Here is a 109,254-nt window from a genome sequence, read left to right as displayed (position 1 = left end):
TCGCGCCAGAACTCCTCCAGCAGCGTGGCCGCCCGCTCCCGGTCGCCGTCCCGCAGCCCGACCCAGGCGAGCAGGGCACAGATCGCCCCGCCCGAGGTACCCGACAGCCCGACGATCTCGTGGTCGCGCAGCGCGTCGGCGCGCAGCAGGCGGGCGAGCACGCCCGCGGTGAAGGCCGTGTGGCTCCCTCCGCCCTGGCAGGCGAGCGCGACACGGCGGGGTCGGCCTCCGGTCATGACACCCGTTCCTACCGCCCTCCCCGGGACGGCGGAAGGCGGTGCGGACGAGGCGCGCCGGAGCTCACACGCCCACTGTGGAACGACGCGCCGTGCTCCTGCTCCGAACGGCGGCGGGCCCCGGAGCCGCCCGGCCGATCCCGCTCCGCGGTCCGGTCACGGACCGCGCCCGGCCGGGACGCGGGAGTCAACTGGAAGGCCGGCTGGAAGGTCCGACCGTGGTCCGCCGGCCGCACCCCTGCCACCGTGTCCGCGGTGACAGGGGGAGGTCATGCACCTGACGGTCGAGCTTCTCCGCACCGCCGACGGGCGACTGGGGGGCACCGTGACGACAGACTCCGGCCGGGAACTCGCGTTCTCCGGCACGCTCGACCTGCTGCGGATCCTCGAGGACCTGGAACCGCCCGGCGACCGGGACGACGGCGCGGCACCGCGGCGGCCCCGGTGAACGACGCGGCCCCGGCGAGCGAAGCGGCCCCGTCGGCGTCGTCGGGATCTGGGCCCGCGGCGCGCATCGCAGCCGTCAGCGGGATCGTGTTCGCGGTCCTGTTCGTCGTGGCCCTGGTCCTGGTGCACCGCGCCCCGACGCTCGCCGACCCCGACTCGGCGTACACGGGCTTCTACGCCAACGGCGGCGACCAGCTGTTCGTGGCCGTCGGGCTCTACCTCGTCCCGTTCGCGGGCATCGCGTTCCTCTGGCACATGACCGCGATGCGCGCCGTGCTGGACACCCTGACCCCGCAGCCGTCGACCATGGCGCACGGGCTGAACCTGCTGGCCGGGGCCATCTTCGTGACGCTGCTGTTCGCCGGGACCGCCGCGGTCGGCGCGGTCGCGTTCGGGGTCTACTTCGGCCACTCGCCCGCCGAGGACCCCCAGACGGCGCGGGCGCTCACCGGCGTCGGCTACGGCCTCGTGTTCATCTTCGGGGTGCGCGGGGCCGGCATGTTCGCGCTGACCACCACGACCCTGCTGCGCAACGCGAAGGTGCTCCCGATCGTCCCGGCCGTGATCGCGTACCTGCTCGCCGCGTTCCTGCTGCTCGCCGTGACCAGCAACCCCGCGGCCGTCCTCGTCTTCCCGGCGTGGGTCGTGCTGATCTCGATCTTCCTGCTGCGCCACGCCCACCGCGCGGCCGCGCCGGCGCCCGAGCCCGACACCGGGCCTCCGGCGCCCGCCGCGCCCCTCGACACCACCAGCCCGAGCCTCAGGAGTGACCAGCCATGACCGCCTCCGTCACGCCCGTCACCTCGAAGACCGTCGACGACATCCCCGGGCCCAAGGGCGTGCCGATCATCGGCAACATGTTCGAGATCCGCCAGGCCACGATGATCCAGGACCTGATGAAGCTCGTGCGCGAGTGGGGGCCGATGCTCAGGCTCAACACCCCCAACGGGCCGCTCTACGTCGCCTCCGGCCTGGAGATGGTGAACGACCTGTGCGACGACACCCGGTTCGACAAGCTCGTCGGGCTGAGCCAGCGGGAGTTGCGCAAGACGCACGAGAGCGCGGGGCTGTTCACCGCGGACACCGACGACCCGCTGTGGAAGTCCGCACACGACATCCTGCTGCCCAGCTTCAGCACCTGGGCGATGAAGGGCTACCTCGACCCGATGATCGACATCGCCGAGCAGCTGTGCCTCAAGTGGGAGCGGCTGAACACCGACGAGCCGATCGACGTCACCGCCGACATGACGCGGCTGACGCTGGACACCATCGCGCTGTGCGGCTTCAGCTACCGGTTCAACTCCTTCTACCGCGAGGGCCAGCACCCGTTCGTCGAGGCGATGATGGGGGCGCTGCACGAGACCCAGGCCCGGCAGCGCCTGCTCCCGGTGGCGATCAAGGTGCGCCGCGGGGCCCAGCGACAGCTCGAGGCCGACAGCAGGTTCATGGACGACACGGTGGGGAAGATCCTCGCGGAGCGGAAGGCGTCCGGGGACCCCGGGAACGACCTGCTGGGGCACATGCTCGTCGGCACGGACAAGCAGGGGAACAGGCTGCCCGACCACAACATCATCGCCCAGTGCCAGACCTTCCTGGTCGCCGGCCACGAGACGACCAGCGGGCTGCTGTCGTTCGCCATCTCCTACCTGCTCAAGCACCCCGAGGTCGTCGCGCGGGCGCACGAGGAGGTCGACCGGGTGCTGGGCACCGACCCGTCGGTGCCGCCCACCGTGGCGCAGGTCCAGCAGCTCGGCTACGTCCGGCAGATCCTCGACGAGACGCTGCGGCTCTGGCCGACCGCGCCCGCGTTCACCCGCCAGACCCGCCGGGCGACCACCGTGGGCGGGTGGGGGCCCTTCGAGCCCGGACAGGCGGTCATCGCCCTGACGCCGATGCTGCACCGGCTGACCGAGGTGTGGGGGCCGGACGCGGATGAGTTCAACCCGGACCACGTCGCGCCCGAGCGTCTCGACGCCCTGCCCCCCAACGCCTTCCGGCCCTTCGGTTCCGGCCAGCGGGCCTGCATCGGGCGCCAGTTCGCGCTGCAGGAGGCGACCCTGGTGCTCGGCATGGTCCTGCAGCGCTTCGAGCTGATCGACCACGCGAACTACCAGCTGAAGATCAAGGAGTCGCTGACCCTCAAGCCCGAGGGCCTCACGATCACCATCCGCCCGCGCAGTGGCCGGACCTGGGGCGCGTCGCCGCGGCAGGCGGAGGTCGTCTCGATCCCGCGGTCCCCGGCCCTCGCCGTCGCGCCGGCCGACCGGCACGGCACCCCGCTGCTGGTGCTGTTCGGGTCGAACCTCGGGGCGTCGGAGGACCTCGCCTCGCGGATCGCCCGGGACGCGACGGACCGGGGCTACACGGCGCGCACCGCCGGGCTCGACGACGCGGTCGGGGAGCTGCCCACGGACGGCGCGGTCGTGGTCGTCACCTCGTCGTACAACGGGCAGCCGCCGGACAACGCCGGGAAGTTCTGCACGTGGGCCGACGACGCCGCCACCTCGGCGGAGGGGGTGCGCTACACGGTCTTCGGCTGCGGCAACCGCGACTGGGCCGCGACGTACCAGGCGGTGCCGACCCGCGTCGACGCCGCGCTCGAGGCCCGCGGCGCGACCCGCGTGTACCCGCGGGGGGAGGGCGATGCCCGCGGCGACTTCGACGGGCAGTTCGAGGCCTGGTACGCCGGGCTGTGGGACGCGCTCGGGTCGGCCCTGGGCCTGGAGGCCGGGGCGGCGGAGGCGGCCGGCGGCGGCCCGCGGCTGGCCGTGGAGCTGGAGCAGCGCCGCACCGCCAGCCCGATCCTGCAGTCCTACCGCGGGCAGGCCGCGACGGTCCGGGTCAACCGTGAGCTCACCGCCCGGGCGGGCATCCCGGGCGGGCGCTCGGTGCGGCACCTGGAGATCGCGCTGCCCGCGGGCACGACCTACGCCGCCGGCGACCACCTGGGGGTGCTGCCGCGCAACGACATGGCGGTCGTCAACCGGGTGATCGCCCGCTTCGGCCTCGACGGCGGTCAGTACGCCACGCTCACCGCGTCCGGGGCGAGCCCGACCCACCTGCCGATCGGCGAGCCCTACCCGCTGCTGGGCATCCTGGCGGGCTGCGTCGAGCTGCAGGACGTCGCGAGCCGGGCGGGCCTGGCGGCGATGGCGGCCCACATGCCGGAGGGGCCCTTCCGCGACGAGCTGGCCGACCTCGCCGGGACCGACGACGAGTCGAAGGCCCGCTACCGCGAGAAGATCGCGCTCCCGCGGCGCACGCTGCTCGACGTGCTCGAGGAGCACCCGGAGTGCGACCTCCCGTTCGCGGAGTACCTCGACCTCCTGCCGCCGCTGCGCCCGCGCTACTACTCCATCTCGTCGTCGCCGACGATGAGCTCCGCCGCCGCGGTGACCGTCGGCGTGCTCGAGGGTCCGGCGCGCAGCGGGGACGGCTCGACGTTCCGCGGGGTCTGCTCCGGGCACCTGAGCGCGGTGCCCGAGGGCGGCACCGTGTTCACCTTCGTCCGGCAGCCGAGCATCGCCTTCCGGCCGCCGGAGAACCCGCACGTTCCGATGATCATGATCGGTGCCGGTACCGGGATGGCCCCGTTCCGCGGGTTCCTCCAGGAGCGGGAGTCGTTGCGGGCCCGCGGCGTCCCGATCGCCCGGTCGCTGCTGTTCCTCGGCTGCCGGGACCCCGAGGACGACCTGCTCTACGCCGACGAGCTCAAGGGCTACGAGGCCGACGGCGTCGCGACCCTCATCCCGGCGTGCTCGCGGGTGAAGGGCTACCCGCACCGCTACGTCCAGCACGCCCTCGAGGCGTCTGCCGACCAGGTGTGGGAGGCGCTGCAGGACGAGGCCGTCGTCCTCGTGTGCGGCAACGCCTCGACCATGGCTCCCGGTGTCCGCGCCGCCCTCGTCGCGGTGTTCCGCGCCAAGACCGGGGCCGGCGAGTCCGACGGCGAGGCCTGGCTCGCGGGCCTGCGGGCCGGTGACCGCTACCTCGAGGACATCTGGGGCGAGACGGCGGTGGTGTAGGGGCTCAGCCGTCGAGCACCGTCCGCAGGGTCGCCGCGAACTCGTCCGGCTTGCCGGCGTAGCCGAACTCGCCGTCGAGGAAGCCGCCGTGGTGGCTCGGGAAGACGACCGCCCGCCCGCCGAGCAGGGCGGCGGTCGCCTCCGCGGTGCGCGCGGTGAAGGTCCCCGCCGACTCCTCGCCGACGGCGATCACCACGCGGGTGGGCGCGGCGGCCAGTGCGCGGGCGTCAGGGCGATAGTCGCTGAACGCCCATGACCGGTCCGAGAGCAGCGGATCGTCGCGCAAGCCGTCGTCGCCGGCCGGCATCCCGAACTGCGCCGGATCGGGGGCCGGGCGGGCGAGGAACTCCTCGGTGAACTCGCCCTGCCAGGAGGTCATCGCGACGAACGCGGCCATGCCGGCGCCCCAGCCCTTCGCCTCGTAGACGTCCCGGACGGCGGCCCGGGCGCGCTCCGCGGCCGCGGCGTCGGGCAGCACGGTCAGGATCGGCGGCTCGTGCGCGACGAGGGTGGTCACGTCCCCGGGGTGCGCCGCGACCAGGGCCAGCGCGGTGACGGCGCCGCCGCTGCTGGCGAACAGCTCGACGGGGCCGGCGCCGAGCTGCTCGACGAGCGCGTGGACGTCCGCGGCCTGCGCCTCCGGGGTCTGGTCCACCCGCCCGTCCTTGCGGACGCTGCGGCCCAGCCCCCGCGGGTCGTAGGTGACGACCGTCCGGTCGGGGAAGCGGGCGGCGAGCGCCCGGAACCCGCCGGCGTCCATCGGCTGGCCGATCAGCAGCAGCGGCGGCCGGCCGTCGGCGGTCGGCAGCGGTCCCTCGACGTCGTAGGCGAGATCGACCTCGGGTGTCTCCAGCACGTGGCTCGGCATGCCCGGTGGACCGCCCCCCGGCCCGGAACTCATCGGCTCGCGGGGCGGCGTCGCGTCAGCCGAAGGTGAAGACGTAGGCCTGGGCGCCGGCGTCGAGGAACGTGATCTCGACAGTGCGGTCGGCGACCGGGCCGTCCTGGCGGACCAGCTGGTACAGCCGGTCCTCGGTGACGGTCCCGGCGCCGCGCCCGTCGATGTCGAGCCCGGCGGAGCCGTCGGGCGGCCGCCCGTCGACCCGCACGCGGAAGTGCACCGGCGCCTTCGTGCGGGAGCCCAGCACGAGGTTGAGGTCCCGCCCGCGGAAGCGGTGCACGATCCGCCCGTCGGGCTCGCCGAGCGTCGCGCTCTGGCTCCCCACCGTCCAGTCGCCCGAGAGGGCCCACTGGTTGAGCGCGAGCCGCGGCGGCTCGGTGTAGACCCGGCCGCGGTCGGGGTCGACGCCGCCCGGGGAGGCGAAGCCGGTGGCCCGGGCGTAGCCGACGTAGGTCTCGGGCGAGCCGAGCCGGTCCCAGTCGGCGGCGCGGAACACGCCGTCGGGCTCGACGGCCACGAGGTCGTCGTCGACGCCGTCGCGCCCGGCCTCGACGAGCAGCTGCTGGATCACCCGCTCCGACCGCTCGTAGTCCTCCTCGCCGAAGTGGTGGTGGCGGATGCGCCCCCCGGCGTCGACGAAGTAGAGGGCGGGCCAGTACGCGTTGTCGAAGGCACGCCAGACCACGAAGTCGTTGTCGACCGCGACCGGGTACTCGACGCCGAGCCGGGCGAGGGCGGCCCGGATCTTCGCCAGGTCGTGCTCGAACGGGAACTCCGGCGAGTGCGCGCCGATCAGGACCAGCCCGGCGTCGCGGTACTTCACGGCCCACGCCCGGACGTAGGGCACCGTGCGCAGCCAGTTGATGCAGGAGAAGGTGCAGAACTGGACCACGACGACCCGGCCGCGCAGCCCGGCCGGCGTCAGCGGGGCGGAGTTCAGCCACGCCGCGGCGCCGGCGAGCTCCGGGAGCTCGCCCTCGACGGGCAGCTCCGCCGTCGCGGTCACCGCAGCGACCTGAAGGTCGCCCGGACCTCCGCCGAGAACGTCTGCGGCTGCTCCCAGGCGGCGAAGTGGCCCCCTTCCTCGACCTCGTTGAAGTGGACGAGCTTCGGGTACGCCCGCTCCGCCCAGCTCCGCGGGGCCGGGTAGAGCTCGTCGGGGAAGACGGTCACGCCGACCGGGATCTCGACGCCCCGGGCGTCGAAGAAGGCACCCGTGTTCTCCCAGTAGAGGCGCGCGGAGGAGATCGCGGTGTTCGTCAGCCAGTAGTGGGTGACGTTGTCGAGGACGTCGTCGCGGGACAGGCCGCCGGGCCGGCCGGCGAAGGCGCGCGCGATGAGCTGGTAGCTGCGGACGTCGTGATCGATCATCCAGGCCGCGAGGCCGACGGGGGAGTCGACGATGCCGTAGAGGGTCTGCGGCCGGTTGGCCATCTCGATCGCGTAGCCCACGCCGGTCCTGAAGAAGTCGGCCAGTGTCTCGTAGGCCGTCTTCTCGGCGGCGGAGAGACCGGCCGGCGGCGGGTCGCCGAGCTGGAGGGCCCTCGAGATGTCGGCGGGAACCGTCGCCGGCATGTTGGTGTGGATGCCGAGCAGGCCGGGGGGCGTGAGCAGGGCCATCCGCTCCGTGACGGCGTTGCCCCAGTCGCCGCCCTGCGCGACGTACCGCGGGTAGCCGAGCCGGCTCATCAGCTCGACCCACGCGCGGGCGACGCGGCCGGGGTCCCAGCCGGTCTCGGTCGGCTTCCCCGAGAACCCGTAGCCCGGCAGCGACGGGATGACGAGATGGAACGCGTCCGCGGCGCTCGCCCCGTGCTCCGTGGGCCGGGTGAGCGGGTCGATGATCTTCAGCTGCTCGACGGTCGAGCCCGGCCAGCCGTGCGTGACGAGGAGTGGCAGGGCGTCCTCGTGCTCGGAGCGGACGTGGATGAAGTGGATGTCGACGCCGTCGATCTCGGTGACGAAGTGGGGGAGGGCCGCGAACCGCTCCTCGAACCGGCGCCAGTCGTACTCCGTCGCCCAGTAGTCGGCGAGCGCCTGGATCGTCTCGAGCTGCACCCCCTGGGAGTCGTCCGGTTCCCGGTCGGGCCACTTCGTCGCTGCGACACGTCTGCGCAGGTCGGTGAGCTGCTCCTCGGGGACGTCGATCGTGAACGGGCGGATCGCGTCCCCGCCGGTCGTCGGGACTGTGGCTCCCATGGGCTCGCTCCAGGCGTGGTCGTCGGCAGTGGGGTCTGCAGTGGGGTCGGCACTGTTCGGCGCCGAGGGGTTCGGCGCCGGGCCCCGGGAGCCGCGTCGGGCTTCCCGAGGCGGCGACCAATGCTCCGGACCTGGGGGCGGGCGCCATCACCTCACGGAGGTGAACCGGCGACGGGGTGATGGGCCTGCTGGTGACGCGCCTGGTGAGGGAGCGGGCGCCTGCCGCGAGGCCGGAGGGGTGGGCATCGTGGCAGGCGCCTGGTTCGACCGTCGCGGCTGCGCGAGGGGCGCCACCCGGCACGCGCGGCGTCGGGAGGGCACGCCCGGCGGGCGACGCGTGGACGGGACCGCGAGGGTCCGGGGGACCGTAACCCCGGCAGGCAGGGCGATCCAACCCCGACCTCGACGAGACAGTCGAAAAGGCGACAGATGGGTCAGGGTGAGCTGAGCCAGCGGTTCCAGTTGGTTCCACCGCGCAACTCAGGTCGTGCCGAGGTCACTTGACTGATCTGAACAGTTGCACAGATGATGCATCCGGCCGCTTCGTCCGGGGCGGCTCGGACGGGAACGAGGTGACGACCGGATGCCACGACGGCGAGTGGCGCAGCTGGCGACCGCAGCGGTCGCGGTGGTCGCGGCGGTCGTGCTGGCGGCGTGCAGCGGGCAGGGCGGCGGGACCGGAGCGGCCGGGGCGGACGACGAGCTGACCGTCGCGCTGCAGTTCCCGCCCCGCGCCGCGTACGCCTTCGACGCCGACGACGGTGCCCGGCTGCAGAGCCTTGGCGTGGCCGAGACGTTGACGACGGTCGACGACGCCGTGCAGCCCGCCCCGGGCCTGGCGACCTCGTGGGAGCAGACCGCAGACCCGCGGACCTGGCGGTTCGTGCTCCGGCAGGGCGTGACCTTCCACGACGGCAGCCCGCTGACCCCGGGCGCCGTCGTCACGGCGCTCGGCCATGTCGCCGGCGTCACGGCGCCGCCGCGATCGATCCGCGGGATCGGGTTCGAGATCGCCGCGGACGGCGCCGACGCCGTACGGATCACGACGGCGGAGCCGGACCCGGTGGTGCCGTTGCGGATGAGCAGCGGGAACCTGGGGATCCTCGCGCCCGCCGCGTACGCCGGGGAGGGGCAGCCGAGCGTGATCCGGACGGGCACGGGCCCGTACGTGCTGGACACGGTGAACGGCACCGACTCCGCGGTCCTGGTGCGCAACGAGGGCTACTGGGGCACGAAGGCCGGCGCCGGGCGGGTGACCGTGCGGTACGTGACCGACCCGCAGAGCCGGGCGCTGGCCCTGCAGTCCGGCGACGTCCAGTTCGCCGAGGGCCTGCCCACGGCGTCGCTCGACCAGCTGCGCTCGGCCGGCGTCGACGTCGCGGAGTACCCGGGCGCCCGCACGATCGAGCTGCTGCTCAACCAGTCCGCGGCGCCCTTCTCGGACCTGCGGGTGCGGCAGGCCGTGACGAAGGCGATCGACCGGCCGGTGCTGGCCGCGCAGGTGCTGGGCGGCGCGGCGGCTCCGGCGGCGGACCTGTTCGGCGCCGCGGTGCCGTGGGGCGGGACCGCCCCGCCGCCGGGTGCCGACGTCGACGGGACGAAGGCCCTGCTCGCCGAGGCCGGGTACGGCCCCGACCGGCCGCTGCAGGTGCGCCTGTGGACCTTCCCGAACCGACCGGAGATGCCCGTCCTGGCGGGGGCGATCCAGTCGATGCTGGCCCGGGCCGGGATCGGGGTGGAGGTGACCGTCGGGGACTACGCCGCGCAGGAACCGGAGGTGCTCGCCGGGCGGTTCGACATGTACCTCAACTCCCGCAGCTACCTGGCCGACCACGCGGACGCAACGCCACCCTGACCTCGGACTACACCTGCGGCGGCAGCTACAACATCGACCACTACTGCTCGGCGGCCTACGACGCGCTGATCGACCGGCTGCCGACGGTCACCGACACCGCCGAGCGGCAGCAGCTGTTCGCCGAGGCGGCCCGGATGCTGACCGCCGACGCCGTCGGCGTGATGGTCGTGCACCCGCTCAACACCGCGGGCTCGCGCGGGGTGAGCGGTTTCGCGCCGGACCCGCTCGGGGTGCGGCCCGTCCTGCCGCCGCTGTCGCGCACCGACGCCTGAGTGCTCGGCCCGCTGCTGCGGCGGCTGCTGCCGCTCCCGCTGGTCCTGCTGGCCGCGTCGGTCGTGGCGTTCGCGCTGCCCCGGCTGATCGGCGGCGACGTCACCCGGGCAGTGCTCCGCGCCCGGGTCGCCTCCGACGCGCCGGACCCCGAGACGACGGCCCGGGTCGCGGCCGAGCTCGGGCTCGACGGCCCGGTCGTCGGGCAGTACCTGCGGTGGCTGGGCGCCGTGCTGCGGGGCGACCTCGGGATCGGCTATGTCGCCCGCACCCCCGTGGTCGACCAGCTCGGTTCGGCGCTCGGCGTATCGGGGCTGCTCACCGGCGCCGCGCTCGGGCTCGCGGCGGTGCTGGGGATCCCGGCCGGGGTGCTCGCCGCGCGGCGTTCCGGTGGCCTGCTCGACCGCGGGCTGTCCGCCGCCGGCATCGCGGGGATCGCCGTGCCGGAGTTCGTCCTGGCGCCGTGGCTGGTCCTGGTGTTCGCGGTGGGCGCGGGTATGCTCCCGGCGATCGGCTGGGGCGGCCCGGAGCACCTGGTGCTCCCGGTGCTCACGCTCGCGGCCCATCCAGCCGCGCTGGCGGCGCAGCTCGTGCGCGCCGAGACGATCGACGTGCTCGGCCGCGACCACGTCCGCCTGGCCCGGTCGAAGGGGCTGCCGGAGCGTCGGGTGCTCTGGCGGCACGCCGCCCGGCTCGCGCTGACCTCGGTGACCTCGCTGTCCGGGATGTTCGTGGCCGGGCTCCTCGGCGGAGCCGTCGTGGTGGAGACCGTGTTCGGCATCCCCGGGGTGGGGCGGCTGCTGCTCGACGCCGTCCTGGCCCGGGACCTGCCCGTGGTCCAGGCCGGCACGCTCGTCCTCGTCGCCGTGGCGGTGGTCGCCGGGATGGTCGCCGAGGTCGTGCAGCTCGCCCTCGACCCGGTCGCCCACGACCGCGAGGCCGACCGGTGAGGTGGGTCCTCGGTGCCGCGGCCGGGCTCGTGCTCCTGGTCGGCCTCGGGCCCCTGCTGCTGCCCGACCCGGTGGCCACGGACTTCGCGGCCATCCTGCGCCCGCCGTCGACCGCCCACCTGCTGGGCACCGACCAGCTGGGCCGCGACGTCGCCGCACGGCTGCTCGTCGGGGGCCGGCTCACGCTCGGTCTCACGACCGGTGTCGTCCTGGTCACCGGGGCCGTCGGGGTCGCGGTCGGGCTGACGTGCGGCTACGCGGGCGGACGTGGGGGACGTGCCGTGCTGCGCCTGACCGACCTGCTCGCGGCGCTCCCGACCGTGCTCTTCGGGCTGCTCGCCGCGGTCGTCCTCGGACCCGGCCCGGGGTCGTTGCTGGTCGCGGTGGTCGTCGTCGGGTGGACCCCGTTCGCGCGGCAGGCCTACCAGCTGACCGTGCGGGAGGTCGGGCAGGGCTACGTCGAGGGCGCGGCCGCGCTCGGGGCCGGGCGCGCCAGGGTGCTCGGCGGGCACGTGCTGCGCAACGTCGCGGGCCCGCTCGTCGCCCACGCCTGCGTGCGCTTCGCCGGGACGTTGCTCACCGTCTCGGGCCTGTCGTTCCTCGGCCTGGGCATCCGGCCGCCGACGCCGGAATGGGGCGCGATGGTCGCCGAGGGGCGGGAGTTCCTCTTCGCCGCCCCGCACGTCGCACTGGCCCCGTCGGTCGCCGTCGTCCTCGTCGCGGCGCTCGCGCTCGTCGTCGGGCGCGGGCTGGAGAACCCGGCCGGTTCGTGGACCGTACGTCGCGGTTCTTCCCTGCCGTCATCAGAATGAGGTACGGAAATGAGGCGCCGGGCGGCCGTCCGGACCCCGGTGCTAATCTCGCGGCGTGAATGCGGCCGTCGTCAGGTCCGTCGGCGGTCTGCTGAATTCCGTCTTTCCGCTCCGTCGCCGGCGGCGCGTCGCGACGGTCGAGGTCGCCGGTCTCGATATGCGTTGGGAAGAGAAATCCGGTAGACCCTTACCGCCGGAACCCGATCCCCGTGGCCCCGCCGAGCATCGTGAATTCCGGCTGCACCTCACCCTGACCCTGCGGAACGCCGCGGACCGCCCTCGAAAGGTCACCGGGCTGCGGGTCACCTGCCCGGCGAGTGCGCTCCTGCTGCTGTACGGGCTGCCGCAGGCCCCCGGGACGGCAGAGCCCGCCGCTCCGCCGCAGATCGGACCGATAGATGCTGGTCAGAGGGCCGATGACGTCGGGGCGGCGACCCTCCCGCACCCCCGCGAGGAACCGGTCTTCGACCTTCGCGTCGACGTCACCGACGAGGTTCTCGGCCACGCCGTCGCGCGCGTGCGGGTGGTCCTCGAGCTTCCGGCCTTCGCGATCCGTCGGGACCACGGTCCGTACCCGTTGTACGTCCTCCAGCTGGAACTGGAAGTCGGCCGCGGCATACTGCCCCTGGGGTCGGTTCTCGCCGCGCCCGCCGGGCCGATGCTCGACGGCGCGCTGGAGAAGGACGCGGAAAATGTCCTCCGCACGGAAATCCGTCGCGCACTCGCGCAGGAATCCCCGGGGGACGGTGTCGTCGAATTCGCGTCCTCGCTGAACCGGCGACTCTTCGACTGGATCGCCCAGCGTCGCCGGACCGTCGAGACGACCCTCGCCGAGCTGTCCGAATTCGGGCCGTTCCAGGTTGTCCAGGACCAACCGCTCACCGGTCGCGCCGAGCAGCTCGACCACTACGTCGAGGGGATCGACAAGCGCCAGGCCGAGCTGCGGACCCGGCTCTTCGACCGCCGCCCCTGGCCTCGCGCGTGCCGACGGTGACGGCCGGCCTGCGATCGTCGTCGGAGCCGGGTCGACGGCGCCGGCGCGACGGTGATCGCACCGCGGCCGGCGTGCCGTGCGGCGGGATCACCGCCGGAGGAGGGACGACCGACATGAGCAGGCTCGGCGAGATCGTGGGGATCGACGACCGCACCGTCCTGGTGCCGGGTCAGGAGCTGGACATCGCCCACGACCGGCTGGACGTCGCCACCGCCCTGCTGCACCGCGTCGGCGACACCCTGTTCCTGGTCGACAGACGGTCCCGTTCCGGCGGGCCCTGACCGCGGCGGTCGACCGGGTCGGGCCGTGGGAGCGGCTGGTCGTGCTCACCACCCACGGCCACCCCGACCACGTCGGCAACGAGGACCTGGCCGACGAGCTCGCCCGCGACCGCGGCGTCGCGGTGGAGCACCACGTCCCGGCCCGGGACGTGCCGCAGATGGTTGACCCGGCCGCCTACCGGGTGGGACACAGGCGCCGCGGCGGTTACGGTCGGCGGGTGTCGCAGCTCCCCGATCCCGTCCGGGCGCGGTCCTTCGGAGCCGGCGCGGAGGCCTACGCCGCACACCGGCCCGGCTACCCGGACCAGGCGGTGGACTGGGCCCTCGACACCGTCCGGGGACGGGTGCTCGACCTTGCCGCGGGGACGGGGAAGCTCACCGCGAGCCTCGTCGGCCGGGTCCGCGAGGTGGTCGCGGTGGAGCCAGATCCCGCGATGCTCGCCCTGCTTCGCGCGGCCCTGCCCGCTGTCGAGGCCCGCGAGGGGACCGCCGAGCGGATCCCGCTCCCGGATTCGTCGGTCGACGCCGTCCTGGTCGGGCAGGCCATCCACTGGTTCGACCCCGATCACGCGTTCCGCGAGATCGCCCGCGTGCTGCGGCCGGGCGGGGTGCTCGCCGGGCTGTGGAACGCCGACGACGGCCGCGTCGAGTGGGTCCGCGGCTACCACGAGGCCCTCGCCGACGAGCGGCCCGAGCACGGGGTGCCCCGAGGTGGCGACCGGCCGGACCTCGACGCCGGCCCGGACTTCGGCCCGGTGCGCACGGCAGCGTTCGAGTACCGGCTCGCGACGACCGTCGACGGCCTGGTCGCCACCCTGGGGACGCACTCGTGGGCGCTCGTCAGCACACCGACGGACCGGAACGCCGCCTTCGACCGGATGCGCCGCTACCTCGCGTCGCGGCCCGAGGTGTCCGGGGACGGGTTCGAGCTCCCCATGGTCACCCGGGTCCTGCGGACGGTGAGGCTGTGATGATCAGTTGTCGTCCGGGAAGGCGAGCACGCGGGCTCGGCGTCCTGGGGCGGCAGCCCGGGATCGGTGAACAGGTGCTGCGCACCGGGTAGAGGAAGGGTGCCTCCTCTACAGCCCGTGGCATCCGTCGGGAAGCCTCCGCCGAAATCCGTGTGGCGACCGCGCCGAGCACTGCTAGCCTCCCGGAGGCCGTGCGAGAGAACGAGGAGGTGGTACCCGTGAACGCAGTATCGACGTGGGTGCTCCCCTCCGGGGTCACGGTCGGGCGGTAGGTCGTCCGGGAGCGCCGTTCACGCGCACTCCCGAAAGGCACGACCATGCGATTCACTTCCGAACAGCGCCTCGACGACGGCGTTCTCGAACGCGAGTTCACACTCGGTGGGATCCCCAGCATCCTGTGGACGCCCGGATCCGCATCCGCACCGGCCCCGCTGATCCTGCTCGGCCACCCTGGTGGACTGCACAGGATGTACCCCCGACTGGTCGCCCGGGCCCGACAGTCCGCGGCGGAGGGCTTCGCCGCGGCCACCATCGAGCTCCCCGGCAGCGGTGACCGGCCCCGCTCCACCGCCGCCGAGGAGGCCCGCGCCGATCTGCGCCGGGCGCTGGCGGCCGGCGAGCCGGTCGGCGACGATGTCGTCGACCGGCTCGTCCTCCCGCTGGTCGAGAAGGCGGTCCCGGAATGGCGGGCGGCCCTGGACGCCCTCCTTCCGCTGCCCGAGATCGGTGGCCCGGTCGGGTACTCGGGAGGGGTGATCGCCATCGGCATCCGGCTGGCGGTGGTCGAGCCGCGCATCTCGGCCGCGCTTCTGTTCGCCGGGAGTTACGTGCCCCGCAGGATGTTCGAGGAGGCCCGGCAGGTCACCGTTCCGTTGCAGGTCCTGCTGCAGTGGGACGACGAAGGAAACGACCGGCAGATGGCCCTGGACCTGTTCGACGCCTTCGGCGCCGAGGAGAAGACGCTGCACGCCAATATGGGCGGGCACACCGGCGTCCCCCGGTTCGAGGGGGACGAGGGGACCCGCTTCTTCGCCCGGCACCTGAGGGGGTCGGGAGCGTGCTGTTCGACCAGTGCGAACGCTCAGAGTCGAGCTGAATGAGCGGGTGCGTAGCTGCGCGACCGAGTGCGGGCAGAAGGGACTCGGCGGCATCTCGGCCACCGGAGTTCGCGCCCTGCCCCGACGACAGCCGTTCATCCCACGGGCGTGAGTACCGGTGGTGGTCGGCGGCGGGGTGTGGTCGATCCAGCTCGGTGGGAGGAACCCGGGGAGGGCGTCGGTCATCCGGACTTCCCAGTGGGAGTGGTGGACGAGCCGGTGGTGGACGGTGCAGAGCATCACCAGGTTGCCCAGGCTGGTCGGGCCGACGTGCTGCCATTCGTGCACGTGGTGGATCTCGCACCAGGACGGTGGGCGGTCGCAGCCGGGGAAGGCGCAGCCGCCGTCGCGGACGGTGACGGCGCGGCGGAGCCCGTCGGGGACGGTGCGGGAGATCCGGCCGACGTCGGGTGGGACCCCGGTGCCGGCGAGCACCACCGGGACGATCGCGGCGTCGCAGGCCAGCTGGCGCAGGGTCTGCGGGGTGACCTCTCGAGCAGGGCCTCGGAGGGGCGCCGCTCGTCGTCGTTCTCTGCGGGACGATCCAGGTCGTCCCGACTCCTGCCCCCGCCGTCGAGGCGCCACGCCGGCACCGGGGCCTGTACGTACCTCTCCGTATTGGGTGGGGCGCGGGACGAGCCCACCCTGTCCGGTGCGCCCCGGCCGGCCGACCGGGGCCACGGACGCACCACGAGGAGGCGCACCATGCTGGGTGATCGACTGGGCGAGTCCGCCGGCAAGATCACGAGCGTCCGCATCCTCCCCTCGGAGGGGGAGCAGGTCTGGCTCGAGGTGTCCTTCCAGGGCCGTGGGAACCTGCTGGGCCAGGAGATCACGGACACCGGGACCTACCGCCAGACGATCCGGCGCGGCGGGGTCCTCTACGGCGAGGGCCACGTCCTGATGATGTCGCCGGCCGGTGATCTCGTCGACTGGGTCGGCGGTGGCGTGGGCCGGCCGACGGGCCCGGGCTACAAGGCGAGCTTCGGCGTCTTCGGTACCGCGCAGACGAGGTCGGAGAAGCTCGGACGGCTCGGCGAGGTCGCGGACGTGATCGAGTACGAGGTCGAGGAGGACGGGAGCTACCACTGGACCATGTGGGAGTGGACCGGCGGCGGACTGACCGAGTCGCAGGCCGCGGCGGCCCAGTAGCCGGATAGAGGGCCGGGACGCCTTGCGCGTCCCGGCCTTCCCGACTCGGGTCCGGATCCCCTGTCTCACTGGACGCGCCCCCGAGACTGGCGGGGAGCGAGGGGAGAGGCGGATGGCCGAGCGGACCGGACCGTTCTGGGACGGCGTGGAGGGGCGGGCGCCGAAGCCCCGGGCCGCGCAGACGCTCGGGCTCGAGGTGGTGGCGGTCGATCCCGAGGCGGGGACGATCGAGCTGTCGTTCGAGGCGGTCGAGGACTGGACCAACCCGGCCGGCAACGTCCTCGGCGCGTTCGTGGCGGCGATGCTCTACGACGTCGTCGGGCCTGCCCTGCTCGCCACCCTGGAGCCCGACGAGTTCCAGTCGACCCTCGAGCTCGGCGTGCACTTCCTGCGCCCGGTCCGGCCGGGCCGGCTGACCGGCCGCGGCCGGGTCGCACACCGGCGCGGGGACCTCGCCCACCTGGAGGGCTCCCTGCACGACCCGGACGGCGCGACCGTGGCCACGGCCACCGCGACGGCGCGGGTCATCCCCCTCGCCGAGGCCCGCGACGCGGTCTGAGCCGGCCAGCCGCCGACGGACGGTACTCAGGCCCGCCGGGCGACGGCGGCGATCCCGGCGACCAGCGCGAAGAGCGGGAAGACCAGGGAGCTGCTGTAGGGCAGGCCGATCGCCAGGGTGGCGACGAGCGAGGCCCCGGCCAGGACCAGGCCGACGATCCCGACCGCCTTGGGCAGCAGCGCGCCGCGCAGCGACAGCACGCCGGCCGCGGCCATCACACCCAGCGCGGGCAGGTAGGTGCCGGTGGAGATCTGGTCGGCGAGGACCGCGGCGGTGGCGCTCGCCTCGGTCGTGTACATCGACTGGTCCATGGCGCCCGGGGCGCCGCCCGCGGCCACGTAGCGCATGAGCACCCCGACCGTCGTGGTCGCCAGCAGGGCGATCGACGACCAGCGCAGCGCCTCCACCCAGCCCGGGCGCGCCGACGCCGTCGCGGCGGCGCGCCGGCAGAGGCCGAGGGTGAACAGCGTCGTCGCGATCACGGCGACGAGGCCGAGCCCGGCGCCGAGCCGGATCAGCAGCTCCGGGTTCATGTTCTCGACGATGAAGGCCCCGGGTTTGACCTCCTGGTCGGTGAAGGTGCCGGGACCCTGCGCGAGGAACGCCGTGGCGCCGCCCGCCGTCAGCGCGGCCACGATGCCGGCCCATCCCCAGCCGGTGGTGCGGGCGGTGGTCGCGGGGGCGGCGAGGGTGCTGGTCATGGTGGGTTCTCCCTGGTCCGGAGGGTGTCTCGGGTTCGTGATCAGACTGTCCGAAGCAGGACCGGGGACCCAGGGCGCCAGCTCGTCGATCTTGTGCGGCCAGCCTTCGGCGCCGGGTGGTGGTGGCCCCACCCCGAGGGGCCGGGTCCTCCGGCCTCGCGAGCCGGGTCCGCGGTCCCTGCCGGGGCGCCCGCACCGCGCCGACGCTGGCCGGCATGACGGACACCGCGTACCCGGTCCGGGTCACAGGGCAGCTCGAGGGCGAGCCGTCGCGCTGGCTCTGGCTGGTCAAGTGGCTGCTGCTCGTGCCGCACGTGATCGTGCTGGCCGTGCTGGTGTTCGCGTGCTGGGTGGTCACCGTGATCGCGTTCGTCGCGATCCTCGTGTCCGGCCGGTATCCGCGGGCGCTCTTCGACTTCTCCGTCGGGGTGCTGCGCTGGGGGTGGCGGGTCGCGTACTACGGCTACGGCGCCAACGGCACCGACCGCTACCCGCCGTTCACGCTCGCCGACCGCCCCGACTACCCGGCCCGGCTGGAGATCGACCCGCCCGAGCGGCTGTCCCGCGGGCTCGTGCTGGTGAAGTGGTGGCTGCTGGCGCTCCCGCACTACCTCGTGCTGTTCTTCCTGGTCGGGGGCGGCGGTACGGTCGTGTGGCGGGTCGGCACCACCGCCCCGACGCAGTTCGACGGCGGCCTGCTGACCGTCCTCGTCCTCGTCGCCGTCCTGGCGCTGCTGGTCACGGGGCGCTACCCGCGCGGGCTGTTCGACCTCGTGGTCGGCTTCGATCGCTGGGTGCTGCGCGTCGCGGCCTACGCGGCCCTGCTGACGGACGCCTACCCGCCCTTCCGCCTCGACCAGGGCGGGACGGAACCCGTCGTCCCGGGCGACGAGGCGGCCGAGTCGTCGCTCCCGCCGGCCGGAGCGGTCCGATGATGTGGGGGAGGGGGGATCCCGACCGGACCCGCCGCATCCTCGACGAGCGGCTGGCGGCGGGGGAGATCGACGTCGCCGAGCACGAGCGCATCCGCGCGGCCCTCGAGCACCGCGAGCCCAGCGGCTCCTGATCACAGCCCCGCAGCTCACGGGTGCAGCAGGACTGACCGCAGCGGGCGGCGCGGTGTGGGCTCCAGCGGCGGCGCCCCCGGCGCGGGGAAGCCCAGCCGGATCACGAGCTGCGGGTGCTCCGCGAGCCTCAGCGCGGAGCGCAGGCCTTCCCGCGCCGTCGGCATCTCGACGGCCTGGCTGAGCGGGTCCGTGGCGAGGCCGCCGCGGGTGGCGGTGAGCAGCACGGCGCTGGTCGCCTCGCCGGCCGCCAGCCGCGCCGCGATCTCGTCCTCCGGCGTCGCCAGCACCATCAGCAGGCCGCCGTCGGGGCCGAGACCCCGGCCGGGGGACAGGGTGCCGGACGGGAAGCGCTGCAGCTCCGGCTCGTCCCACTGCCCGGTCCGGACGGGCACCGCGGTGGGCGGCACGCCGTCGGCGGCGTCGGCGTAGCGGCGGGTCCACATCAGCAGCTCGGCGAGGTAGCCCGGCTCGTGGATCTGCTCACGGACGGCCCGGCCCAGGACGTCGGTCATCCGGGTGAGGACGGCGGAATCGGTCACCGGCACCGCCATGACGCCCAGCTCACCGGCGCGTTCGACGAGCGCCGCCACGTGCGCTGCGGGCACGGGCTCCGGGGAGTACCGGCGCCGGTCGGTGTGCCGCCGCGCGAGCTGGCCGAACAGGGCCGCCGAGGCCCGGTCCGGTTGCCCGTCGACGAGTCGGACCGTGGCCAGGTGCCAGAGGTGGTCGGGATCGGGGAACCGGTCGATCTCGACGGCGCCGCCGAACCCCGCGGCGGCCACCCGCAGATGGTGGAGGGCCGCGCCGCAGCTGATCACGAGGTCCCGGCGGTCCGGGTCCGTGCCCGGCAGGTGCCGCGCCGGATCGGCGTGCAGTTCGACCTCACGTGCGCGCAGCCGCCAGCGCCAGGGCTGGGTGTTGTGCACCGAGGGGGCCCGGAGCGCGAGCTGGACGGCCCGCTCCAGCAGGCCGGCGGTGACGTCCGTGGACATGGCGGGCCCGGTCAGGAGACGACGCGGCCGAGCCGGCGCCCGGCGAAGTCGACGGCGACGCCGTCGGCCCGGGTGGATCCGATGCGGACGCGGGCGAAGTCGCGCACCTGCCCGTTCCCGTCCACGGTCCCGATGCGGACGCCGCTGTCGTCGACGACGATCGCGGTGGAGGCGGTGGACATGGTCGCTCCTGGGGGGCGTCGAGGTGCCGGACGCCTCCACGATCGTCGGGGTCGGCCCTGGTCACCAGGGTCGAACGGAGAGCCCCCGGCGGCCCTCCGTCCCTAGGAGTCCCGATCTCCCGACGGGTCCTCCGGCTCGGGCACGGCGACGAGCACCGGGCAGCCCGCGAGCCTGATCGCGGTGCGGGTGGTGGACCCGAGCAGGTGCCGTCGCCCCCGCCCGGCCCCGACGACGAGCAGGCTCGCCCGGTCCGACCTCTCGACCACGGCCTCGTACTTCGGCTCGCGCACCACCTGCAGGGTCGTCGTCACACCGGGTCGGGAGGCCTCGAGGGTGCGCAGGAGGCGGTCGAGGGCGTCGCGCGCCTCCGCGGCGTCGCCGGGGTTGCGGGCCGCGTGCAGCACCTCGAGCCCGACGCCGTGCCGGGCCGCGGCCCGCTGCGCCTGCCGGAGCACGACGACGTCGGCAGCGGGATCGCCCACGGCCGCGACGACCGGGCCGCGCGGCGTTCCCGTCCGGGGCACGACCACCACGGGGCCGCCCGCCCGCGAGGCGAGGTCCAGGGCGAGCGACCCGACGAGCGCGTCCGTCGGGTGCCCGGTCCCGGTGAGCCCCACGACGAGGAGCCCGCCGAGTCGGCCGGTGTCCCGCGACGTCGCGACGAGGGCGGCGAGCGGTTCGTCCCCCACCAGGACCGTCCGGGCCTGCACGTGCGGAGCGTGCCGGTGGGCGACGGTGTAGGCGCGGGCGAGGATCCGCCACGCGTGGGCGTGCAGGGACCCCGTCGACCCCGCGGCGTAGGGCGCGGCGTGCAGGAGCGTGAGCCCCGCACGGCGGACGGCGGCCTCGACGGCCGCCCAGCGGACCGCCCGCAGGCCCGCGTCGGTGCCGTCGACGGCGACCGTGACGCCGTTGCGTTCGGCCGTGGGACCGGGAAGGGGCTGGGGTGCGGTCATGGGGGCGGTCATCGGTGCTCCTCCCGGTTCGCCGAGGTGTCGGTCCTCCGCGGGAGCCTCCGGCGGGAGCGGTCCGCCGACCAGCGACCAAGGTCCCGGTGCCCGGGGGTGTTCGTCCCCCGGCGTGGCTCAGGCGGCGCTGTCGGCGCTGTCGGCGCTGTCGGCGACCCTGCCGGTGCCCGCTCCGGAACGACGCCAACGCCGGGTCCCGCGAAGTGGAGGAGCGGTCCGCCCTACGGGCGCACCTGGATCAGGAGATCGGGGTCGATCGCGAAGTAGCCGGGCGGTCCAGGGCCACGCGCTGGCCCTCCGTCTGCACGGGCAGGCCCAGCACGATGCCCTGCACCTCGACGAGCAGCGCGGGGGCGAGGTTCAGTGTGGCCCGCCCACCGCTCATCTCCGGCCACTCGGTGGCGGCGTAGCCGTCGATCTGCTCGCGCAACAGCTGCCGGATCCGCGGCTGCTCGGCGGGGAACGCGCCGGTCAGCAGGTCGACGTCGCGCAGGGCGCTGGCCTCCTGGCTCACGGCGGCCGCGGCCTTGTCGCGGTCGGACCACACGTCGGCCACGAGGAACCCGACCAGGAGCCCGAAGATGAGCCCGAGCGGGGAGAGCAACCCCGGGCTCAGCGGGCCCACCGCGTCGGCGCGTCCGGCCCGGCGCAGCAGGTACAGCACCAGGAGGATGAGGCCCGCCGCCAGGTACAGCGCGAGGAAGATCGCCGCGGTCAGCAGCGCGATCGAGGTGTCGGCCAGCCACGGGATCACACCGCCCTGCTCGCACGTGATCATGCGGGGATTACCTCGGCGGTGCCTCCGCCCGCGGGTGGCGCCCGACACCCGGCGACGGCGGCGGATCAGCCCCGACGCCTCAGGGCCGGCGGGTCACCACCGCGGGACCACGCGGCTGAGCATGGTGAGCGTCCCGTCCGGCCCGGCCACGACCTCGTCCACCAGCTCGTGCAGCGGCGACGGGTCAAGTCCGGCCGGCACCGCGCCGCCGCCGGCGACGACGATCCGCAGCCGCCGCGTCCGGCGCGTGGAGATCTCGGTCGTCCCGATCCGCAGCCCGTCGGGGGCGGACCCGGGGACGAGGGCGTCCCGGCCCTGGTCCAGCGCGTCGACGGCCCTCGCCACGGCCTTGAGGACGAGCGCGGTCTGCGTCCGCGGCCAGTCGAGGGCCCGCAGCCACTCCCGGAGGAGTGCGCGGACCTGGTCCGACGACGGTGTATCCGCACCGGGCTCCGCTGCGAGCCGCCACTGCCCTGTGTTGGCCGTCACCGTGAAGCGGGGTCCGGAGGGGAGGTCCGGGATCGCCGGTCGGGTCGTCGCACTGCTCTGTTCCAGCATGGGGCCTGCTCCGGTTGCTGCCGTCTCGACAACTAGGCCGAAACCCTCCGGCCGTACTGCCCTCCGGGTCTTCCCCGCCCGGCGTCGGTCGAACCTGCCCGGAGGTCCGGTTCCGGTCACAGGACCGGGGAGAGCGCCTCCCGGGACAGGGGCGCGCCGTCGGCGCCGGTCAGCGTGGGCAGCGTCTTCTCGTAGAACTCGGCGAACACCGGCGGCAGGTCCGCGCGGATGTCGTCGACCTGCAGCTCGACCTCGTGCACGAGGGTCGCCGAGCCGGCGGTGTGGGCGTACCACTGGAACTTCTCGAGCGTCCCGGCCTTGCGGACCTGCTCGACGACGAGTCCGATCGAGCCCTCCTGCGGCCGCTGCGGCGAATGCGGGACCCCGGCCGGGAGCAGCCACGACTCGCCCTCCCGGATGTGCACCGTGCGCGGGCCCTCGTCCGTGACCAGGTGGACGTGGATGTCGCCCTTGATCTGGAAGAACCACTCCTCGTAGGGGTCGACGTGGTAGTCCTGGCGCTGGTTGGGCCCGCCGACGACCATCACGATCAGGTCCTCGGCCCCCTCGTGCAGCTGCTTGTTGCCCACCGGCGGCCGCAGCAGGTGGCGGTGCTCGTCGATCCAGCGGTCGAACCGGACGGGCTCGCTGATCTCGGTCATGTGTCCTCTCTCTGGACGGGCCCCCGTTCGGGGCGGTACGCCACGGCGGAGATCTCGATCAGCAGGTGGGGATGGGGGAGCTGGTGCACGGCGACCGTCGTGCGCGCCGGGCCGGACTCGTCGAAGTACTCGGCGTAGACCTCGTTGTAGCCGCCGAAGTCGTTCATGTTCACCAGGTAGCTCGTGACCGAGACGAGGTCCTCCAGCCCGGCGCCGGCGGCCGCGAGGATCTCGCGGACGTTCTCGATCACGGCGCGGGTCTGGACGCGGATGTCCAGCGTCGTGGTGCCGAGCTCGTCGGCCGCGGCGCCCGCGAACGTGCCGTCCGGGAGACGGCTGCTCGTCCCGGAGACGTAGATGAGGTCGCCGGCGCGCCGGGCGTGCGGGAACCGGCCGCGGGGGCGGGCCCGGCCCGGGACCAGGTAGGCGTCGTCGCTCATGACCGCACCCTCCTCAGCGTGGCCGCGGTGGCCGCCGCGCCGGCGGCTGCGCCCAGAGCGACCGCGCCGGCGATCCGGTCCTGCCGGCGGATGCGGCCGTCGATCTCGGAGTAGGGCAGCGTCGTGAAGGAGACGAGCTCGTAGCGGGACACGTACCCGGGCACGACCCGCTCCAGCGCGTGCCGGGCCCGCGTGGCCCAGCGGAACACCGGCGAGTTCACCCGGTCGCTCATCTCGACGAAGTTCTCCAGGGCCATGTCCGCGATCGCCTCGGCGTTGGCCTTGCGCCGCTCCTGGTACCGCGGCAGCGCGCGGGCCAGGTCCCCGTCGGCCGTGTCGAGGCAGCGGTCGAGCTCCACGCAGTCCTCGAACGCGCAGTTCGCGCCCTGCCCGAAGAACGGGACGATGGCGTGTGCCGCGTCGCCGAGCAGCGCGACCCGGCCCCGGACCCACGGGGCGCAGCGGATCGTGACCAGCGAGCCGACCGGGTTGCGCAGGAAGTCCTCGACCAGCCGCGGCATCAGCGGCACGGCGTCCGGGTAATGCGCGGCGAAGTACGAGGTGACCGCCTCTGGGGTGTCGAGCGCGGCGAACCCGCCCGGCCCCGCATTCGGCCAGAACAGCGTGCAGGTGAAGGAGCGGTCGGTGTTCGGCAGCGCGATCATCATCGACGACCCGCGCGGCCAGATGTGCAAGGAGCCGGGGTCGAGCGCGAAGTCCCCGCCCGGGGTGGGCGGGATCTCCAGCTCCTTGTACCCGTGCGGGAGGAAGTCCTGCCGGAAGTCGAACCCCTCGCTGAACTGCAGCGACCGGCGGACGGCCGACCAGGCGCCGTCGGCCCCGATCACGACGTCGGCCCGCCGCGTGCCCCCCTCGGCGAAGGTCAGCGTGCCGGTGTCCGGGTCGACGGCGGTGAGCCGGTGCCCGAAGTGGAGGGTCACGTCGGCGGTCTTCTCGGCGCAGTCCAGCAGCGCGTGGTTGAGCCGGGCCCGCCCGATCGAGTTGATCGCCCGGGTGCCGTCCGCGGAGTAGGACTGGAAGCCCAGCGCCCCGCGGACCGGGTGCAGGGTCCGGCCCCGCATCGGGAGGGCCTCGGCCAGCGCCTGGTCCGCGAGCCCGACCCGGTCGAGCGCGTCGAGCCCGCGGGCGGAGATCGCGAGGTTGATCGAGCGGCCGCGCTCGGCCCCGGCGGTGCGCGGGTCCCCGCGCCGCTCGTAGAGGTCGACGGCGATGCCGCGCCGGCCGAGCAGGGCCGCGAGCAGGCAGCCGGCCAGCCCGGCCCCCACCACGGCGACCCGTTCGACGGGCGCGCCCGCCCAGGTCGGATCAGGCATCGGGCCGCTCCCCGGGGCCGGTCGACAGGGTTCCGGACGGCAGGGCTCCGGACGACAGGGGGCCGGACGACAGGACGGTGGCCAGCGCGGTCGCGGCCCGCCAGGCGTCGTGGTGGGTGCAGTAGAGCGGGACCGGCGCGAACCGGACGACGTCGGGCGGGCGGGCGTCGGCGATCACCCCGTGCTCGTGGCGCAGCCACGCGCAGACCTCTGCGGCCGTGGTCCCCGCGATGCGCACCGACAGCTGACACCCGCGGCGCTCCGGGTCGGCGGGCGTGATCACCCGCGCGGGCAGGTCCGCGCAGACGGTGGCCAGCAGGTCGGCGAGGTAGCCGGTGAGCCGGACGCTGCGCTCCCGCAGGGCCGCGATCCCGACCTCGTCGAACATGCGCAGCGAGACCAGGACCGGTGCCATCGCGAGGATCGGCGGGTTGGACAGCTGCCACGAGTCCGCCGTGTCGACGGGATCGACGTCGGGGCCCATGGCGAAGCGGGTCGCGGGATCGGTGCTCCACCACCCCTGCAACTTCGGCAGGCTGCGGTCGGCGAGGTGCCGCTCGTGCACGAAGCAGCCGGCGACCGCGCCCGGCCCGGCGTTGACGTACTTGTAGTGGCACCACGCGGCCCAGTCGACGCCCCACTCGTGCAGCCGCAGCGGGACGTTGCCGACCGCGTGCGCCAGGTCCCAGCCCACGGCGGCGCCCGCCGCCCGGCCGGCCGCGGTGATCGCGGGGATGTCCATCAGCTCGCCGGTCAGGTAGTTGACGCCGCCGAGCAGCACCAGCGCGACCCGGTGGCCCTCGCGGCGCAGGAACGCCAGCACGTCCTCGGTGCGCAGGCAGTCCTCGCCCGGCCGCGGGCGGAGTCGGACCACCGCCTCGGCGGGGTCGAGCCCGTGCAGCCGGGCCTGGCTCTGCACGGCGTAGGAGTCCGAGGGGAACGTGCTGTCCTCGACGACGATCGCGTACCGCTCCGGGGTCGGGCGGTAGAAGCTGATCATCATCAGGTGCAGGTCGACGGTCAGCGAGTTCATCACGACGGTCTCGGCGGGCAGGGCGCCGACGAGCCGGGCGGCGGGGTCGCGCAGGAACTCGTGGTACGGCTTCCACGGCCGCCCGGCCTCGAGGTGGCCCTCGACCCCGAGCCGCGCCCAGTCGGCCAGCTCCTGCTCGACCGCGGCCCGCGTGGCGCGCGGCTGGAGCCCGAGCGAGTTGCCGGCCAGGTAGGCGGTCTCGGTGAAGGCGCCGCCGGTGGCCGGCGGCACGTGGAAGTCGGCCCGCCGCGGGGGCAGCGGGTCGACGGCGTCGAGGTGGAGCGCGTGCGCCTCGTCCACCGGGCGCACGACGGTGCTCATCTTGTCCCCTCGCGCGCCGGCAGGCCGAGGAACTCCTCGGCGTTGCCGCCCAGCAGGAGGTCCTGCTGGTCCGCGGTGAGGAAGGAGGCGCCCCGGATCAGCGATCCGGGCTCCTGCTCGCCGAGCGGGTACGGGTAGTCGGTGCCGAGCAGGACCCGTTCGGCGCCGACGGTGTCGACCAGCAACCGCAGCGCCCGCTCGTCGAACACCACCGAGTCGACGAGGAACCGGTCGAGGTAGCCCGAGGGCGGCAGCGCCGAGGTGCCGACGACGTCGTGCCGCTCCCGCCAGGCGTTGTCCATCCGGCCGATCCAGAAGGGGAACGAGCCGCCGCCGTGGGCGAAGCAGATCCGCAGCTCCGGGCCGATCCGGTCGAACACCCCGCCCAGCACCAGCGCCAGCAGCGACAGGTGGGTCTCGGCGGGCATCCCGACCAGCCACTGCGCCATCCACCGGGCGGTCCGCGGCGACTCCGGCATGTCCCAGGGGTGCACGAACACCGGGACGTCGAGGGCGGCGGCGTGCTGCAGGAACGTCACGACGCCGGCGTCGTCGAGGTCGCGGTCGCCGACGTGGTTGCCGATCTCGACGCCCACGTGCCCGGCCGCCACGGCCCGGTCCAGCTCGCGGCACGCCGCGTCCGTGTCCTGCAGCGGGACCTGGCAGAAAGGCAGCAGCCGGCCCGGTGCGTCGGCGGCGATCTCCAGCGCGAGGTCGTTGAACACCGCGGCGGTGCCGGCGGCCGCGCCGGCCTCCTGGTCGTAGGAGAAGAACACCGGCGTGGGGGAGAGGACCTGCCGGTCCACGCCGTGGGCGTCCATGTCGGCCAGCCGCACGTCGGCGTTCCAGGCCGAGTCCGTGATCGCGCGGAACGGGCGCTCGCCGAGCAGGATCGTGGCGGTGGCGGGGCCGTCGACCCGCAGCGACGGCCGCGGGCCGGTGCCGGGCAGGGCGGGCCAGCCCCGCGGGACGTAGTGGGTGTGGACGTCCGTCACCGGGGCCACGCGCGTCACCGGCCGATCTCGGTGCGGACGGCGTAGAGCTCCGGGAAGAAGGTCAGCGACAGGGCCTCCCGCAGGAACGCGACCCCGCTCGACCCGCCCGTGCCCCGCTTGAACCCGATCGTCCGCTCGACGGTCTTGAGGTGGCGGAACCGCCAGAGCTGGAAGTTCTCCTCGATGTCGATCAGCTCCTCGCACGTCTCGTACTCGGCCCAGTGGTCGTGGGGCGCCTCGTAGACCAGGCGGAACACCTCGACCAGGCCTTCGTCGAAGGTGTGCGCGCGGCGGACGTCGCGCTCGAGCAGGTGCACGGGGACCGCGTGCCCCCGCCGGGCGAGGTAGCGGAGGAACTCGTCGTAGAGGCTGGGCGCCTCGAGCAGCTCCTGCAGCAGCGCGCGGGCGTCCGGGTCGTGCGCGAACACCTCGATGATCTCGGCGTGCTTGTTGCCGAGCGCGAACTCCACCGCGCGGTACTGGTGGGACTGGAAGCCCGACGACGGGCCGAGCACCGGCCGGAACTCGGCGTACTCGGCGGGGGTCAGGGTGGCCAGCACGGACCACTGGTCGGTGAGCGTGCGCTGCACGTGCTTGATCCGGGCGAGCTGCTTGAGGGCGAGGGCCAGGTCGTCCGCCGCGATGTTGCGCATCGCGGCGCGCAGCTCGTGCAGGACGAGCTTGAGCCACAGCTCCGAGGTCTGGTGCTGGATGATGAACAACATCTCGTCGTGGTGCGGCGGGTCGCTCAACGGGTGCTGCGCGTCGAGCAGCCGGTCGAGGCACAGGTAGGAGCGGTAGGAGGTCGTCGTCCGGAGGTCCCGGACGATGTCCGCCTCCAGCGACCTCGTGTTGCCCGCCGGTGGCGACGTCATCGGTGCTCCCCGGGGTGGTGGTCCGGCGCCCTGCGCCGGGCCGTGGCGGTCAGGTCCGTGCGCCGGGCGCGGTCTCGCCGACGGGAGGCGGCGGGAGCACGTCGAGCTTCTCCACCAGGCCGAGGGCCTGGAACACGCGCAGCGCGGAACCGGTGCCCAGCCGCACCGCGACCCGCCGCCCCTCGGCGCGGGCGCGCTCCTGGGCGAGCAGCACCAGCCGCACCCCCGACGAGTCGACGAACTCGAGCTGCGAGAGGTCCACGACCAGCAGCCGGGGTCGGTCCCGCTCGGCCTCCTCGACCCGGTGCATCGCGTGGTCGAGGGTGGCGATGTCGAGCTCGCCGTGGAGGACCACCTCGGCGACGGCGGGGACCTCCGGCTCCCGCTCGGCCGGGACGGGGTTCACGGGGCCACCTCGACGACGAGCAGTGCCACGTCGTCCCGCAGCACGCCCTGCTGGAAGGTCACGACGTCCGTGAGCAGCGCGTCGGCGAGCGCGGCGGCGTCCCACGGGCCGGGCGCGCCGGCGACCGCGGTCAGGCGTTCCACGCCGTAGAAGCCGTCCACTCCTCGGGCCTCCGTCACACCGTCGGTGTACAGCACCAGTATGTCCCCCGGATCCAGCCGGAGCGTGGTCTCGCGCAGCACCGGATCGGGGAAGACGCCGAGCAGCGTCCCGGACAGCGGGACGAGCTCGACGGCGTCCGCGCGGCGCACCAGCGCCGGCGGGTGACCGGCCCCGACCAGCGTCACCGTGGCCCCGCCCGCGGGCTCGACGGCGATCCGGGCGTGCGCGACGGTGGCGAACCGGCCGTCGGCGCGGGCCTCGCGCAGCATCGCGGCGTTGAGCCGCCGGAGCGCGTCGACCGGGCCGAGGCCGTGCGCGACCTCGGCCCGCAGGGTGTGCCGGATCAGGGCGGTGAGCGCGGCGGCGTCGGGGCCCTTGCCGCAGACGTCGGCCACCACCGCGGCCCACCGGCCCGGCTCCGGGGTGGCCACCATGTCGTAGACGTCGCCGCCGACCTGGACGTCCGTGCGCTCGTCGGTCTGCGGCCGGTAGCGGGCGGCCAGCCGCAGCCCCGGCGCCTCGGGCAGGACCGTCGGCAGCAGCGCCGCCTGCAGGGTGTGCGCGATCCGCCGTTGCTGCTGGTAGAGCCGCGCGTTGTCGAGCGCGACGGCCGCGGTGGCCGCGACGCGCTGGACGAAGGCGAGATCGAGCTCGTCGAACCGCCGCCCGGACTCGGCGTGCACGAGGGTCAGCGCCCCGAGGCTGTGCCCGCGCACCAGCAGCGGCACCACCACCGCCGAGCGCATGCCGATCGACCGGATCAGCTCCAGGTGCTCCCCGTCGACGGCCCCGGCGACGAGGAGCTCGTCGGGGATCTCGGGGAGGAAGGCGGGCGTGCCGCTGCGGCTCACCTCGAACGCGCCGCTCCGCGCGGACGGGTCCGGCGGGTAGCGCTCCTGCAGCCGCAGCACGAAGTCGAGCCGGGCGGGGTCGTCGTGCGCGACGGCGATCTGCTCCACCTCGTTCCCGCGCACGAGGTGCACGGCGCACCAGTCGGCCAGGTCGGGCACCATCAGGTCGGCCAGCCGCTGGAGGCGCTCCTCGACCGACAGCGGCTCCTCCATCAGGCCCGCGGTGTGCGCGAGGACCTCCATGCGGTCGCGCTCCCGCTCGGCGTCGGCCCGGGCGCGCTGCTCGACCACGAGCAGCCGGGCGCGGTCGAGGGCCTGCGCGCACAGGGCGGCCACGGCCTCGAGGTAGGCCCGTTCGTCGGGCAGGAAGGCGTGCGGGGTGTCGAAGCTGAACACGATCGCGCCGAGGTCGCGGTCCTCGACCCGCAGCGGCAGGCACGCGGAGGCCTCCCGGTTGCCCGCGGTGCCGATCGGTGCCATCTCCGGGTAGCGCGCCCGCCACTGCTCGGCGCCCTCGAGCCACACCGGGGTGCGGTCGAGCACGGCGTCGGACAGCGGGCGTCCCCGGTGCAGCTCCAGGTGCCGGTACGGCGCCTCGAGCTCGGCGGGCCAGCCCATGCTGAACAGCGAGGTCAGCGTGCGGACGTCGGTGCGGTCGTAGAGGACGCCGGCGTCGGCGCCCAGCAGCTGGACCGAGACGGTGACCGCGACCTGCCCGATCGCCTCGGGCGTGACGGCGCCGAGCAGGGCGACGGCGAGCCGCTGCAGGGCGGTGCCGTGGGCGCGCGTGGTGTTCACCGGGCGGCCTCCGCGGCTCTCGTCGAACATCCAGTGTGGCAGGTCATCCGCCCTCGGTGGACCTTTTCGTGCGTCCGTCGTGCGACGGCGCCGACCCGACTTACGCCGGACACCGGACGAGACGCCGCCAGGCCCTGGCGTGTCGGCCGCTCCTCGGTTTGACTGCAAGGGGAGGACCGGATCCAGGGGGGTGGACGGTGTGGCGGTGGTACCGGGTACGTGGCTCTCGCGGTCACCGCGGCCGGAGGACGTCACGACCGCGGTCCTGGACCTGATCCGGGACCTCGTCCCGTTCGTCCAGACCGGGATCAAGGCGGCCGACGAGCTGCGCGACCGCGCGGCCCTCGCGCTGCGGCGCAGGATGCGGGGGCTGCGGGACTGAGGCGCCCGGGATGATGCCCGGGCCGGGCCGGTGGGCGCATCAGCCCGCGGGCCGGGCCCGCTCGGCCCCGCGCAGTGCTGCCTCGGCCCCCGGTGCCTCCCCGACTCCCAGCGTGTCCTCGACCCGCTGCGCCGCGGCGAGGAGCGCCGAGTCCTCGCCGGCCAGGGCCTCGAGGGAGATCCCGATCGGCAGGCCCGCCGTGGACCGCCCGGCCGCGAGCGAGATCGCCGGCATGCCCGCCGCGGAGCCGGGCGCGGTGTTGCGGACGTTGGTGAGGAAGGTCGGGACGTCCCGGCCGTTGTGCGGCGTGGTCGCGTCGTGCCCGAGCGGCGCGGGCGGCAGCGGCACCGTGGGGTAGACGAGGGCGTCGAGCCGCTGCCCGTTCGCTCCGCGCAAGGCCTGCGCGTAGGCCTCGCGCAGATCCTCGCGCACGGCGAGGGCGTCGCGGTAGGCGTCGTCCGGGACCGGGTCGGCCATCGCTCCCTCCAGGATCGCCCGCACGTCGGGCGAGGCGACCTGCCCGACGACGTCGTCCAGGCTCAGGTCACGCTCCGGACCGGGCAGCGTCGCCAGGTAGTGGGGCAGGTCCCGGACCACCTCGTACAGCACGATCGGGAACCCGCAGCGCGCGTCGAGCTCGTGGGCGGCCGCGAAGTCGACCTCGACGAGCTCGACGCCGGCGTCGGCCAGCCGGTCGAGGACCTCCGCACCGCACCGGGCGACGTCGGGATCGAGGTCGTCCCAGAAACCCGTCCGCGGGATCCCCAGCCGGAGCCGCCGGCTCGGCTCGGCATCCCCCGGAGCGGCGCCGGTGACCACCCGGTCGACGAGCGCGACGTCGGCGACGGTGCCGGCGAACACCCCGACGGTGTCGCGGGTCGAGGACAGCGGCACCACCCGCCCGGAGCGCCAGCGGCCGACCGTGGGCCGGAAACCGACGACGCCGCAGTGCGCGGCGGGCACGCGCATCGATCCGCCGGTGTCGCTGCCCAGCGCGACCGGCACGATCCCCGTCGCGACGGCCACCGCCGACCCGCCCGAGGAGCCGCCGGCGATCCGACCGGGGTCGTACGGGTTGCGCACCGGGCCGGAGTGCGCGTTGTTGCAGGTGATGCCGAAGGCGAGCTCGTGCAGGTTCGTCTTGCCCACGACGACCGCGCCGGCCGCACGCAGCCGGGCGACGACGACGTGGTCCCGGCCGGGCCGGGAGCCCGCCAGGGCCGCGGTGGCGGCCGTGGTGGGCAGGTCCGCGGTGTCGATGTTGTCCTTCACGGCGACCGGGACGCCGGCCAGCGGCCCGGCGCCGCCGTCGCCCTCCCGGTCGGCCAGGGCGAGGAAGGCGCCGAGGCGGGCGAGCTCGTCGGCCCGGCGCCGCGACCCCTCGAGGACCGCGGACGGGGAGTCGGACGCGATCCGGGACAGCGTGCGGGGGATGTCGTGCTCGCTCGTCATTCCTGCCTCCGCTCCGGGCCGGGGTGCTCGCCCGTCCGCTCGCGTCCGGGGCCTGCGGCGTTAGGCCCGTGTCCACCGATCGACCGACGGGCAGCTCGTGCGCCTGATCGGGCGGCAGGCGGATGGGGCGGGCCCGGCGTCGGCGGGACCGTCGTGGGGTCGCCGACCGCCCGGTCGCCCGGCCCCAGCGCAGCGAAGGACACCCGCCATGACCGCCCCCACCCTGACCCCGCCCGCAAACCCCCTCGACGACACCTGCTACCCGCGCCGCTTCCGGATCCTCAACCTCGTCGCCGACCGCGACCTCGCGATCGTGGCGTACGAATCGGGCGAGTGGGAGAGCCGACCGGCCGTCGGCGCGGTCCTGCACCCGGACCAGGCGTGGGAGTTCGAGGTCGGCCACCACTTCGGCCGGGAGAACAAGGCGGACCTGTGCCTGGAGGTCCCGGCGGACGGCGGCGCCCGGCACGTCGACGTCGAGTTCGACGTCGACGCCTTCGGCACCCCCTGGGCCTCGGCGAGCGCGTCGACCGGCGTCGCGGTGACGGTGAGCGGCTCGACCGTGATCGTCACGTCCGGCTCCGCCCGCTAGCGGCTCAGGAGTGGTGCCGGGCCCGGTGCGCGGCGAGGACGTCGATGCCGAAGTCCGTGGTCGGGTCGCGCCACACCGAGTGGGCGTGGTTGGCCCCGCGCTGGGTGTTGTCCCACTCGACGAGCAACCGCGGCCCCTGCAGCCGGTAGTAGTGCGGCTCGCCGGGCGCGGTGGGCCCCGCCCAGGCGACGTGCACCTCGTCGAGGGCCCGGTCGTCGTCGTACCGCGCGAGCGGCGTGACCTCGGCGGGGACCCGGTCGAGGTAGGTCCCGAGCAGGGCGCGGAGCAGCTCCCGCTGCCCGGTGTCGAGCTCGGCCCCGGGGAGGCCCTTCGGCGCGGTGGTGATCGCGACTGCCTCGTGGTCGGCGCCGTCGAGCCCGCTCGCCTCGTCGATGGCGTCGCTCATCGCCTGCAGGCGCTGCTGCTCCCCGGCGTCGGCGAAGCGGCCGCGCCAGATGCCGGCGAGCGGGATCACCCGGTCGCCCTCGACGACCCGCGTGCGGTTGCCCGCCACGATGTCCGACGGCGCCCGCGGCAGCAGGGTCGCCCGCGCCGCGAGCTCGGGGCGCAAGGACCGGACCAGCTCCCGCGCCAGGTCCTCCACGCGGGCGAGCGGGCGCTGCTCGGCGCCGCCGAGCAGGGCGGAACGGGCCGGGTCGGCGCCGAGGAAGCACGGCGTGCAGGCGACGAGTGCGCCGCCGACGACCAGGTTGTTCAGCGAGACGTGGTGGCCGCCGAAGCGCCACCCCCACGGTTCCGGGCCGGCCGGGTCGCCGAACACGCGCAGGTAGTACATCCCCGGGTCGCGGCCGCGCTCGCGGTCGAACCGCGCGACGAACCCCTCGATGTGGTCGAGCACGTTCTCCAGGCCCATCACCGTCGCGACGGTGACGTAGGCCGGGGTGGACAGGCCGGACGCGACGAGCTTCATCGCGGCCCGCTGCTGGGCGGGCCGCTGCTCGTGCATCGTCAGGCCGCCGTGGTCGGTGGGGGTGTAGAACCAGCGCCGTCGCTCGGCGTCGGTCTCCTCCTGCGCGGTGGGGGCGGCACTGCTCGCGGTGGCCCGCTGCGCGGGATCGAGGAGGTCCAGCCACGCGGCGGCGGCCTCGGCCATCCGCGCGGCGACCTCCCGCGCGCCCGCCCCGGCCTTCGCCGTCGAGCCCAGGTCAGCCATCGCCCGACCGTACCGAGCGGATGCGCTCCGGGTAACACCTCCGCTGCACTCCGCGAGCGTGTCAGGAGTCCTGCCGTCCCATGCTCAGGGGGAGCGATGACGGGAGCAGCGCCGCAGGTCGACCGGCCCACTCCGCCGTTGGACGCAGCGCCGGGAGCGGCTGACCCTCCGCCGGCCGTGGTTCCGGGCGCGGCTCCGGACGACGGCGCGGGCGAGCAGGGCGGCGGGGACGACAAGCGCCCCGGCGCCGACGGCACGTTCCCGAGCGGCCGGACGGCCCTCGCCGTGTTCGTCGCCCTCACGTACTGGGTGACGGTCTACAGCCTGCCCGAGCCCCCGGTCGGGGCGATGTCGCCGCACTTCGGGTGGCTGTTCGCCGGGATCGCGGTCTTCGGTCTCTCGCTGTCCCTGCTCGCGGTCGGCCGTCGGCGGGTGGGCCGCGTGGCCGCCGTGTGCACCGTCGCCTACGTCCTGCTGCTCGACTGGCTGCTGGCCTCGGCGTTCTTCGCCGTGGTGCCCTACTCGCCCGAGCTCAAGTTCACCCTGGCCATCGGCGGGATCGCCCTCGCGTCGTTCATCGTCGGCATCGTCGTCTTCGACACGCTGCGGGTGGCCGCGTCGCTGCCGATCGTCATCCTCATCATCGGGCTGGCGACGGCGCCGTCGGGCTTCCTCGGCGGCAGCGACCTGCGGGGCCAGCTGATCATGTGGATGGGCATCATCCTGGGGGCGAGCGCCGTGGCCGAGGGCGTCAACCAGGGTGCGAAGATCGTCGGCGCCTCCCGGGTGACGCAGGCGATCGCCGCCGCCCAGACCGACGCGGGCAAGGCCGGCGCACTCCAGCGGTCGCTCGCGCCGCGGGTCGCGCACATCGGCGGCGACCTCGGGCCCGCGCTCGGCGACGCCACGGCCCCGCCGCGCTGACGAGGTGTCAGGACGAGGCGGCCACGGACCGGCTGTCGACGATCACCCGGCCCAGCGGGACCAGCGACACCGGGATGAGCTTGAGGTTCGCCAGGGCCAGCGGGATCCCGATGATCGTGATGGCCAGCGCGACCGCGGTGACGAGGTGCGCGAGAGCCAGCCACCAGCCCGCGAAGACGATCCAGATGACGTTGCCGATGACCGAGGGCGCGCCCGCGTCGGCCCGGCGGACCAGCTCGCGGCCGAAGGGCCACAGCGAGAAGTCGGCGATCCGGAACGACGCCAGGCCGAAGGGGATCGTCACGATCAGGATGCAGCAGACGATCCCGGCGATCACGTAGCCGATCGCGAGCCAGATCCCGCACAGCAGGAGCCAGATGATGTTGAGCAGGGTCCGCATGGTTCCTCCCGTCGCCGCACCCCGATCCTGCACGCGGCGCCCGCCCCCGGGCTCACCCTCGACGGACGAGGGCGCGTGCACCCGTCGGGAGACAGGTCTCACCCGGCCCGGCGGCGTTCCAGGAGCGAGGGGCCCGGCCTCCGGGAGCCGGACGGCCCTACCTCGCCGGGCCCCTGGCCCCGACGGTGACGGAACAGGTGCACCCGCGACGGCGGACCGCCCCGTGGCCCGCCGCCCGGCCCGAGGAGGCAGCGATGAGCACGACGGACGTCCGGAGCGACGCGGCGCGCGGCCCGGCGGGTGCCGCGACCGTCGACCTCAAGCTCGAGGTGATCGTCATCCCCGTCGCGGACGTCGACCGCGCCAAGGAGTTCTACGCGCGGCTCGGGTGGCGGCTCGACGCCGACCTCACCTTCGACAACGGCTTCCGGGGCGTCCAGTTCACCCCGCCCGGCTCGGCCTGCTCGATCCAGTTCGGCATCGACATGACGCCGGCCCCGCCGGGCTCGGCCCAGGGCCTCTACCTCGTCGTCCCGGACATCGAGGCGGTGCGCGCGGACCTGGTCGCCCGCGGCGTCGAGGTCTCCGAGGTGTTCCACCCCGGGACGCCCGGCGCGCAGTTCCGGCCCGACGGCACCGGCCTGCGGGTCGGCGAGCCCGGCCCCGGGCACACCAGCTACCGCTCCTTCGCCACCTTCCGCGACCCCGACGGCAACGGCTGGCTGCTCCAGGAGGTCACGACACGGCTCCCGGGCCGGGTCGACATCGCCGAGACGACCTTCACCTCGACCGCGGACCTGGCGGGCGCGCTGCGCCGGGCCGAGGCCGCGCACGGCGAGCACGAGAAGCGGACCGGGCGGCCCGACGAGAACTGGCCGGACTGGTACGCCGCCTACATGGTGGCCGAGCAGGTGGGGGCGGCCCTGCCCCGCTGAGACCCTGCTACCACGCGGCGGCTGCGGCGAGGTGTTGTTGTAGGCCGCGGTCTGGTCGGGATCGCGGCGATGGGTGTTGTCGTCGGCTGCGGTGTCGGTCGGGGTCGTGGCGCTGTGGTCGGTCCAGCAGCGTGACCGGCAACGGCTGCGACGGCACGCTGTCACCAGCACCAGCGCCACACCAGGGCCACCAGTGAGCAGTCATCCCACCGGTTGGAGGAGGGGTGGTGGTCGGCGGCGGGGTGTTCTGGTGTGGTCGATCCAGCTGGGTGGCAGGAACTCCGGGAGCCCGTCGATCATGCGGACTTCCCAGTGGGAGTGGTGGATGAGCCGGTGGTGGACCGAGCAGAGCATGACAAGGTTGTGCAGGGCGGTGGGGCCGCCGTGTTGCCATTCGCGCACGTGGTGGACTTCGCACCAGGAGGGTGGGCGGTCGCAGCCGGGGAAGGCGCAGCCGCCGTCGCGCACGGTCACCGCGCGGCGCAGCCCGTCGGGGACGATGCGGGAGATCCGGCCGATGTCGAGCGGAACTCCGGTGCCGTCGAGGACGACCGGGATGACCGCGGCGTCGCAGGCCAACTGCCGCAGGGTCTGGGCGATCAGCTGCCCGCCGAACTCCAGTGAGGCGCTGGTGGCGCGGCGTTCGAGGTCCTCGAGCCGGACGGTGACGGTGAGCTGCGGGCGGCGGCCGCCGGTCTCGGGCAGCCGACCGCGGGAGAGCACCTGGGCACACACTTCGGCCAGCGCCTCGGCCTGGCGTTCAGCCGAAGAGCGCTGATCGTCGGCGTCCCGGGGTGCGGCGCCGGCGTCGACGGTGGTGGCGATGGCGTCGAACAGGGCGGCGTCGTCGAAGCGGCCGGTGAGTTTGCCGCCGGGGCGGGTGCGGAAGCGGGAGAGCCGCAGTTCGTTGAGCTGCGCGGGCGGCGAATCGTCGGGTTCGGCGCCGTCGTGGTCGAGGATCTCGAGCAGTTGGGTGCCCCAGGTGTGCAGCTCGGAGGGCGTGTAGATCCCGGCTTTGGCGGCGAGCTGGACTTCGGCGCCGGCCCAGGTCTCCGGGGCGAGCCGGCGGGCGGGGCCGCTGTCGAGCAGCCGGGCGATGACCTCGACGTGCCGCAGCCCGGCCGCGCCGGAGGCGGACAGGGTCGCGGTCGCGGGCAGCCGGGCCGGCAGGGGCGTCCCGTCGAGCCCGATCTGCTCACAGACGTGCTCCGCGGCGAGCACACGGCGGCGGGCTTCGAAGCGCTCCCAGCCGAGCAGATCGGCCAGCGCGCCGGTGGGCGAGCGGTACCCGCGCTCGGCGAAGGTGCCGCGGCGCTGCAGGTCCGCGGTCGCGTCGACCACGGCTCGATCGAGGGCGCGCCGGGCTTCCTCGCAGACGCGCAGCACGTCGATGACCTCGTCCGCGGAGGCGGCCGGGCCGCAGGCGTCGGTCAGCTGCGCGATGGCCTGCTGGAGGCCGTCGCGCGCGGTGCCGACGGGCCCTGCGTCCATACCTCGATCATACTCGAACAGGCGTTCGAAAATGGACCTTCCGTCGCAAGTCAGACGCTCTTCACCGGGCCGGTCCGTCCTGATTGGCGACCTTGCGTCGAAGGCCTTGCCATCGGGGCCGCTCGCCGCCGCCGAGGCACCGGCCACGGGGGTGACGTCGGCGTACGGGCTCGGTCGCGCAGTCGAGGAACGCGCGCACCACGGATCGGGGCCGTCGGTCTCCGAGACTCCGTCTCGCTCGGCCTGGGTGCAGGGAGGTGCCGGAGGTGGCAACCGGCGCGTCGGTTCCCCTCGGCGATCGATGTCCTGCCTTCGACGCCCGTCTCGAACGGCAGGACTGCGGCAGCGCGCAGGAGGGCCGGCCATGACGACCAGAGACCCTGACCCCGCAGCCGACTGCGCGGGATCTGCCGCCGCAGGTCGGAACGGACCTGCCGCGCTGAGCGGCCCGGTTCGTCTCAGCTCGACGGGACGGACTGCCGAGCAGGCTTGCGCGGGATCAGCAGTGCCGCAATCCACCCGAGCACCGCGAAGGCGCCCACGATGACCAGCGCCGAGAAGTACTGCCCGCCGCCGGGGATCGCGCCGGCGACGAGCGAGCCGGCGATCGCCACGCCCAGTGAGGAGCCCAGGTTCGAGACGCTGCGCGAGACGCCGGAGATGTCGCCCTGGACCTCCTCCGGCCAGGCCGACTGCACGAGGTTGACCGAGGCCGTGAGCATGATCCCCACACCGAGGCCCATGAGGAACAGGCCGGGGACGTAGCTCCAGACGCTGGGCCGGGTGCCGCCCAGCGCGAGCAGCAGGACCAGCCCGAGGGCGGTGACGAAGAAGCCGAAGCGGATCAGCCGGCGCTGGCTGTGCCGACGGGCCATCCGGGGTGCGGCCGCCGACGACAGCAGCAGGCCGATCGTCGCGGGCATCAGCAGCAGGCCCGTCTGGACCGCCGAGAACCCGCGGACCTGCTGCAGGAACACCGAGATCACGAAGAACGCGCCCTGCAGGACCAGCCACTGCAGGTTCTGGGTCAGCAGGCCCAGGTTCGAGGTCAGGTTGGCGAAGAGCCGGACCGAGACCAGCGGGGTGCGGCCGTTCTTCTCGCGGGTCCACGCGACCACGGCGAACAGGGCCAGGACCACCACGCCGATCCCGACGTAGATCCACACCGGGGACACCCCGCCCTGCTGGACGAGCACGGTGCCGCCGATGGCGTAGTCCTTCGTCGCCCGGCCCCATCCGTACGCCCCGCTCTGCAGGACGCCGAACACCACCAGGAACAGCCCGAGTGCCGAGAGCACCGCCCCGACCCAGTCGAAGGCCGGGCGACGCGCCGGCAGCGGCGGGTCGGCGATGCCGCGCCCGAGCCAGGCGATCGCCGCCACGATCACGACCTGCAGCAGGAACGACGCCCGCCAGCTGACGTAGCTGGTGATCAGGCCGCCGATGAGCGGCCCGGCCGCGGCGCCGATGCCCGCCGCCCCGCTGACCACGCCGAAGTAGCGCGCGCGGGTGGTGGTGTCGTCGAACAGCACCGTGATGAGGATGTAGATCGGCGGGATCAGCAGGGCCGACCCGACGCCCTCGAGCAGCGAGTAGCCGATCATGAGCAGTGGCAGCCCCTGCGCGAACGCCGCGAGCAGGGCGCCGGCCCCGTACACGAGCAGCCCCAGCAGGAAGCAGAACTTGCGGCCCCAGATGTCGGTGAGCTTGCTGCCCGGGATCATCAACGCCGCCATGGTCAGCGTGAACAGCGTGATCGTGGTCTGGATCCCGGTGACCGAGGTGCCGAGGTCGTCGGCGATCGAGGTGATCGCGACGTTCATGTTCGACGCGGCGTAGCTCGCGACGAACTGCGCCAGTGCCAGCGGCAGCACGGCCGCCTTCGCGGTCGCCAGCGCGACGCCGCCGGCCCCTCCGGTCCTCGCCATGGTCGTCAGCCTGCGGTCCGCGGCCGGCGCGGCACCTCGCCTGCACCAGGTGACCGGAACGGGGCTCAGGGCAGGCGGGCGCCGTCGGGCGCGGCGGCCGAGCGCAGGCGGGTGGCGTCCTGGCCGCGGAGCGACGTGCGGTGCTGACGGGCGGGGCGCCGCTCAGGAGGCCGCGGCGGACTCCGCGACCCCGAGGTCGGTGACGACGTCGGCGAGCGTGAGCCGCTCGCCCTCGGCATGCGCCCGGAGCACCTCGGAGTCTGTCAACGCACCCGTCGCGCGGTCGAGCAGGTCGGGCGTGCTCGGGACCACGGGCCAGCGCAGGCCGTTGCGCAGGGCCTGGGTGCGAGCCGCCGCATAGAGCCGGACGGCGGTGAGCGGCTCGCCGGCCAGGGCCGCGAGGGTGGCCCGCAGCTCCAGGGCGACCGGACCGTCGGACACGCCCAGCACCAGCCGGTGCGTGATCATGCGGTCGGACCAGGCCAGGCCCGCCGCCAGGTCGCCGCCGCGGATGGCGGCGAGCACCGCGACCCCGGACACGACCAGCGCGACGTGCCGGTTCCCCGCCTCCCGCGCCCGGTCGTGCAGCTCGGTCAACGCGTCGCCGTCGATAGTCCCGACCGAGCTCCGGTCCATGACCACGCAGAGATCGGCCAGCAGCCGCAGCTCCGGGTCGCCGTCCGCCGCGGCCGCGGCCACCCGTTGCGACGCCTGCCGTCCGCGGTCGAGCGCGCCGGCCACGAACAGCGAGTGGGCGAGCAGGGTGTACACCTCGGCGACGATCGGCGACCCGGTCCCGTCCGGTCCGCCGTCGAGGAAGTCGGCCGCCCGCTCGACGTGGGGGTCGGCGAGATCGGTCCGCCCGCCCGAGGCGAGGTGGTGGGCGAGGGTGAGCCGCACCAGCGCGGCGGAGAGCCGGTCGGCCCCCTCCTCGTGGGCGAGGGCGCGCTCCGCCCAGGCCCGGCCCTCGATCGCCTTGCTGCGGAAGTACCAGTAGGTGCCGAGCCGGGCGGTCATGGCGACGCCCTCGGCGGAGGGGGCGTCGACGAGGCGGTGCTGCAGCGTCGCGCGGAGGGCGGGCAGGTCGTCGTCGAGTGCGTCGAACCAGGTCGCCTCCTCGGCGTGCCCGAGCGGCGGCTTCGCCCCGACGAGGTCCGCGGTCCAGCGGTCGCGGCGTTCCCGCAGGTCCGCGAGCTCGCCGGCCGCCCGGGCGGCGTGCCCGGCGTGCCCGCGGATCGTGGCCAGCTGCGTGAACCGCGACGGGCCGCCGGGGCGGGCCGGGCCCAGCGGCACGAGCAGGGAGCGGTGCACCAGCCGGGCGACGGTGTCCGCGGTGTCGGCGATGTGGGCGCCGTCTGCGCCGTCCTCGCCGGTCACGGCCCGCGCGGCGGCGACCGTGAAGGGGCCCGGCAGCACCGCGACGCCCCGGTGCACGGCGGCCTCGTCCGGCGGCAGGAGGGCGTAGCTCTGCTCGATCGCCGCCCGCACCGTGCGGTGGTGGTCGCTGCCGCGCCCGACGCGGGCCAGCGAGCTCGGGTCGGCCGTGACCTGGTGGGCGATCTCCTCCAGGCTGAACGCCCGGGCCCGCGCCGCCGCCAGCTCCAGGGCCAGCGGCACCCCGTCGACGGCGGCGGCGATCCGCACCGCGTGCGTGAGCAGACCCATGTCGTCGGGGTCCGCACCCGCCGCCGCCAACCGGTCGAGCAGCAGCGCGACGGCGGGGGAGTCGGTGACCTCCCGGTCGTCGTCGGGCAGGGGGAGCGGCCCGAGCAGGTGGACCCGCTCGCCGTCGACCTCGAGCGGTTCGCGGCTGGTCGCGAGCACGGTGAGCTCGGCCGGGGCGAGGAACCACTCGTCGACGAGGTCGGCGACCGGGTCGAGGACGTGCTCGCAGTTGTCGAGGAGCAGCAGCATCGGCCGGGCGCGCAGGAAGCCGGCGAGGGCCTCGCGCGGGCGCTCGGTCTCCTCGGGGGCGTACCCGAGCGCCGACGAGATCGCGGACAGGACGTCGTCGGCGTCCGCGGCAGCGGTGAGGTCGACGAACCACACCCCGCCCGGGATCCGCGGCGCGGCCTCGCGCGCGATCTCGACCGCGAGGCGGGTCTTCCCGCACCCGGCCGCTCCCACCAGGGACAGCACCGGGACCTCGGTGACGAGCCCGGTGAGGGCGGCCAGCTCGTCCGTGCGGCCGACCAGGGTGGAGGGGCGGTGGGGGAGGTGGATCTCGTGGGCCGGCGGCGCGGGCTCCGGCTCCCGCTCCTGCGCCGGAGCCGGGGCCGCGGCCGGGGCCGACGGTCCGACCAGCGTCGGGTCCTCGGCCAGGATCCGCCGGTGCAGCTCGCGCAGCTCGGCGCCGGGCTCCAGGCCCAGCTCCTCGAGGAACAGCTCGCGGACCTGCCGGTAGGTGCGCAGTGCCTCGTCGGCGCGGCCGAGCCGGTGCTGGGCGAGCATGCGCAAGGTCCACAGGCGCTCGCGCAGCGGGGTCTCCGCGACGGCCGGTTCGAGCTCGAGCAGCGCGCGCTGCGGCGAGCCGGTCCCGAGCAGCGCCTCGGCGAGAAGCTCCCGGAGCTGCCCGCGCACCTCCTCCAGGCGGGCCACCGCGGCGGCCGCCCACGACGCGTCGGCCACGGTCGGGTACGGACGCCCGCGCCACAGCGCCATCGCCTGCTCGGCGCGGTCGCGGGCCTCGTCGGGGCGGCCGCCCGCGAGGAGGTCCGCGGCGTCGGAGGTGAGCTGCTCGAAGCGCAGCGAGTCGACCGTCGCGGGCTCGGCCAGCAGCCGGTAGCCGGTCGCCTCGTGGCGCAGCACCTGCGAGGGCGCGCCCCGGTTCCGCTGCGGCTCCAGGGCCTTGCGCAGCCGCCAGACGTGCGAGTCGAGGGTCGACGGCGACCGGGGGCGGGACTCGGCGCCCCACATGGCCTCGGTCAGGGCATCGGCGCTCACGTGCCGGCCCGCATGGACCAGCAGCAAGGACAGCGCCGCCGTCAGCCGGGCGCCGCCCAGCGGCACCGGTTCACCCCCACGGTCCACCTCGAGCGGCCCCAGATCGCGGAACCGCAGCTCGGCCGCTCCGCGCCCGTCGCTCTGCACCCCGTCGCCTCCTGCTGCACCCCCTGGCGCAGCCGGGGACTCGGCCGTGTCGGCGGAGACGTTACAGCCGGGCACGGGCTGTAATGAAGGTTCGCCTCAGCGACCATGCCGGAGCTGCACAGGCGACGCCGGAGGAACGCCCGCGGCCGGGGCTCGGGGATCACGCGCCGCATCCTGCCGGCCGCGACCGGCGCCCGGGCGGAGCCGGGGTTAGCCTCGGTCCCATGAGTCTCGCGCTCGGGTCGTTGTTCACGTTCGACAACTCCTACGTCCGCGACCTGGGCGAGCTGTGCGTGCCGTGGGAGGCCGCGCCGGCCCCGGAGCCCTCCCTCGTCGTGCTCAACGACGATCTCGCCGCCGAGCTGGGCGTCGACGTCGAGGCGCTGCGGACGCCCGAGGGCGTCGCGGTCCTGGCCGGGAACGCGCTGCCCGACGGCGCCGCGTCGGTGGCGATGGCCTACGCCGGCCACCAGTTCGGCGGGTACGTGCCGCGCCTCGGCGACGGGCGCGCGCTGCTGCTCGGCGAGGTGCTCGACACCCGCGGACAGCGCCGCGACCTGCACCTCAAGGGTTCGGGGCGCACGCCGTTCGCACGCGGGGGCGACGGCAAGGCGCCGCTCGGGCCGATGCTGCGCGAGTACGTGATCGGCGAGGCCATGTACGCGCTGGGCATCCCCACCACGCGCGCGCTCGCCGTCGTCGGGACCGGGGAGCAGGTCGTGCGGGACCGGATGGAGCCCGGCGCGGTGCTGACCAGGGTCGCGGCGAGCCACATCCGGGTCGGCACCTTCCAGTTCGCGGCGGCGACCCGGAACACCGACCTGCTGCGCCGCCTCGCCGACCACGCGATCGCCCGCCACCACCCCGCCGCGGCCGGGGCGGACAACCCCTACCTCGCGCTCTACACGAGCGTGGTCGAGGCGCAGGCGGAGCTGCTCGCGCGCTGGATGCTCGTCGGGTTCGTGCACGGCGTGATGAACACCGACAACATGACGATCTCTGGCGAGACCATCGACTACGGCCCCTGCGCGTTCATGGACGCCTACGACCCCGCCACGGTGTTCAGCTCGATCGACCACGGCGGCCGCTACGCCTACGGCAACCAGCCCGCGGTCGCGCAGTGGAACCTCGCCCGGTTCGCCGAGGCGCTGCTCCCGCTGCTCGACGAGGACACCGACGCCGCGATCAAGGCCGCCACCGAGGTGCTGCTCTCCTTCGGCGACCGCTACGACCGGCACTGGCGGGCGGGGATGCAGGCGAAGCTCGGGCTGGCCGACGGTGTGGGGGAGGACTCCGCGCTCGTCGACGACCTGCTCGCCCTGCTGCAGGAGCGGAAGGTCGACTTCACCTCGTTCTTCCGGGCGCTGGCGCGGGCCGCGGCCGGCGACGCGGAGCCGGTGCGGGCGCTGGTCGGGGAGGGTGTCGACGCGTGGGCGGAGCGGTGGCGCGCGCAGCTGCCGGCGCGCGCGGGGCGCGAGACCGCGGAGGCGATGGACCGGGTCAACCCGATCTACGTCCCGCGCAACCACTTGGTCGACGAGGCGCTCACCGCCGCCGTCGCCGGTGACCGCGGGCCGTGGGACCGGCTGCTCGAGGTGCTCGCCCGCCCGTTCGAGGAGCGCCCCGGGCTGGAGGCCTACGCCCTCCCGGCCCCGCCGAGCTTCGGCTCCTTCCGCACGTTCTGCGGTACGTGAGGTTCGCCCCGTATGCGTGGATCGGCGGGCCCCGGGGTACCCGGGGGCATGCCGATCGTCGAACGAGTCAAGCGATTCCTCCAGAGCCCCAACGGCCGCCGGCTCACCGACCAGGGCCGCCGCATGGCCGCCGACCCTCGCAACCGTGAGCGCGCCCGCAGCATGCTGACCCGCTTCCGCCGCCGCTGAGGCCGCGCCCGGCCGAGCGGGCCACGGTTCCGGGCTGGAAGATCCACCGCATGGCCGTGGACCCCCGCACCGGACGCTTCATCGGCTCGACTATCGCGCTCGTCTTCGGGGTCGTGTTCGTCCTGGCCAACACCGGGGAGCTGGCGCCCGGCCCGCGGTTGGCGCTGCGGGTCGTGGTGGTGGCGGTGGTGCTGGTGGTCGGCACCGTCCGGCAGCTGCGGCGGGCCGGGGCCGACGGTGCGGCGGCGACCGGTCGCGGCGGCTTCGACCGGCGCTACGCCGCGGTCGTGGCGGCCGAGGTCGTGGCGCTGGCGGCCGGCCTCGCCGTGATCGACGCCGTGCTGCAGGTGCCCCGGTTCGCGGTCGCGTGGGTCGCCTTCGTGGTGGGTGTGCACTTCTTCGCACTCGCCCGCGTCTGGCACCTGCGCCTCTTCACCGGGCTCGGGGCCGTCGTCACCGCGCTCGGGGTGGCGGGCGCCGTCGCCGGGTTCGCCGGTGCCGGGCCCGCCGTGATCGGCGTGATCTCGGGCGTGCTGTCCGACGCGGCACTGTTCGTGTGGGTGGGCCTGGCCCTGCGCAGCGACTGAGCCCGCCCTCCCCGTGCCCGCGGACCACCCGGCCGGGGAGCATCCGGGCCCTCCGCCCGCTCGTTGATCAGCTGATCGGCCGGGCGGTGAAGGGGTACGGGATGCGCAACATCGCGCGTGCGGCAGGAGCCCGGGCAACAGGAGTCCGGACAGCAGGGGTTCGGGCGGCGCTGGTCCGGGGGTGGCGGTCCTCGCCGGGGTGACGGTCGGGCTCGGCGCGTCCGCGGCGACCGCGTCGGCGGAGGAGGACGGGCCGGCCCTGCAGGTCCCGGAGCAGGCGCTGGCGCAGAGCCTGAGCTGCATCGGCGACCTCGAGGACGCGGACCGCGAGCCGGTGCTGTTGATCCCCGGCACCACCCAGACGCCCGCCGAGTTCTCGTGGCACATCGCGTGACCGATAATGTCGCAGGGCATCGCGCCTGCTGTCCTTCACGAGTCCGCGCAGAGTCCGCAGGCGCCAACGCCGCAGCCATCAGATCAGCCGCTGCGCTCCGCGCCCGATCCTCGGCGCTGGGCCAGAGGTGGCTGTAGCAGTCGAGCGTGATCGACGGACTTGCGTGCCCCAACGCCCGCTGCACGGTGACGACATCGCAACCCGACGCGATCAGCCCGGACGCAAAGAAGTGGCGGAGATCGTGAAGGCGGTACTCGGTCACGCCGGCCGCCTCCCTCGTGTCGTCCCAGGCGTGCCGCGCGGCGTCCGGGGGTCAGCGTGCGGCCGGACTCGGAGACGACCCACTGCTCCGGATCCGCAGCAGGGTGATGCTCGCCGACGTGCTGGCCCAGCAGAGTCACGAGGGCGTCCGGAAGGTGGACCGTCCGTTCACTTCCGTGTTTCGGAGGGACCACGGCCGCGGCGCCACCCCCACCGCGCTGCACCTGACGGCGCACCTCAAGGGTCCGCGCGAGAAACGCCACGTCCGCGACCTGCAGCCCGCCGATCTCGCCCAGCCGTAGGCCGGCGAACGCCGCGAGCGCGACAGCCGGCGTGAACCACGGCTCGGCCGCTGCGATGAGCCGGCCCACCTCCGCGGGCGTCGGGATGGTCATGGTCACCGCGCCGCCGCTGACGCGGGAGGGCCACCCCCTCGGACGGGTCGGCCGCGATCACCTTGTCCCGGACAGCCGCAGTGAGCGCGGCCCGGAAGTACCCGAACCTCGTCGCGATCGTGGAGGCCGCCAGGTCACGGGTGGTCATCGCCTTGACCAGCCCTCAACGTGAGAGCGCCGAATCGAGCCGATCGGCATCGGACCGAGGCCAGAATCGCGGAGCGCGAGCGCCGAGCTGGTCGCGGTGCTCGGAACCCAGACCTGCCGACCCGACCAATCGCGGTAGAAGTCATCGAGGGTAACCCGCCCGGCTCGCGGGTCGACGTAGCGGCCGGTCACGACCGCCGCCGTCACCTCGTCGAGCCAGGCCTGCGCGTCGATCTTGCGCGGGAAATGCCGAGCGTGTTCCCGCCCATCGGCGTCGCGGTAGCGGGCACGCCAGGAGCCGTTAGGACGGCGCTTAATGCTCGCCACGACGCGCCTCCTGCTCTGCCTGGAATCTGCGCGACCGTCCGGACCTTGATGTTCGAGTTGTCCTCGAGCATGAGATCCCGGCCGACGCCGGGCAGGCGATCCAGAACCGCCACAGCGAGGTCGAGCAGCGCGCCGAGCACCTTCGGGATCGTGCTGGACGGCTACAACCTCGGCGGCCCCCGGGCAGCGCGAAGGAGCAGGGCGTCACAGCCTGCGCCTCCGACGTCGCGACCGGCGGCGTCCCTCGCGCGGAGGGCGCGTCAAAAGCCACCGCCAGCCCGTCGGGGAGCGACAGGCCCAGGCGGAACCAAGCCGGCCACTCACGGCGCGACACCTCTCTGGGTCCCGCAGGCCCGGCTGCGCGCCCTCCGCACACCCAACCGACCCAGCGGCCCACGAGAGGAACAACCGATGTCCCGCATCCTCGACACCGACCCCCATACCGTCACCGTCTACCCCGAGGAGACCGTCACCGACTCCTACGGCAACACCATCCGACGGCCGTCCGAGAGCGGGATCGTCGTCACCGGCTGCCTCGTCAGCCCCGTCTCGAGCTCCATGCAGTCCGGGGGAGGCGTCGCCGCCTGGGTTCCGCCTCACCGCCCGCGACGCCCCCCTCGGACCCTGGTCCCGCGTGCAGTGGAACGGCGACAAGTACTCGATCGAATCCGGGCCGCGGCTCGTCGACTCCAGCCCCGCAGTCCGGCACGTCTCGGCCACCCTCCAGCTCGAGAGCTGAGGGCGCTCAGATGCTCGGCACGGCGTCGGCCGACTAGGGCGTGTCCTGTAAGTCCTGCCGAAACCAGAGGATGGCCGCGGCGATGGTGATCTCGGCTCGGAAGTAAGCAGCTCGCTTGGCATAGCGGGTGGCCAGGTCACGGAACTGTTTGAGCCGGTTGAAGCACCGCTCGACGACGTTGCGACCGGCGTAGATGATCGGGTCGAACGCGGGTGGGCGTCCGCCCCGGCGGCCTTGGCGTGGCGGCGGGCGATCTGGTCATCGCGTTCGGGGCTGGTGAACCCGATTCCGCGGCGGCGCATCGCCGCGCGGGTCGACGGGTGCGAGTAGGCCTTGTCCGCCACGACCCGGTCCGGGCGCTTGCGCGGTCGACCGGGCCCGTCGCGGCGCACCGAGATCTCATCGAGCAGGGGCAGTAGCTGGGGATTGTCCCCGGCCTGGCCCGGGGTGAGCAGGACCGACATCGGCAGCCCGCGGCCGTCCACGGCGAGGTGGATCTTGCTGGTCAGCCCGCCACGGGATCGGCCGAGGGCTTCGCCGTCGACGGCGAGGTCCTCGATCCAGGCGCTGGTGCAGCCCCCTTTTTCCGGGCCCCGGCGGCATGCTGGTGGGCCCGGACATGGGTGGAGTCGACGCTGATCGTCCACTCGACCGCCCCGAGGGAGTCGTCCTTGGTCACGGCCTGGTCGAGGATCCGGTCCCAGGTTCCGTCTGCGGTCCACCGCCGAAGCCGCTCATGGGCGGTCTTCCAGGGCCCGTAGCGTTCGGGCAGGTCTCGCCAGGGCGCCCCGGTACGCAGCTTCCACAGGATCGCGTTGATCACCTGGCGGTGGTCGCGCCAGCGGCGACCGTTCCCGGCCACCGCGGGCAGCAGCGGCTCGATCCGTTCCCATGCCTTGTCTGTCAGCTCGCCACGACCGACCACCGGAACATGATCAATCAGACCAGCTCAGGAGCCTTACAGGACACGCCCTAGCCCATGGGCACTGCGGACAGGCCAGCCACCCAGAGCCCGGAGCCCGTCATCAGCGGGGTGCCACCCGGGAGGTACAAGCACTCGCACCCATCGGTCGGGACACCGCGGAACCCCGCGTCGAGCGCGGCCTGCCACACACCCCCGTCGACGCCCAGGTCCCAGTCGAGCACCACCGCGCCGGCGTCGGTGACCGCGCGAACTGGGGCAGCCGCGGCGACGACCTGGCCGGTTACCTGGCCAGCAGAACCCGGAGTGTTCAAGTGGGCAGCCCCGGCGCACGCCACCAGCAACACAGCACCTAGCACAACCCCGAGCACCCGACCCACGACACCAGACACCACAACCTCCAGCAAAGAGAAGACGACTTCGACATCAACGAAGTCACAGAAGAAAGCGTGAACACGCAGAAGCGAACGAATCGCTGCACGAAGCATTGACGACACGACCGCGACACGTCAAGAAGAAATTGCGGACAGCCGGAACGGAAAGCGCGAGCTCGAGCCGCGCCGGCTGGGGGTCAGTCACACAGCGTCGCCGGAGGGGTGGCGGGGCACCCATGCCCTGAACAGGCAAAACCGGATCGTCATTACGCCTCCGGCTGCCTGACCAGCTGAATAGTCCCTACGCGCGTGCGCGCGAGAAGCGAGGTAACCGTGGGTGACACCGGAATTGTGCCTGCCGGGCTGGCTGCGGCCGGTTCGAAATTGTGGCGGTCAATTACCGCGGATTATGATGTCGAGGAGCACGAGCATTTGCTTTTGTTGGAGGCCTGCCGGGTCGCGGACCGGCTGGACAGGCTCGCGATGGAGTCGGCCGGCGCGCCGTTGACGGTGAAGAACTTCAAGGGTGACGAGGTCGCGAATCCGCTGCTGGTCGAGACCCGACAGCAGGGGATCGTGCTGGCCAGGTTGTTGGCGTCGCTGCGGTTGCCGACCGGGGATGAGGACGAGGCGCTCCGGCGCCCGCAGCGCCGCGGTGGGGCCAGGGGGACGTAATCGCGGCCGCGGGGTGCGGCGTGAAGCGGCGCCGTCGGGTCGTCGAGGTCGATCCGGAGCAGCTGGAGTCGACCGGCCCGGCGGTGTGGCTGACCGAGCAGGAGCGGGAGCGGCTCGTCGGGCTGGTGGACGAGGCCCGTGCGGTGCATGTGTCGGGTTCACCGGTCCGGACCGGGCTCGCCGGCGCGGCTCCAGGGATCTGGCATCCCGCTGTGCTCATCGCGGACCGGGCCGCAGCGCTGCGGCGGGTCGAGGGTGGGGTGGTGGCGTATCGACGCCGTCAGGCGGGTTGGCGGTACTGGCGGGTGTCGGGGGAGCAGCGGGAGGATGTGGTGGCCCGGTTCCAGCTCGGACACTTGTCGCGACCTGCTTGATCAGCAGCCGCTGCTGGAGCGGCACGGTTTGGGCCCGGGGTTTCGCGCGCTGTCCCGCGGGGACGGTGTCGCTCAGGTCGTGCCGCGCTTACGCCGGAGTCATCATGGCCTCGACCGCCCCGGGTTCAATCACGCTGCCCGGGGCGGTTCGGCGTTCGGCCTCGTCGCCGCCGACTCACCGCTGCACCAAGTCGACGCGCGTGCCTCAGGAGATAGTGGCGCCCGGGGCGCACTCACCCGGGCGCCACCTCGGCACCGCGGGAGAGGGGGTCGCCGCGATGCCCTCGAGCCGCGTCTACCCGGGGAGAGACACCCTGAACGTGACTGGGGCCGCGGGTCAGGGCGTCTCGTCCTCGGGGGTGGCCGGGTCGCCCTCGGGGTCGAGGTTCGCGAAGTGGTACCAGGCCAGGAGCGCGCCGACTGCGGCGAGCGGCAGGGTCACGTACCAGTATTTGATCGCAAGCATGAGCAGGACGAGGCCGATGATCACCCCGAGCACGAGCGCGCCCCCGCCACCGTTGCCACCGCCGCTCCCGCGGCGCTTACGGCGGCCGAGCCGGCGGTTGTAGGAGAACGGGCCCGGCCCGCGATGTGGAAGTTCAGGGGCATGCCCACTGATCGACTCCACGTGACTGGCGTTACCGGTCGGGCGTGACGCGCGGGGGATTTCGGGACCCGGCCGGGCAGATGGCCGCTGACCTCGTCGAGGTGGCCGAGATGCTCGCCCGCGATCGTGCGCCGCCCTGTGCTGGAGTCTCTGGACGAGTGGGAGCACGACGTTCCGCCGCCCAGCACCGACGACCGCCCGGCGCCGATCTTCGCCTCGTGAACGACGACACGATGGCCTCTCCGAAGTACGCCGTTGGCGACTGGGTTGCGGGCCTGGGGCACCGGGAGAAGTTCGGCCCCGGCGAGATCGTCGGCATTGCGCGGCTTGGCCATGACACGCCGTTCTACCGGATTAAATTCGCTGAGTTCGAGCTGCATCTCGAGGCGGACGAGATCCGGCCTGCGAGCCCGCGTCCTGACCGGCGTAAACCCAGAAGCGCCCCACCCCGCGTGACAGCGGGATGGGGCGCCAGGCCTCCGGGGTTGGATGCTGCTAGGCGTTGGAGCCGTTGCAGGTGACCACCGCGTAGGCCCCGGATGACGTCGAGGAGGCGATTTCCTCGCCGTCGACGAGGATCTTGCAGGTGATGTCGCCGCTGCTACCGCCGTTCTGCGCAACCAGCGACAACCCGGAGAAGGCGGTGACGTCGTCCTTGAACGTGAGGTCCTTCGACCAGGGCAGCTTCGCGCTGGAGACCTGCTCCATCTGGAAGCCCTCCTTGGAGTAGGTCACGTTCCCGGCCTTCGCCGGCCCGGACACCTGGTAGGTGACCTTGTGCCCTTCAGCCGCGGGGGCCTGCTGGTCAGCTGCAGGGGCGGCGGCGGTTCCACCGGTCGGGGTGGAGCTCGTCGAGCTGCCGCCTCCGCCGTTGACGGCGGCGATGATGACGATCAGCGCGATGATGCCGCCGACGATGAATGGCCACTTCCGCTTCCTCTTCGGCTGCGGCGCCTGCTGCTGGGGAGCGGGCGGCTGGTAGGGCGGCGGTTGCTGCCCGTAGCCCTGCTGGTGCCCGTTCTGCTGCGGCATGTACTGGTACTGCTGCCCGTACTGAGGCGGGTACTGCTGCGGGCGCCCTGCCCGTAAGGCGGCTGTGAAGAGGTGGTCACAGCCCGTTCATCGCCCAAATCGGACGTCCATTACCCCGAGACGCGACGATCATCAAATGTGATGACAAGATCGGCGACTAGGCGTCGTCGGCGCGGCCTGCCCGACTGGGGTTTCGAGCGAGCGCCGCTGGGCATCCGCCCCGCGGGTTGTGTGCCGCGCACCGCGCCGGAGTCATCACGCGACCCGCGGCCGGCCCCGGGTCCATGACACCACCGGGGCCGGTTCGCGTTTGGCGTCAAAGAATTACCGCGATGCCCGGCAAGGTGCGCTTCGAGGGGTGGTCGGCCCGAGGGGAGGGGCCCACGCACGGGCCGACCACCCTGTGACGGCCCGGGCACAGACCGTCATCCCGTGTCTACCACGCAACCTCCGGATGATTCCGGGTGGCCGGCCGGCCAGTGTTTGGGGCGCAGCCCCGGCCCCGGTGAGGGGCGGGCCAGGACCGGGACTACGCATGGAGTAGCTATCCGCGACGTTGTCGTTTGTTAACCAACTGGCGAGTCAAGCGCCCGTTACGAGAAGAATGGATGCATCTCCATCCGGAGGGTTCGGTATTGCCTGGCCTGCTGTCGGGGTCTACACGGAAGGGCGGGCCCGACCGTTGAGGGGCCGGGCGGGCCCGCCCTCGTGACATTCAGATGAGGCTGCGGCTTGCGGAAGGTAGAGGGCGGGCCGCCCGGGTTCCCTCCTGCCGACCCGAGGGCCGAGGCACGTTTCGTAGCCGCCAGCCCTATCCATCCCCGGCTAGGTCCCGGGGGCAGTCATTGAGGGGGAGGCAGCCCCCGGGGCCTCCTATGCTGTCCACGTCGCGCTTCCCCCGTGGCGGATCTTGGTGGGCACGTCGAGCGGGGGAGACCCATGCAGATCCACGAAGCGACGTCCATCCTGCGCGGAAAGGCCGGCGTGACGACGCCGGAAACCCGCGAGGCGGCAACTGTCGCCGGATCCTGAAATCTGACCCCCTGGCGGTCCGGGAAATTTGACCCCTCCCGACGCTGGGGAGGTGTTGAACGTGGAGGACTGGGCGGAGATCCGTCGGCTGCATCGGGCTGAGGGTGTGCCGATCAAGGAGATCGCCCGGCGGCTCGGGGTCGCGCGGAACACGGTGCGGGCGGCGTTGCGCTCGGACGGGCCGCCGCGCTACGAGCGGGGGCCGCGGGGTTCGGTCGCCGACGCCTACGAGCCGCAGGTGCGGGCACTGCTGGTGGAGTGGCCGCGGATGCCCGGGCCGGTGATCGCGCAGCGGATCGGCTGGCCCTACTCGGAGGGACCGCTCAAGAAGCTGCTGGCCCGGATCCGGCCCGAGTACGTGGGGATCGACCCGGCTGACCGGGTCGTCTACGAGCCCGGGCAGGTCGCGCAGTGCGACCTGTGGTTCCCCGAGACCCCGGTCCCGGTCACCGCCGGGCAGGCCCGGATCCTGCCGGTGCTGGTGGTGACGCTGGCGTTCTCCCGGTTCCTGTCCGCGACGATGATCCCCTCGCGCCAGGCCGGGGACATCCTGTCCGGGATGTGGCTGCTGATCTCCCAGCTCGGGCGGGTGCCCAAGACGCTGGTCTGGGACCGGGAGTCCGCGATCGGCGGGACCGGACGGGTCAGCGTCCCGGCCGCGGCGTTCGCCGGGACTCTGGCCACGCGGATCCGGCTGGCCCCGCCGCGGGATCCGGAGTTCAAGGGCATGGTCGAGCGCAACAACGGCTTCTTCGAGACCTCGTTCCTGCCCGGCCGCGCGTTCGCCGGCCCGCAGGACTTCAACGACCAGCTCGGGGCTTGGCTGCCGCGCGCGAACTCCCGCACGGTCCGAGCGTTGCAGGCACGCCCGGTGGATCTGCTCGAGACCGACCGCCAGGCGATGACCCCGCTGCCACCGGTCGCCCCGACGGTCGGGCTGACGCACCGGATCCGGCTCGCCCGCGACTACTACGTCCGCGTCGACACCTGCGACTACTCCGTCGACCCGCGGGTGATCGGGCGGTTCGTCGACGTCACCGCCTCCCCGACGCGAGTGCTGGTGTTCTGCGACGGAGCACCGGTCGCCGAGCACGAGCGCAGCTGGGCCAAACACGCCGTGCTCACCGACCCGGGCCACGTCGCGACCGCGCACCAGATGCGCCTGGCGCTGGCCGAGCAACGCCGCGCCCAACAGCAGACCCAGCAGCGCGGAGCCCGCCGCCACAGCGACGGACACCCGGTCGCGATCCGCGCCCTGCCCGACTACGACGCCCTGTTCGGCGTCGATTTCAACCCGACCACCCCAACTGCCGCGCCCGCGGCGGAAGCGAGCAACCCATGACCAGTGCAACTGTCCCCGACCGCTCAGCCGCGGCGCTGCCTGCAGAGGGGCTGCCCTCGATGCTGGCCTACCTGACCCGGGTGTTGAAGACCCCGACGATCGGGCGCTGCTGGGAAGAGCTCGCCGACCAGGCACGGGACGAGAACTGGTCGCACGGGGAGTATCTGGCCGCGGTCCTGCAGCGCCAGGTCGCCGAACGCGAGTCCGCCGGCACCACCATGCGCATCCGCACCGCCCACTTCCCGGCGGTGAAGACGATCGAGGACTTCAACCTCGACCACCTGCCCTCGCTGCGCCGAGACGTGTTGGCGCACCTGGCGACCGGCACGTTCGTCGCGAAGGCCGAGAACGTAATCCTGCTCGGCCCGCCCGGCCTGGGGAAGACACATTTGGCGATCGGGCTGGGCGTCAAAGCCGCCCACGCCGGCTACTCGGTGCTCTTCGACACCGCGAACAACTGGATCACCCGCCTCGCCGACGCTCACCAGGCCGGACGCCTGGAGGCCGAGCTGAAGAAAATCCGCCGCTACAAGCTGATCATTATCGACGAGGTCGGCTACATCCCCTTCGACCAGGACGCGGCGAACCTGTTCTTCCAGCTCATCGCCTCCCGCTACGAGGTCGGCTCGGTCATGGTCACGTCCAACCTGCCCTTCGGGCGCTGGGGCGAGACCTTCTCCGACGACGTCGTCGCCGCAGCCATGATCGACCGCCTCGTCCACCACGCCGAGGTCCTCACCCTCACCGGCGACTCCTACCGCACCCGCCAACGACGCGAGCTCCTCGCCAAACAGAACCGCGCCAACCAGGACTGACCAACCACCCGAGGGGTCAAAATTCGCAGACCCCAGGAGGGTCAACCTTCAGGATCCGTTGACAGCAACGTTCCGAGTGCTACGGGAGATCGAGGACCAGGCTCGCGTACAGGTGTGGGCGGCTCGACTCCTGGCTGCGCTTGACGAGCAGGACCGGCCCGCCATTGACCGGGCCCGGAAGGGCTTAGAGGTGGCTCTGAACAGGTCCCGCGAGGTGGCACACGCGTGACCGCCTACGACGACGCCGTAGCGAGGCTCAGCCCGGCCGCGCTCGAACACATCCGCCGCGAGGTGGCGAGAGCACCGCGATTGTCCGCGAGCATCTGGAGCGAGTTCTGCGGCTCTGGTCGTTCGACGTCGCGGCCGGCGACGGGGAGTCGCGGCCCGCCGACAGAACGCCGTGATCGTCGCAGAGGCCCCGAACGTCGCCGACTAGACCGCAGCCATCGGCCAAGTAGCGGGCGCTGTCGGCGCCTTCGTCGCGGTCGTCGTGGCGCTTGTCATCGCAAGCCGTGACCGCCGCCGTCTGCTTGCTGACCGGACGGCGTAGGTTGCGCCGGCGATTCCGCCACTTAGAGGCTTTCCCCGGCCGTTGCCGAGCTGATGACCATCCTCGCCAAGTGGGAGGCCACACTCCGGCCCGATGTTGTGGACCGGTGGAACCATGACGAGCCGATGCCGGACGTCTAGGACGCAAGTGGGGACCGGAAGTACGACAGATCTGGCTGCCCACCGCGGGAATCCGGCCCGGATCGCCGACGTCCTGCAGGGCATGCTCCGCACCCGACTCACCATTCCCTGCCGACGGCGGGCGTCCCGGACCTGCTGGTCGCTGGCCGTCGGCGTTCGTCCGCTCCCCCACGCCCGCCGGACACACTCCGCGAGGTCGCGAACGGCCCTGTCCAGCACTCGTCAGGTGCTGCCGAAGGATCCGCGAATGCGGGGACGGATGGCGGTGTCCGCGCACGGCAACTGTGGCTAGTGTCACAATCTTCTGCGTGTTGGGTTGGAGGCCTCGTGAGGATTTCATGCGCGTTTGCGACGTCGTTGGACAGTCATGAGCACGCCCGAATTGCCGAGAACCTGGGTTATGAGCGCGCATTCTTCTATGACTCGCCCGCTCTCTACCCCGACGTCTGGGTACAGCTCTGCCGCGCTGCCGAACGCACCGAGCGGATCATCCTTGGTCCCGGCGTATTGATTCCGAGCCTGCGCCATCCGATGGTCACCGCGTCCGCCATTGCGACGCTGGTCTCGGTGGCAGGCGCCGAACGCACGATGGTCGGAGTCGGCTCCGGTTTCACCGGGCGCCTGTCCATGGGGAAGCGGCCCCTCCCGTGGGCCAAGGTCAAGGAGTACGTGCTGGTGGTGTCGGCCCTGCTGCGGGGTGAGGAGGTCGAGTGGGACGGCGGGATCATGAAGATGCTGGCGCCGGACGATCGGTACGCCCCCGCCCGCCCGATTGAGGTTCCGTGGGTGGTCGCCGCCAACGGGCCGAAGGGTTACGGGGTGACCCGAGACCTCGGCGCCGAGCTCTTCACCGTGCTGGTACCGAACGCGGACTTCGCCTCGAGCGTCATCCTGGACTTCGGGACCGTGCTCGAGGACGGCGAGGACCCCGGCTCGGCAAGGGTGGTCGACGCGGCCGGACACGGTCTGAGCGTCGTCTTGCACTGGGCCGTCGAGCACGGCGGCATTGACGAGTTGCTGCCTGAGCGGGGCCGCGAGTGGGCCGCCGTCTACGACGACATTCCGAAGGAGAAGCGGCACCTGGCCCTGCATGACCGGCACCTGGTGGCCGTGAACGAGCGCGACCGGCCCTTCGTCACCGGCGAGCTGATGGTCAAGGGCGGGCTTGCGCTGTCACCGTCCGAGTGGCGGGACAAGCTCGCCAAGCTGGAAGCGGCCGGGAGCACCGAGATCGCGTATCAGCCCGCAGGCCCGGATATCCCGCGCGAGCTCGAGGCCTTCGCCGCCGCTGCGCGGGCATAGGCGCGCGGGTGACGAGTCGGCGATGAGGTCTCGCCGCTAACCGCCGTGCAGTCCTCGACGTCTGAGAAGGCGGATGCTCGGCCCTCTAGATGTGAGCCGGGCATACCTGTCGGTGGCCTGAGGTGGGTAAGCCCCTCGCACCAGATGTGCTCTCTATGCGCCCTCTCGACGTGCGCGCCGGTCCGCTGGTGTGCTCGCTTCCGCCGACGTTAGTTGCGGCCGCGGAAGACTTCGTACACGCGCCGGCCGAGCCTGGCGCGCCGACCGTTACCGGCGCAACGCGGGCAGGGCCGCCACGCCTTCCTGCTCGGCGAGCGTCGTTTTCCGGTGCCGTGGCAGCGCCGGCTGGCATGAATGGCCACCAGGCGCAGGCCGCGACGTGGAGCACCAGCGCGCCGAGCGCTAGCGCGGTGAGGGTCCACACGATGGCCTCCTGGCCGTTCTGGACGTCGACGAGCGGATAGGCGCTAGGGGCGCTAGCGCCCAGGTCGACCCCCTCCCTGGGCGCTAGCGTGACCGCTAGACCTAGCGCGCCCCAGCGCTAGAGGTGATCGCCCGGCGGTGCTGATCGAGCGCGGCCTGGACGTCGGCCCGGGTGATCCCGCGGCGGTTCGCGCCGGCCCCGTCCGGTAGCCGGCCCCACACCTGCCCGGTGGTGATCCCGAGCGGCCGGAGTGCCGCGGTCAGGGCGTCCGGCGTGAGCTGGCCATAGCGGTCGGGCCACCGCTCGGCAAGCGCGGCGCAAACGTCCTCGCGCCACACCTTCTCGACATCGATGGTCGCGAACACCACGGCCAGGTCGTCCAGTAGCGCCGCCGCCCGGCCGGTGCTCGTGTCCGCCTTCGTCCACGCGCGGTTCGATGCGGCGCCGGCCTTCGCCGACAGCACGCCGAGGACGTGGGCCTAGATGCCGCTCATGCCGTCACCGCCGACAGGGACGCAGCAGCCTCGGCGAGGGCCTCGGCCAGCTTCGCGGCCTCGTGCGGGAGCAGGCCGTCACCGCTGGGGCGGCCAGACACCTGCACCACGACCGGGTCGACGATCACCCCGTCAGGCCAGTAGTAGCCGGCCCAGCGCTCGACGTGAACCTGCAGGGGCTCGTCGCGCAGGTGGGTCCGCTCAAACACGGTCACGGGCCGGCTGCGGTGGAGGCGGCCGATGCCGCCGGCGCGGCGGGCGGTGTCGTCGTCGAGCTCGTGCCTGGCCGGCTCAGCGCACCAGTCGGGGCAGCCGAGCGCAGCCTTGATCGTGTCGGCGGTGCTCTCGTACAGCGAGAAGGATGGTTCGATACTCACGGGTCGAGCTCCTGGGGCTGATCAAGTCCCCGGGGCCGGCGTTCCTAGCGCCGCCCGGGGGCGTCTGAGGTGAGGGGATTGGGGAACCTCGAGGTCCGCGGCGGTCCGCGCGGTCCGCATCCAGTCCGCAAGAGGGCATCAGCCGTCAACACCCCTCAACGACCGCCACCAAGGTTTCGGCTGGTCAGAGGTGGCAACAGAGCCGTTTCCGCTGGTCCCGCGACCACGAGCCGAGTTCACGTGGAACTACGCCCGGGCCTTCGCGGCGGAGGGCCGGCCGTTCTGCACGGTCGCGCTGCCGGACAAGGGAATGGGCGACATCCAGGTCGCGGCCGAGTACGTCGTCTCCGCAGTGCGGACCATGAGCGAGCGGGCCGGCGGCCCGGTCGACGTCGTCGGGCACAGCCAGGGCGGCATGATCACGCGCTGGGCGCTGAAGTTCTGGCCGGACACCCGCGACGCGGTCGACGACCTGGTCGGGCTGGCCCCGTCCAACCACGGCACGGTCGTCGCGAACGGCATCTGCCTCGCGCCGGGCGGCTGCGCCCCCGCGATCCAGCAGCAGCGGGCCGACGCCCGGTTCATCGCGACCCTCAACGCGGGCCGGGAGACCTGGGACGAGGTTGACTACACCGTGGCCTACACCGACTTCGACGAGGTCGTGGTGCCCAACGTCGAGACGCCGCCGCTGCTGCCCGACGCCGCGCCGCCCGCCAGCTCCGCGCTGCGCGACGGCGGGGAGAACGTCCGCAACGTGTCGCTGCAGGCGGTCTGCCCCGCGCACCCCGCCGACCACCTCACCATCGGGACCAGCGACGCCGTGTCCTACGCGCTGGTCGTCGACGCGCTCGACCACGACGGCCCCGCCGACCCGGACCGGATCCACCGCGCCATCTGCCTGCAGCCCTTCCAGCCGGGCGTGGACCCGGTGACCTTCCCGACCGACTTCGCGCAGGTCCTCACCACGGTCGCCGATGCCCTCGCCACGACGCCGCCGGTGGCGACCGAGCCGCCGCTGCAGCCCTACGCCGAGGCCGCCGAACCCGCCTGACAAGCTCCGGCCGCACCGGGCAGGATGTCCGTTGTGTCCGTTCCCGAGCGCGTCGCGTGGGCCGTCGACCTGCTGGACCCGCGGCCCGGCGAGCGGATCCTGGAGATCGGGCCGGGGCCGGGGGTGGCCGCGGACCTGGTGTGCCGGCGCGGCGCGCGGCTGCTCGCCGTGGACCGCTCCGCCGTCGCCGCCGAGCGGACGCTGCGGCGCAACGAGGCGCATGTCGCGGCCGGCCTCCTGGAGGTCCGCACCGCCGAGCTCGCCGACCTCGACCTCCCGCCCGGGGAGGTCGACGGCGCGTTCTCGGTGAACGTCAACGTGTTCTGGACCCGCTCCCCGGCCCGTGAGCTCGCCGTCCTCCGCGGGGCGCTGCGCCCCGGCGGGCGCCTGCACGTCTGCTTCGGCCCCGCTGGACCCCAGCCCCCGGACCGGATCACCACCGCCGTCAGCGGTGCCCTGCGGGCGGCCGGGTTCGACGACGTCGCCGTGCGGTCCGAGCCCGCCGGCCTCGCGATCTCCGCCGTGCGGCCCTGATCGGCCGCCGGGTCAGCGCCCGGTCACGGCGTCGCCCGCGTCCCGGGCCAGGAGGAGCGCCGACACGGCCGGGAGCGCGAGGACGACCGCGAGCAGCACGAACGCGACGCGGTACGGCCCCGCCGCGCCGGACACGGCCGGAACCGCCTCACCGAGCCGCACCAGCAGCGCGCCGACCGCGACGCCGAGGCCCGCGCCGAGCTCCTGCAGTGTGGAGAGCAGCGTGTTGGCGTGGTTCATGCGGCCGGCCTCGACGTCGGAGAACGCGACGCTGTTGTAGGTGGTGAACCCGGTCGATCGCGCGATACCGCTGACCAGCAGCAGGGCGACGAGCAGCGGCAGCGGAGTGGTGGGCTGCAGGAACGCCATTCCGCCGAGGCACGCCGCACCCACGGCGATCGAGGCGAGCAGCACCGTCCGGATGCCGAAGCGGCGCATCATCGGCGTGGTCGCGGGCTTGATCGCGACGTTGCCGACGAACAGCGCGATCACCACCGCGCCGGCCTCGGCCGCCGACCAGCCGAACCCGACCTGGAACAGCAGGGGCAGCAGGAACGGGATCGCGGTGATCACCGCGCGGTACACCGACCCGCTCGCGGCCGTGACCCGGTAGGTCGCGACCTGCAGGATCCGCAGGTCGACGAGCGGGCGCTCGACGCGCAGCAGGTGCCGCACCGCGAGCCCGATCCCGACCACCGCGACCGCGAGCGCCGTGATCGTCGCGGGGGAGAGGCCCGAGCCCAGCCCCTCCAGCCCGACGATCAGCGCCGCGACCCCGAGCGCGGTGAGCGCGAACCCGGCCCGGTCGAGCCGGGGCGGGGTGTCCGCCCGCAGCCCGGGGACGATCCGCAGCGCCACCACCAGGGCGACCAGCCCCAGCGGCACGTTGATCACGAAGATCCACCGCCAGGAGGCGTACTCGGCCAGCACCCCGCCGACGACCGGGGCGAGCACGGGCGCGAGCAGGGCGGGCCAGGTCAGGTAGGCGATGGCCCGCACCAGGTCCGTCTTCGCGGTGGTCCGCAGCACGACCAGCCGGCCGACGGGCACCATCATCGCCCCGCCTGCGCCCTGCGCCACCCGGGCGGCGGTGAGGACACCGAGGTCCGGCGCGAGCGCGCAGCCCGCCGAGGCCAGCACGAAGATCGCCAGCGCCGCGCAGAACACCCGGCGCGCCCCGAACCGGTCGGCCAGCCACCCGCTGACCGGGATGAGCACGCCGAGGGTCAGCACGTACCCGGTGATCGCCACGTTGACGTCGACCGGGGCCACGCCCAGGTCCGCCGCGATGTGCGGGGCCGCCGGGGCGATCACGGTCCCGTCGAGGATCTCCATGAAGAACGCCCCGGCGACGAGCAACGCCAGGCCCCGCTGCACAGCCACGGGGGAACCGTAACCGCGGACCTGCCGGCTCCGCGGAGCCGTGTGAGCCGAGTCCGCGCGGGTAGACCGGGGACATGGCCGAACACGTCGACGACACCCTCTGGAACGAGTTCCACCGCGTCGTGAACATGACGTCCCGCGAGCTGGAGGACTGGCTGCGGACCGACTCCGCGGCGGTCGACTCGGAGGTGGAGCCCGACCACGCCGGCACCCCCACCGGCCGCGAGGTGCTGGCCATCCTGCGCAAGCGGCGGGAGGACCTCACCGCGGCCGACGCCGACTGCATGCGCCGCGTGGTCGACCGGGTCCTGTCCCAGCGCCGCGACGACCTCGAGCCCACCGCGGGCCAGGCGGCCTGGCGGCACAAGCTCATGCGCCTGGGCCACGACCCGCTCAAGCCCGTGGGCGCCTGACGGGGTCAGGTCCCGAGCGCGGTGCGCCGGCGGCGCCGCCGGGCGGTGTACGGCAGCGTGAACAGGTAGAGACCGCTGAGCAGCAGCACCGCCAGCGGGAGCAGCGGCACGTAGAACACCCAGAAGGGCAGCACCCCGCTCACGGCGACGAAGCAGACGATCACGGTCACCGTGAAGACGAGAGACGTCCAGCGGTGCAGCTGCCGGATCGCGGTGTTGCGGTTCATCGGGGCCTCCTCGGCGGTCGGACGCGCGGCCTGCGACCTGCAGGAACGGGCATCCGGGCGGACGGTGCTGTCGACCTCGACGACGCTACGAGCGCCCCGGTGCCGGGGGCTTCTCGATTCCTGACCGCTTCGCTCACCGGCCCTCCGGCGGTTGCCCTCGCCGCCAGCGGGTAGGACGCCCGCATGACCCGACCTGACGGGACCGGAGGCGGCGACCACGGGGACGACACCGTGCTGCACGGCGAGGAGATCCTGCACGGCGACGAGGTGCTCGAGGGCGAGGGCCCGCAGAGTGACGCGGGGGAGGGCCCGGATCCCGACGCCGGCGGACCAGGCAGCGTGAGCGGCGCCGGCCCCGGCAGCGTCGACCCCTGACCGCCGGGTCGACCGGACTCATCCGGTGCCGGCCCGGTGTCGGCCCGGACCTCCTGGGTAGCCGGACGGGGACCCGGTTCGCGGCCAGCACGCGGGACCGGGAGTCCGATATACAGCTGCAGCCCTGGAGCGATTCGATGACCCAGCGCAACACCGTCTTCCGCACCCTGCACGAACTGGGCCTCGCCGCCTGGTTCGGGGGCACCCTGGCCGGCGCCGTCGCCGTCAACGGCGCCGCGGCGGAGGCCTCCGACCCGCGGGAGCGGCTCCGGATCGCCAACGCGGGCTGGGCCCGCTGGACCCCGGTGAACCTCGCCGCGATCGGCGCCCACCTCGTCGGGACGACCGGCGTCGGCTGGGGCAACAAAGGCCGGATCGTGGCGCAGAAGGGGGTCGCGGCGTCGAGCGCGGCCATGACCGGCCTGACGGTCGCCGCGCTCGGTGTGACGGCCTACAGCCGGATGCTCGGCAAGAAGCTGGAGGCTGCGGAGGGACAGCCCGTCGAGGGGGCGACCGAGCCCGCTGCCGGGACCGAAGAGCCGGCGAGCGCGGCCCAGCGGCGGCTCCGCGTCTGCCAGTGGGTGATCCCGGCCCTCACCGGCGCGCTCGTGGTCGTCAACGCGCTGCACGGTGAGCAGCAGCGGCCCGGCCAGCAGCTGCCCGGCCTGCTGGCCAGGCCGGCACAGGTGCTCGGCCTGACCTGACCCGGCCTCCCGGCGCCGTGCGTACCCGGAACGCCGGTTTCCGCCCGTTCCGGGGTGGGCATCTCCTCGCCGTGCTCAGGACCGTGTTCCGGGGTCTCGCGCGGCTGCGGGGGAGACCGGCGTTCCATCCGCGCGGCGTGCTGCTCGGCGGCGAACTGCGGATCGACGACGGCGCCTCGGCAGTCGGGGAGGCGCTCGGGCCGGGACCCCACCGGGTGCTGGTGCGGCTGTCGAAGGGCGCCGGCACGCCCGGGGCGCTGCCCGACCTGCTCGGCGTGGCCGTGCGCGTGGAGCCGGACGAGACGCGCGAGGCCGTCGACCTGCTGTTCACGAGCTCGACCGCCGGGGGCGGGCTGCTCGCCCCGGCCCGCGGCTGGCGCACCGCGACCTACAGCACCCTGTTGCCCTACGACACGGCGGCGGGCCGGATGCGGCTGCTCGTCGAGCCGGAGCCGCGGGAGCCGGACCCGCCGGCCGACCCGCGCGCGGTGCCCGACGCCGTGCGGGCCCGCTCGCTGGTCTTCCGGCTGATCGAGGCCCGGCCGCGGGACCGCCGGACCGTGGCGATGCTCGTGCTCGGTGAGGAGCGGAGCGGCCCGGTGGCGTTCGACCCGGTGCTGCACCAGCACCCGCGGCTGCGCCCGGTCCGGTTGCTCGCCGGGCTGCGCGCCCGGGCCTACTCCGGGTCGCGCCGCGGACGGCACGCCGCGCTGGCCGGGCTGGTGCGCCGCCCGTAGCTACCGGCCCTCGCGCCGGTCCGGTTCTGCGTGCACCGGCGGCAGCGCGCCGCCGGGGTAGGACCGGCGCACCGGCCCGAGCGCGAGGACGAGGCCGAGCGCCGCGAAGACCCCGGCGACCACGGTCGACGGCAGGTTCATGCCCAGCCAGTCGACGTCGCGGTCCAGGATGCCGAGGATGCCGAACACCACGAACGCGAGGCTCACGACGGCGAGCACCCAGCCGTAGGCGCGGGCGGCGGAGAACCGGGTGGCGCACAGCATCCCGGCTACGCCCAGCGCCAGCTGCAGTGCGCTGCGCAGCGGGTTGATCTCCAGGCCCAGCAGCGTCGGCTGCCGGCCGTCGGGTCCGGGCGGGGCGAAGGCCGGCCAGAAGCCGACCAGGCCGTAGATCATCAGCAGCGCACCGAGGACCAGCGCCCCCACCTGGATCCAGGGGAAGGCGGCCTGCCCCGGACCCCGCTCCGCGGCCGTTGTGGCCCGTTCGGACATGGACTCCTCCTCGGGGGACGACGTGCGCGGGGTGCGCGCGGCACCCTGCCCCGGTCGCGTACCCCGTCGCCCGCCCGGCATGCGGGTCAGCCGGAGCCCGGGGCCGGCCGGCCCGCCTCCGCACGGCTCCCGGCGCGGGTCCGGCGCGGGTCCGGCGCCGCCTCGGAGGGGAAGCGGCGCAGGAACTCCGCCTCGAGCTCCAACATCCGGCGGGTGTGCACCTCGAGCGCGTCCTCGGAGCCGCCGAGGACGGTGTCGTGGCGGGTCTCGTGCAGGTGGGTCATCTCCCGGCGGAGCGTGTCGTCGTCGAGCTCGGCCGGAGGGACGCCGTGGGGTCGGTCGGTCATACCCCGCAGCTACCCGCGGGTGCGGGGAGGCATGCGGTCGTGAAGGGAACCGGCGGAAGGCCCCCTCGTTCGAAGGGGCCTCGGCTCCGGAGCCGGTGGGTTCTCAGGTGGGGTTCGCCTCGGGGCCGCTGCCCGGGATGGCGCCGGTGTCGAGGGGGCCGGGCTCGCCCGCGTTCTCGGTCCGGCCGGCGTCGGAGGAGGCGTCCGGCCAGCGTCCGACGCCCGCGCCCTGCGCGTAGGACAGGTGCCCGCCGAGCGCGCCCGCGACCGACAGCGGCAGCACCCCGGCCAGCGACAACACCGCGCCGGTCCGGTGCCGGCCCTGCCGGCGCGCGAGGTAGGAGGCGCCGAGGAAGGCCGCGGACACCACGTTCCCGGCCGCGTGCAGCAGTCCGACTCGGCGGCGGCGCTCGTCGAGCCCGCTCCAGTCGGCCAGCCCGGTCACCGCCGTCGGCAGCAGGCTGACCATCCCGGCTCCGACGACCCGGCGGGCCGCGTCCTCCTGGCCGCCGACGGCGTCGAGCAGGGCGGCGGAGGCCCACGCGCCGATCGGCACGGTCACGAGCAGCGGGTGCACGGGGTGGCCGAGCCAGGCACCGCGCAGCGCCGCGTCGAGCCTGCTGCCCGCGAGGAACCGGCGCAGCCCCCGCTGCACGGCCGCGACACCGTCCTCCCCGAACCGGACGTTCTCGGTGGCGCGCAGCGCCCGGACGATCGGTGAGCCGCTCATACCCGCGGCCTACCCGCTCGGCGCTGGTTCACGCCGCCGCGTCGATGGTCGCCCCCGCCGCCTGCCCCCGTATCGCTCGCGGCGGTGGGCGGTACCCGGGCGGGCGCGAACCCTCCCGCCCGGGCGCCCCGATCAGGTCGGGCCGGCCTGCTCCTTGACGTTCCGGCCCGCGTCCTGGGCGCGGTCCTGGACCTGCCCGGCCGCGGACCGGCCCTCCTCGGCCACGGTGGAGGCGGCGTCCTGCGCGGTCTCCTGGACCGACTGCACCGCCTGCTGCGCCGGCTCGCGCAGGTCCTCGCCGATCTCCTTCGCCTTCTCGCCGACCTGCTGCGCCAGCGGGCGTCCGATCTCCATCGCCCGGTCCTTGGCCTGGCCCGCGAGCTCCTGCTCCTTCCGGCTCGCGGGGAGCAGGGACGAGACGAGCCACCCGGCGCCGAAGGCGATCAGGCCCGCGGCCAGCGGGTTGCCGCGGGTCTGCTGCCGCACCCGGTCGGGCGCCTCCCGCGCGGTCTCGGCGACCGTCGACGCGGCGTCGGAGGCCTTCCCGCCGACCGTGTCGGCCACCGAACCGGCTCGGTCCGAGGCCTCGCCGGCCAGCGAGCGGGCCGTGCCGGCAGCCTGGTGGGCGGTGTCTCGCGCGGCGCCGGCAGGGTCGCTGCCCATCACGGCGTCGCGCCAGCCGGTGACCCGGCCGCGGAAGCGGTCGACCCGGCGCTGCACGACCCGGCCGGGCGTGACCTTCTCGGTCAGCGCGTCGACGTCGCCGCTGAGCCGGCTCTGGGTCCGCTCGATCTCGCGCCGGATCGCGTCGGGGTCGTCGGACTGCGCGGCGGCGTCGTACGGAGCGTCGTACTGCGCGCCGTACCGGGCGCCGTGGGGGGTGGGGCTGGCGGTGCTGTCGTACGGGGTGGTCATCGGTCCTCCTCACCGGCCCTTGAGGGCGTCGGGAACCTGCTTGAGCGTGTCGACCGTGCGTTCGGGGGTGGGGTGGGTGCGTCGCGCGTTGTTGCGGCCGACGACGAAGGCGATCGCGCCGATGACCGCCCAGACCACGGCGACGATCACGCCGGCCCAGCCGCTGTCCATGACGTTGCTCAGCCCGGCCCAGAGGGCGACCGAGAGGAACAGCAGCACCATGTAGCCGGCGAACCCGGCGGCCCCGAAGCCGCCGGCGGCCTTGCCCGCCTTGCGGGCCTCCTGCTTCAGCTCGGCCTGCGCGAGCGCGAGCTCCTGGCGCATCAGGGTCGAGAGGTCGCGCGAGACACGTCCCATCAGGTCGCCGACCGACACGTCGGAGACGTCGGGCGGGCCGCCGGCCGGGCTCGCTCCGGCGGGGGACGGCGCAGGTGGCTGGTCGAACGGCCCGGGCGCGGGGGCCGAGTGCCGACCTTCGTGATCGGGCGGCATGTTCGGCGGCATGTTCGGCGGGAGGTCCCGCGAGAGGTCGCGCGGCGCGCCGCCGCCCGGCGCGCTCACCGGCCGTCCTGGTCGTCCACGCGCGGGTCACCGCGACGGCCCAGCTCGTCGACGTACTCGCCGACGGTCGTCGACCCCGGTCGCGGTGCGTGCGCCGGTCCGGCCCCCGGGGGTGGCGGAGGTACGGCCGGCCCGCCGGCCGGCGGGGTGGGTGCCACGGGCGACGGACCGGGCGGCGGCGCCTGCCCGAGCGTGCCCGGTCCCGGAGGCACGGGCGGGGTGGACCCCGGGCCAGGCGTCACGGGCGCCGGCGGCGGCGGGGCCGCGGGCATGCCCTGTCCGGCCACGCCGTAGCCCGGGGGCACACCGTGTCCTGGGCCGTGGCCGGGGGGAACGCCCTGGGCGGTGTGCGGGTCCCCGGGCCATGGCGAGGGCGCGCCGCCGTCCGGGCCCGACCCGCCCTTCTCGTGCTCGACGACGCCGCGGGTCAGCCGCCCGACCAGGACCCCCGCCAGGGCGGCGCCGGCGAGGAAGGCGCCCGGACGGCGGCGGGCCACCCGGCGGACCTCCTCGACCAGGTCGCCCGGCTCGCGCTCCCGCAGCCAGGACGCGAAGCGCTCGGCCCGGTCGGCGGCCTCGTGCGCCAGGTCGGCCACGGGGCCGCCGTCCGCCGATCCCGCCATCTGCCGTAGCTGGTCGGCGACGTCGTGCACGCCGTCGGCGGCCTGACGCTGCGTCGAGCCCGCCTGTTCCTGCAACCGGCCACGCGCCTGCCCGACGAGGTCCTTCGCCTGCCGGCGCGCCTCGCCGGCGACGTTGCGTGCCTCCTCGGCGGCCGTCCCGGCGACCTGCCCACCCGCCTCGGCGGCGGTGCGTCCGACCTCTGCGCCCTCGGTCCGGACGGTCTCGCTGGTGCTCTCCGTCACTGCACGCTCCTTCCGTTCGCAGATGGCCGGGGCGGTACCCCTGCCCGGGTCCCGGACACCCGATTCGGGGCAGCGGTCGAGCGATCACCCGGACGGCCCAGGCCGCCGCCACGAGGCGGCCGAACGGGTGGCCCGCGGGAAGATCCGGGTCGGTTTCGGCCGAGGTGACACGGGTAGTGACGCGGAGGACGAAGGGGGACCGCATGGGCGTGCGGACGTGGCTCGGGTCGATCGGGGCCTCGACGCCGTTGGGGGCCTGGCCGGTGTACCGGCAGCTGACCGGCACCGACCCGCTCGGCCGGGGGGCCGCGGCGCAGTCGCCGAAGCACGTCGGCCTGCGACCGCGGACGGCCTCCGCGGACCGCGTGGCCGGCTCGGTGTGTCCCTTCTGCGCGGTCGGGTGCGCGCAGAAGGTCTACGTGCGCGACGAGGAGGTCGTGCAGATCGAGGGCGACCCGGACTCGCCGATCTCGCGCGGTCGCCTGTGCCCCAAGGGTTCCGCGAGCCTCCAGCTCGTGACCGGCCCGCAGCGCCTGGACAAGGTCCGCTACCGCGCCCCGTACGCCACCGAGTGGAGCGAGCTGGACCTGCACGAGGCGATGGAGATGATCGCCGACCGGGTCGTCGCGGCACGCGAGCGCGGCTGGCAGGAGCGCGACGCGCAGGGCAGGCGGCTGAACCGGACCGTCGGGCTCGCGGCCCTCGGCGGCGCCACCCTGGACAACGAGGAGAACTACCTCCTCAAGAAGCTGTTCACGGCCATGGGCGCGATCCAGATCGAGAACCAGGCCCGTATTTGACACTCCGCCACCGTCCCCGGTCTGGGGACCTCCTTCGGTCGCGGCGGCGCGACGGACTACCAGCAGGACCTCGCGAACTCCGACTGCATCATCATCATGGGCTCGAACATGGCCGAGGCCCATCCGGTCGGGTTCCAGTGGGTGATGGAGGCGAAGGCGCGCGGCGCCCGCGTCATCCACATCGACCCGCGCTTCACCCGGACCAGCGCGGTCGCGGACACCTACGTCCCGATCCGCGCGGGCTCGGACATCGCCTTCCTCGGCGGCGTGATCCGGTACGTCCTGGACAACGACCTGGACTTCCGCGAGTACGTCGCGGCGTACACGAACGCGTCGTTCCTGGTCCGGGAGGACTTCGCCGACACCGAGGACCTCGACGGGCTGTTCTCCGGCTACGACCCGGACACCGGCACCTACGAGCGCGACAGCTGGTTCTACGAGGGCGCCGAGCCCGCGGAGAGCACACCGGACGGCGACTCGGCCGAGGCCAAGGAGCAGACCGAGCCCATGCAGGCCGGCGCGAGCGGCGCCGGTGTCTCCGGGGCGGCGGACGACATCACGAAGGACCCGACGCTGCAGCACCCCCGGTGCGTCTTCCAGGTCCTGAAGCGGCACTTCGCCCGCTACACGCCCGAGATGGTGGAGCGGGTCTGCGGCACCCCGCAGGAGGAGTTCCTCGAGGTCTGCCGCGCCTGGACGGCCCACTCGAACCGTGACCGGACCACCGCGCTGGTCTACAGCGTGGGCTGGACGCAGCACAGCGTGGGCGCGCAGTACATCCGCGCGGGCGCGATCCTCCAGCTGCTGCTGGGCAACATCGGCCGGCCCGGCGGCGGCGTGTTCGCGCTGCGCGGGCACGCGAGCATCCAGGGCTCCACGGACATCCCGACGCTGTTCAACCTGCTGCCGGGATACCTGGCGATGCCGAACGTGTCCCACACCGACCTGGAGGCGTGGATCGCCGACCAGCGGACGGGCGGGCACAAGGGCTACGGCTACGACGTCGACGCCTACCTGGTCTCCCTGCTCAAGGAGTACTTCGGCGACGCGGCCACCCCGGAGAACGACTTCGGCTTCGGCTGGCTGCCGCGGATCGACGGCGACCACGGCACCTACCGCACCGTGATGGACATGATCGACGGGACGGTGTCCGGCTACTTCGTGCTCGGCCAGAACCCCGCCGTCGGCTCGGCGCACGGCAAGCTCCAGCGGCTCGGGATGGCCAACCTGGACTGGCTGGTCGTGCGGGACCTCAACGAGATCGAGACGGCGACCTTCTGGCGGGACTCGCCCGAGATCGAGACCGGCGAGATCGTGCCCGAGCGGTGCCGCACCGAGGTGTTCCTCATGCCGGCGGCGTCGCACGTGGAGAAGGAGGGCACGTTCACCCAGACCCAGCGGATGCTGCAGTGGCGCACCAAGGCCGTGGAGCCGACCGGCGACCGGCGCTCCGAGCTGTGGTTCGCCTACCACCTGGGCCGGCTGGTGCGGGAGCGGCTGGCAGGGTCCGCACAGGAGCGCGACGAGCCGATCCTGAACCTGGCGTGGGACTACGTCACCGACGGAGAAGGCGTCTGGGTCGAGCCGTCGGCCGACGACGTCCTGCGCCGGATCAACGGCCACGACCTCGCCACCGGCGACCTGTTGCCGGGCTACCTCGGGCTCAGGGCCGACGGCAGCACCTCGTGCGGCTGCTGGATCTACAGCGGGGTCTACGCCGAGGGCGTCAACCAGGCCGCGCGGCGCAAGCCCCACACCGAGCAGGGGCCCTACGACGCCGAGTGGGGCTGGACCTGGCCGATGAACCGGCGCGTGCTCTACAACCGGGCCTCCGCGGACCCGGAGGGCCGGCCGTGGAGCGAGCGGAAGAAGCTCGTCTGGTGGGACGTGGACGAGGGCGCGTGGACGGGGCACGACGTCGCCGACTTCCCACGGAGCACGCCGCCGGGGCACCGGCCGCCGGAGGGCGCGACGGGGCCCGAGGCCCTGTCCGGCGACGACCCGTTCATCATGCAGCCCGACGGGAAGGCCTGGCTGTTCGCGCCGCACGGCCTGCTCGACGGGCCGCTGCCGACCCACTACGAGCCGCACGAGTCCCCGGTGCGCAACCCGCTGTACAGGCAGCAGGGCAACCCGACGCGCAAGGTGTACGGCAGGCCGGACAACCCGTCGAACCCCGCGCCGCCCGAGCACGGGTCCGAGGTGTTCCCGTACGTCCTCACCGCGGCGCGGCTGACCGAGCACCACACCGCGGGCGGGATGAGCCGGCAGCTGCCGTACCTGTCGGAGCTGCAGCCCGCGCTGTTCGTCGAGGTGTCACCGGAGTTGGCCCGCGAGCGGGGCCTGACGCACCTCGGCGACGCGCACGTCGTCACGAGCCGGGCGGCGGTGCAGGCCCGGGTGGTGGTCACCGACCGGCTGGCGCCGCTGCGGGTCGACGGCCGGGTGGTGCACCAGGTCTGGCTGCCCTACCACTTCGGACACACCGGTCTGGTGTCCGGCGACGTCGTCAACGACCTGTTCGGCGTCGTCCAGGACTCCAACGTGTTCATCCAGGAGAGCAAGGTCGCGACCTGCGACGTCCGCCCCGGTCCGCGCCCGCGCGGACCGGCCCTGAAGGCGCTGCTCGACGAGGTGCGGGCCGCCGCCGGGATCACCGTGGAGACGGGGACCCGGATCGCCACGGCGCACGGCGTCGCGCACACCGAGGAGGGGTCATGAACCGGCTGTACGGGCCGCTCGACGACGTGGCGGGCGAGGCCGGGCACGTGGAGCACCCGCCGCGCGTCGGCTTCTTCACCGACACCTCCGTGTGCATCGGCTGCAAGGCCTGCGAGGTGGCCTGCAAGGAGTGGAACGCCGTCCCCGAGGACGGCCTCGACCTGCTCGGCATGTCCTTCGACAACACCGGGATGCTCGGCGCGGACTCGTGGCGGCACGTCGCGTTCGTCGAGCAGCCGCGGGTGACGGGACGCCAGGACCCGGGATTCGCGGGCCTGCCCACCGGGCCGACCGGGATACCGGAGACCGCGGGGGCGGTCGAGGCGCGGCTGGAGGCGGCGCCGCGCGGCGGATCGGAGCTGGGGACGGAGCCGCTGCCGCCGGGACGGCCGGAGCCGCAGGCGCTGGGGATGCCCGGCTTCGACCGGCCGGGCGACCTCACCGGGGCCGAGGGCCGGACCGACTTCCGGTGGCTGATGGCGTCGGACGTCTGCAAGCACTGCACGCACGCCGGGTGCCTCGACGTCTGCCCGACCGGGGCGCTGTTCCGCACCGAGTTCGGCACCGTCGTGGTGCAGCAGGACATCTGCAACGGCTGCGGGTACTGCGTGTCCGGCTGCCCGTACGGGGTGATCGACCGGCGGCAGCACGACGGCCGCGCCAACAAGTGCACGCTCTGCTACGACCGCATCGGCGACGGCCTCGAACCCGCCTGCGCCAAGGCATGCCCGACCGACTCGATCCAGTTCGGCGAGCTCGACGAGCTGCGCGAGCGCGCCGACCGCCGGCTCGCCCAGCTGCACGACCTCGGGGTGGGCGAGGCGCGGCTGTACGGCCGGGACCCGGACGACGGCGTGGGCGGCGACGGCGCCTTCTTCCTGCTGCTCGACGAGCCCGAGGTGTACGGCCTGCCGCCGGACCCGCACGTCCCGACCCGGGACGGGCCGGCGATGTGGAAGCGGGCGGGCCAGGCCGCGGCGGCGTTCCTGCTGGCGGGCGTGGCGGCCTTCGTGGCGGGGGGTCGGCGGTGACCGGCCCCGAGCCCGCCGAGCTGCCCAGCGACGCGGGCGGCGGTGCCGCCCGGTCCGCGGAGATGTTCCAGGGGATCCGGCGGCGGCGCGGCGGTCGACACGGTGGTCGGCGCGGTGGTGGCGAGCCGACGGTCGTCCCCGAGGCGGAGTTCCGGTCCTACTACGGGCGGCCCGTGCTCAAGGCGCCGGTGTGGGAGTGGAAGATCGCCGCCTACCTGTTCTGCGGCGGGCTGGCCGCCGGGTCGTCGGTGGTCGCCGCGGGTGCGGACCTCACCGGCCGGCCCGCGCTGCGGCGTTCGAGCCGGCTCGGGTCGCTGGGCGCGCTGCTGGCCAGCCTGTACTTCCTGGTGTCGGACCTGGGGCGGCCCGAGCGCTTCCACCACATGCTGCGGGTGCTCAAGCCGACCTCGCCGATGAGCGTGGGGACGTGGATCCTCAGTGCGTTCGGCGCGGGCGCGGGAGCCGCCGCGGTCGACGAGCTGGTGCCGCGCCGGTGGCGTCGCACCTGGCCCGCCCGGCTGCTGCGCTGGCTGGCCCGGCCGCTCGGGCTGAGCGCGGCCGCGACGGCGCCCGGGGTGGCGTCGTACACCGCGGTCCTGTTGTCGCACACCGCCGTTCCCGGGTGGAACGAGGTGCGGGACGAGCTGCCGTTCGTCTTCGTCGGGTCCGCGGCGGCCAGCGGCGGCGGGTTCGGGATGCTCTGCGCGCCGGTCGCGGAGGCGGGCCCGGCGCGGGCGTTCGCCGCGGTCGGGGCGGCTGGCGAGATCGTGGCGTCGCGGGTGATGGAGCACCGGCTCGGGCTGGTCGGCGAGGTGTACCGGGAGGGTCACGTCGCGCGGCTGCGGCACGCCTCGGAGGCGCTGACGGCGGCGGGCCTGGCCGGGACGCTGCTCGTCGCCCACCGGAGCCGGGTCGGCGCCGCCGCCTCGGGCCTGGCGCTGCTCGCGGGCAGCGCGCTGCAGCGCTTCGGGGTGTTCGAGGCGGGCGTGGCGTCCACCAAGGACCCGAAGTACGTCGTGGTGCCGCAGCGGGAGCGGCTCGACGCCAGGGACAGCCGCCCCTGACGCCCCGCAGTACGGCTCCGTCACGCGCTCGGAAGCGGCGCCGGCGCGCGTCATGGATCCATGACGCGTTCGCGGGCGGTGCTGGCGCGTCATGGAGCCATGGTGCTCGGCGGTCCGGCGGTCAGAGGGACCGCAGGGCGGCGTCGAGGTTCGGGTATCGGCTCATCCGTCTGACGAGCTGCTGCGCGGCGAGCGGGAGGCGCCCGGCGACCGCGTCGAACCCGACGACGTGCAGGCCCATCCCGTGCCGCTGCGCGGTGCTGGTCGCGCGGGCCAGCGTCTCGACGGCGGCGCCGGTGGCGGAGTCGACGGCGGTCAGGTCGAGGACGATGTGCCGCGTCGTCGCGCGGCTGACGTCGCGGAGCCGGATCCGGGCGTCGACCAGGCGCAGCAGGCGGGTGCCCACGATCTGGTCGAGCGCTCCTTCGACGGCGATGACGTGTACGTCCGCCCGCGGGCCGGAGATCGCCAGCCGGCCGGGCCGGATCGGGGCGGCAACACTCACAACTGCTCCTTTCTCGTGCCTGCCCGTCGCGTTCCCGGTGCGGTGATCGTTCATGCCTCGGACCGGCTTCCGCGACGAACCCGGTTCGCGGTCTCGTCGAGACACCCGAGTTGCCGGATCGGCAACGAAACTTGCCGCCTTGTCCGCACGTCGCGCACCCTCGCCCCCGGAGGTGGTCGAGATGGCCGAGGAACTGGGAACGGGTCACGACGTGGTGGTCGTCGGCGGCGGCGCGGCGGGTCTGAACGGCGCGTTGATGCTGGCGCGGGCGCGGCGGTCCGTGGTGGTGATCGACGGCGGCGAGCCCCGCAACGCGCCGGCGTCGGGCGTGCACGGGCTGCTGGGCCGGGAGGGGGTGTCCCCGGCTGAGCTGCTGGAGCGGGGCCGGGCGGAGGTGCGCGGGTACGGGGGCGAGGTCGTGGCCGGTGAGGTCGCCGCGGTGACCCGGGACGGCACGGGATTCCGGGTGGTACTGGCGGACGGCCGGACCACCCGCGCCCGGCGGCTGCTCGTCACGACCGGGCTGGTCGACGAGCTGCCCGACGTCCGGGGGCTGCGGGAGCGGTGGGGCCGCGACGTCCTGCACTGCCCCTACTGCCACGGCTGGGAGGTGCGGGACCGGGCGATCGGCGTGCTGGCGACCGGCCCGATGTCGGTGCACCAGGTGCTGCTGTTCCGGCAGTGGAGCGCGGACGTCACGTTCTTCACCCACACCTCGGCGCCGCTCACGGACGAGGTGGCGGAGCAGCTGGCCGCCCGCGACATCGCCGTCGTCGAGGGCCCGGTGGAGTCGCTGGACGTCGTCGACGACCGGCTCGTCGGGGTGCGTCTCGCCGACGGCCGGAGCGTCCCGCGCGAGGCGCTCGCCCTGGCGACCCGGATGGTCGCGCGGGCGGGATTCCTCGGGTCGCTGGGCCTGCACGCCGGCGAGCACCCCAGCGGGATGGGGGAGCACCTGCGGACCGACCCGGCGGGGCGGACCGACGTGCCCGGCGTGTGGGCGGCGGGCAACGTCGCCGACCCGTCCGCGCAGGTCGGGGCGGCCGCGGCGGCAGGGGCGTACGCAGCGGCACAGATCAACGCGGACCTGGTCGTCGAGGAGACCCGCGCGGCGGTCGACGCCCGTCGGGACCCCTTCTCGGCGGGGTCCGAGGAGCGCGTCACCGCGCTGGTCGCGGGGGACCGGCGACACGGCCTCTGACGGTCTCTTGTGACCGAGGTCACCAAAGGCCAAGTAAGGGCTTTCGGCCCCTGCCGCACGGTCGGTCGGGAACGAGAATCCCCGACGTGCCGGAGTCCTCCACCGCCGTGTCCGACGGCAGAGCCGATCTCGTCGAGATCGACCGTGCCGAGTGCCTGCGGCTCCTGGCGACCGCCGACCTCGGACGGGTGATCTACACGGAGGGGGCCATGCCCGCTGCCCACCCCGTCACCTACGTGCTCGACGGCGAGGAGATCGTCTTCCGCTCCGCGGGCGGGCCGACGCTGGTCGCCGCGACCCGCGGGGCCGTCGTCGCCTTCCAGGTGGACCGGATCGACGCCGACGACCACACGGGCTGGAGCGTGCTCGGCATCGGGCAGGCCTACGAGGTGACCGACCGCTCCCGGCTGTCCGCGCTGGTCCGGCTGCTGCACTCGCCCTGGCCCCCGAGCCGGGGCGGGCACACGATCAGCATGCCGCTCGCCCGCCTCACCGGTCGCCGGCTGATCGCCCGCTGACCGTCGCCCCCCGCCCCGGCGGATCTCCCCGGATCCGGTGTCGCCTCCGTCACCGCGGCACGGGAGGATGTCCGCATGACCGAACCCGAACGGGTGGCCGCGGGCCCGTTCGACGACGAGCCCGCGGGCTCCGTCCGGCTCGACCAGGTGCCGGAAGGGGTCGTCCTCGCCGTCGCCGGAGCCCTCGACCTCTCGCTCGCGCCCAAGGTGCAGCGCACGGTGGAGCGCGCCGCGCGGCTGCGCCCGGCGCTGCTCGTGATCGACCTGACCGAGGTGACCTTCCTGGCGTCCGCCGGCATGGCCGAGCTCGTCCGGGCCAACCGGCAGCTGCGCGGGGAGGTCCCGGTCCGCGTCGTCGCGGCCGGTCGGCTCGTCCTGCGCCCGCTGGAGCTCACCCGGCTCACGGACGAGCTCACGATCCACCCCACCCTCGCCGACGCCCTCGCCGCCGGATGAGTCGCCGATGATCGACGAGCGGGACGGGACCGCCGGGGCGAGCCCCGGGTCCGACGCGCTGCTGGCCGCCCTGGCGTCGGCGTTCACCGGCCCCGACGGGCGTCCCGTGCCCGTCGAGCGGCTCGCGCTCACCGCCGGCCAGCTCGCCGGCCTGTGCCCGGTGGACGGCGCGGGCGTGCTGGTCCCCGACGAGGCGCAGCTCACCGCGCTGCTCCCGGGCGCCACGGCAGCGCTCGTCGTCCTCGACGGGGACGGCACGGAGAACGCGGACGGCAGCGACGCCGTCGCCCTGGTGACCCGGGTCGCGGTCGGCCGGTCGCACCTGCTCGCGGCCGAGGCCGTCGCCGCGGCGACGGGCAGGCTCCGCCGCGCGATGGGTGCCCTGCGCACCGAGGCCGCGGTGATCGACGCGCTGCACTCGGTGGGCCGCCGGCTGACCGCGCAGCTCGACATCGGCCGCATCGTCCAGGAGGCCACCGACGCGGCGACCACGGCCGTCGGCGCGGCGTTCGGCGCGTTCTTCTACAACCTGGTCAACCAGTTCGGCGAGTCCTACACGCTCTACACGCTGTCCGGCGTGCCGCGGGAGGCGTTCTCGCGCTTCCCGATGCCGCGCAACACGGAGGTGTTCGCGCCGACCTTCGACGGCCGGGGCACCCTCCGCAGCGACGACATCACCGCCGACGCGCGCTTCGGCCGCAACGCCCCGTACCACGGCATGCCCGAGGGCCACCTGCCCGTGCGCAGCTACCTCGCGGTGTCGGTGATCAGCCCGACGAGCGGCGAGGTGCTCGGCGGCTTCTTCTTCGGCCACCCCGAGCCGGGCCGGTTCACCGGGCGCCACGAGTACGTGGCCGAGGGCATCGCGGGCTACTCGGCGATCGCGCTGGACAACGCCCGGATGTTCGAGCGGGAGCGCGACTTCACCCGCGAGCTCTCGCGCAGCATGCTGCCCGAGACCCCCACGGTCCCCGGGCTGGAGCTGGTCACCCGGTACCTGCCCGCGGTCACCGGGCCGAAGATCGGCGGCGACTGGTTCGACGTCATCCGGCTCCCGTCCGGCGCGACCGCCTTCGTGATCGGCGACGTCGTGGGGCACGGGGTCACCGCCGCCACCGTCATGGGGCAGGTCCGCACCGCGATCCGCTCCTACGCCCTGCTCGGCCTGGCGCCGTCGGAGGTGCTGCGGCACGTCTCGGCCCTGCTCGACAGCTTCGCCGAATCGACCTTCGTCACGTGCTTCTACGCGGTCCAGACACCCGACGACGGCCTGGTCTACGCCAGCGCCGGGCACCTGCCGGCCCTGCTGCTCCGCACGGACGGCACGATCGAGCAGCTCGGCGAGGCGATGGCCCAGCCGCTCGGCGTCGGGTCCGAGTTCTCAGAGCGCACGGCGGAGTTCCGGCCCGGCGACGACCTGTTCCTCTACACGGACGGCCTGGTCGAGAGCCGCAGCCGGGACGTCACCGAGGGCCTGGAGTGGCTGCTCGAGGCGGTCGCCGCACTGCCGCGGCCGGTCACCGGCGAGGCGTGCGACGAGCTCGTGGCGCAGCTGACCGGCGGGACGCACGACGACGACGTGGCCCTGATCTACGTGCACCGCACCGGGGAGTCCGGGTGAGGCAGACCCGCAGCGGCGAGGACCGGCCGTCCGGCACCGCCGACACCGCGGCCGCGTCCTCGGACTTCCACGTCCGCCTGTGGGCGACGGCGGAGCGCTGGTCGGGCTGCGCCGGTCGCTGGCCCGCTGGGCGGCCGGGACCGGGCTGCCGGAGGAGCGGCAGGAGGACGTCGTGCTCGCCGCGTACGAGGCGATGGCGAACTCCGCCGAGCACGCCTACCCGGCGGGGGAGGGTGGCCCGGTCGAGGTCACGGCCCGGTGCGGGGCGGACGAGCTGACCGTCGTCGTGACGGACGAGGGCCGCTGGAGGACGCCGGACCCGCACGAGACCCTGCGCGGGCGGGGCCGGCCGCTCATCGGCGTGCTGGCCGACGCCAGCGCCACCGTGCACCGCGAGGACGGCACCACGGTCATGATCAGCTGGCGGCTCGCGCCGGCCTGAGCGCGGCCCGGCGGTCCCGCGCCCACCACTCGGCGCCGAGCAGCACCATCAGCGCGAGCTCGACCGGCAGGCCGCCGTAGTACAGCAGCTCCGCACCCGCCCGGGCCTGCTCGGCCGGGATCCCCGGCGGCGGGGTGGCGTAGAGCGTCTTCGCGAGGACGTCGTGCGCGGCGACGACGGCGACCAGCACCGCCGCGCGGAGGCCGAGACGCGCCCGGTGCGGCGTCGGGTCCGGGCTCACCAGCGCGGCGGCGAACAACGTGCCGGCCACCAGCATGTGGATCGCGACCAGCGCGTGCACGGCCGGGTCCGCCGCCGCGTGCAGGCCCGTCCGGAACATCACCCACAACCCGCCGACGTCGAGCAGGGCGGCGACGACGGGGTGGCCGGCCAGGCGGACCGGCCCCGACCGCAGCACCCCGGCCAGCCGGCGGGCCCGGACCACCGGCAGCGTCCGCAGCGCGAGCGTGACCGGCGCGGCCCGTACGAGGAGCAGCGGCGCGAGCATGCCGAGCAGGAGGTGCCCGAGGACGTGGAGCCGCAGGTCGCCGTGCCCGGTCAGCGGGGCACCGACCACGGCGGCCGCGACCCCGCCGAGCCAGCACGCCGTCCGTCCGGCAGGCCACGGGCGCCCGAGGACCGCCGCGAGGTACACCCCCGCGACGACGGCGCCGACCGGCCCCGCGAGCTCGTGCCCGCTCACGCGCGCCGCGTCCGGGCCAGCAGCACGAGGCCCACGACGAGCAGGACGGCGGCGAGGACGTTCCACACGACGTCGTAGACCAGCACGTCGGGCACGTACCGGATCTGGTGCAGGCCCAGCAGCTTGTGCTGGACCAGCCCGTCGTAGAGCTGGAAGGCGCCGCCGCCCGCCAGCGCCCCGCCGACCACGCGCAGCGGCCGGACCTCGCGGTCCCGGCGCAGCGCCGCGAGCAGGAACAGCGCGGCGACGGTGGCGAACCAGCTGAAGGCGTGGAAGATCCCGTCCGACACCAGGCCGGCCGCCGAGCTCGCCCGGTCGTAGAAGTGGTGCCAGTGCAAGAGCTGGTGGAACACGGTCTCGTCGACGAACGCCACCGCGCCGAGCCCCAGCAGCACCCCCGCGAGCGCGTTGCGCCGGCCCGCCCGCCGCGTGACCGCGCGGTCCGTCCCCGTCGACCCCACCATCGCGTGCTCCCTCCCTCGCCCGGGGGCACTACCCGGCATCGCCGGCCGGACACGTGACGCCTGGATTGGTTCGCGCGGACGCGGGTACGGCGCCCGGGTGGACGATCACCCGCACGCGGACCGACCCGTGTCCACCACCACCGAGACCGGCTCGCCCTGGCTGGCCGACCACGCCGGTGTCCGCTACACGGGGCCGACGACCGAGCGGCACTTCGACGTGCTCGTCCTCGGTGCCGGCATCACCGGGCTGACCGCGGCCTACCTGTTGAAGGAGCGGGGCGCGCGGGTCGCCGTCGTCGAGGCGGACCGGGTGGCCTCCGGCGCGACCGGCAACAACACCGCCAAGGTGACGGCGCTGCAGGCCACGATGCTGTCGCGGATCCGGTCGGCCCGCGGCGCGGAGGCGGCGGCCTACTACGCCGAGCACAGCCTGCGCGGCGTCGAGCTGGTGGCGGCCACGGTGGAGGAGCTGGGCGTCGACTGCGATCTGCGGCGCCGGGAGGCCTGCACGGTCGCGGCGGACCGCTCCGAGCTGCGGTCGGTGGAGAAGGAGTTCGAGGCCGCGCGGGCCGCCGGGCTGCCGGTGGAGTGGACCGAGGAGACCGACCTGCCCTTCCCGGTCGCGGGCGCGGTCCGGCTGCCGGGCCAGGTCGAGCTGCACCCGGTCCGGTACGCCCGCGCGCTGGCCGCGGCCGTGCACGGCGGCGGCTCGGCGGTGTTCGAGCGCACCCGCGCGACCGCGCTCACCGAGGACGACCCGGTCCGCGTCGGGACGACCCGGGGGGTGCTGACCGGCGACCGGGTCGTCGTCGCGACGCATTACCCGGTCTGGGACCGCGGGGTCTACTTCGCGCGGATGGAGGCGGTGCGGGCCTACTGCGTGGCCGCGCGGGTCCGCGGCGGCCCGCCGCGCTCGATGTCGATCACCGCGGGTTCGCCGAGCTGGTCGTTCCGCTCGCTCGGCGACCAGGTGATCCTCTGCGGCCAGGACCACCCGGCGGGTGAGCGGGGCGTCGACCCGGGCCGCTACGGCGTGCTCGAGGACTTCCTGGGCCGCCACTTCGCCGTCGAACGGGTCACCCACCGCTGGTCGGCGCAGGACGCCCTGCCCTACGACCACACCCCGATGGTCGGCACCTACACCCCGGTCTCGTCGCGGGTGTTCGTCGCCGCGGGCTACTCGAAGTGGGGGCTCTCCGGCGGCAGCATGGCGGCGGCCCTGCTCACGGAGCAGCTCGCGGGCGGACCCGGCTCCCCGGTGCTCACCCCGCACCGCGTCAGCCCGCGGGCGCTGCCCACCCTGGCCCGCACGAACGCCAAGGTCGCGCTCGACCTCGTCGGTGACCGGCTGCGGCCGGGGGAGGCCGGGTCGGCGGCCGCGATCCCCGCGGGGGAGGGGCGGATCGTCCGCTCGGGCACCGACCGCACCGGCGTCTACCGCGACCCCGACGGCGGCTTGCACGCCGTCTCGGTGCGCTGCACCCATCTCGGCTGCCTGCTGCGGTTCAACGGCGCCGAGCGCAGCTGGGACTGCCCGTGCCACGGCTCACGGTTCGACGTCGACGGCGCGGTCCTGGAGGGCCCCGCCGTCCGCCCCCTCGAACGCCGGCCGGTGCCGGGCGCCCGGGGCGCCGGCGACCGGCGCGCCTAGACTCCGATGGTGCGACCCGCCGAGAGCGGAGCGGCCACGGACACCGGCACCCACACGACCCGTGACCGGCTCCGCCGGATCCAGACGCTCACCGACACCGAGCTCGCCCGGCTCGGGGTCGACGAGATGCTGGCCGAGGTGCTCGAGCGCGTCCGGGACCTGCTCGAGGTCGACACCGTGGCCGTGCTGCTGCTCGACCCCTCGTCCACCTTCCTCGTCGCCACCGCCACCCGCGGGCTGGAGGAGGAGACCAGCCAGGGCGTGCGGATCCCGATCGGCCGGGGCTTCGCCGGCCGGATCGCGGCGGAGCGGCGCCCCGTGATCATCGACGAGGTCGACCACTCCAACGTCCTCAACCCGATCCTGCGGGAGAAGGGCATCCGGTCCCTGCTCGGCGTCCCGCTGCTCGTCGCGGGGGACGTGATCGGCGTGCTGCACGTCGGCGTGCTGGTCCCACGCGCGTTCACCTCCGAGGACGCCGAGCTGCTGCAGCTGGCGGCGGACCGCATCGCGCTGGCCACGCAGGCCCGGATGACCCAGGCGGAGCGGACGGCCGCGGCGGCCCTGCAGCGCAGCCTGCTGCCCGGTCAGCTGCCGGTCGTGCCGGGGCTGGAGCTCGCCGCGCGGTACGTGCCCGGCGACGGCGGCGAGGTCGGCGGCGACTGGTACGACGTGTTCGACCTCCCGTCGGGACGGCTGTGCGTGGTGGTGGGCGACGTCGTCGGGCGCGGGCTGCAGGCGTCCGTCGCGATGGGCCGGTTGCGCAGCGCCGTGCGCGCCTACGCCCTGCTCACCGAGGACCCGGCGGAGCTGCTGCGCAAGCTCGACGTGCAGGTCCAGCACTTCGAGCGGGACGTCATGGCGACCGTGCTGTGCGCGGTCGTGGAGGTCGACCAGAGCGTGGCCTGGGTGGCCTCGGCCGGGCACCCGCCGCCGGTCCGCGGCCTGACCGGCAGGTCCGGCGAGCTGATGCAGGTGGAGCCCGACCCGCCGATCGGGCTGACGCCGGTCCGCCGCCGGCACGCCCACGCCGTCGACCTGCCCGTCGGGTCCTGCCTGGTCCTCTACACGGACGGCCTGGTGGAGCGCCGCAACGAGTCGCTCGACGTCGGGCTGGCGCGACTCACCGAGGCGGTGCGGCCCGGGCCCGCCGAGCAGCTCTGCGCGCGGATCATGGGTCGGCTCATCGGCAGCCGGACGTCCGCGGACGACGTCGCGCTGCTGGTCGTGGCCCGCCCGGGCGACAACGGGACGGCGCCGCTGCGGCTGACCGAGCCGGCCGAGCCGCGGTCGCTGCGGTCCGTGCGGCAGTCCCTGCGGGCCTACCTCGGCTCGGTCGGGGCCACCCCGGAGGAGATCTCGGACCTGGTCCTGGCGATCGGCGAGGCGTGCGCCAACGTCGTCGAGCACGCCTACGGGCCGGGCGGCGGCCTGCTCGAGGTGCACCTCGAGATGCACGGACGGCGGGTGAGCGCGACCATCCGCGACACTGGTGCGTGGCGCGAGGCGCGCGGGGTCAACCGCGGGCGCGGGACCGCCCTGATGCACGGGCTCGTCGACGAGGTCCACGTCGACCGCGACGCGACCGGCACCCGCGTCGTGCTGGAGAAGGTACTGAGGAGCGGCTCGTGACCGAGGTGACCGTCGACGCGCGCGAGCCCGAGCCCGGCCGCTGGGAGATCGCCGTCGCGGGCGAGGTCGACCTGGAGAACGCGGCGACCGTCGAGCAGCGCCTGCAGGACGTGATCACCAACCGGGCCCGGTCGGTGGTGCTGGACCTGGGCGGGCTGACCTACCTCGACAGCGCCGGGCTGCGCGCGTTGTTCACCCTCGCGCACCGCCTCGAGCTGCTGCAGGTGAGGCTCGAGATCGTGCTGCCCGCGGACTCGCCGGTCCGCAAGGCCGTGCTGCTCGTGGGGCTGGGCGAGATCGTCCCCATCCGCGAGCGCTGATCTGGAACGGTCCAGTGGACGGGACGCTTGCGCGCCACCAAACCTGTAGTGCAGGATGCAGATATCCCGATCGGAGCTTGGAGGTTCCGGTCGGAGCGCATCGCCACAGTGCCGGACCGGAAGGAGCGACCCGCGATGCTGATGCGTACCGACCCGTTCCGCGAGTTCGACCGCCTCGCCCAGCAGGCCCTCGGAACGGCCGCCGGGACGTGGTCCCGCCCCGCCGCCATGCCCATGGACGCCTACCGCCGCGGGGACGAGTTCGTCGTCGAGTTCGACCTCCCCGGCGTCGACCCCTCGGCGATCGAGCTGTCCGTGGAGCGCAACGTGCTCACCGTCAAGGCCGAGCGCCGCCCGACGCTGCGCGACGAGCACGTCGAGATGCAGGTGTCCGAGCGGCCCCTCGGCGTCTACTCGCGCCAGCTTTTCCTCGGCGACACGCTCGACACCGAGCACGTGCACGCCGACTACCACTCCGGGGTTCTGACCCTCCGCATCCCTGTCGCGGAGAGGGCCAAGCCGCGTACCATCGCCATCTCCACCGCGAACGATCCGGGGCGCCGCGAGATCGACGCCTGACCGTCCGTCCGACCGGGCCACCCGGGCCCGGCCGGCCCTCCTCGGAGCAGAACGCAGGTGAGGCCCGATGAGCGCACGCGACCTCGGCGGGCCGCCCGCCGCGCGCGGGCGCGCCGGGATCCCCCACGCCCTGCCCCGGGAGCGCTCGCCGCCCCGTCGCCGCCGCACCGCGCGGGTGCCGCATGCACCCGCGCGGTCGCGGACCCCGCGACCTCCCGTGCCCCTCCCTCCGCCCGCCACGCGGAGCCCCGCCGCACCCCAGGAGCCCCCGTGAGCCTCGCCTCCGTCTGGCTGCAGCTGCACGACGGCAGCCTCGTCCGAGCCGACCAGGCCACCGAGATCAGCGTGCACCCGACCCCGGCGCTGTCCGGGAAGCCGGCCCACTGGCTGCTCACCGTCTCCGTCCCCGTGTCCGTGGGCAGCGGCGACCGCGGGGGCTGGCGGACCGAACAGCTGCACCGCACGCTGACCCAGACCTCCGCTCCGCCGACGGACGCGCCACTGGCCCTGGCCCGGCTGCTCGCCCGGCTCGACGCGGCCGACGCCGCCGGTGTCGTCCGTGCCGACACCTCGCACGTGCGGCACAAGCCGCACCCCGACCACACGCTCGCCGCCGGCGGTGTCCGCTTCGGCTTCACCGCCTTCACCGGCGCGGAACCCGGCACCGCGCTCGACGGCGTCGTCACCCCGGACGACCCGAACGAGCTCGCGGCGGACCGGTCCCGCCGGGCCGCACTCGCGGGGAGCGGCGCCGGGCCCCGCTGACCGGTCCGTCCCCGCCCACCGTCGTCGTCCCGCACCGGCCGGACGGTAGCCGCCACGGGGCACCGGACGGTCGACGAACCTTCACCGTCCACGACGACCGAGAGGAGGTCACACACAGCGGAGACACACGCAGAAGAAATCGGATCACCCACCGGGCCGGGCGACGGGAGCACGGCGCTGCGGACGCACGCCGTCACACCACCTCCTGCCGCCCGGCCCCCGACATGCGAGGTCGCCCGGCGCCCGACATCCGGGGGAGTGGCCGGCCCGGGCCCGGGTACCAGGCCCGGATGGATCCCGCTCCCGGCACCGGCGGCTCGTCGCTGACCTTCGTCGGCACCGCGACGACGCTGCAGCGGCTCGGCCCCTTCACCGTCCTCACCGACCCGAACTTCCTGCACCGCGGCGAGCGGGCGTACCTGGGCCACGGCCTCAGCAGCAGGCGGCGAACGGAACCGGCGCTCGGCCCCGAGGACCTGCCGCCGCTCGACGCCGTGGTCCTGTCACACCTGCACGGCGACCACTTCGACCGGCGCGCGCGGCGCGATCTGCCGCGATCCGTGCCGATCGTGACCACTCCGCATGCCGAGCGACGCCTGCGCCGGCAGGGTTTCGCCGCGGCCGAGGGGCTCCGGACCTGGCAGAGCTGGGAGACCTCACGCGGCGACGAGGTGCTGCGGGTGACGGCGGTGCCCGGGCAGCACGGTCCGGCGCTGGTGCACCGGGCCCTCCCGCCGGTCATGGGCGCGGTGCTGGAGCTCGAACGCGCCGGTCGCACTGTCCTGCGGCTCTACCAGACCGGCGACACGCTGATGCGTCCGTTCCTGCACCGCGTCCACGAGCGCTTCGGCCCGCCCGACGTCCTCGTCGCGCACCTGGGCGGCACGCGGGTCGCCGGGGTCCTCGTGACGATGGATGCGCGGCAGGGCGCGGACCTCGTGGAGGCGTTCCGGCCCGGCACCACGATCCCGGTGCACTACGACGACTACGACGTCTTCCGGTCCCCGCTCAGCCACTTCACGCAGGAGCTGTACGACCGCGGGCTCTCGGCGGGGCTGCGGGTGCTGCACCGGGGTGAGACCACGCAGCTGGAGCCGGCCGCGCGGGTCGTGCCCGGCTGATGTCGTCGGCCGGCGGCGCGACGGGTGGCCGGTCGTCGAGCAGCCCCCGCCGGAGCTCGGCGAGGGTCCGCGAGAGCAGCCGGGAGACGTGCATCTGCGAGATGCCGACCCGTTCCGCGATCTGCGTCTGGGTCATCTCGCCGAAGAAGCGCAGCATGAGGATCGTGCGTTCGCGCTCGGGGAGCCGGTCGAGCAGCGGGCGCAGCGCGTCGCGGTACTCGACGAGGTCGAGCTCGCGGTCCAGCTCGCCGAGCCGGTCGGCCAGCGGGCTGTCGCCTTCCTCGTCGCCCGCGACGGCGTCGAGCGAACCGGCGTTCTGGTTCGCCTGGGCGTCGAGGGCCTCGATGACCTCTTCGACCCCGGCGCCGAGGTGCGCGGCCAGCTCGCTCGGCTTCGGCGCCCGGCCGAGCTGCTGGGACAGCGGCCCCGTGGCGCGGCGGATGGCCACGCCGAGGTCCTTGAGCCGCCGCGGCACCCGCATGCTCCAGGTACGGTCGCGGAAGTAGCGCAGGATCTCCCCGCGCACGCACGGGATGAGGTAGCCGAGGAACTCGCCCTGGGCGCGCTCGGGGTCCCAGCGGTCGATCGCCGAGATGAGCCCCACCGTCGCGACCTGCACCAGGTCGTCGAGCCCGCCGGGATAGCCGCGGCTGTGCTTCTTCGCCAGGTGCCGGGCCACCGGCAGGAACCCGAGGACCAACTCGTCGCGCAGCGCGCGCCGCCGGGGATCGGCCGGGTCCAGCTCCGCGTAGGCGTAGAGGCCGGGCATCAGATCGACGTACTCGCTGTCCGGCGGCACCTCGGTGATGTCGTCCGTGGTGTCGGCGGTGGTGACGGTGGTGTCGTCGGTCGTGGTGTCGGCGGCGGTGATGATGATGTCGCCGGTGACGGTGTCGGTGGTGCTGGCAGGGCGCTCCGCGTCGCCGGTCCCGCCGGCGGGCGGCGTCCTGAGCCCGGCCGTCACCGGGCGCCTCCGGCGCGCGGGCGCTGCGCCGAGACGGGTCGGTCGAGTCGGGGCCCGACGGTCACGTGGGGCGCTCCCTCCGTCGTGGACGTGCTGATCGACGGGCGGACTGTTTCACCCCGGCGCCGGGACGCCGCTCCGGACGCTACCCGCGCGGATGATCGGGCGCAGGGTGGGAGCGGGGTGGACGGCCGGTCTACGCCCGGTCGGGGGGTGGGACGTGCGGCCACAGACAGGCGGCGGGCAGCGCATTGCGGGCCCGCATCTGTGCCGGAGCGGGTACGACCGTTGCACACCCGCTCCGGCCGCCACCTCCGCTCGTGCCCTCTCACGCGCGCTCCGACCCGTCAGCGTCGGTCGGCTCGTCGCACACCCGGCCCGCCCCTCGGCCTCGGTCGGGTCGTCGCACACCCGGTCCAGCTGACTGCCACACCCGGCTAAAGCCCGCACACCCGGTCCGGTCAGCTGTCACACCCGAAGGTCTCGTCGCACACCCGGTCGACGGCCTGCGCGACGCACCATCGGGTGTGCCGGCGGGGTTCGACGTGACGCCGCGGCGGGTGGGCCGGCCCGGGTCTCGTCGCACACCCGGTCGACGGCCCGCGCGACGCACCATCGGGTGTGCCGGCGGCGGTTCGACGTGGCGCCGCGGCGGGTGGGCCGGCCCGGGTCTCGTCGCACACCCGGTCTACGGCCTGCGGGACGCTTCAACAGGTGTGCCGGCCCGGCGGCGGTCGGCCGTGGCGCCACACCACCCGCCGCCGCTGTCTTCGTTGCGATTCCTCTCCTGCACGGCGTGCTGCTCGCTTCCCGCTCGCGTCCTTGCACACCCGTTCCGGCCGGGTGCCACATCCGGTGATCTCGTCGCACACCCGGTCAGGTCAGCTGCCACACCTGAACGTCTCGTCGCACACCTTGTCGACGGCCCGCGCGACGCTCCAACGGGTGTGCCGGCCCGGCGGCGGTCGGCCGTGGCGCCACATCACCCGCGCGCCTTCACGTTGCTCGCCTCGGTCGCTGCGCACCAGCCGACGACGCCTGCCACATCCGGAAATGCGCGGCACAGGTCGTCGACGGGGTGTGCTGCGGAGCCGGCGGGTGTGAGAGCGTCGCGACGGGTGTGCGGCGACCCGGCGGGTGTGCGGCGATCCAGCAGGTGGGCCGCTCGCTGCGAGATCGACGCCGCCCTCTTACACCTGGAGGTGCGCCGCACAGGTCGTCGACGGGGTGCGCCGCGGAGCCGGCGGGTGTGCCGCGGCCCCCGGACGGGTGTGCCGCCGGAGCGCAGCTCGCGCACGACTCGTGATGCGCGCCTCGCGGTGTAACGCCCGCACCCCCCACCGACGCTGACACCCCGGTGAGCACGTTCGAATGGTGGGAGGTCGACCTCCGGGTGGACGGCGTACGGGTCGACGGGGTGCGGGTGCGGGCGGCGGAGCCTGCCGAGGGCACGGTGGTCCTTGCGATCGCCGGTGAGATCGACGTCGCGCACGCGGATGCCGTGCGGCGGGCCGCGGAGCCGCGGCTCGGCCGGGGTGTGCGGCTGGTGCTGGATCTGTCGGACCTGACCTATCTCGGCTCGCACGGGATCGCGGTCCTGGCGGATCTCGACGTCGCGGCGCGGGCCCGCTCCGGCGCGCTCGTCGTGGTGACCGGCGCGGAGAACAAGGCGGTGCTACGGCCCGTCGCCCTCACGGCGATGGACCAGGTGCTGCGGCTCGCCCCCACCCTCGACGTCGCGCTCGCCTCCTGAGACCGAGCGTTGCGGCCGAGTCACCCTCGACGTCACGCTCGCGTCCTGAGGCCGAGCGCTGCGGCCGCGTCACCCTCGGCGCCGTGCTCGCGTCCTGAGGCCGAGCGCTGCGGCCGGCGCCCACTCACGATCCGGCGCTCGCGTCTGAGGCAGAGCGCCGCGGCGCGCCCTGCTCTCGACGCCGCGTCCTGGGACCCAGCGCTGCGGCTCGCCTCCACGCGGGCGTCCGAGGCCGAGCGCTCCGGCTCGTCCCCACGCTCGCGCCTGCGGCCCGCCCCCACCGGAGCGAGGGGGCCCCCGCCCCTGAGACCTACCTCCGCGCCTCGACCACGTACGCGGCCATCTCGCCGCGGACCTCGCCGGACCCCAGCAGCGCGGTCATCGTGTCGCCCACCGTGCGGAGCGCGTCCCCCGACCCGTCCCGTTCCGCGATCTGGGCGCGCAGCGGGGTGCCCGTGCAGAACCCTTCCGCCACCGCGGCCGCCGACGGCGCGGTCCCGGTCCGCACCACCCGTTCGACGTCGACGGCGGTGAACCCGGCCTCGCCCAGGTCGGCCCGGATCCGCTCCGGGTCGGTGTAGCCGTGCGGCACCGCCTCGACGAACGACGGCGGGTCGGTCGGGAAGGCCGCGCGCAGGCCGGCGCACAGCGCCTCGGCGAAGGCGTGCGCCTCCACCTCGTCCCACGCGGTGAACAGGAACCGGCCGCCGGGCACGAGCACCCGCCGGACCTCGCCGTACGCCGCCGGGCGGTCCGGGAAGAACATCACCCCGAAGCCGCAGACGACCAGGTCGACCGAGCCGTCGGCGGCCGGTAGGTGCGCGGCGTCGGCCTGCTCCCAGCGCGCCCGGGCCTCCCGGCACGCGCCGTGCCCGACCATCGCCGGGTTGAGGTCGGTGGCGAGCAGGTCGGTGCCGGGCAGCGCGTCGGCGAGGGCCCGGGTGACGACGCCGGTGCCGGCCGCGATCTCGAGTACCCGGCGGGGCGCGGTGGTGGCCGCGCGGGCGGCCAGCTCGGCGGCGAAGGGCGCGAACACGGGCGTCTCCAGCCCGGTCGCGTAGGCCTCGGGCATCGAGTCGACCCACGCGCGGTCCCGTTCGTCCGCCATCGCACGACGGTAGGACGTCCGGTGCTGTCGCGGTTCCGCCGGACGGCCTAGGTCGCCGGCGTTCCTGTGAGCCGGGCCACCGGGTGTTTGCCGCTGCCGTTCCGGTGGGACCCGCCGATCACGAGGGTCGAGACCGACGGCCCGAACCGGCGAGCCGGCCCCCGGGTCGTGGCGTCGTCCGGGTCCCCGTCGGGCGACCCGTACGCTGCCGGCCGCTCCGGCCCGCCCGCCCCCGATCGTGGCAAGGAGCGACGTGACCCTGCACGCCCTGTCCGAGACCGGCCCCGAGCCGGCTCCGCAGCTCACCCGCCCCAGCGAGTACGCCGACGAGATGCCGAGGCTGCGTCGCTTCGCCGCCCTGCCCGAGGGGTCGCCGGAGCGCGCCCGGCTGCGTTCCGAGCTGATCGTGGCGTTCCTGCCGGTGGTGCGGAACCTCGCCAAGCGGCACGGCGCGGGCTACCGCGGCGGCCAGGAGGACCTGGTCCAGGTGGGCACGGTCGGGCTGATCAACGCGATCGACCGGTGGGACCCGGACCGCGCCCAGGGCGAGTTCCTCGGCTTCCTCATTCCCTCGGTCCGCGGCGAGATGCTGCGCTACTTCCGCGACCGCACCTGGTCGGTGCGGGTGCCGCGGCGGCTCAAGGAGCTCAGCGTGGAGATCACGCGGGCCTCCGGGCCGCTCTCGCACCGCCTCGGCCGCGCCCCGAAGCCGAGCGAGCTGGCCCGGCACCTGGGCGTCGACGTCGGCGAGATCGTCGAGGCGCTCACCGCCAAGGCCAACCAGCACACCGCCCCGCTGGAGGCCGTGGCCGGCGACGAGCCCGGCACCGGCGTCGTCGACACCCTCGGCGACCTGGACCGCAACCTCGAGAAGGTGGAGAACCGCGAGGCGCTGCGCCCGTTGATCGCCGAGCTCCCCGAGCGCGAGCGCGGCATCCTCACCATGCGCTTCTTCGGGGACCGGACGCAGACGCAGATCGCCGAGCACTTCGGCATCTCGCAGATGCACGTCTCGCGGCTGCTGGCACGCACCCTGGCGCGACTGCGCGAGGGGTTGACCGAGGAGCGCGGGTGAGCCCGGCACGAACCCGGTGCCGCGCACGCGGTTGGGAATCCGGGCGACCGGCAATCCGGGCGGTGTGGCCGGGATGAGCGACGACAGGGGAGAGCGGGCCCGGGCGGCGGAGACGATGCGGTCGGCACCGGCGCTGCGTGCGGGCTTCGCACTGTGCGAGCTCACGCTGCGCGAGCTGTGGACCGCGCAGGTGGCCCTCGGCGGGATGCTGTCCGAGGACGAGCTGCGCGAGACGCTGGAGCTGCGCCGCGAGCCCACCTGGGCCGAGCACGACGTCGTCGCGGCGGCGCTCAACGAGTGGTTCACCGAGCGCGGCCAGGACCATCCCGTGGCCTACTCCGAGGAGCTGCGGTCCGAGACCCCCGAAGGCCCCTGACGGACGGTTAGGCGCGCGCCCGCGCGGGAACCCGTTCCCCGATCGGGTGACGCGCCCGGACCGACGGACCCCTGGGGAGCGACCATGACCTCGACCGACCGGCCGACAGCGGAGAGCCGGGACGACGCGACGAGCGAGAACGCGCGTCCGCACCCGCGCGAGATGTTCATCCGCTTCCTCCTCGACACCGTGCGCGAGGACCCGTACCCCAGCGGCACCCAGCTCGACCTGATCGAGGAGTCGATCCCGGCGGCGATGGTGCCCGAGTACGTCGAGGTGCTCATCGAGAAGTCGCGCGAGGGCTGCTTCCCGAGCACGGACGTCCTGCGCCGGATCCAGCGGATGTCGGCCGGACCCGGCCCCGCGCCGCGCTGCTGAGCGCCCGGGAGCGTTTGCGCAGGTCCCGGCACTTCGACGCGCGCCCATCCGGAGTATCCCGGTAGCGTCCGGGGTGCTCGCGAGCGAGCCGGGGTGAAGCAGGCCGCCCTCGTCGGATGCAACGGCGGAGGGATCCCTGTGCGCCCCACGACCGTCCCTTCCCCGGCGCGCCCGTGAGCGGCGAGGTGCTCGCCGAGCCCGACGGGCAGGCGACCGCGAGCGAGTACATCGGGCTGATGCCCGCGCTGCACCGGTACGCGTCGCTGCCCGCCGACCACCCGGACCGCGCGCGCCTGCGTGAACAGCTGGCACTGGGCTTCCTGCCGGTCGTGCGGCATGTCGCGGCCCGGCACGCGCGCGGCTACCCGGGCGGGCTCGAGGACCTGGTGCAGGTCGGCACGGTCGGCCTGCTGAGCGCGCTGGACCGATGGGACCCGGAGCTGGCCCGCGGCGAGTTCCTCGGCTACCTCATCCCGTGCGTGCGCGGGGAGATCCTGCGCTACTTCCGGGACCGGACCTGGACGATGCGGGTGCCGCGCCGGCTCAAGGACCTGACGGTGGCGATCCGGCAGATCACCGGTCCGCTCTCGCAGCAGCTGGGGCGCGCCCCGCGGCCGAGCGAGCTCGCCGCGCACCTCGACGCCCCCGTGGACGAGGTGATCGAGGCCCTCGACGCCGAGGCCAACCAGCACTCGGGGTCGCTCGACGCCGTGCTCGGCGAGGACGGCGCCGACAACCCGATCACGAACCGGCTCGGCGGGCTCGACCGCGCGCTCGACCTCGTCGAGTACCGGCACGCGCTGCGGCCGCTGCTGGACCGGCTCCCCGAGCGGGAGCGCACGATCCTGCTGCTCCGGTTCTTCGGCGAGATGACCCAGACGCAGATCGCCGAGCGCATCGGGATCTCGCAGATGCACGTGTCGCGACTGCTCTCCCGCACCCTGCAGTGGCTGCGGGACGAGCTGCTCGACGACGCCGTCGACGTCCCGGGGTGAGCCGGGCCGGCCGCGGTGTCCCCGCGGCCGGCGGCGGGGTCACTCCTTGTTCAGCTTGTCCTGGGCGAGGCCGGCGGCCTTCTCCATGGTGTTGGGCAGCTCGGTGGTGCCGTAGAAGCGGCTGTCCGGGTGCGTGGGCGGCGGCATCGGCACCGACGACGTCGGCCCGTCGTGGTAGGTGAACTCGCCGTTGCCGTCCGGGCTCGGGCCCTTGGCCCAGCGGCCCTCGCCGGCGTGCTTGCCGTCGGAGAAGTTGAGGTACTGGTAGGAGAACTCGGTCGCCTCCTTGCCCTGCGGGAAGTTGCTCGGCACCGGCAGCTTCTCGGCGCCCTCCTCCTTGAGCTCCTCGGCCGCGGCCAGCCACATGTTCTGGTGCATGGTGTCCCGGGCGAGCAGGAACGACAGCAGGTCGCGGATGCCCGTGTCGTCGGTCATGTGGTAGAGCCGCGCGACCTGCAGGCGGCCCTGCATCTCCGCGTTGGCGTTGGCCTGGAAGTCGGCGAGCAGGTTGCCGCTGGCGGTGATGAAGCTGCCCTGCCAGGGGTTGCCGTTGCTGTCGACGGGCCGGGCGCCCGCGCCCGCCACGATCGCGTGCTGGACGTCCGTGCCGCCGATGACCGCGGCGACGGTCGGGTCGTCCTGGACGGCGTCGGAGGTGATGCCCAGCGGCGCCTTCTCCAGCAGCTGGGCGATCATCGTGGCCAGCATCTCGACGTGCCCGATCTCCTCGGAGGCGATGCCGAAGACCAGGTCGCGGTACTTGCCGGGGGTGTGCATGTTCCAGCCCTGGAACATGTACTGCATCGCGACCGTGATCTCCCCGTACTGCCCGCCCAGCACCTCCTGCAGCTTGCGGGCGTAGACCGCGTCGGGCTTCTCGGGGGTGGACCTGAACTGCAACTCCTGACGGTGCAGGAACATGCGTGCTCCTCAGGGACTCCGGTGGCGCCGCCCAGCGGGCGGCGAGAACGCGCGGCGACTGCTCGACCGCGACGACGGCCGGCTCGCTGGCTCGACCGGCGGGCGGCGGATGCCCGGCCCCGGGTGTCGTAAACCGGTCGATTTCGTCGGACGACGTCGGGTTGGTCCCGGGCGGCCGGGGTAGCCGCGGCCTCGGACGCGATCCACCACCACGAGGAGACACCCATGACCGAGACCGTCGCGCGCGACGACGTGCCGGCCGGCGCCGACGTCGTCGACGAGCTGACCCGTGATCACCACGAGGTCCTGGACCTGCTGGAGCGGATCACCGCCACGCGGGACGCGAAGGAGCGCCGCGACCTCGCGGACACCGCGATCGCCGAGGTGGTGCGGCACTCGGTGGCCGAGGAGATGTACGTCTACCCGGCCATGTCCGACGCGCTCGAGCACGGCGGCGAGACCGTCGAGCACGACAAGGAGGAGCACAACAAGCTCGAGCGGATCATGAAGGACCTCGAGGGCGTCGACGGCGACGACGCGCAGTTCGACGTGCTCGTCGGCGACATGACGCGAACCCTGCGCCACCACGCCGAGGACGAGGAGACCCAGCAGTTCCCGATGATGCGCGAGCGCATCCCGCAGGAGACGCTCGTGGAGCTGCGGCGCAAGGTCGAGGCGGCCAAGAAGATCGCGCCGACCCGCCCGCACCCCGACTCGCCGAACGCGGAGCTGTTCCACAAGATGGCGGGACCGGGCGTCGGTCTCGTCGACCGGCTCCGCGACCGGCTCACCGGCCGGTCGACCGGCTGACCCGACGAGCCGCCGGTCCCGCCGGACGTTCCCGACGTCCGGGCGCCGCGGTTGCGCCCGGGCGTCGGTCACCCGCTCAGCTCGGCGCGCAGGTGCGCGAGCGTGCGGGCGAGCAGCCGCGAGACGTGCATCTGCGAGATGCCGACCTTCTCGGCGATCTGCGTCTGGGTGTGCTCGCCGTAGAAGCGCAGCAGCAGGATCGTGCGCTCGCGCTCGGGCAGGGCCGCGACGAGCCGGCGCAGGTCCCCGCTGTGGTCGACGAGGTCGAGCGCGCAGTCGGCCGCGCCGAGCCGGTCCGCGGGGGTGAACCCCGTCGCGGACCCGGGCTCGTCGAGGCTGTCCGCGCGGTGGCCGGCCAGGGCGTCGAGGGCCTCGACGACGTCGTCGAGCGACCGGCCGAGCTCGGCGGCGATCTCGCTCGGGCGCGGCGCGCGGCCGAGCCGCTGGGTCAGGTCGATGGTGGCGCGGTTGACCGAGACCGTCAGGTCCTTGATGGCCCGCGGCACGCGCAGGGCCCAGGTGTGGTCGCGCAGGTGGCGGAGCATGGACCCGCGGATGCTGGGGACGAGGTAGGCGAGCGGCCCGCCCGTCGTCTCGTCCGGGTCGTAGTTGTCGACAGCCCGGATCAGCCCGACGACCCCGGCCTGCTCCAGGTCCTCCGCCGGGGCGGAGCTCGCGTAGCGCTTGGCGATGTTGCGCACCAGCGGGAGGAACTGGGTGATGAGGTACTCGCGGCGCGTCGCGTGCTCGGGGTCCTCGGGTCCGGACCCGGCGTGCTTGCGCAGCACCGGTTCCAGGTCGTCGTAGGCGCGCGGTCCGTCCCGGGCGTCGGCCGGGCCGCTGCCCGGCTGGGTGGAGGTCGTGGTGGACACGGGCTCGCCTACCCGGGTGGTCCGGGGGAAAACGGGTCGGGCCTCCGCACTCGGCGAGCGGCGATGTCGGACCCACGTTGCGGGCGGGCGCCCGGGCGGGAAAAGTGGCGGGGACACCCCGCGCGACACCGTGACCGGAGGACAGCCATGCGGGACGAGGCGCTGTTGGGTACGGACGTCGCCGAGGTCCCGGGAGCATGCCTGCTGACCGTCGACGGGGTCCTCGGCACCCGCACCGCACCGCAGCTCGACCTGATCCTGCGCAAGCAGCTCCTGGACCGCGGCCGGCTGCTGGTCGACGTCTCCGCGCTGGACCTGGCGTCCACCGCGGTGCTGGCCTCCTTTCCGGCCGCGCTGGCCGCGACCGGCGGCTGGCCGGCGTCCCGGATGGTGCTGGTTTCGCCCGGGGGACCGGTCGTCGAGGGGATGTGGCAGTCCGGGCGGCAGCGCGAGGTCCCCGTGGCCGGTGACCTCGCCGAGGCCCTCACCCTGCTCGAGCGGCGCCCCGCCCGGGTGCGGCACACCACCGACCTGCCGTCGGGACCGGAGGCGGCCTCGTTCGCCCGCCTGCTGCTCCGGTCGGTGTGCGAGGACTGGGGGGTCCCGGCTGACGCGATCGACCGGGCCGCGATCGTGGCGAACGAGCTGGTCAGCAACGCGGTGCAGCACACGCTCGGCCCGGGCGAACTGACGTTGGCCCACTCCCGGCGCGGGCTCTGGGTCTCGGTGCGCGACTGGTCGTCCGCCCGCCCGGTGCTCACCGCCGAGTCGGACGGCCTCGGACTGCATGCTGTCGCGGAACTCAGCCGGGCGTGGGGCGTGACCCCGCTGGGCAGCGGCAAGTCCGTCTGGGCACTCGTCGACGACGGACCGGCCTGACAGGAGGGGCATGATCCGGTGACGCCGGGGTACCCCTGTCGGCCCGAGGGTCCAGGCAGGGGCCCGACGGACTTCCACCACGAGCAGGGGGAGCGGGCGTGTCCCGGACCGAGCTGATGTGCCGCGTGGAGGACGGGGTGGTCCCCGTTCTCGTCCTCACCGGGCCCCTGACCCTCCGCACGGCTGCGCAGGTGGAGCGGACGCTGCACAAGCTGCTGCTGGACCGCGGCTCGCTCCTGGTCGACGCGCGCGAGCTGGAGCCCGTCGTACCCGCGCGCCTCGCCGTGTTCACCAGCACGTTGTCCGCGGCCGGCGGGTGGCCCGCCGCGCGGCTCGTGCTCGTCGCCCCTCCTGGCCCGCTCGCCGCCGCCCTGCGGCGCAGCGGGATCCTCCGCGAGGTCGGCCTGGCCGCGGACCGCGCCGAGGGCCTGGCCCTGCTCGAGGCGCGCCCGGCCCGCGTCCGGCGGCGGATCGAGCTGCCCGACACCGCGGTCGCGGTGCGCTTCGCCCGCGTGCTGGTGCGCGACGCCTGCCAGGAGTGGGAGCTGGCCGGCGGGATCCCGGCCCGCGCCGAGCTGCTCGCGGACGAGCTCGTGGCCAACGCGGTCGTGCACGGCGGGGGACGCCGGACGCTGCTGCTCACCCTCGACGGCGCGAACCTGCGCGTCGGGGTGCGGGACGAGGGGATCGGCGCGCCCGACCCGGACACCGCGACCGGGCAGGGCCTGCACGTCGTGGCCGAGCTCTCCGACGGCTGGGGGACGAGCCGGCACGCCGTGGGCAAGACCGTCTGGGCGCTGCTCCGCGGGTCACGCGCGTCCTGACGAGGCGCGGCGGGCGGCCGGGCGGTCGAGTTCGGTGGCGGCGCCCGGTGGCCCGATCCGACCGCGGTGGAAGGGCATCGGCGGATCGCCGCCGTCCGAAGGGACCTCGGCTTCGGGGCCGACGGGTTCTCAGTCCGGGACCCGGTCGGCCGTGGCCTCGGCCAGCGACCGTTCCGCGGCCCGCCGGGCCTCGATCGCGGCCAGCCGGTGCCGTTCCGCGGCGTCGAGGTCACCGACGGCCGCCATCGTGCGGGCCGCGTGCTCGTGGCTCGCCGCGGCGAGCAGGTGCCGGCGTGCCGCCCGCTCGTGCGCGGTCCCGGCGTGCCGCCGGGCGGCGCGCGCCCGTTCCTCCGCGGACTCCACGTCCGCGGGCGTGGAGCCCCGCCGTCCGCGGGCCGCGATCTCGCGCCGGCGCGCGCGCAGCTGCTCGAGCCGCTCGTCGATCTCCGCACGACGGCGCTCGACGGCGGCCACGAACTCGGCCTCGTTCTCGACCACGCCCGCCCCCCGCCTCGACGGGCCGCTAGCGGGCCGCAGCGCTCTCGGCGCCCGCCGACTCCTCCATCGTCAGGATGGCCCCGACCACCGAGTCGCCGTCCCCCCGCAGCGGACTGGCGATGACCCGGACGTCGATGCTGCGGCCACGGCGGTTGACCGCCGGCAGGGTCACCTCCTGCGGCCCGTCCTCCCCGGCGAGGGTACTGCGGACGACCGGCCGGACGAGGTCCAGCGGAAGGCCGATGTCGAGGTTGAGGAAGTGCTGGCCCACGGCCTCGTGCCGGCGCAGCCCCCACAGCTCCTCGGCCTGGTGGTTCCAGACCTGCACGTGCAGTTCGGTCCCCACGACGACGACCCCGGCCCGCAGGCTGGTCAGGATCGTCTCCAGGAAGTCGTTGGTCCGGTCCAGCTCACCGGTGCGGTCCTGCAGCTCGTCGTTGATGGTCTGGAGCTCGTCGTTGGTCGACTGGAGCTCCTCGTTCATCGTCTCGAGCTCCTCGTTCGTGGACTGGAGCTCCTCGTTGGTGGTCTCCAGCTCCTCGACCGTGGACTGGAGCTCCTCGTTGGTCGTCTCGAGCTCCTCGTTGGTGGACTGGAGCTCCTCGTAGGCCGTCTCCAGCTGGCGGTTGGCCTGCTCGAGCTCGTCCTGCAGCCGGCGGAAGTCGGTGACGTCGTGGAAGGCGACGCTCACCCCCAGCACCTCGGTGCCCGTCCCGACCAGCGGGCTGACCTGGACCTCGAGGTGGACCGTCTCCGGCCCGCGGTGGTAGGTGACGTCCGTGACCCGGACCGTGCGCCGCTCGCTCTGCGCCTTCTCGATGTGCCGGCGCAGCTCCAGCGGGCGGTAGGAGAGCTCGAGGTCGCGGAAGGGCCGGCCGACGTCCCGCGTGGAGACGCCGAACAGCACCTCGGCCTGGCGGTTGACCACGGCGATCACGCCGTCGTCGGTGAGGACGACCTGGGCCAGCGGCGAGGCCAGCACGGCCTCGTTGCGCAGCACGTCGAGGCCGGTGAGCGGTGCCCGGCTGATCGAGGGCGGGGCCTCGGCGAACAGCGTGGCGTTCTGCGGCGCCACCCGCGGCGCCTTGCGGAACGTGCGGCGCTTCAGGTCGATCGGCAGGAACAGCGCGCCGTGGCTGAGCAGCATCTCGGCCTTGCCGAGGAACAACACGCCCGGCTCGGAGAGCGCGAAGTGGAAGCGGGTGAGGATCCGCGCCTGGGTCTCCGCGTTGAAGTACATCAGCGTGTTGCGGCAGACGAGCAGGTCGATCCGGGAGATCGGGGCGTCCTGCACCAGGTCGTTGCGGCCGAAGATCACCGAGCGGCGGAGGTCCTTGCGGAAGGCGAAGCGGCCCCCGGTCTGCTCGAAGTACCGATCCAGCAGCTCGGGCGGGATGTCGCGGACCTCGCGGTCGGAGTAGGTGCCGTGCCGGGCGTGGGCGAGGGCCTCCTCGTCCACGTCCGTGGCGTAGATCTTGACCCGGTCGCGGAACTCCGCGGTGCCCAGCATCTCGGCGAGCACGATCGCGAGCGTGTACGCCTCCTCGCCGGAGGCGCAGCCGGCGCTCCACACCCGCAGCGGCTCGGTGGGGCCCTTGGTGGCGAGCAGCGCCGGTAGCACCTCGGTGCGCAAGTACTCCCAGGCCTCGGGGTCGCGGAAGAACCCGGTGACGTTGATCAGGATGGTGTTGAAGAGTGCCGTGAACTCCTCGGCGTGCAGCTCGAGGTAGTCCAGGTACTCGGCGTAGTCCGTGACCCCGACCTGCGACATCCGCCGGTCGACCCGGCGGACGAGGCTGGACCGCTTGTAGCCCGTGAAGTCGAAGCCGCGGCTCACCTTCAGGTGCTGGAGCAGGGCCTCGAAGGCCGGATCCGGCTGGGACAACGACTTCTCTCCCGCTCCCCTCGGGGGTGCGCCACTGGCCGGGGCGCGCCGGGAGCCTAACCGATTCCGGGCCCCCCGCCGCTCATCCCTCCGGCAGGTCGCGGGTGAGCATCCGGCGCAGCAACGCGGCCTCGTTCCCGGTCCGTCGGGCCTTGCGTCGGTGCGACCGCGCGGCGTGCGTCCGGTTGGCCGTGTCGGCGGTGTCGGCGAGCCAGCTCTGCAGCGCCGCCTTCTCCTCCAGCGCCCGCAACGCCGCCCACAGCACGACCTCGACGCCGTCGGACTGCTCGGCGGCGAGGCTGTCGGGGGACCAGGCGTGGCCGACCCGGCAGCGAAAGCGCGGGGAGGGCTCGCCCTCCAGGCGAAACAGCACGCCGTCGCAGTCCGGGCAGGACAGGGGCGAGGGGTCACCCAGCTCGAGCTGCGGGGCCGGCCCGGGCACCGAGTCGGCGACGTCGGCCTCCGCGGCGGCGAGCGGGTCCACCGGGTCGGCCAGGTCCACCGGATCCACCGGGTCGGGCAAGGGGTCGGCCGGATCGCCGGGCGGGTCCTGGAGCAGCTCCGCGACCGCGGCCCCGAGCTTCGCCGCGGGCAGGGCGCGCGCCGGTGCCACGTGGTCGAGCGCGCTCTGCGGCATGCCGGTGTACAGCGCCTCCGTGGGCTCCTGGACCAGGGCGGCGCCGCCGTGGCGGACGAGCACGGCGAGGCCCGCGGTGCCGTCGTCCCGGTTGCCGGACAACACGATCCCGATGGCGTGCGACCCGAAGTCGACGGCCGCGGAGCGGAAGAGCGGGTCGATCGAGGGCCGGTGCCCGTTCTCCCGCGGCCCGCGCGAGAGATGCAGGTGCCCGTCGGCGACCAGGACGTGGTGATCGGCGGGCGCGGCGAAGATCCGGCCGTGTTCCAGGCGCATCCCGTGCCGCGCCGTCACCGCGGGCAGCGGTCCGGCCCGGTCGAGGATCGCGGCGAGCGCGCTGGGCGCGTCGCTCGGGATGTGCAGCACCACGACCACGGCCGCGGGCAGGTCCACCGGCAGCGCGGCGGCGAACGCCCGCAGCGCCTCCACGCCGCCGGCCGAGGCCCCCACCACCACCACGTCCGTCACCACAGCTGAGTGGACGGGCATGGGTTCCCCACCCGGGTGGTGAGCGGGCGGGCCGGTCGCGCGGCCCACCGGTCCGTCCGGGAACGGTCCGGCCGCGGACACGTCCGGCACGGGAACCGCCTCTCGAGCGTCGAACGGGGCCCGGGTGTCCGGGCCTCGCCGAACCGTACCCCCTCCCGGCCGGTCCGGTCGTCCACCGCGCGGTTGGGCCGGCACGGATCGGGAACACCGCGCGGATGGCCGACGACCCGCTGCTCGTGCTCGGCGCCTCCGCGGGGGGTGTCGAGGCGCTCGTCGACCTCGTCGCCGGGCTGCCCGTCGACCTCCCCGCGGCCGTCCTGGTCACTGTGCACACGGGGGATCGGCCGCGCAGCACGCTGCCGCGGGTCCTCGCCCGCGCCGGGCCGCTGCCGGCCGCGCAGGCGACGGACGGGGCGCCGCTGCGGGCGGGTCGGATCCTCGTGGCCCCACCGGACCGGCACCTGCTCGTGGGCCGCGACGGGACGGGGGACACCGCGGTGCTCAGCGCGGGGCCGAAGGTGAACCGGCACCGCCCCGCGGTCGACGCCATGTTCGCCTCGGCCGCGCGGGCGAAGGGACCCCGGGTGGTCGCGGCGGTGCTCTCCGGTGCCCTCGACGACGGCGCGGTGGGCGCCGCGCTCGTCGACCGGGCGGGCGGCCGGGTCCTCGTGCAGGATCCGGTGGACGCCCTCTTCGACTCGATGCCGCGGGCCGCGGCGGCGGCCGTCCCGGACGCACGGGCGGCGCCCGCCACCGCGCTCGGTCCGCTGCTCACGACCACGGTGCAGGAGCTTCCCCCGGGGGGTGACCTCATGGCCGACACGCCGCCGATCCCGGCCGACGACGACGGGATGGCCCGGAGCCGGGACCCGGTCTTCCTGCGGCCGGACGAGACGACACCGACCCGCATGTCGTGCCCCGAGTGCAGCGGCGGGCTGGCCCGGATCGACCTGCCGCACATCGGCTACTTCCGCTGCCACGTGGGGCACCAGTACAGCCCCCGCTCGCTCGAGGCCGCCCAACGGGAGGCGACCGAGGCGAAGCTGTGGACGGCGATCGCCGCGCTGGAGGAGCACGCCGCGCTGGCGCGCTACCTGGACGAGGGCGCCGGAGCGGACCTCGACGCCGCGGAGGTCCACACCCGTGCCGCCGAGCACTCCGCGGAGCTGGCGCGGATGATGCGGGAGCGGCTCACCCGCGCCCGCGAGGCCTGAGCCGCGGTACGCGGTGCGGGTCGTTTCAGGACGGGTCGCCCGCCACGACCCGGCGGGCGATCTCGACGAGCTTGGTGTTCGTGTCGCGGGAGGTGCGGCGCAGCATCTCGAACGCGGTCCGCTCGTCCACGCCGTGGGCGTGCATGAGCGCCCCCTTGGCCTGGCCGATGACGTCCCGGCTGCCCAGCGCACGGACCAGGTTGTCCGCCTGCCGCGCGCCGGCGAGGGCCACGGACGCCTGCGTCGCGCACAGCCGGCCGCGGACCACCTCGTCCGCACCGAAAGCGTCGGGAGCGGGCGCGAACAGCACCAGCGCCGCCGCGGGCCGCCCCGAGCCGGCGACCAGCGGGAAGGCGGCCGTCGAGCAGAGCCCGAGCCGGGACATCGGGCCGCTGAAACCGGGCCATCGCGCGACCACGTCCGCCGCGCCGAGGTCGTCGACCACCACCGGGACGCCGTCGCGGAGCGCGTCGGGCCCCGGGCCCTCACCCAGCCGGGCCTGCAGCGCGCACGCCAGCTCGGCGGACGGGTCCGTGACGGCGCCGACGGCCACCCCGGTCGCGCGGTCCGCGAGCAGGAGGCCGACGTGCACGGCTGCGGGCACCGCCCGCCGGACGGCCCCGACCGCGGCGGCGCAGATCCCGTCGGCGTCGCGTGCAGCCAGCAGGGCGCGGCCGGTCTCCTCCAGCGCCTCGGTCAGGTCCGGCACGACCGGGGTGGGGCCCGGACCGTCGTACCGGGCGGGCGCCGGATCGGCGGTGTGCCGGCGCAGGGCGTCGAAGTCGCTCCGCAGCCGTCCCGACGCTAGCGCCGAGCGGGCGCACCCGGCCATCGGAGCCGAGGCGGGGCGGGCACCCGGCGGCCGCCCCGGCGGCTCAGCCCTCGTGGAACCGGCGCCGCACCACGGCGGGCACCACGCCCCACAGCACGCCCAGCAGGGCCAGCGCCGCGAGCCCGGCGACGAGCCCCGCCACGGCCCCGAGGACCACGTCGAAGATCAGCCCGACGACCCCGACGACGGCCAGCCCGAGCGTCGCGAGCCCCGCGATGGCGAACCGCTGGCTCGCCTGGACGAGCGGACGACGCGCGTGCAGGCGGAACAGCACCCGGTGCAGCATCACGGGCGCGATGAGCAGCCCGGTGGCGATCACCGACAACGAGGTCGTGACCAGGTAGGTCACGCGCTGGTTGGTGGAGAGCTCGGCGAACCGGCTCTGGAAGGGGACGGTCAGCAGCAGCCCGGTGAGCAGCTGGACCCCGGTCTGCGACACCCGCAGCTCCTGCAGCAGGTCGGCCCAGTTCCGGTCCAGCCGCTCGGTCGGGGTCTCCCGCCGCTCACGGAGGTCCCATGCGGCGTCGTCGTCCATCCCGTCGTCGACGTCGGGGTCCGTGGGGTCCTTCGGCTCGGTGGGGGAGTCGGGGCGTTCGGGATCCACGGACCACCTCCGCTGCGTACGCTGGGAGCAGAGCGTGCCACGGGCGCCCCCCGTTTCGGCAGGGCCGCGAGGGGTATCGGCCCCGCAGGTCGAACGACCCCCGGCACCGTCCCCGAACCATCTGCGAGGCACGACATCCCATGAGCGCACAGCAGACTCCCGACGACATCGCCGCGACGATCGCGGAGCGCGCGTCGGCGGCCGGTCGCACCGTCGCCGTCGCCGAGTCGCTGACCGGCGGCATGGTCGCCTCCGCCCTGGCCCGGGCCGAGGGCGCCGCGGAGTGGTTCCGCGGCTCGATCGTGGCCTACTCCAGCGAGGTCAAGCACGACCTGCTGCAGGTCCCGGAGGGGCCGGTGGTGAGCGAGCCCGCGGCCCGGACCATGGCCGGACGGGTGCGCGAGCTGCTCGGCGCCGACCTGGCCGTCGCACTGACCGGCTCCGGCGGCCCGGACCCGCAGGACGGCCAGCCGCCGGGCACCGTCTACATGGCGGTCGCCGGCGAGCCCGGCGGCGAGGAGGTGCTCCGCCTCGACCTCGAGGGCGAGCCGGCCGACATCTGCGGCGCGGCGGCGAAGGCGGCCCTCGAGCTCATCGCGGCCCGGCTGGAGACGGAGCAGGACAGCGACCAGCCGGTCGGCGCCGGGCGGGGCGGCACGGGATGACGGACGGTTCCGCCGGAACCCTCGCGGGCACACCGACGCCGGTGCAGCGGCTGCTGCAGGTTCGCACGATCTACGCCGAGCCCGCGGCCCGCGACTCCCCGCGCGGCCGGCAGGTGCTGGAGCGGTTCCCGGGTGCGGAGATCATCGAGGTGCCGTCGCACTGGCAGATCCCGGAGCTGCACGGCAACGCCGGCAACGTCGACCGCTGGGTCCGGGTCAAGACCGAGACGCTCGTGCTGGGCGTGAAGAAGTCGCTGAGCGCGCGGCCCAACGGCCGGTCGTCGGACTTCATCGCGCCCTCCACCGCCAACGGCTGCGCGATGGCCTGCGCCTACTGCTACGTGCCGCGGCGCAAGGGCTACGCCAACCCGATCACGGTGTTCACCAACATCGAGCGGATCACGAAGTACCTGCGCGGGCACGTGCAGCGCCAGGGCCCGAAGCCCGAGCCGAACCAGGTCGACCCGTACGCCTGGGTCTACGACGTCGGCGAGAGCTCGGACGTCTCGGTCGACGCGCTGGTCAGCGAGAACGTGGCGGACCTGGTCGCGACCTTCCGCGACCTGCCCACGGCCAAGGCCAGCTTCGCCACCAAGTTCGTCAACCGCGAGCTGCTCGACCTCGACCCGCAGGGCCGCACCCGGATCCGCTTCTCGCTCATGCCCGAGCGGGACTCGAAGCTGCTCGACGTGCGCACGAGCCCGGTCGCGGAGCGGATCGCGGCGGTCGACGAGTTCGTGGCCGCGGGGTACGAGGTGCACCTCAACCTCTCGCCGATCGTGCTGCGCGAGGGCTGGGAGCGGGACTGGGCCGAGCTGCTCGTGCGGCTCGACGACGAGCTCGGCGCGGCGTTCAAGGAGCAGGCCGCCGCGGAGATCATCATGCTGACCCACAACCGCGAGCTGCACGAGGTCAACCTGGGCTGGCACCCGAAGGCCGAGGACGTGCTGTGGCGGCCCGAGCTGCAGCAGGCCAAGCGCAGCGAGAGCGGGATGTGGAACGTCCGGTACCGCAACGTGCCCAAGCGCGAGGGCGTGCAGGCCGTCACCGACCTCATCGCCCGGCACGCGCCGTGGCTGCGGGTGCGGTACGCCTTCTGAGGGCCTGCGCGGGAGGAGGTCGCAGATGACCGTCGGGACGGAACGGACGGCGGACCACGGCCTGTTCGGGCCGGAGTCGGTGACCTGGCGGGTGCACCTGGAACCCGTGATGTGGGTCGCCGGGATGCGCGCGCTGCTGCTGCAGTCCCTGCACCCGTGGGTGATGCGCGGGACCTACCAGAACAGCGCGCTGTTCGACCCCGCCAAGGCGTGGCCGCGGTTCCAGCGGACCGTGGAGTTCGTCGGGACCCGGACCTTCGGCTCGCTGGCCGAGGTGGAGGTCGCCGGGGCCCGGGTGCGGCGGCTGCACCACATGCTGCGCGGGGTCGACCCGGAGAGCGGCCGGCGGTTCCCGATCGACGCGCCCGAGGGCCTGCTCTGGGTGCACTGCGGCGAGATCGACTCCTACGTCGACGTCGCCCGCCGGGCCGGGATCGTCGACGCCGCGGAGGCCGACGCGTACGTGGCCGAGAGCGTGCGGGCCGCCGAGGTGGTGGGCCTGGACCCGGCCGTCGTGCCGGCGTCGCGGGCCGAGCTCGCGGCGTACCTCGCGCGGATGCGCCCCCGGCTGCGGGTGACCGACGAGGCGCGGATCGCCGTCGGCGGGCTGCTCGCCCCGCCCGTCCCGCCCGGCGAGGCGCCCGCCTGGACCCGTGCCGCGATCTCGGCCACCGCCACCGCGGCACTGGCCACGCTGCCGCGCTGGGCCCGCCGGATGTACGGGTTGCCGGGCCTGCCGACGACCGACCTGGCCGCGTCCGCCCTGCTCGTCGGCCTGCGCCGGGCCACCGACCTGCTGCCCGACCCGCCCGCACCGCCCGAGGTCCGCGAGGCGCGCCGGCTCGTCCGCGAGGCCCGGGCGGCCCGCGGTGTGAGAGGCGCGGTGTGAGGGGCGCGGCGCGCGGGGTATCGCCCCGTGGACCGTTCGGACGCACACCGGGAGGACACGATGAGCGAGTTCACGAAGGGCGACAAGGTCCGCTGGAAGAGCCACGGCGGCTGGGCCGAGGGCGAGGTGCTCGAGAAGATCACCGAGGACACCGAGGCCGCCGGGCGCACCGTGCGGGCGTCGAAGGACGAGCCGCAGTACCTCGTGCGCAGCGAGAAGAGCGACAGCGAGGCCGTCCACAAGCCCGACGCCCTGGAGCGGTGCTGAGCGCTGCCGAGCGCTGGGAAGCCCTGCCGACCGGGCCGGGCGCCGGTTGACCGGGGGCGGGGTGGGTACCCGACGGGCATGTCGACCCGAGAACTCGCCCTCGTCACCGGCGCCTCCAGCGGCATCGGGCTGGAGCTCGCGCGCGAGCTCGCCCGCCGGGGCTACGACCTCGTCGTCACCGCCGAGGACGCAGCCCTCGAGACCGCCGCGGGGAAGATCCGCGAGGCCGGCGACGGGACGGACGTCACCACCGTGCACGCGGACCTGCGGCGCCGCGAGGGCGTCGAGGAGGTGTGGGCGGCCGTCGGCCAGACGGGCCGCCCGCTGGCCGTCGCCGCGCTCAACGCCGGCCTCGGCCTCGGCGGCCCGTTCGTGGAGAACGACCTCGACGCCGAGCAGGACATCATCGACGTGAACGTCACCTCGACCGTGCGCCTGTCCAAGCACGTGCTGCGGGACATGGAGGCGCGGCACGCGGGCCGGGTGCTGATCACCTCGTCGATCGCGTCCCAGATGCCCGGGACCTACCAGGCCGTCTACAACGCCTCGAAGTCGTTCCTGCAGTCGTTCGCCGAGGCGGTGCGGGCCGAGCTCGAGGCCCGGGACAGCGGCGTCACCGTGACCTCGCTGATGCCCGGCCCCACCGAGACGAACTTCTTCCACCGCGCCGAGATGGACGACACGAAGGTCGGCGCCTCGGACAAGGACGACCCCGCGCAGGTGGCGCGGCAGGGTGTCGACGCGCTGCTGTCCGGGGACCAGAAGGTGGTCGCGGGCTCGCTGTCGACCAAGGCCCAGGCCCTGGCGAACGACGTGCTGCCGGACCGGTTGAAGGCCGGGGCGCACCGGAAGATGGCCGAGCCGGGCTCGGCCGAGAGCTGACCGGGGAGGAGCGACATGGCCGGGAAGCACGACGAGGCCGAGAAGATGCGCGACGACGTGCCGTCGACGATCGCGCGCTCCGACGACAAGGCCGTGCGCACGTACAAGAAGGCGCTGGAGTCGGCCGAGGACGGCTACGGCGACGGCGAGCGGGCCCACCGCACCGCCTACGCCGCGCTGAAGCACACCCACGAGAAGGTCGGCGACCACTGGGAGCCCAAGGACGAGCCGGGCCCCTCGGACGAGCAGGCGGAGAAGAGCGCGCCGCGGTCCCGGTCGGCGGACGGCGAGACCGCCGGGGGCGTCGACGCGAAGGCGAAGAAGAGCCACCTCGTGGAGGTGGCGGAGAAGCTGGGTATCGACGATCCCGACGGCAAGAACAAGGACGAGCTCGTCGAGGAGATCCGGAAGGCGAACGACCGGGAGACCGCCCGCGCGCGCAAGCAGTGACCGGGTCACATGGATGTTGGTGACACGCGTTTGACCGGCGGTGACCGGAGGAATACCGGGCGCATTCCCCCATCGCGTCCCGCCGAGGAGCTGCCGTGACCGACGTGCACCCGGAGGGCCTGGCCGTGGCCCACACCCGGGTCCGTGCCCGCCCCCGCCTCGGAGCCCCGCTGTGGCTCTGGGCGATCATCTCCGCCGTCTGCTCGCTGGTCGCGGTGGCCGCCTTCGTGCAGTGGGATCCGCTGGGCGGCGCCGGCACCGTCGCGGACACGGACACGAGCGCGGCGAGCGGGCTCACGGCCGGCGGGGCGACCCTGCTGCCGCTGGAGCGCGCCTCCGGGCCGGGCGGGGACCTCTCAGGGTTCGCCGGCGACACCGTCACCGCCGAGGGCGTGCCCGTGCAGTCCGTGCCGGCCGCCGGGGGCTTCTGGCTGGGTACCGCGGCGGACGAGCGGGTCTGGGTCCAGGTGCCGACCCAGCCCGGCGAGGCGCCCTTCGTCGCCGCCACCGGCGACCGCGTGTCCTTCACCGGTGTGATGGCGGCGCACACGGACGCCTTCGCCGCGCAGGTGCTCCCGGGCGACGCGGCCGCGTCCGCCCTGCTGTCCCGCCAACGGGCCCACGTCGAGGTCGCGCGGTCGGACCTGGAGATCGTCCGGTCCTAGATCGGTCCCGGGTCAGCACCCAGGATTGAACCGGCCGCCGGTGGGCACGCCCCGGGCATGACCGGACGCGACGACCACGACGAGACCATGACCGAGCAGGTCCTCAAGGAGGCGACCACCACCGGCGCCCCCGGGGACGAGCCCGACACCGCCCCGGAGGAGCCGCAGGGCGCCGCGTTCCCGCGCGGCGGTGCGGACGAGGCCGACAGCGCGGGCGCCCACGAGGACAAGGACCGCTGACGGCGCCGGAGCGGGCGGCCCCTACATCGTCGAGGCGGTCGGCGGGGGAGACGGTGCCGGGCTGACCGCCGCGCCCGGTCCCGTCACGCCGAAGCAGCAGGACCGAGCGCCGCGGCACCGGTCTTGAACGCCGGCTGCTTCGACGCCGGGTCCCAGGTGGTGAGGGTGAGCTCGTTGGCCGCCCGGTCGTGGTCCCGGCCCGGGGCGTCCCAGTAGCCGTAGTGGAAGGGCAGGAACACCACGCCCTCGCGCAGGTCCACGATGCGCAGCCGGGCCCGCACGCGGCCGCGCCGGGTACGCAGCTCGGCGAGGTCGCCCTCGGCGAGCCCGGCCCGCGCGGCGTCGGCCGCCGAGCACTCGATCCACACCTCGGGCTCGGCCTCCTGCAGCTCCGGGGCCCGGCCGGTCTTGGTGCGGGTGTGGAAGTGCACCAGCGTGCGGCCGGTGATCAGGGCGAGCGGGTAGTCGTCGTCCGGCGGCTCGGGCAGCGGGACGTGCCGGACGGCCCGCAGCAGGGCCCGGCCCTCCGGGTTGCGCGCGCGGTACGCGTCGGCGTCGGAGGGCTCGCCGGTGACCAGGTCCTTGGGGAAGTTCTCGCAGTGGTCCGGGTGGGCGGGGAAGCGCCCGTCGCCGTAGAGCCGCGGGGTGCCGTCCGGGGCGTCGGCGGTGCAGGGCCACTGGATCCCGTCCGCCCCGCGCAGCTTCTCGTGGCTGAGCCCGGTCTGGTCGAGCGGGCGGCCCGCGGTCGACGCGGTCCACGCGGCGAAGGCCGACTCGGCGTCGTGCCAGGGCGGGAAGGCCTGCCCGTCCCGGTCGCGCAGGTCCATGCGCCGGGCGAGGTCCAGGAAGATGTCCAGGTCCGGACGGGCCTCCCCGGGCGGGTCCACCGCCTTCTCGGCCAGGTGCACGGTCCGGTCGGCGTTGGTGAGCACGCCGGTCTTCTCGCCCCAGGTCGCCGCGGGCAGCACGACGTCGGCGAACTCCGTGGTCTCGGTGCGGAACAGGTCCTGCACGACCACGAACAGGTCGTCCTGCGCGAGCACCCGGCGGACCCGGGCGAGCTCGGGCAGCGAGACGGCGGGGTTGGTCCCGGAGATCCACAGCATCCGGATCGCGCCCTGCTCGGCCTGTGCGAACAGCTCCATCGCGTGCGTGGGCGGGCCCTCGTGCGGGATCTTGTCCGGGTCGACGTTCCAGATCCCGGCGAGCTCCTCGACGTGCGCGGGATTGGCCCAGTTGCGGAAGCCCGCGAGGTCGCCGTTCGCGCCGCACTCGCGGGTGTTCTCCGCAGTGGGCTGGCCGTTCATCTGCAGCACCCCGCACCCGGGCCGGCCGAGCATGCCGCGCAGCAGGTGCACGGTGTTCACCGCGCACGCCGCGGCCGTGGCCTGGTGGGACTGGTAGAAGCCCTGCAACACCGTGGACAACAGCCGGTCCGCTCCGCCGAGCAGGGCGGCGGCGGCCCGCAGGTCGTCCTCGTCGAGCCCGCAGAGCTCCGCCACGGTCGCGGGTGGGTAGTCGGCGACCACGGCCGCGAGGTCGGCGAAGCCCACGGTGTGGGCGCCGACGTAGGCCTCGTCGACGTGCCCGTTCTCGAGGAGCAGGTGCAGCAGGCCGTTCATCAGCGGCAGGTTGGTGCCGGGCCGCGGCGCCAGGTGCACGCCGCCGGAGTCCCGGGCGGCCCGGGCCACCTCGGTGGTGCGCGGGTCCACGCACAGCAGCCGCGGCGGGTCGTCGCCGGCGAGCCGGTCGAGCACCCGGCACCACAGCACCGGCTGGGTGGCGGCCACGTTGTGCCCGAAGAGGGCGATCACGTCCGCGTGGTCGACGTCGGCGTAGGAGCCGGGCTGGCCGTCGCTGCCGAAGGACTCCTTGAGCGCCTCGGCCGCGGTCGCCGTGCACAGCCGCGTGTTGCCGTCGAGGTTGGCCGAGCCGAGCCCGCCCTGCACCACGGCCGCGAGCGTCCAGTACTCCTCGGCGAACAGCTGGCCGGTCGTGTAGAAGCCCAGCCCCTCCGGCCCGTCGTCCGTGAGCACCGCGCGGGTGCGCTCCACGATGCGGTCCATCGCGGTGTCCCAGTCGGTCTCGACCAGCTCACCGCCCTCGCGGACGAGTGGGCGGGTGAGCCGGTCGGGCGAGGCGTTGGCCTGCCAGCCGTAGAGGTCCTTGGGGCCCAGCCGCCCGCGGTTCACCCGGTCCCCGGCGCGGCCGCGCACGCCGACGATCCGGCCCTCCCGCACCGCCACGTCCATCGCGTCGCCGTTGGAGTGCAGCAGCGACGCCGCGGGCACCCACCGCTCGACGTCCGCCTCCGTGACGCCCTCGGCGAGCTGCAGGTCGACGCGGACGGGCCACGGCGCGCCCTTGCCGTAGGGCGTCCGCGCGCCCCAGGGGTGCGCGATCCGGTCGGCGGTCATGAGTGCGACTACCCCGCCCCGTGCTGCGCCATGCGGAGGTGTGGCCCGTTGCGGAGGTGTGGCCCGTGTGGAGGTGTGGCGGGGCGGAGGTGTGGCCCTGCGAGGTGTGGCGGAGCGGACGTGTGGCCCTGCGAGGTGTGGCCCTGCGCCCCGCGGGTAGGTGCCCACTGTGGAGATCGCGGGCAGCGTCGTGGTGGTGACC

117 protein-coding genes and 2 pseudogenes (2 of these 119 running past the window's edge) are annotated in these 109,254 nt (G+C 74.3%); 67 read left to right on the top strand and 52 right to left on the bottom strand.

Annotated elements, in window-relative coordinates; all coding sequences use genetic code 11:
* On the bottom strand, positions 1–236 hold the beginning of the coding sequence (locus tag ACQP04_RS28370) for a patatin-like phospholipase family protein (protein ID WP_433503594.1). 1,045 nt of this gene lie to the left of the window's left edge; only the first 236 of its 1,281 coding nucleotides appear in the window; it begins with the start codon at positions 234–236; its stop codon lies beyond the left edge, outside the window.
* A 271-nt stretch (positions 237–507) separates the two neighbouring features.
* Here ACQP04_RS28370 and ACQP04_RS28365 point away from each other — a divergent pair, with 271 nt between their 5' ends.
* Genes ACQP04_RS28365 through ACQP04_RS28355 form a run of 3 tightly spaced genes read left to right on the top strand, consistent with a single transcriptional unit; the run spans position 508 to position 4,708 of the window.
* On the top strand, positions 508–684 hold the full coding sequence (locus tag ACQP04_RS28365; protein ID WP_156067618.1) for a hypothetical protein: 177 nt from the start codon (positions 508–510) through the stop codon (positions 682–684).
* The gene (locus ACQP04_RS28360; protein WP_433503593.1) at positions 681–1,463 is read left to right on the top strand and encodes a hypothetical protein; all 783 of its coding nucleotides are present in this window, start codon (positions 681–683) and stop codon (positions 1,461–1,463) included. The genes ACQP04_RS28365 and ACQP04_RS28360 overlap by 4 nt, the downstream gene beginning before the upstream one ends.
* Positions 1,460–4,708, top strand: a complete 3,249-nt coding sequence (locus ACQP04_RS28355) for a bifunctional cytochrome P450/NADPH--P450 reductase (RefSeq protein WP_433503592.1) — start codon at positions 1,460–1,462, stop codon at positions 4,706–4,708. Before ACQP04_RS28360 ends, ACQP04_RS28355 begins: the two co-directional genes overlap by 4 nt.
* A gap of 4 nt (positions 4,709–4,712) precedes the next feature.
* Here the strand turns inward: ACQP04_RS28355 and ACQP04_RS28350 are convergent, their stop codons facing one another.
* The 3 genes from ACQP04_RS28350 to ACQP04_RS28340 are packed head-to-tail and all read right to left on the bottom strand — an operon-like array spanning position 4,713 to position 7,808.
* Entirely contained in the window at positions 4,713–5,576 is an 864-nt protein-coding gene (locus ACQP04_RS28350; protein ID WP_433503591.1) for an alpha/beta fold hydrolase, read from the bottom strand.
* A gap of 55 nt (positions 5,577–5,631) precedes the next feature.
* Positions 5,632–6,615 carry a hypothetical protein gene (locus tag ACQP04_RS28345; RefSeq protein WP_433503590.1) on the bottom strand — a complete coding sequence of 328 codons (984 nt, stop codon included), beginning with the start codon at positions 6,613–6,615 and terminating at the stop codon, positions 5,632–5,634.
* Positions 6,612–7,808: an epoxide hydrolase family protein gene (locus ACQP04_RS28340; RefSeq protein ID WP_433503589.1), complete on the bottom strand. Its 1,197-nt coding sequence runs from the start codon at positions 7,806–7,808 to the stop codon at positions 6,612–6,614. The genes ACQP04_RS28345 and ACQP04_RS28340 overlap by 4 nt, the downstream gene beginning before the upstream one ends.
* A 583-nt stretch (positions 7,809–8,391) precedes the next feature.
* Between ACQP04_RS28340 and ACQP04_RS28335 the strand changes: the two genes are divergently transcribed.
* The 10 genes from ACQP04_RS28335 to ACQP04_RS28290 all read left to right on the top strand — a co-directional run bounded on the left by ACQP04_RS28335 (position 8,392) and on the right by ACQP04_RS28290 (position 16,749).
* Positions 8,392–9,663, top strand: a complete 1,272-nt coding sequence (locus ACQP04_RS28335; RefSeq protein WP_433503588.1) for an ABC transporter substrate-binding protein — start codon at positions 8,392–8,394, stop codon at positions 9,661–9,663.
* 134 nt (positions 9,664–9,797) lie between these two features.
* Positions 9,798–9,935: a hypothetical protein gene (locus tag ACQP04_RS28330; RefSeq protein WP_433503587.1), complete on the top strand. Its 138-nt coding sequence runs from the start codon at positions 9,798–9,800 to the stop codon at positions 9,933–9,935.
* Positions 9,936–10,883, top strand: a complete 948-nt coding sequence (locus tag ACQP04_RS28325; protein WP_433503586.1) for an ABC transporter permease — start codon at positions 9,936–9,938, stop codon at positions 10,881–10,883.
* The gene (locus ACQP04_RS28320; RefSeq protein WP_433503585.1) at positions 10,880–11,695 is read left to right on the top strand and encodes an ABC transporter permease; all 816 of its coding nucleotides are present in this window, start codon (positions 10,880–10,882) and stop codon (positions 11,693–11,695) included. Before ACQP04_RS28325 ends, ACQP04_RS28320 begins: the two co-directional genes overlap by 4 nt.
* Before the next feature lie 55 nt (positions 11,696–11,750).
* A complete protein-coding gene (locus ACQP04_RS28315; RefSeq protein ID WP_433503584.1) occupies positions 11,751–12,689 on the top strand; it encodes a hypothetical protein in 939 nt (312 codons plus the stop codon).
* Positions 12,690–12,802: 113 nt separating this feature from the next.
* Positions 12,803–12,970 carry a hypothetical protein gene (locus ACQP04_RS28310; RefSeq protein ID WP_433503583.1) on the top strand — a complete coding sequence of 56 codons (168 nt, stop codon included), beginning with the start codon at positions 12,803–12,805 and terminating at the stop codon, positions 12,968–12,970.
* Positions 12,971–13,011: 41 nt separating this feature from the next.
* Entirely contained in the window at positions 13,012–13,941 is a 930-nt protein-coding gene (locus ACQP04_RS28305) for a class I SAM-dependent methyltransferase (protein ID WP_433503582.1), read from the top strand.
* Between the two features lie 317 nt (positions 13,942–14,258).
* Positions 14,259–15,041: an alpha/beta hydrolase gene (locus ACQP04_RS28300; protein ID WP_433503581.1), complete on the top strand. Its 783-nt coding sequence runs from the start codon at positions 14,259–14,261 to the stop codon at positions 15,039–15,041.
* Positions 15,042–15,743: 702 nt separating this feature from the next.
* On the top strand, positions 15,744–16,190 hold the full coding sequence (locus ACQP04_RS28295; RefSeq protein ID WP_433503580.1) for a hypothetical protein: 447 nt from the start codon (positions 15,744–15,746) through the stop codon (positions 16,188–16,190).
* A gap of 112 nt (positions 16,191–16,302) precedes the next feature.
* Complete coding sequence (locus ACQP04_RS28290; RefSeq protein WP_433503579.1) at positions 16,303–16,749, top strand: PaaI family thioesterase; 447 nt, start codon at positions 16,303–16,305, stop codon at positions 16,747–16,749.
* Between the two features lie 26 nt (positions 16,750–16,775).
* Here the strand turns inward: ACQP04_RS28290 and ACQP04_RS28285 are convergent, their stop codons facing one another.
* On the bottom strand, positions 16,776–17,450 hold the full coding sequence (locus ACQP04_RS28285) for a hypothetical protein (protein WP_433503578.1): 675 nt from the start codon (positions 17,448–17,450) through the stop codon (positions 16,776–16,778).
* Between the two features lie 215 nt (positions 17,451–17,665).
* Between ACQP04_RS28285 and ACQP04_RS28280 the strand changes: the two genes are divergently transcribed.
* Together ACQP04_RS28280 and ACQP04_RS28275 are read left to right on the top strand one after the other, a co-directional pair.
* A complete protein-coding gene (locus tag ACQP04_RS28280; RefSeq protein ID WP_433503577.1) occupies positions 17,666–18,385 on the top strand; it encodes a DUF4389 domain-containing protein in 720 nt (239 codons plus the stop codon).
* Entirely contained in the window at positions 18,382–18,516 is a 135-nt protein-coding gene (locus ACQP04_RS28275; protein ID WP_433503576.1) for a hypothetical protein, read from the top strand. Before ACQP04_RS28280 ends, ACQP04_RS28275 begins: the two co-directional genes overlap by 4 nt.
* A 15-nt stretch (positions 18,517–18,531) precedes the next feature.
* Here ACQP04_RS28275 and ACQP04_RS28270 read toward each other — a convergent pair whose 3' ends face one another.
* The 13 genes from ACQP04_RS28270 to ACQP04_RS28210 form a co-directional block, all read right to left on the bottom strand.
* Positions 18,532–19,509 (bottom strand): Acg family FMN-binding oxidoreductase, encoded by a 978-nt coding sequence (locus ACQP04_RS28270; RefSeq protein ID WP_433503575.1) that lies wholly within the window; start codon positions 19,507–19,509, stop codon positions 18,532–18,534.
* Between the two features lie 11 nt (positions 19,510–19,520).
* The gene (locus tag ACQP04_RS28265) at positions 19,521–19,691 is read right to left on the bottom strand and encodes a hypothetical protein (RefSeq protein WP_433503574.1); all 171 of its coding nucleotides are present in this window, start codon (positions 19,689–19,691) and stop codon (positions 19,521–19,523) included.
* Positions 19,692–19,793: 102 nt separating this feature from the next.
* The gene (locus ACQP04_RS28260) at positions 19,794–20,660 is read right to left on the bottom strand and encodes a universal stress protein (protein ID WP_433503573.1); all 867 of its coding nucleotides are present in this window, start codon (positions 20,658–20,660) and stop codon (positions 19,794–19,796) included.
* Positions 20,661–20,898: 238 nt separating this feature from the next.
* Positions 20,899–21,438, bottom strand: a complete 540-nt coding sequence (locus ACQP04_RS28255) for a hypothetical protein (RefSeq protein WP_433503572.1) — start codon at positions 21,436–21,438, stop codon at positions 20,899–20,901.
* A 93-nt stretch (positions 21,439–21,531) separates the two neighbouring features.
* Complete coding sequence (locus tag ACQP04_RS28250; protein ID WP_433503571.1) at positions 21,532–21,927, bottom strand: hypothetical protein; 396 nt, start codon at positions 21,925–21,927, stop codon at positions 21,532–21,534.
* 185 nt (positions 21,928–22,112) lie between these two features.
* Positions 22,113–22,658 (bottom strand): 3-hydroxyanthranilate 3,4-dioxygenase, encoded by a 546-nt coding sequence (gene nbaC, locus ACQP04_RS28245; RefSeq protein ID WP_433503570.1) that lies wholly within the window; start codon positions 22,656–22,658, stop codon positions 22,113–22,115.
* The gene (locus ACQP04_RS28240; protein ID WP_433503569.1) at positions 22,655–23,098 is read right to left on the bottom strand and encodes a RidA family protein; all 444 of its coding nucleotides are present in this window, start codon (positions 23,096–23,098) and stop codon (positions 22,655–22,657) included. Before ACQP04_RS28240 ends, nbaC begins: the two co-directional genes overlap by 4 nt.
* Positions 23,095–24,432, bottom strand: coding sequence for an FAD-dependent oxidoreductase (locus ACQP04_RS28235; RefSeq protein WP_433503568.1), 1,338 nt, complete (start codon positions 24,430–24,432; stop codon positions 23,095–23,097). Before ACQP04_RS28235 ends, ACQP04_RS28240 begins: the two co-directional genes overlap by 4 nt.
* Entirely contained in the window at positions 24,425–25,786 is a 1,362-nt protein-coding gene (gene kynU, locus ACQP04_RS28230; protein WP_433503567.1) for a kynureninase, read from the bottom strand. Before kynU ends, ACQP04_RS28235 begins: the two co-directional genes overlap by 8 nt.
* Positions 25,783–26,790, bottom strand: coding sequence for an amidohydrolase family protein (locus ACQP04_RS28225; RefSeq protein WP_433503566.1), 1,008 nt, complete (start codon positions 26,788–26,790; stop codon positions 25,783–25,785). The genes kynU and ACQP04_RS28225 overlap by 4 nt, the downstream gene beginning before the upstream one ends.
* Positions 26,791–26,795: 5 nt before the next feature.
* On the bottom strand, positions 26,796–27,656 hold the full coding sequence (locus tag ACQP04_RS28220; protein WP_433503565.1) for a tryptophan 2,3-dioxygenase: 861 nt from the start codon (positions 27,654–27,656) through the stop codon (positions 26,796–26,798).
* Between the two features lie 49 nt (positions 27,657–27,705).
* Entirely contained in the window at positions 27,706–28,062 is a 357-nt protein-coding gene (locus tag ACQP04_RS28215) for an STAS domain-containing protein (protein WP_433503564.1), read from the bottom strand.
* Positions 28,059–29,873, bottom strand: a complete 1,815-nt coding sequence (locus tag ACQP04_RS28210) for a SpoIIE family protein phosphatase (protein WP_433503563.1) — start codon at positions 29,871–29,873, stop codon at positions 28,059–28,061. Before ACQP04_RS28210 ends, ACQP04_RS28215 begins: the two co-directional genes overlap by 4 nt.
* A 199-nt stretch (positions 29,874–30,072) precedes the next feature.
* On the opposite strand from ACQP04_RS28210, the gene ACQP04_RS28205 reads away from it, so the two are divergent.
* The gene (locus ACQP04_RS28205) at positions 30,073–30,255 is read left to right on the top strand and encodes a hypothetical protein (RefSeq protein WP_433503562.1); all 183 of its coding nucleotides are present in this window, start codon (positions 30,073–30,075) and stop codon (positions 30,253–30,255) included.
* A gap of 39 nt (positions 30,256–30,294) precedes the next feature.
* On the opposite strand, the gene ACQP04_RS28200 is transcribed toward ACQP04_RS28205, so the two are convergent.
* The gene (locus ACQP04_RS28200; protein ID WP_433503561.1) at positions 30,295–31,707 is read right to left on the bottom strand and encodes an amidase family protein; all 1,413 of its coding nucleotides are present in this window, start codon (positions 31,705–31,707) and stop codon (positions 30,295–30,297) included.
* 208 nt (positions 31,708–31,915) lie between these two features.
* Here ACQP04_RS28200 and ACQP04_RS28195 point away from each other — a divergent pair, with 208 nt between their 5' ends.
* Positions 31,916–32,299 carry a hypothetical protein gene (locus ACQP04_RS28195; RefSeq protein WP_433503560.1) on the top strand — a complete coding sequence of 128 codons (384 nt, stop codon included), beginning with the start codon at positions 31,916–31,918 and terminating at the stop codon, positions 32,297–32,299.
* 4 nt (positions 32,300–32,303) lie between these two features.
* Here the strand turns inward: ACQP04_RS28195 and ACQP04_RS28190 are convergent, their stop codons facing one another.
* Entirely contained in the window at positions 32,304–33,473 is a 1,170-nt protein-coding gene (locus ACQP04_RS28190; protein WP_433503559.1) for a DUF3500 domain-containing protein, read from the bottom strand.
* Positions 33,474–33,650: 177 nt separating this feature from the next.
* Here ACQP04_RS28190 and ACQP04_RS28185 point away from each other — a divergent pair, with 177 nt between their 5' ends.
* A complete protein-coding gene (locus tag ACQP04_RS28185; RefSeq protein WP_433503558.1) occupies positions 33,651–34,397 on the top strand; it encodes a hypothetical protein in 747 nt (248 codons plus the stop codon).
* Between the two features lie 7 nt (positions 34,398–34,404).
* Here ACQP04_RS28185 and ACQP04_RS28180 read toward each other — a convergent pair whose 3' ends face one another.
* On the bottom strand, positions 34,405–34,797 hold the full coding sequence (locus tag ACQP04_RS28180) for a YccF domain-containing protein (RefSeq protein ID WP_037053777.1): 393 nt from the start codon (positions 34,795–34,797) through the stop codon (positions 34,405–34,407).
* A 254-nt stretch (positions 34,798–35,051) separates the two neighbouring features.
* Here ACQP04_RS28180 and ACQP04_RS28175 point away from each other — a divergent pair, with 254 nt between their 5' ends.
* Complete coding sequence (locus ACQP04_RS28175) at positions 35,052–35,732, top strand: VOC family protein (RefSeq protein WP_433503557.1); 681 nt, start codon at positions 35,052–35,054, stop codon at positions 35,730–35,732.
* A 201-nt stretch (positions 35,733–35,933) separates the two neighbouring features.
* Here the strand turns inward: ACQP04_RS28175 and ACQP04_RS28170 are convergent, their stop codons facing one another.
* The 3 genes from ACQP04_RS28170 to ACQP04_RS28160 all read right to left on the bottom strand — a co-directional run bounded on the left by ACQP04_RS28170 (position 35,934) and on the right by ACQP04_RS28160 (position 42,241).
* Entirely contained in the window at positions 35,934–37,223 is a 1,290-nt protein-coding gene (locus ACQP04_RS28170) for a DUF222 domain-containing protein (RefSeq protein WP_433503556.1), read from the bottom strand.
* A gap of 458 nt (positions 37,224–37,681) precedes the next feature.
* A complete protein-coding gene (locus ACQP04_RS28165; protein WP_433503555.1) occupies positions 37,682–39,151 on the bottom strand; it encodes an MFS transporter in 1,470 nt (489 codons plus the stop codon).
* A gap of 162 nt (positions 39,152–39,313) precedes the next feature.
* On the bottom strand, positions 39,314–42,241 hold the full coding sequence (locus tag ACQP04_RS28160) for a BTAD domain-containing putative transcriptional regulator (protein ID WP_433503554.1): 2,928 nt from the start codon (positions 42,239–42,241) through the stop codon (positions 39,314–39,316).
* Positions 42,242–42,465: 224 nt separating this feature from the next.
* On the opposite strand from ACQP04_RS28160, the gene ACQP04_RS28155 reads away from it, so the two are divergent.
* From ACQP04_RS28155 to ACQP04_RS28140, 4 genes are all read left to right on the top strand, one after another.
* The gene (locus tag ACQP04_RS28155; RefSeq protein ID WP_433503553.1) at positions 42,466–43,935 is read left to right on the top strand and encodes a protein adenylyltransferase SelO; all 1,470 of its coding nucleotides are present in this window, start codon (positions 42,466–42,468) and stop codon (positions 43,933–43,935) included.
* A gap of 48 nt (positions 43,936–43,983) precedes the next feature.
* Positions 43,984–44,124: a hypothetical protein gene (locus ACQP04_RS28150; RefSeq protein ID WP_197040898.1), complete on the top strand. Its 141-nt coding sequence runs from the start codon at positions 43,984–43,986 to the stop codon at positions 44,122–44,124.
* A 50-nt stretch (positions 44,125–44,174) separates the two neighbouring features.
* Positions 44,175–44,711 carry a hypothetical protein gene (locus ACQP04_RS28145; RefSeq protein ID WP_433503552.1) on the top strand — a complete coding sequence of 179 codons (537 nt, stop codon included), beginning with the start codon at positions 44,175–44,177 and terminating at the stop codon, positions 44,709–44,711.
* Between the two features lie 181 nt (positions 44,712–44,892).
* A complete protein-coding gene (locus tag ACQP04_RS28140; RefSeq protein WP_433503551.1) occupies positions 44,893–45,105 on the top strand; it encodes a hypothetical protein in 213 nt (70 codons plus the stop codon).
* 184 nt (positions 45,106–45,289) lie between these two features.
* Here the strand turns inward: ACQP04_RS28140 and ACQP04_RS28135 are convergent.
* Positions 45,290–45,367 (bottom strand): annotated as a pseudogene (locus tag ACQP04_RS28135) (hypothetical protein); the annotation flags it as partial.
* 106 nt (positions 45,368–45,473) lie between these two features.
* Between ACQP04_RS28135 and ACQP04_RS28130 the strand changes: the two are divergent.
* A complete protein-coding gene (locus tag ACQP04_RS28130) occupies positions 45,474–45,668 on the top strand; it encodes a hypothetical protein (protein WP_433503550.1) in 195 nt (64 codons plus the stop codon).
* Positions 45,669–45,905: 237 nt separating this feature from the next.
* On the opposite strand, the gene ACQP04_RS28125 is transcribed toward ACQP04_RS28130, so the two are convergent.
* Positions 45,906–46,235: a hypothetical protein gene (locus ACQP04_RS28125; protein WP_433503549.1), complete on the bottom strand. Its 330-nt coding sequence runs from the start codon at positions 46,233–46,235 to the stop codon at positions 45,906–45,908.
* A 772-nt stretch (positions 46,236–47,007) separates the two neighbouring features.
* Positions 47,008–47,899 (bottom strand): annotated as a pseudogene (locus ACQP04_RS28120) (IS5 family transposase).
* A 704-nt stretch (positions 47,900–48,603) separates the two neighbouring features.
* Here ACQP04_RS28120 and ACQP04_RS28115 point away from each other — a divergent pair.
* Both ACQP04_RS28115 and ACQP04_RS28110 read left to right on the top strand, forming a co-directional pair.
* Positions 48,604–48,945, top strand: a complete 342-nt coding sequence (locus ACQP04_RS28115; RefSeq protein WP_433503548.1) for a hypothetical protein — start codon at positions 48,604–48,606, stop codon at positions 48,943–48,945.
* 20 nt (positions 48,946–48,965) lie between these two features.
* The gene (locus ACQP04_RS28110; protein ID WP_433503547.1) at positions 48,966–49,319 is read left to right on the top strand and encodes a hypothetical protein; all 354 of its coding nucleotides are present in this window, start codon (positions 48,966–48,968) and stop codon (positions 49,317–49,319) included.
* A gap of 337 nt (positions 49,320–49,656) precedes the next feature.
* On the opposite strand, the gene ACQP04_RS28105 is transcribed toward ACQP04_RS28110, so the two are convergent.
* Together ACQP04_RS28105 and ACQP04_RS28100 are read right to left on the bottom strand one after the other, a co-directional pair.
* On the bottom strand, positions 49,657–49,947 hold the full coding sequence (locus ACQP04_RS28105) for a hypothetical protein (protein WP_433503546.1): 291 nt from the start codon (positions 49,945–49,947) through the stop codon (positions 49,657–49,659).
* Between the two features lie 474 nt (positions 49,948–50,421).
* Positions 50,422–50,958: an MmpS family transport accessory protein gene (locus ACQP04_RS28100; protein WP_433503545.1), complete on the bottom strand. Its 537-nt coding sequence runs from the start codon at positions 50,956–50,958 to the stop codon at positions 50,422–50,424.
* Positions 50,959–52,042: 1,084 nt separating this feature from the next.
* On the opposite strand from ACQP04_RS28100, the gene istA reads away from it, so the two are divergent.
* The 3 genes from istA (at position 52,043) to ACQP04_RS28085 (ending at position 56,139) form a co-directional block, all read left to right on the top strand.
* Positions 52,043–53,332, top strand: a complete 1,290-nt coding sequence (gene istA, locus ACQP04_RS28095) for an IS21 family transposase (RefSeq protein ID WP_433503544.1) — start codon at positions 52,043–52,045, stop codon at positions 53,330–53,332.
* Complete coding sequence (gene istB / locus ACQP04_RS28090; protein WP_433503543.1) at positions 53,329–54,147, top strand: IS21-like element helper ATPase IstB; 819 nt, start codon at positions 53,329–53,331, stop codon at positions 54,145–54,147. Before istA ends, istB begins: the two co-directional genes overlap by 4 nt.
* Before the next feature lie 1,017 nt (positions 54,148–55,164).
* Positions 55,165–56,139 carry an LLM class flavin-dependent oxidoreductase gene (locus ACQP04_RS28085; RefSeq protein WP_433503542.1) on the top strand — a complete coding sequence of 325 codons (975 nt, stop codon included), beginning with the start codon at positions 55,165–55,167 and terminating at the stop codon, positions 56,137–56,139.
* A 525-nt stretch (positions 56,140–56,664) separates the two neighbouring features.
* Here ACQP04_RS28085 and ACQP04_RS28080 read toward each other — a convergent pair.
* Together ACQP04_RS28080 and ACQP04_RS28075 are read right to left on the bottom strand one after the other, a co-directional pair.
* Complete coding sequence (locus tag ACQP04_RS28080) at positions 56,665–57,027, bottom strand: hypothetical protein (RefSeq protein WP_433503541.1); 363 nt, start codon at positions 57,025–57,027, stop codon at positions 56,665–56,667.
* A gap of 26 nt (positions 57,028–57,053) precedes the next feature.
* Positions 57,054–57,434: a DUF6907 domain-containing protein gene (locus ACQP04_RS28075; protein WP_433503540.1), complete on the bottom strand. Its 381-nt coding sequence runs from the start codon at positions 57,432–57,434 to the stop codon at positions 57,054–57,056.
* 190 nt (positions 57,435–57,624) lie between these two features.
* Here ACQP04_RS28075 and ACQP04_RS28070 point away from each other — a divergent pair, with 190 nt between their 5' ends.
* On the top strand, positions 57,625–58,485 hold the full coding sequence (locus ACQP04_RS28070) for a lipase family alpha/beta hydrolase (RefSeq protein WP_433503539.1): 861 nt from the start codon (positions 57,625–57,627) through the stop codon (positions 58,483–58,485).
* A gap of 33 nt (positions 58,486–58,518) precedes the next feature.
* Entirely contained in the window at positions 58,519–59,019 is a 501-nt protein-coding gene (locus ACQP04_RS28065; protein WP_433503538.1) for a class I SAM-dependent methyltransferase, read from the top strand.
* 12 nt (positions 59,020–59,031) lie between these two features.
* Here ACQP04_RS28065 and ACQP04_RS28060 read toward each other — a convergent pair whose 3' ends face one another.
* Positions 59,032–60,402: an MFS transporter gene (locus tag ACQP04_RS28060; RefSeq protein WP_433503537.1), complete on the bottom strand. Its 1,371-nt coding sequence runs from the start codon at positions 60,400–60,402 to the stop codon at positions 59,032–59,034.
* 74 nt (positions 60,403–60,476) lie between these two features.
* Here ACQP04_RS28060 and ACQP04_RS28055 point away from each other — a divergent pair, with 74 nt between their 5' ends.
* A complete protein-coding gene (locus ACQP04_RS28055) occupies positions 60,477–60,815 on the top strand; it encodes a DUF3140 domain-containing protein (protein WP_433503536.1) in 339 nt (112 codons plus the stop codon).
* 5 nt (positions 60,816–60,820) lie between these two features.
* Here ACQP04_RS28055 and ACQP04_RS28050 read toward each other — a convergent pair whose 3' ends face one another.
* Complete coding sequence (locus ACQP04_RS28050) at positions 60,821–61,042, bottom strand: hypothetical protein (RefSeq protein ID WP_433503535.1); 222 nt, start codon at positions 61,040–61,042, stop codon at positions 60,821–60,823.
* Positions 61,043–61,225: 183 nt separating this feature from the next.
* On the opposite strand from ACQP04_RS28050, the gene ACQP04_RS28045 reads away from it, so the two are divergent.
* The 3 genes from ACQP04_RS28045 to ACQP04_RS28035 all read left to right on the top strand — a co-directional run bounded on the left by ACQP04_RS28045 (position 61,226) and on the right by ACQP04_RS28035 (position 62,858).
* A complete protein-coding gene (locus ACQP04_RS28045; protein ID WP_433503534.1) occupies positions 61,226–61,417 on the top strand; it encodes a hypothetical protein in 192 nt (63 codons plus the stop codon).
* 137 nt (positions 61,418–61,554) lie between these two features.
* Complete coding sequence (locus tag ACQP04_RS28040) at positions 61,555–62,121, top strand: hypothetical protein (protein WP_433503533.1); 567 nt, start codon at positions 61,555–61,557, stop codon at positions 62,119–62,121.
* 71 nt (positions 62,122–62,192) lie between these two features.
* Positions 62,193–62,858 carry a hypothetical protein gene (locus ACQP04_RS28035; protein WP_433503532.1) on the top strand — a complete coding sequence of 222 codons (666 nt, stop codon included), beginning with the start codon at positions 62,193–62,195 and terminating at the stop codon, positions 62,856–62,858.
* Here ACQP04_RS28035 and ACQP04_RS28030 read toward each other — a convergent pair whose 3' ends face one another.
* The 6 genes from ACQP04_RS28030 to ACQP04_RS28005 form a co-directional block, all read right to left on the bottom strand.
* Positions 62,859–63,350: a DUF4383 domain-containing protein gene (locus ACQP04_RS28030; RefSeq protein WP_433503531.1), complete on the bottom strand. Its 492-nt coding sequence runs from the start codon at positions 63,348–63,350 to the stop codon at positions 62,859–62,861.
* Between the two features lie 86 nt (positions 63,351–63,436).
* A complete protein-coding gene (locus ACQP04_RS28025; RefSeq protein ID WP_433503530.1) occupies positions 63,437–63,697 on the bottom strand; it encodes a DUF6158 family protein in 261 nt (86 codons plus the stop codon).
* Positions 63,698–63,800: 103 nt separating this feature from the next.
* A complete protein-coding gene (locus tag ACQP04_RS28020; protein WP_433503529.1) occupies positions 63,801–64,427 on the bottom strand; it encodes a DUF2231 domain-containing protein in 627 nt (208 codons plus the stop codon).
* Positions 64,428–64,559: 132 nt separating this feature from the next.
* The gene (locus ACQP04_RS28015; protein ID WP_433503528.1) at positions 64,560–65,342 is read right to left on the bottom strand and encodes a DUF3618 domain-containing protein; all 783 of its coding nucleotides are present in this window, start codon (positions 65,340–65,342) and stop codon (positions 64,560–64,562) included.
* A 9-nt stretch (positions 65,343–65,351) separates the two neighbouring features.
* Positions 65,352–65,903 (bottom strand): phage holin family protein, encoded by a 552-nt coding sequence (locus ACQP04_RS28010; protein ID WP_433503527.1) that lies wholly within the window; start codon positions 65,901–65,903, stop codon positions 65,352–65,354.
* Positions 65,900–66,769 carry a hypothetical protein gene (locus ACQP04_RS28005; protein WP_433503526.1) on the bottom strand — a complete coding sequence of 290 codons (870 nt, stop codon included), beginning with the start codon at positions 66,767–66,769 and terminating at the stop codon, positions 65,900–65,902. The genes ACQP04_RS28010 and ACQP04_RS28005 overlap by 4 nt, the downstream gene beginning before the upstream one ends.
* Positions 66,770–66,972: 203 nt before the next feature.
* On the opposite strand from ACQP04_RS28005, the gene fdh reads away from it, so the two are divergent.
* The 3 genes from fdh to nrfD are packed head-to-tail and all read left to right on the top strand — an operon-like array spanning position 66,973 to position 72,385.
* Complete coding sequence (gene fdh, locus ACQP04_RS28000) at positions 66,973–70,290, top strand: formate dehydrogenase (protein WP_433503525.1); 3,318 nt, start codon at positions 66,973–66,975, stop codon at positions 70,288–70,290.
* Positions 70,287–71,321: a 4Fe-4S dicluster domain-containing protein gene (locus ACQP04_RS27995; RefSeq protein ID WP_433503524.1), complete on the top strand. Its 1,035-nt coding sequence runs from the start codon at positions 70,287–70,289 to the stop codon at positions 71,319–71,321. Before fdh ends, ACQP04_RS27995 begins: the two co-directional genes overlap by 4 nt.
* Positions 71,318–72,385, top strand: coding sequence for an NrfD/PsrC family molybdoenzyme membrane anchor subunit (gene nrfD / locus ACQP04_RS27990; protein WP_433503523.1), 1,068 nt, complete (start codon positions 71,318–71,320; stop codon positions 72,383–72,385). Before ACQP04_RS27995 ends, nrfD begins: the two co-directional genes overlap by 4 nt.
* A gap of 121 nt (positions 72,386–72,506) precedes the next feature.
* Here nrfD and ACQP04_RS27985 read toward each other — a convergent pair whose 3' ends face one another.
* A complete protein-coding gene (locus ACQP04_RS27985) occupies positions 72,507–72,890 on the bottom strand; it encodes a hypothetical protein (RefSeq protein ID WP_433503522.1) in 384 nt (127 codons plus the stop codon).
* A gap of 181 nt (positions 72,891–73,071) precedes the next feature.
* Here ACQP04_RS27985 and ACQP04_RS27980 point away from each other — a divergent pair, with 181 nt between their 5' ends.
* The 5 genes from ACQP04_RS27980 to ACQP04_RS27960 all read left to right on the top strand — a co-directional run bounded on the left by ACQP04_RS27980 (position 73,072) and on the right by ACQP04_RS27960 (position 77,128).
* Entirely contained in the window at positions 73,072–74,091 is a 1,020-nt protein-coding gene (locus tag ACQP04_RS27980; RefSeq protein ID WP_433503521.1) for an NAD(P)/FAD-dependent oxidoreductase, read from the top strand.
* A gap of 86 nt (positions 74,092–74,177) precedes the next feature.
* Positions 74,178–74,609, top strand: a complete 432-nt coding sequence (locus ACQP04_RS27975) for a pyridoxamine 5'-phosphate oxidase family protein (RefSeq protein WP_433503520.1) — start codon at positions 74,178–74,180, stop codon at positions 74,607–74,609.
* 75 nt (positions 74,610–74,684) lie between these two features.
* Positions 74,685–75,065: an STAS domain-containing protein gene (locus ACQP04_RS27970; protein ID WP_433503519.1), complete on the top strand. Its 381-nt coding sequence runs from the start codon at positions 74,685–74,687 to the stop codon at positions 75,063–75,065.
* A gap of 7 nt (positions 75,066–75,072) precedes the next feature.
* A complete protein-coding gene (locus tag ACQP04_RS27965) occupies positions 75,073–76,686 on the top strand; it encodes a PP2C family protein-serine/threonine phosphatase (protein WP_433503518.1) in 1,614 nt (537 codons plus the stop codon).
* 79 nt (positions 76,687–76,765) lie between these two features.
* Positions 76,766–77,128 (top strand): ATP-binding protein, encoded by a 363-nt coding sequence (locus ACQP04_RS27960; RefSeq protein WP_433503517.1) that lies wholly within the window; start codon positions 76,766–76,768, stop codon positions 77,126–77,128.
* Here the strand turns inward: ACQP04_RS27960 and ACQP04_RS27955 are convergent.
* Positions 77,103–77,831, bottom strand: a complete 729-nt coding sequence (locus ACQP04_RS27955; RefSeq protein ID WP_433503516.1) for a cytochrome c oxidase assembly protein — start codon at positions 77,829–77,831, stop codon at positions 77,103–77,105. The two genes, ACQP04_RS27960 and ACQP04_RS27955, sit on opposite strands and share 26 nt — an antisense overlap.
* Positions 77,828–78,295: a DUF2243 domain-containing protein gene (locus ACQP04_RS27950; RefSeq protein ID WP_433503515.1), complete on the bottom strand. Its 468-nt coding sequence runs from the start codon at positions 78,293–78,295 to the stop codon at positions 77,828–77,830. The genes ACQP04_RS27955 and ACQP04_RS27950 overlap by 4 nt, the downstream gene beginning before the upstream one ends.
* 127 nt (positions 78,296–78,422) lie before the next feature.
* Here ACQP04_RS27950 and ACQP04_RS27945 point away from each other — a divergent pair, with 127 nt between their 5' ends.
* The 6 genes from ACQP04_RS27945 (at position 78,423) to ACQP04_RS27920 (ending at position 84,363) form a co-directional block, all read left to right on the top strand.
* Entirely contained in the window at positions 78,423–79,946 is a 1,524-nt protein-coding gene (locus ACQP04_RS27945) for an FAD-dependent oxidoreductase (protein ID WP_433503514.1), read from the top strand.
* Between the two features lie 9 nt (positions 79,947–79,955).
* Positions 79,956–81,578 (top strand): ATP-binding SpoIIE family protein phosphatase, encoded by a 1,623-nt coding sequence (locus ACQP04_RS27940; protein WP_433503513.1) that lies wholly within the window; start codon positions 79,956–79,958, stop codon positions 81,576–81,578.
* The gene (locus ACQP04_RS27935) at positions 81,575–81,898 is read left to right on the top strand and encodes an STAS domain-containing protein (RefSeq protein ID WP_433503512.1); all 324 of its coding nucleotides are present in this window, start codon (positions 81,575–81,577) and stop codon (positions 81,896–81,898) included. The genes ACQP04_RS27940 and ACQP04_RS27935 overlap by 4 nt, the downstream gene beginning before the upstream one ends.
* 135 nt (positions 81,899–82,033) lie before the next feature.
* On the top strand, positions 82,034–82,477 hold the full coding sequence (locus ACQP04_RS27930; protein WP_433503511.1) for an Hsp20/alpha crystallin family protein: 444 nt from the start codon (positions 82,034–82,036) through the stop codon (positions 82,475–82,477).
* Positions 82,478–82,747: 270 nt separating this feature from the next.
* On the top strand, positions 82,748–83,242 hold the full coding sequence (locus ACQP04_RS27925; RefSeq protein WP_433503510.1) for a hypothetical protein: 495 nt from the start codon (positions 82,748–82,750) through the stop codon (positions 83,240–83,242).
* Positions 83,243–83,532: 290 nt separating this feature from the next.
* The gene (locus tag ACQP04_RS27920) at positions 83,533–84,363 is read left to right on the top strand and encodes an MBL fold metallo-hydrolase (RefSeq protein ID WP_433503509.1); all 831 of its coding nucleotides are present in this window, start codon (positions 83,533–83,535) and stop codon (positions 84,361–84,363) included.
* Here ACQP04_RS27920 and ACQP04_RS27915 read toward each other — a convergent pair.
* A complete protein-coding gene (locus ACQP04_RS27915) occupies positions 84,260–85,327 on the bottom strand; it encodes a SigB/SigF/SigG family RNA polymerase sigma factor (RefSeq protein WP_433503508.1) in 1,068 nt (355 codons plus the stop codon). The genes ACQP04_RS27920 and ACQP04_RS27915 overlap by 104 nt on opposite strands.
* 1,357 nt (positions 85,328–86,684) lie before the next feature.
* Here ACQP04_RS27915 and ACQP04_RS27910 point away from each other — a divergent pair.
* Entirely contained in the window at positions 86,685–87,080 is a 396-nt protein-coding gene (locus tag ACQP04_RS27910; protein ID WP_433503507.1) for an STAS domain-containing protein, read from the top strand.
* Positions 87,081–87,390: 310 nt separating this feature from the next.
* Here the strand turns inward: ACQP04_RS27910 and ACQP04_RS27905 are convergent, their stop codons facing one another.
* On the bottom strand, positions 87,391–88,188 hold the full coding sequence (locus tag ACQP04_RS27905) for a class I SAM-dependent methyltransferase (protein ID WP_433503506.1): 798 nt from the start codon (positions 88,186–88,188) through the stop codon (positions 87,391–87,393).
* 253 nt (positions 88,189–88,441) lie between these two features.
* Here ACQP04_RS27905 and ACQP04_RS27900 point away from each other — a divergent pair, with 253 nt between their 5' ends.
* From ACQP04_RS27900 to ACQP04_RS27885, 4 genes are all read left to right on the top strand, one after another.
* Positions 88,442–89,263, top strand: coding sequence for a SigB/SigF/SigG family RNA polymerase sigma factor (locus ACQP04_RS27900; protein ID WP_433503505.1), 822 nt, complete (start codon positions 88,442–88,444; stop codon positions 89,261–89,263).
* A gap of 73 nt (positions 89,264–89,336) precedes the next feature.
* On the top strand, positions 89,337–89,639 hold the full coding sequence (locus tag ACQP04_RS27895) for a hypothetical protein (protein ID WP_433503504.1): 303 nt from the start codon (positions 89,337–89,339) through the stop codon (positions 89,637–89,639).
* An 84-nt stretch (positions 89,640–89,723) separates the two neighbouring features.
* A complete protein-coding gene (locus ACQP04_RS27890; protein WP_433503503.1) occupies positions 89,724–90,017 on the top strand; it encodes a hypothetical protein in 294 nt (97 codons plus the stop codon).
* A gap of 173 nt (positions 90,018–90,190) precedes the next feature.
* Positions 90,191–91,012 (top strand): SigB/SigF/SigG family RNA polymerase sigma factor, encoded by an 822-nt coding sequence (locus tag ACQP04_RS27885; protein ID WP_433503502.1) that lies wholly within the window; start codon positions 90,191–90,193, stop codon positions 91,010–91,012.
* A gap of 39 nt (positions 91,013–91,051) precedes the next feature.
* On the opposite strand, the gene ACQP04_RS27880 is transcribed toward ACQP04_RS27885, so the two are convergent.
* Positions 91,052–91,933 carry a manganese catalase family protein gene (locus ACQP04_RS27880; protein WP_433503501.1) on the bottom strand — a complete coding sequence of 294 codons (882 nt, stop codon included), beginning with the start codon at positions 91,931–91,933 and terminating at the stop codon, positions 91,052–91,054.
* Between the two features lie 225 nt (positions 91,934–92,158).
* Here ACQP04_RS27880 and ACQP04_RS27875 point away from each other — a divergent pair, with 225 nt between their 5' ends.
* Positions 92,159–92,743, top strand: a complete 585-nt coding sequence (locus ACQP04_RS27875; RefSeq protein WP_433503500.1) for a hemerythrin domain-containing protein — start codon at positions 92,159–92,161, stop codon at positions 92,741–92,743.
* Between the two features lie 68 nt (positions 92,744–92,811).
* Here ACQP04_RS27875 and ACQP04_RS27870 read toward each other — a convergent pair whose 3' ends face one another.
* Positions 92,812–93,615 (bottom strand): sigma-70 family RNA polymerase sigma factor, encoded by an 804-nt coding sequence (locus ACQP04_RS27870; RefSeq protein ID WP_433503499.1) that lies wholly within the window; start codon positions 93,613–93,615, stop codon positions 92,812–92,814.
* Positions 93,616–93,762: 147 nt separating this feature from the next.
* Here ACQP04_RS27870 and ACQP04_RS27865 point away from each other — a divergent pair, with 147 nt between their 5' ends.
* Together ACQP04_RS27865 and ACQP04_RS27860 are read left to right on the top strand one after the other, a co-directional pair.
* Complete coding sequence (locus ACQP04_RS27865; protein ID WP_433503498.1) at positions 93,763–94,494, top strand: ATP-binding protein; 732 nt, start codon at positions 93,763–93,765, stop codon at positions 94,492–94,494.
* Between the two features lie 98 nt (positions 94,495–94,592).
* Positions 94,593–95,318 (top strand): ATP-binding protein, encoded by a 726-nt coding sequence (locus ACQP04_RS27860; RefSeq protein ID WP_433503497.1) that lies wholly within the window; start codon positions 94,593–94,595, stop codon positions 95,316–95,318.
* A gap of 129 nt (positions 95,319–95,447) precedes the next feature.
* Here the strand turns inward: ACQP04_RS27860 and ACQP04_RS27855 are convergent, their stop codons facing one another.
* The 3 genes from ACQP04_RS27855 to ACQP04_RS27845 all read right to left on the bottom strand — a co-directional run bounded on the left by ACQP04_RS27855 (position 95,448) and on the right by ACQP04_RS27845 (position 98,806).
* The gene (locus tag ACQP04_RS27855) at positions 95,448–95,816 is read right to left on the bottom strand and encodes a hypothetical protein (protein ID WP_433503496.1); all 369 of its coding nucleotides are present in this window, start codon (positions 95,814–95,816) and stop codon (positions 95,448–95,450) included.
* Positions 95,817–95,841: 25 nt separating this feature from the next.
* Positions 95,842–97,701: a CheR family methyltransferase gene (locus ACQP04_RS27850; RefSeq protein ID WP_433503495.1), complete on the bottom strand. Its 1,860-nt coding sequence runs from the start codon at positions 97,699–97,701 to the stop codon at positions 95,842–95,844.
* Between the two features lie 82 nt (positions 97,702–97,783).
* Positions 97,784–98,806, bottom strand: coding sequence for a chemotaxis protein CheB (locus ACQP04_RS27845; protein ID WP_433503494.1), 1,023 nt, complete (start codon positions 98,804–98,806; stop codon positions 97,784–97,786).
* Positions 98,807–99,042: 236 nt separating this feature from the next.
* Here ACQP04_RS27845 and ACQP04_RS27840 point away from each other — a divergent pair, with 236 nt between their 5' ends.
* Entirely contained in the window at positions 99,043–100,041 is a 999-nt protein-coding gene (locus ACQP04_RS27840; protein WP_433503493.1) for a chemotaxis protein CheB, read from the top strand.
* Positions 100,042–100,066: 25 nt separating this feature from the next.
* On the opposite strand, the gene ACQP04_RS27835 is transcribed toward ACQP04_RS27840, so the two are convergent.
* Positions 100,067–100,873: a GAF and ANTAR domain-containing protein gene (locus ACQP04_RS27835; RefSeq protein ID WP_433503492.1), complete on the bottom strand. Its 807-nt coding sequence runs from the start codon at positions 100,871–100,873 to the stop codon at positions 100,067–100,069.
* Positions 100,874–100,916: 43 nt separating this feature from the next.
* Entirely contained in the window at positions 100,917–101,477 is a 561-nt protein-coding gene (locus tag ACQP04_RS27830) for a DUF6328 family protein (RefSeq protein ID WP_433503491.1), read from the bottom strand.
* A 140-nt stretch (positions 101,478–101,617) separates the two neighbouring features.
* Between ACQP04_RS27830 and ACQP04_RS27825 the strand changes: the two genes are divergently transcribed.
* From ACQP04_RS27825 to ACQP04_RS27790, 8 genes are all read left to right on the top strand, one after another.
* On the top strand, positions 101,618–102,142 hold the full coding sequence (locus ACQP04_RS27825) for a CinA family protein (protein ID WP_433503490.1): 525 nt from the start codon (positions 101,618–101,620) through the stop codon (positions 102,140–102,142).
* Complete coding sequence (locus ACQP04_RS27820) at positions 102,139–103,242, top strand: spore photoproduct lyase family protein (protein WP_433503489.1); 1,104 nt, start codon at positions 102,139–102,141, stop codon at positions 103,240–103,242. The genes ACQP04_RS27825 and ACQP04_RS27820 overlap by 4 nt, the downstream gene beginning before the upstream one ends.
* 25 nt (positions 103,243–103,267) lie before the next feature.
* A complete protein-coding gene (locus ACQP04_RS27815; protein ID WP_433503488.1) occupies positions 103,268–104,131 on the top strand; it encodes an oxygenase MpaB family protein in 864 nt (287 codons plus the stop codon).
* 60 nt (positions 104,132–104,191) lie between these two features.
* A complete protein-coding gene (locus ACQP04_RS27810) occupies positions 104,192–104,398 on the top strand; it encodes a DUF2945 domain-containing protein (protein ID WP_433503487.1) in 207 nt (68 codons plus the stop codon).
* Between the two features lie 78 nt (positions 104,399–104,476).
* On the top strand, positions 104,477–105,280 hold the full coding sequence (locus ACQP04_RS27805; RefSeq protein WP_037053409.1) for an SDR family NAD(P)-dependent oxidoreductase: 804 nt from the start codon (positions 104,477–104,479) through the stop codon (positions 105,278–105,280).
* Positions 105,281–105,295: 15 nt separating this feature from the next.
* Positions 105,296–105,730 carry a ChaB family protein gene (locus ACQP04_RS27800; protein WP_433503486.1) on the top strand — a complete coding sequence of 145 codons (435 nt, stop codon included), beginning with the start codon at positions 105,296–105,298 and terminating at the stop codon, positions 105,728–105,730.
* A gap of 95 nt (positions 105,731–105,825) precedes the next feature.
* Complete coding sequence (locus ACQP04_RS27795) at positions 105,826–106,395, top strand: hypothetical protein (protein ID WP_433503485.1); 570 nt, start codon at positions 105,826–105,828, stop codon at positions 106,393–106,395.
* A 57-nt stretch (positions 106,396–106,452) separates the two neighbouring features.
* On the top strand, positions 106,453–106,635 hold the full coding sequence (locus ACQP04_RS27790) for a hypothetical protein (protein ID WP_037046767.1): 183 nt from the start codon (positions 106,453–106,455) through the stop codon (positions 106,633–106,635).
* Between the two features lie 83 nt (positions 106,636–106,718).
* On the opposite strand, the gene ACQP04_RS27785 is transcribed toward ACQP04_RS27790, so the two are convergent.
* Positions 106,719–109,052, bottom strand: coding sequence for a molybdopterin oxidoreductase family protein (locus ACQP04_RS27785; protein ID WP_433503484.1), 2,334 nt, complete (start codon positions 109,050–109,052; stop codon positions 106,719–106,721).
* Positions 109,053–109,221: 169 nt separating this feature from the next.
* Here ACQP04_RS27785 and ACQP04_RS27780 point away from each other — a divergent pair, with 169 nt between their 5' ends.
* Positions 109,222–109,254, top strand: partial view of an SDR family NAD(P)-dependent oxidoreductase gene (locus ACQP04_RS27780; protein ID WP_433503483.1) — the 5' portion only. 924 nt of this gene lie beyond the right edge of the window; 33 of the gene's 957 nt are visible here — the first part of the coding sequence; the start codon lies at positions 109,222–109,224; the stop codon falls past the right edge of the window.

The organism is Pseudonocardia halophobica (genome assembly GCF_050948485.1).
In the GTDB taxonomy this organism is placed as follows: domain Bacteria; phylum Actinomycetota; class Actinomycetes; order Mycobacteriales; family Pseudonocardiaceae; genus Pseudonocardia; species Pseudonocardia halophobica.
This window is presented reverse-complemented; position numbering and strand designations above follow the sequence as displayed.

Excerpts from the sequence above, each read along its gene's own strand:
- ACQP04_RS27805 (WP_037053409.1), top strand. The coding sequence starts at position 104,477 with ATGTCGACCCGAGAACTCGCCCTCGTCACCGGCGCCTCCAGCGGCATC.
- ACQP04_RS28165 (WP_433503555.1), bottom strand. The coding sequence starts at position 39,151 with ATGGCGAGGACCGGAGGGGCCGGCGGCGTCGCGCTGGCGACCGCGAAG.
- ACQP04_RS27785 (WP_433503484.1), bottom strand. The coding sequence starts at position 109,052 with ATGACCGCCGACCGGATCGCGCACCCCTGGGGCGCGCGGACGCCCTAC.
- ACQP04_RS28020 (WP_433503529.1), bottom strand. The coding sequence starts at position 64,427 with ATGAGCGGCTCACCGATCGTCCGGGCGCTGCGCGCCACCGAGAACGTC.
- ACQP04_RS28045 (WP_433503534.1), top strand. The coding sequence starts at position 61,226 with ATGACCCGACCTGACGGGACCGGAGGCGGCGACCACGGGGACGACACC.
- ACQP04_RS27790 (WP_037046767.1), top strand. The coding sequence starts at position 106,453 with ATGACCGGACGCGACGACCACGACGAGACCATGACCGAGCAGGTCCTC.
- ACQP04_RS28335 (WP_433503588.1), top strand. The coding sequence starts at position 8,392 with ATGCCACGACGGCGAGTGGCGCAGCTGGCGACCGCAGCGGTCGCGGTG.
- ACQP04_RS28220 (WP_433503565.1), bottom strand. The coding sequence starts at position 27,656 with ATGACGTCGCCACCGGCGGGCAACACGAGGTCGCTGGAGGCGGACATC.
- ACQP04_RS28155 (WP_433503553.1), top strand. The coding sequence starts at position 42,466 with ATGAGTCTCGCGCTCGGGTCGTTGTTCACGTTCGACAACTCCTACGTC.
- ACQP04_RS27995 (WP_433503524.1), top strand. The coding sequence starts at position 70,287 with ATGAACCGGCTGTACGGGCCGCTCGACGACGTGGCGGGCGAGGCCGGG.
- ACQP04_RS28015 (WP_433503528.1), bottom strand. The coding sequence starts at position 65,342 with ATGACCACCCCGTACGACAGCACCGCCAGCCCCACCCCCCACGGCGCC.
- ACQP04_RS27800 (WP_433503486.1), top strand. The coding sequence starts at position 105,296 with ATGGCCGGGAAGCACGACGAGGCCGAGAAGATGCGCGACGACGTGCCG.
- ACQP04_RS27920 (WP_433503509.1), top strand. The coding sequence starts at position 83,533 with ATGGATCCCGCTCCCGGCACCGGCGGCTCGTCGCTGACCTTCGTCGGC.
- ACQP04_RS28340 (WP_433503589.1), bottom strand. The coding sequence starts at position 7,808 with ATGGGAGCCACAGTCCCGACGACCGGCGGGGACGCGATCCGCCCGTTC.
- ACQP04_RS27880 (WP_433503501.1), bottom strand. The coding sequence starts at position 91,933 with ATGTTCCTGCACCGTCAGGAGTTGCAGTTCAGGTCCACCCCCGAGAAG.
- ACQP04_RS28310 (WP_433503583.1), top strand. The coding sequence starts at position 12,803 with ATGAGCAGGCTCGGCGAGATCGTGGGGATCGACGACCGCACCGTCCTG.
- ACQP04_RS28055 (WP_433503536.1), top strand. The coding sequence starts at position 60,477 with ATGGCCGAACACGTCGACGACACCCTCTGGAACGAGTTCCACCGCGTC.
- ACQP04_RS28365 (WP_156067618.1), top strand. The coding sequence starts at position 508 with ATGCACCTGACGGTCGAGCTTCTCCGCACCGCCGACGGGCGACTGGGG.
- ACQP04_RS28195 (WP_433503560.1), top strand. The coding sequence starts at position 31,916 with ATGACCGCCCCCACCCTGACCCCGCCCGCAAACCCCCTCGACGACACC.
- ACQP04_RS28270 (WP_433503575.1), bottom strand. The coding sequence starts at position 19,509 with ATGTCCACGGACGTCACCGCCGGCCTGCTGGAGCGGGCCGTCCAGCTC.
- ACQP04_RS28295 (WP_433503580.1), top strand. The coding sequence starts at position 15,744 with ATGCTGGGTGATCGACTGGGCGAGTCCGCCGGCAAGATCACGAGCGTC.
- ACQP04_RS27930 (WP_433503511.1), top strand. The coding sequence starts at position 82,034 with ATGCTGATGCGTACCGACCCGTTCCGCGAGTTCGACCGCCTCGCCCAG.
- ACQP04_RS27905 (WP_433503506.1), bottom strand. The coding sequence starts at position 88,188 with ATGGCGGACGAACGGGACCGCGCGTGGGTCGACTCGATGCCCGAGGCC.
- ACQP04_RS27890 (WP_433503503.1), top strand. The coding sequence starts at position 89,724 with ATGACCTCGACCGACCGGCCGACAGCGGAGAGCCGGGACGACGCGACG.
- ACQP04_RS27825 (WP_433503490.1), top strand. The coding sequence starts at position 101,618 with ATGAGCGCACAGCAGACTCCCGACGACATCGCCGCGACGATCGCGGAG.
- ACQP04_RS28175 (WP_433503557.1), top strand. The coding sequence starts at position 35,052 with ATGAGCACGACGGACGTCCGGAGCGACGCGGCGCGCGGCCCGGCGGGT.
- ACQP04_RS27895 (WP_433503504.1), top strand. The coding sequence starts at position 89,337 with ATGAGCGACGACAGGGGAGAGCGGGCCCGGGCGGCGGAGACGATGCGG.
- ACQP04_RS27840 (WP_433503493.1), top strand. The coding sequence starts at position 99,043 with ATGGCCGACGACCCGCTGCTCGTGCTCGGCGCCTCCGCGGGGGGTGTC.
- ACQP04_RS28260 (WP_433503573.1), bottom strand. The coding sequence starts at position 20,660 with ATGACCGCCCCCATGACCGCACCCCAGCCCCTTCCCGGTCCCACGGCC.
- ACQP04_RS28100 (WP_433503545.1), bottom strand. The coding sequence starts at position 50,958 with ATGCCGCAGCAGAACGGGCACCAGCAGGGCTACGGGCAGCAACCGCCG.
- ACQP04_RS28180 (WP_037053777.1), bottom strand. The coding sequence starts at position 34,797 with ATGCGGACCCTGCTCAACATCATCTGGCTCCTGCTGTGCGGGATCTGG.
- ACQP04_RS28200 (WP_433503561.1), bottom strand. The coding sequence starts at position 31,707 with ATGACGAGCGAGCACGACATCCCCCGCACGCTGTCCCGGATCGCGTCC.
- ACQP04_RS28235 (WP_433503568.1), bottom strand. The coding sequence starts at position 24,432 with ATGCCTGATCCGACCTGGGCGGGCGCGCCCGTCGAACGGGTCGCCGTG.
- ACQP04_RS28030 (WP_433503531.1), bottom strand. The coding sequence starts at position 63,350 with ATGTCCGAACGGGCCACAACGGCCGCGGAGCGGGGTCCGGGGCAGGCC.
- ACQP04_RS27815 (WP_433503488.1), top strand. The coding sequence starts at position 103,268 with ATGACCGTCGGGACGGAACGGACGGCGGACCACGGCCTGTTCGGGCCG.
- ACQP04_RS28145 (WP_433503552.1), top strand. The coding sequence starts at position 44,175 with ATGGCCGTGGACCCCCGCACCGGACGCTTCATCGGCTCGACTATCGCG.
- ACQP04_RS28040 (WP_433503533.1), top strand. The coding sequence starts at position 61,555 with ATGACCCAGCGCAACACCGTCTTCCGCACCCTGCACGAACTGGGCCTC.
- istB (WP_433503543.1), top strand. The coding sequence starts at position 53,329 with ATGACCAGTGCAACTGTCCCCGACCGCTCAGCCGCGGCGCTGCCTGCA.
- ACQP04_RS28330 (WP_433503587.1), top strand. The coding sequence starts at position 9,798 with ATGCTGACCGCCGACGCCGTCGGCGTGATGGTCGTGCACCCGCTCAAC.
- ACQP04_RS28190 (WP_433503559.1), bottom strand. The coding sequence starts at position 33,473 with ATGGCTGACCTGGGCTCGACGGCGAAGGCCGGGGCGGGCGCGCGGGAG.
- ACQP04_RS28280 (WP_433503577.1), top strand. The coding sequence starts at position 17,666 with ATGACGGACACCGCGTACCCGGTCCGGGTCACAGGGCAGCTCGAGGGC.
- ACQP04_RS27970 (WP_433503519.1), top strand. The coding sequence starts at position 74,685 with ATGACCGAACCCGAACGGGTGGCCGCGGGCCCGTTCGACGACGAGCCC.
- ACQP04_RS27950 (WP_433503515.1), bottom strand. The coding sequence starts at position 78,295 with ATGGTGGGGTCGACGGGGACGGACCGCGCGGTCACGCGGCGGGCGGGC.
- ACQP04_RS28300 (WP_433503581.1), top strand. The coding sequence starts at position 14,259 with ATGCGATTCACTTCCGAACAGCGCCTCGACGACGGCGTTCTCGAACGC.
- ACQP04_RS28240 (WP_433503569.1), bottom strand. The coding sequence starts at position 23,098 with ATGAGCGACGACGCCTACCTGGTCCCGGGCCGGGCCCGCCCCCGCGGC.
- ACQP04_RS27835 (WP_433503492.1), bottom strand. The coding sequence starts at position 100,873 with ATGGCCGGGTGCGCCCGCTCGGCGCTAGCGTCGGGACGGCTGCGGAGC.
- ACQP04_RS28255 (WP_433503572.1), bottom strand. The coding sequence starts at position 21,438 with ATGATCACGTGCGAGCAGGGCGGTGTGATCCCGTGGCTGGCCGACACC.
- ACQP04_RS27820 (WP_433503489.1), top strand. The coding sequence starts at position 102,139 with ATGACGGACGGTTCCGCCGGAACCCTCGCGGGCACACCGACGCCGGTG.
- ACQP04_RS27865 (WP_433503498.1), top strand. The coding sequence starts at position 93,763 with ATGCGGGACGAGGCGCTGTTGGGTACGGACGTCGCCGAGGTCCCGGGA.
- ACQP04_RS28265 (WP_433503574.1), bottom strand. The coding sequence starts at position 19,691 with ATGTCCACCGCCTCCACCGCGATCGTCGTCGACGACAGCGGCGTCCGC.
- ACQP04_RS28050 (WP_433503535.1), bottom strand. The coding sequence starts at position 61,042 with ATGAACCGCAACACCGCGATCCGGCAGCTGCACCGCTGGACGTCTCTC.
- ACQP04_RS28170 (WP_433503556.1), bottom strand. The coding sequence starts at position 37,223 with ATGGACGCAGGGCCCGTCGGCACCGCGCGCGACGGCCTCCAGCAGGCC.
- kynU (WP_433503567.1), bottom strand. The coding sequence starts at position 25,786 with ATGAGCACCGTCGTGCGCCCGGTGGACGAGGCGCACGCGCTCCACCTC.
- ACQP04_RS28290 (WP_433503579.1), top strand. The coding sequence starts at position 16,303 with ATGGCCGAGCGGACCGGACCGTTCTGGGACGGCGTGGAGGGGCGGGCG.
- ACQP04_RS27810 (WP_433503487.1), top strand. The coding sequence starts at position 104,192 with ATGAGCGAGTTCACGAAGGGCGACAAGGTCCGCTGGAAGAGCCACGGC.
- ACQP04_RS27980 (WP_433503521.1), top strand. The coding sequence starts at position 73,072 with ATGGCCGAGGAACTGGGAACGGGTCACGACGTGGTGGTCGTCGGCGGC.
- ACQP04_RS28130 (WP_433503550.1), top strand. The coding sequence starts at position 45,474 with ATGCTCGCCGACGTGCTGGCCCAGCAGAGTCACGAGGGCGTCCGGAAG.
- nbaC (WP_433503570.1), bottom strand. The coding sequence starts at position 22,658 with ATGACCGAGATCAGCGAGCCCGTCCGGTTCGACCGCTGGATCGACGAG.
- ACQP04_RS28355 (WP_433503592.1), top strand. The coding sequence starts at position 1,460 with ATGACCGCCTCCGTCACGCCCGTCACCTCGAAGACCGTCGACGACATC.
- ACQP04_RS28350 (WP_433503591.1), bottom strand. The coding sequence starts at position 5,576 with ATGCCGAGCCACGTGCTGGAGACACCCGAGGTCGATCTCGCCTACGAC.
- ACQP04_RS27965 (WP_433503518.1), top strand. The coding sequence starts at position 75,073 with ATGATCGACGAGCGGGACGGGACCGCCGGGGCGAGCCCCGGGTCCGAC.
- ACQP04_RS28275 (WP_433503576.1), top strand. The coding sequence starts at position 18,382 with ATGATGTGGGGGAGGGGGGATCCCGACCGGACCCGCCGCATCCTCGAC.
- ACQP04_RS28025 (WP_433503530.1), bottom strand. The coding sequence starts at position 63,697 with ATGACCGACCGACCCCACGGCGTCCCTCCGGCCGAGCTCGACGACGAC.
- ACQP04_RS28285 (WP_433503578.1), bottom strand. The coding sequence starts at position 17,450 with ATGACCAGCACCCTCGCCGCCCCCGCGACCACCGCCCGCACCACCGGC.
- ACQP04_RS27875 (WP_433503500.1), top strand. The coding sequence starts at position 92,159 with ATGACCGAGACCGTCGCGCGCGACGACGTGCCGGCCGGCGCCGACGTC.
- ACQP04_RS28150 (WP_197040898.1), top strand. The coding sequence starts at position 43,984 with ATGCCGATCGTCGAACGAGTCAAGCGATTCCTCCAGAGCCCCAACGGC.